We start from the raw sequence: 113,750 nt of genomic DNA, 5'->3' as shown, positions 1-113,750 counted from the left end.
GCGCGCGCTGCGCGAGCTGCTGGCGCCCAACCGCTTCGTTTCGAATGGCGGCGATGATGCGATCGGCAACACCGCTCTCGATCCAGTGCGTCACCAGCGCGACCATCAGCGGCGCCGGCATCTGCACGGTCGCTTGCAGATAAGTCCGCATCTGCTGCTGCGCGGCGCTGTCGGGCGTGACGAGATAGGCAACGCGCAGCGCCGGCGCGATGCATTTGGACAGCGTGGTCGCGAGATACGTCCGTTCCGGAATGAGGTTGGCGATCGGCGAGGCCGCGCGGTCGAGCAGGCCGTAGGCGTCGTCCTCGATCAGGATTGTATCGGCATCGCCGATGATTTTCGCGAGGGCCTCGCGGCGCTCGGGAGAGAGTGTCGCCGTGGTCGGATTGTGCAGCGTCGGAATGAGATAGACGGCTTTCGGCTTGTGCGTGCGGCACGCCTTCGCCAGTGCATCGGGCAGGATACCGCCGTCATCCATGGCAACACTCACGAGCTTGGCGCCGAGCTGTGTCGCGGCGGCGTTGATGCCGGGGAAGGTGAGGGCTTCCGTCAGCACGATGTCGCCGGGCCGCGCAAGGTGCGCGAGCAGGTTGAACAGGATGGTCTGCGCGCCGGGAAAGATCACGAGCCTGTCGGCATGGGCGTGCGGCACACGCGCGCGCATCCAGCGCGCCGCGACCTCGCGCTCATGCGCGCTGCCGCCGGGCGGCTGGTAGTTCAGGAACGCGGTCAGGCCCGATTGGGCGCGAAGGGCTTCCATGCCGGCGATGATGCGCTCGTCGAGCTGCGCCTCCAGCGGATGCGGCGGCACGTTCATCGAGAGGTCGATCGCGACCGGATGCGGCAGGTCGACCGCGCGGCGTGCGCTGGTCTCCGACACGAACGATCCCTGGCCCACACGCGCCTCCATGATGCCGCGGCGGCGTGCCTCGGTGTAGGCGCGCGTCACCGTGGTGAGGTCGATGCCGAGCGCTTTTGCGAGTGCGCGCTGCGTCGGCAATTGCTGGCCGCGCACCAGCCGGCCCGCGGCGATATCGGCTTCCATGGCATCGACGATGCGCTGATAGCGCGGCCCTGATAGCTCCGAGATTGTAGGAGTCCAATCCATGCAATTTAGGCCTATATCCTTTGAATGTATGGATGCAAGATATTATTGTATGGATCGACGAAAAGGAAGAGGTGCTGTCATGGCAACCGGTTCAGTCTCTCTCTCGAAGGCGATGTGGCGCGGTTTCTCGGGCAAGTGCCCGAACTGCGGCGAAGGACATATGTTCGGGCGCTTCCTGAAAGTTGCCGACGCTTGCGACCATTGCGGCGAGGAACTGTTTCACCAGCGGGCGGATGATTTCCCGGCCTACCTGGTGATGGTCGTGGTCGGCCACCTCGTGGTGCCCGCGATCCTCGCGGTCGAGACCGCTTATGCGCCGGCCGTCTGGCTGCAGCTGGCGGTGTGGCTGCCGGTGACGCTGTTTGCCTCGCTGGCGCTGCTGCAACCGACCAAGGGCGCCATCGTCGGCCTGCAATGGCAGATTGGCATGCACGGCTTCGAGGCGAGCAAGCTTCGGCGCGAGGCGCTTGCGCCGGTGCTGGTGAAGGATACGCGCGTCGCCTGAGGCGGCGTTTACGTCGCGCGCTCGGCCGCTACACTCCATCGTACAAACAAGAACGATGGAAACACTGATGGCCGCTCGCGCGAAGACTTTCCTGCTTTGTCATGGTGCCTGGTCCGGCGGATGGGCCTGGAAGAAGATGCATCCGCTGATGGCACAGGCGGGCCTGTCATTCCGGGGCGCGACAAAGTCGCGAGCCCGGAATCCATTCCTCCACCAACTCTGCGGCTCGATTGATTCCGGGCTCTCGCTTCGCGAGCCCCGGAATGACACCATGTTAATGGTTGCGCGCTCGGCCCCAAATGGTGAGGGGTCCGATGCGCTCACATCGAACCCCTCGTCGCTTCCTAGTTAAGACGCGCTTTCTTGACGCGAACCGGAACTCCACTTCGCTCGAAAGCGCTTTAGAATATCAGCCGGCCTGTAAGCCGGGTTCTGTAGGGCACCGTCCGCTTGCGCGAACGATACGTGACGGCCATTCCTCTGGGACCATGTTTGCACATGGCCTCGAGCAACCTACCCGGACGGCGGGCCTGACATCGCCCCGCGGCGTTATCGCTTTCGCGAACAGCCCGCTACGCCGTCCCTATTCGGTTTTGCTCCCGGTGGGGTTTACCATGCCGGCTCCGTTGCCGGATCCGCGGTGCGCTCTTACCGCACCTTTTCACCCTTACTCCGCGAAGCCCGAAGGCGAAGCGGAGCGGTTCGTTCTCTGTGGCACTTTCCCTGGGGTCGCCCCCGCCGGACGTTATCCGGCACCGCATGTCAAGGGAGCCCGGACTTTCCTCCCCGGCGGCCTTTCGGCACCTGCCGGAGCGGCCGTCCGGCCGACTGACGCCTTACGCATGGAGCATTTGTGACGGTTCCGTCAAGCCGAGATCGCCGCGCACGCGGCCTGCAAATAATTTATCCTGAAGATGTCGTTTGGAGCGTGTCCTGTTCGACTGGATGTCGGTGATCCCCCCGAACAACAGGAGTTGAGCAATGCAATATCTGCTGATGATCTACCAGAACGAGGTCGAATACGCGAAGAACGACGCTGCCACGGCCCAGAAGATGATGGCCGAGTACCAGGCCTTTACCCAAGGCATCGTCCAGAACGGCAATTTCAAGGCCGGTGACCGGCTGCAGCCGACCACCACGGCGACGACGGTCCGCGTGCGCGACGGCAAGATGCTGACTACCGACGGTCCGTTTGCGGAAACCCGCGAGCAGCTCGGCGGCTACTATCTGATCGAAGCCAAGGACCTGAACGCGGCGATCGAGATCGCGGCCCGCATTCCGAGCGCGCGCATCGGCTCGATCGAGGTGCGGCCGATCTGGGTCTACGACAAGTGATCGCGCCCTTGCGCATCGACGCATGACTCCGGGCGAGATTGACAGGATCTTCCGCGACGAGGCGGGGCGGGCGCTGGCCACGCTGATCCGCCTCGTCGGCGATTTCGATCTCGCCGAGGAGGCGCTGCAGGATGCCTTTGCCGTTGCGCTGGAGCGCTGGCCGGCATGCGCGATCCCGGACAATCCGCGCGCCTGGCTCGTCAACGTCGCGCGCAACAAGGTGATCGACCGTATCCGCCGCCAGGCTGCCTTCCGCGGCAAGCAGCAGCAGCTCGTGCACGAGCTCGAGCTGAACGCGCAAGCTGCCGACGAGCCGCCGGCAATGCTCGACGACGACATGCTGCGGTTGATCTTCACCTGCTGCCATCCCGCGTTCGCGCCCGAGGTCCAGGTCGCGCTGACGTTGCGCACCGTCTGCGGGCTCTCGACCGCGCAGGTTGCGCGCGCTTTTCTCGTCAGTGAAGACGCGATGGCGCAGCGGCTCGTTCGCGCCAAGCAGAAGATCAGGCTCGCCGGCATTCCCTATGAGGTGCCTGAGCGCGACGCGCTGGCGGCGCGGCTCGATGGCGTGCTTGCCGTGATCTATCTCGTCTTTACCGAAGGCTATGTTGCGACCTCGGGCGCGGATCTGATGCGTCCGGATCTCGCGCGCGAAGCGATCCGGCTCGCCCGCCTGCTCGACCGGCTGATGCCCGATCGCACCGGCATCAAGGGCCTGCTGGCGTTGATGCTGCTGCACGATTCCCGCCGCGCTGGCCGCGAGACGTCGGCGGGCGATATCGTGCTGCTGGAGGAGCAGGACCGCAGGCTCTGGGACCGCAAGCAGATCGAGGCGGGGCTGCGGCTGGTGGACGATGCGCTGCGCGTGCCCGGCCGGCCGCAAGCCTACGCCGTGCAGGCCGCGATCGCCGCGCTGCATGCGCGCGCGCCGAGCTACGAGCAGACCGACTGGCCACAGATCGCCGGGCTCTACGAGGTGCTGCTGCGCATCAACCCATCGCCGGTGATCGAGCTGAACCACGCCGCGGCGGTGTCGATGGTCGATGGCCCCGCGCGTGCGCTCGATCTTGTAGATGCGATCGCCGCGCGCGGCGGGCTCGACGGCTATGAGCTGCTGCCCGCCGTGCGCGCGGATCTGCTGCGACGGCTCGGCCGCAAGGACGAAGCGCGCGAGGCTTATCGTCTGGCGACGGAGGCGACGCAGCTCGAGCCGTTGCGGCGGCTGTATGCGCGGCGGGTGCACGAGCTGGATTAGATGCCGAGCGCGCTCTGGTAGGCGAACAGGGCGGGCGCGCCGCCGCTGTGCAGGAAGATGACATCCTCGTCGTTGCGCCACCGCCCCTGGCGGATCATCGCAATCAGGCCGGCGAGCCCCTTGCCCGAATAGACGGGGTCAAGCACAAGCGCCTCGGCTTGTCCGGCAAGCCGGATCGCTTCGATCGTGGCCTGGTGCGGCACCCCATAGGCTGGCCCGGCATGGCCGGCGACCACTTCCACCATGGCTTCGTCAAAGCCAACGTCGAGCAGATCCGCCGCTTGCCGTGCGAGAGCCACCACATCGGACCGGACTCGCGCAGGCTCGGCATCGATATCGATCCCGACGATGCGCGTATCCGGCATGGCTGCGGCCGCGCCAATGACGAGACCGGCCTGTGTGCCGGCACTTCCGGTGCAATGCACGATCGCGGCCGGCTTGAAGCCCGACCGCGCCGCCTGTTGCTCGATTTCGCAGATCGTCGTGGCGTAAGCGACCGCACCCAGTGCATTCGAAACGCCGTAGGGCACGAAATACGGCTTGCGCCCCTGCGCCTGGAGATCATCGACGAGCGCGCGGATGGCCGCATTGCGATCGCCGGTCCAGGGCACGTCGTGCAGATGCGCGCCGAACAGCCGATTGAGAAAGGCGTTGCCCGAGGTCTCGTATTCCGGCGTCGGCGGCGCGAGCCGGCCGTGATAGACGGCGAGATGACAGGGGAGACCAAGCTTCGCAGCAACCGCTGCAACCTGCCGCTGGCTGTTCGATTGCACGACGCCGCCCGAGACGATGGTGTCGGCGCCGTTTGAGACGGCATCCTGCACGACGTAGTCGAGCTTGCGCAGCTTGTTGCCGCCGAATCCGAGCCCGGTTGCGTCGTCGCGCTTGATCCACAGCCGCGGCCCGCCGAGATGAGCCGTCAGCCGCTTCATCGGTTCGAGTGGTGTGGGAAGATCGGCGAGGCCCAGGCGAGGGAAGGCGGCGAGCCGGTCCATCAGTGGCTGGCGATCGATCTGCATCGTATCGTTCGTCCTGCTCGCGTCGGTCACAGGACAATAGCCTGACGCACGCAATCGCAGCGACGATGGCGTGATCACATTCCAGCGAACGGCAGATGATTTCCCGGCGCGAAGGACGCGTCTTATTTTGCGGCGGGCGTCGTCGTGCCGTCCGCGGGCAAGCTCGCCAGCAGCGCCTGCAATGTCGTCAGCGTCGAGTGATCCGCAACACCATCGAGCCGCGCCGGGCGGAAATGGCGCTGGAAGGCGGTGACGACTTCCATCGTCGCGGCGTCGTATTTGCCGGTCAGCGGCACGCCGTAGCCGTATTTCGCGAGCGCCTGCTGCAGGCTCAGCACCGCGTCGCTGATGGTGCCGAGCATCAGGGTCTCGCCGCGCACGACCGGCGCGGGCGTGACCCAATGTCCAACGCCGGAATTGGCCAGCGAGTGCCACGGAAATTTTTCGCCGGGATCCTTCTTGCGCGCGGGCGCAACGTCGGAATGGCCGAGTACCCGCTGCGGCGCGACCTTGCGGCGGAGCATGATGCCGCGGCATAGCGCGATCACGGCGGCGATCTGGCGCAGCGGATATTCCGGATAGCCCCAGTCGTGGCCGCGATTGATGATCTCGATGCCGATCGAGCAGGAGTTGATGTCGTCCTCGCCGGCCCAGGAGGAGACGCCGGCGTGCCAGGCGCGCCGCGCCTCCGGCACGCATTGCACGATGCGGCCGTCCTCCAGCACGACGTAATGCGCCGAGACTTCCGTGCCCGCCGTGCACAGCCGCGCCAGCGCGCCCTCGACGTCGGGCATGCCGGTGTAGTGCAGCACGATCATGTCGGGCTGCCGTCCTCTGTTTCGCTCGCCATGGTTCGGAGAGGGAATGATGTCGGAGACAATCGACGAATCCGGGTCGAACGTCCGCATGCTCGCCGCGGCCTTGGGAACCGGGAGAACGCGCTGACGCTTCGAATCAGAACCTGGCGGCGTGGGCGAACCGGACGACATTAACAGCTCGAGTCGGACGAAGAGTGGGTCAAGCCCTTCTCTTTACTATTCCTTTACCCTCCGCCGTGCGCAATCGTGCGTCTCGGTTAACGGACGCATTTTGGATCGGGTGTGTGGATGAGGCATCACCGGCCCGTCACCTTTTCGACTTGTAACGCGCCGATCAACGCTTTCTTAACGCTAAGGGCCGTTACTGAGGGATGAAGAGCCGACCCGCGTCCGGAGGCGGCCAAAGCGTATTTTGGCTCGAAATCCCATGGCTGCCCGACAAATTCCACTGGGAACACTGGGTTGGCGGCCCGGGACGACCGGGCTCGGTAACCATGCTGGACAAGGGCTTAGTCGTGGAACCGCCGCGACGCGGAACAATTCGAGGCGTAATGGGCTTGCTCGCCCCCAATCTCGCACGGGCGTTCGGCAGGCGCGGCACATGACTTCGGCTCCGCACATCCCCGTTCTCGGCCGCGAGGCCGTCGACCACCTCGCTCCGCGCGAGGGCGGTATTTATGTCGATGCCACCTTTGGCGCCGGCGGTTACAGCCGCGCCATTCTCGACGTGCCGGGAACCCGACTCATTGCCATTGATCGCGACCGCACCGCGATCGCCGGCGGCGCCGAGCTGGTCGCGCGTTCCGCCGGTAGGCTGACACTGGTCGAGGACCGCTTCTCGAATCTTGCCGAGGTCTGCGCGGCGCAAGGCGTCGAAGCGATCGATGGCGTCGTCATGGATGTCGGCGTGTCCTCGATGCAGCTCGACCAGGCCGGTCGCGGCTTCTCGTTCCGTCTCGACGGTCCGCTCGACATGCGGATGGGGCAGGCCGGACCCACTGCGGCCGACATCGTCGCGCGCGCCTCGGAGGGCGATCTCGCCGACATCATCTATCTCTTCGGCGAGGAGCGAAATTCGCGCCGCATCGCTCGCGCCATCGTCGCGGACCGGCAGGAGACGCCGTTCACTACCACGCGCGCGCTCGCGGATCTCGTCGGCAGGGTGGTGCGCTCCAAGCCCGGCGATATTCACCCGGCGACGCGGACGTTCCAGGCGCTGCGCATCTTCGTCAATGAAGAGCTCGAGGAACTCCAGACTGCGCTCGCCGCGGCCGAGCGCGTGCTCAAGCCCGGCGGCCGCCTCGTCGTGGTCTCGTTCCATTCGCTGGAAGACCGCATCGTCAAGAATTTCCTCGCTGAGCGCAGCAAGACCGGCGGCGGCTCGCGGCACCTGCCGGAAGTGGCGCAGACTGCGCCGAGCTTCCAGCTTCTGACCCGCCGCCCTGTGATCGCGGGGGAAGCGGAGGTTGCGCATAATCCGCGCGCGCGTTCCGCAAAGCTGCGCGCGGCCGAGCGCACCGCCGCGCCGGCGCATCACGACGACGAGCAATCGTCCTGGCCAAAACTCTCCGACGTGATGAGGGGCGGCTAGCACATGCGCTTCATCCACCTCCTCGTCATCGGCGCGCTGATTTTTGCGGCGGCCTATGTCTACCGGATCAAGATGGACTCGACCGCGCGCACCGAGAAGGTGCTGCGGCTGCATGCGGAGATCCGCGAGCAGCGCGATGCGATCGCATCGCTGCGCTCCGAATGGGCCAAGCTAGATGCACCCCTGCGCCTGCAGGGCCTGTCCGATCGCCATCTGCCGCTCAAGCCGGTCAACGGCACGCAATATGACTCGCTGAAGAACCTGCCGGAGCGTCCACCGCGGATGTTCAGGCCGGGCGAGCCCGATCCGATCGGCGCCATGCTCAACACCATCGAAGCTGCGAGCGATCCAGATACCGTAACGGGCTCCGTGCCTCAGCCCGAGGACAAGCAATGAGCGCTGCGACTCCGGCGAAATCCAAGCCGACTGAACCCTGGCGGCAGCGGCTGATCCGCAGCCTGCTCTACGGGCGCAATGTCGACCGCCAGGCGAAGGCCCGCGCCCGCGTTGGCCTCGCGATGCTCGCCTTCACCTCGGTCTACGTCCTGATCGGCGGCCGGCTCGTGATGTTCGCGATCGGCGCCGACGCCCATAGTGCGCGCCGTGCGGCGTCGCAGGAGGTGGTCGCGACCGCGCGGCCCGACATCGTCGACCGCAACGGCGCCATCCTTGCGACCGACGTCAAGGCGGCGAGCCTGTTCGGCGAGCCGCGCCGCATCATCGACAAGGACGAGGCGATCGAGCTGCTGACGGCGACCGTCCCTGATCTCGACGAAGCCGAGGTGCGCGAGCGCCTGTCGGGACGAAAGGGTTTCGTCTGGCTCAAGCGCGAGGTTACGGCGAAGCAGCAGCAGGACATCCACAAGCTCGGCATTCCCGGCATCGGCTTCCTGCGAGAGAACAAGCGCGTCTATCCGACCGGCAACGAGGTCGCCCACCTCATCGGTCTCGTCAACATCGACAACCAGGGCATCGCCGGCATGGAGAAGTGGCTCGACAATCAGGGCCTAGCCGATCTGCACCGCGCCGGATTTGCCACCGACCGGCTGCAGAAGCCGATCGAGCTCTCGATCGACCTGCGCGTCGAGCACGCGCTGCGCGACGAACTCTTGAAGGCCAAGGAGAAGTTCCACACCAAGGCGGCGTCCGGCATCGTCTCGAACGTCAAGACCGGCGAGATCGTTGCGATGGTCTCGCTGCCGGACTTCGACCCGAACAGTCCCAAGGAAGCGCACGACCCCGACCGCATCAACCGCCTGACCACCGGCGTCTACGAGATGGGCTCGACCTTCAAGGCGTTCACGCTCGCCATGGCGCTCGACTCCGGCAAGATCAACCTGAATTCGATGTGGGATGCGCGCGGAAACCTGCACTACGGCAAGTTCACCATTCATGACAGCCACGCGCTCGGACGTTTCATCAACACCAAGGAAGTGTTCACCTACTCGTCCAACATCGGTGCGGCGCGGATCGCGCTCAGCCAGGGCGTCGAGGCGCACAAGGCGTTCCTCGCCAAGATGGGCCAGTTGACGCGGCTGCGGACCGAGCTGCCGGAGAGCGCGGCGCCGCTGGTGCCGCGGCGCTGGGGTGAATTGAACACGGTCACGATCGCGTTCGGCCAGGGCATGTCGGTGGCACCGCTCCAGGCGGTGATGGGCATCAACTCGCTGGTGAACGGCGGCTATCTGATTCCGCCGACCTTCATGAAGCGCAGCCCGGAGGACGCGGCGGCGATCGCCAAGCGAGTCATCAAGCCGGAGACCAGCGACAAGATGCGGTTCCTGATGCGGCTCAACGCCGAGATCGGCACCGCCAAGACCGCCGACGTCAAGGGCTATTATGTCGGTGGCAAGACCGGTACCTCCGAAAAGGTCATCAACGGCCGCTATGCCAAGAAGCGCGTGCTCAACTCCTTCACCGCGATCATGCCTTGCGACGACCCGAAATATCAGATCCTGATCATGCTGGACGAGCCGCAGGCGCTGCCCGAAACGCATGGTTTCATCACGTCGGGCTTTAACGCTGTGCCGACGGGGGGCAAGGTCATCGCCCGTATCGCGCCACTGCTCGGAATCGAGCCGCGGTTCGACCTGCCGCCCGCGGACCGCCTTATTCTTGCAGCATCCAGGACAACCCAGTAATCAACTGGGGTGGCCATCGCCGGTGCTGATTCGGCTTTTCCTGACGATTCGGCTTTCCGGCGCGGCATGTCGACTGGACAACCATGAAGCTGCGCGATCTCCTGGGTCAGGATATTTTGGGCAATGATGCCGCACTCGAGCCTGCCGTCGCGGCGCTCGGGGTGACCGGCGTTGCGCTCGACAGCCGCGTGGTCAAGCCGGGTGATCTCTTCTTCGCACTCCCGGGCAGCAAGACCGACGGCGCGCGGTTCATCGATGCCGCGGTCGCCGCCGGCGCGGTGGCGGTCGTCGGCGACCATGTTCCGGCAGCCGGCAAGGTGCCGTTCGTCACGGTGGCCAATCCGCGCCGCGCTTTGGCGCTGGCAGCGGCAAGATTTTTCCCCGCGCAGCCTGCGACGATCGCCGCGGTGACCGGCACCAGCGGCAAGACTTCGGTCGCCGCGTTCACGCGCCAGATCTGGGAGCGGCTGGGCCATGCCTCCGCCAGCATCGGCACCATCGGTCTCGTCTCTCCCAAGCGCACGGTCTATGGCTCGCTGACGACGCCGGATCCGATCGCGCTGCACCGGCAACTCGACGAGATCGCGCGCGAGGGCGTTACGCATCTCGCCTTCGAGGCGTCCTCGCACGGGCTCGACCAGTATCGCCTCGACGGCGTGCGCGTCTCCGCCGGTGGCTTCACCAACCTCTCGCGCGACCACATGGATTACCATCCGACCGTCGCGCATTATCTCGCGGCAAAACTCCGGCTGTTCCGCGAGCTGGTCGCGCCCGGTGGCGCGGCGGTGATCTCGGCCGATCATGATTGCTCGGCTGAAGCGATCGATGCGGCGAACTCGCGCGGCCTGCGCGTGATGGCGGTCGGCCGCAAGGGCGATGGCGGCGAGGGCATTCGTCTTGTGGAGGCCGAGGTCGAGGGCTTTGCGCAAAAGCTCACGGTCGAGCATCGCGGCAAGCGATACGCGGTCCGGCTGCCGCTGGTCGGCGAATTCCAGATCGAGAATGCGCTGGTGTCGGCCGGACTTGCGATCGGCACCGGCAGCGATGCCGCCAATGTGTTTGCGAGCCTCGAACATCTCGAAGGCGCCAAGGGCCGGCTCGAGCGCGTCGGCGAGCGCAACGGCGCGCCGATCTTCGTCGATTATGCGCACAAGCCCGATGCGCTGGCGAAGGCATTGCAGGCGCTGCGTCCCTACGCCAGGCGCAGGCTGGTCGTCGTGTTCGGCGCCGGCGGCGACCGTGATGCGGGCAAGCGGCCGATCATGGGCGAGATCGCGGCCGACAATGCCGATGGTGTCATCATCACCGACGACAATCCGCGCAGCGAGAAGCCGGAAGCCATTCGCGCCGAGATTCTCGCCGCCGCCAAGGGCGCCCGCGAAATCGGCGACCGTGCCGCAGCGATCCGCATCGCGATCGAGGAGCTTCAGGACGGCGATGCGTTGCTGATCGCCGGCAAGGGCCATGAGACCGGGCAGATCGTCGGCGGCCAGGTGCTGCCCTTCAGTGATCACGAGGCGGTCGCGGCCGCATTAGCGTCGAGGACAGCATGAGCGCGCCAATATGGACGGTTGCCGAAGTCGCGCGTGCGCTGGGCGCTGCCGGATCGTTCCCGGACACGCCGATCGACTTCGTCACCCAGGACAGCCGGCTGGTGAAGCCGGGCAGCCTGTTCGTCGCGCTGAGCGGCACGCCGAGCGGCGGCTTCATCTCGGCCTTCGCCAGCGCGCGCGACGGCTGGGAGTTCGCGGACAAGGCGGAAGCCTCCGGTGCGGTCGCGATGATCGTGCCGCATGGGATCGCGGGCATCCGCGTTCCCCAGATCGTCGTGAAGGACACGCTGATCGACGGCCTCTGGGGCCTCGCGCGCGCTGCACGCGCGCGCTTCAATGGCCCGGTGATCGGGCTCACCGGCAGCGCCGGCAAGACCAGCACCAAGGAATTCCTCGCGGCTTATCCCGACGCCTATGCCAGCCCCTCGAGCTTCAACAATTTCTGGGGTGTGCCGCTGACGCTGTGCAATGCGCGGCCCGACGCCAGCCTCTGGGTCGTCGAGATGGGCATGAACCAGACCGGCGAGATCGCGCGGCTCAGCGAGCTGACGCGGCCGACGGTTGCGCTCGTCGTCAACGTCCAGCCGGTGCATCTGGAAAAGCTCGGCTCGCTCGAGGCGATCCGCCGCGAGAAGGTCTCGATCGCGCTCGGCCTGCCCGAGGATGGCGTGCTGGTGCTGCCGGCCGGGCTCAAGGCCTCCGATTGGAAGGGCAAGGTGGTGCGCTTCGGCGAGCATGCCGAGGTGCACGAGGTCGCGCACGCGCCGCATGGCGAGAGCTGGCAGGTCGTGGCCATGATCGGCAAGAAGGAGATCGCCTTCAGCCTGACGCCGGGTGCGCCGCACCGCGTCCAGAATGCGCTCGCCGCGCTCGCCTCGATCCGCGCCGCCAACCTCGATGCGGCCACGCTCGCGATCAAGCTCGACCGCGTCGGTATCATGACCGGTCGCGGCGTCGAGGAGGCGATCGGCGGTATCACCGTGATCGACGACAGCTTCAACGGCAACCCGGCCAGCGTGGCTGCTGCGCTGCAAAGCCTGCAGGCGCGCCCTGTGACCGGTGGCCGCCGCATTGCGGTGCTCGGCGACATGCTGGAACTGGGCGACGCCGCGCCCGGCTATCACACCGGCCTTGCCAAGCATCTCGACGGCATCGACGGCGTCTACTGCGTCGGCCCGCTGATGCGCCACCTCTTTGACGTATTGCCGGCCGGCAAGGGCCTCGGCTGGCACGACGATCCCGCGACGCTGAAGCCGGCCGAGGTCGCGAACCTGCTGAAGGCAGGCGATGTCGTGGTTGTCAAGGGCAGCAAGAAGATGTTCTGGGTCAACAAGTTTGTGCCGGGCCTAGTGGCCGCCTTGCGGGCAAAGGCGTAAACTGCTTGGAAGGCGCTGTTCCCGAATCCCACCCTTTGCGGCGCGCCGCCGCCCGGTTGCTTTGAGGTCGCCCGACCTCATGAGGACCAGTGAATGCGCGTGAAGCACGCTCTCGTGCGAAGGGCGCCATAGGACCGACTGAATGTTTTACTGGCTGATCGAGCTCTCCAACACATTTCCGGGTTTCGGTGCGGTGCGCACCGTTCTGAACGTCTTCCGCTACATCACCTTCCGCACCGGCGGCGCCATCGTCACCGGCGCGCTGTTCGTGTTCCTGTTCGGACCCTGGATCATCGATCACTTACGCATCCGCCAGGGCAAGGGCCAGCCGATCCGCACCGACGGCCCGCAATCGCATCTCAGCAAGAAGGGCACGCCCACCATGGGCGGGCTGATGATCCTGTCCGGCCTCACGGTCGGCACCGTGCTGTGGGCCAATCCGCTCAATCCCTATGTCTGGATCGTGCTGGCCGTGACTCTCGGTTTCGGCTTCGTCGGCTTCTATGACGATTACCTCAAGGTGACCAAGCAGACCACGACCGGGTTCGGCGGCAAGCTGCGCCTGCTGATCGAGGCGGCGATCGCGCTGGTGGCCTGCTACGCCCTGGTGCGGCTGAGCCGCGATCCCGCATCGACCGCGCTGACGATTCCGTTCCTGAAGGACACCGTGCTGCATTTCGGCTGGTTCTTCGTCATCTTCGGTGCCTTCGTCGTCGTCGGCGCCGGCAACGCGGTGAACCTCACCGATGGTCTCGACGGCCTCGCCATCGTGCCGGTGATGATCGCGACCGCGAGCTTTGCGATGATCGCCTATCTCGCCGGCAACGCCGTGTTCGCCGACTATCTCCAGATCAAATATGTCGCGGGCACCGGCGAACTTGCCGTGCTGTGCGGCGCGCTATTGGGCGCCGGTCTGGGCTTCCTCTGGTTCAACGCGCCGCCGGCCTCGATCTTCATGGGCGACACCGGCTCGCTCGCGCTCGGCGGCATGCTCGGTGCCATCGCGGTGGCGGTGAAGCACGAGATCGTGCTCGCGGTGATCGGCGGCCTGTTCGTGCTGGAGGCGGTCTCCGTCATCGTGCAGGTGGTGTCGTTCAAGCTGACGGGCAAGCGCATCTTCAAGATGGCGCCGATCCATCACCATTTCGAGCAGCTCGGCTGGACCGAGCCGCAGATCGTGATCCGGTTCTGGATCATCTCGGTGATGCTGGCGCTCGCCGGCCTCTCCACCCTGAAGCTGCGCTGACGGTACCACGATGATCCCCGTCACATCCTTCGCCGGCAAGACGGTCGCGGTGTTCGGCCTCGGCGGCTCGGGGCTCGCCTCCTGCCACGCGCTGAAGGCCGGCGGCGCTGAGGTGATCGCCGCCGACGACAATGCCGAGAACCTCGCCAAAGCCGCGCAGGCCGGTTTCATCACTGCCGATCTGCGCAACGTCTCCTGGGCGAATTTCGCAGCCCTCGTGCTCGCGCCCGGCGTGCCGCTGACCCATCCGGTGCCGCACTGGAGCGTGCTGAAGGCGCGCGAGGCGGGTGTCGAGGCGATCGGCGACATCGAGCTGTTCTGCCGCGAGCGGCGGCGGCACGCGCCCAACGCACCGTTCGTCGCCATCACCGGCACCAACGGCAAATCGACCACGACTGCGCTGATCGCGCATCTGACCAAGGTCGCCGGCTACGACACCCAGATGGGCGGCAATATCGGTACCGCGATCCTGTCGCTGGAGCCGCCGCGCATGGGCCGCGTCCACGTCATCGAGATGTCGTCCTACCAGATCGACCTCACGCCCTCGCTCGATCCCTCCGTCGGGATTCTGCTGAATGTCAGCGAGGATCACATCGATCGCCACGGCACGATCGAGCACTACGCCGCGGTGAAAGAGCGCCTCGTTGCCGGGGTGCAGGCCGGCGGCACCTCGATCGTCGGTGTCGATGACGGCTATTGCCGCGATATCGCCGACCGGCTCGATCGGGCCGGCAAGAATGTGGTGCGGATCTCCGTCAGGAATCCGCTGGCGAGCGGCATTCATGTCGAGCACGGCACCATCATGCGCACCGCGGGCGGCGCGCGCAGCGAGGTCGCAAAACTCGGCGGCATCGGCTCGTTGCGCGGCCAGCACAATGCGCAAAACGCGGCCTGCGCCGCCGCTGCCGCGCTCGCGATGGGCATCAGCCTCGACGTGCTGCAGAACGGGTTGCGCAGCTTTCCCGGCCTCGCGCATCGCATGGAACAGGTCGGCCGCCGCGGCAGCGTGCTGTTCGTCAACGATTCCAAGGGCACCAATGCGGATGCCACCGCCCATGCGCTGTCATCCTTCGCCGACATCTTCTGGATCGCCGGCGGCAAGCCGAAGGCGGGCGGCATCACCAGCCTGACCGGCTTCTTCCCGCGCATCCGCAAGGCCTATCTGATCGGCGAGGCCGCGCAGGAGTTTTCGGGAACGCTCGGCAGCGAGGTCGCGCACGAGATCAGCCAGACGCTGGATGTTGCGGCCGAGCACGCCGCGCGCGATGCGGAAGCATCCGGCCTCGCCGACGCAGTCGTGCTGCTGTCGCCGGCCTGCGCGTCGTTCGACCAGTACCGCAACTTCGAGATCCGCGGCACCAGGTTCCGCGAGCTGGTGCAGGCGCTGCCGGGTGTGAAGCCGGTGGTGTAATGTCGCGGCGACGCTGGATCGGAATTGTCGCTGCTCTCGCTGTTCCGGTCGGTTTCCTCGGCGTCGTCCTCGTTGACAACGTTATGCATCAGTTCGGCGCGTGCCGCGTCGTTCGCCAGCGCGCTTTTGCCTCGCCAAGCGGTAGCCAATTGGTTGTCGTGGTCTGGAAGTCGTGCGGGGTGACGGTGCCCGACAGCACGCAAGCCAGCATCATAGCTCGCGGCCGGACGTTCTCGCCCGAGAGCACGCCGACCTTCGTCAGCGTGCGCGGGCATCTTGAGGTTGTTGTCGCCTGGAGCAGTGAACGGGCCGTCAGGATCGGTTTCATTCCCGAGCCAGACCAGGTCTACAAGCGCGATCAGCGCGCCGGGGATATCACGATCAATTACGAATAGCGCGATGAGACCTGTAGGATGGGTCGAGCGAAGCGAAACCCATCGCGTCCCCCTCCGAATTGATGGGTTTCGCTTCGCTCGACCCATCCTACAATTCCAATCAACCCCATTTCCTTAACCCCCCGGTAACCAACCTCGGCGACCAATGGACGGACCTCTGTCCGAAAGCGGCCGCCCATGCTCTCCCGTGAAGAACGCACCCCCTTTTCCGAGTGGTGGTGGACCGTCGACAAGCCGCTGCTCGGCGCGGTCCTGGTGTTGATGCTGACCGGCGTCATCCTGTCGCTGGCGGCGAGCCCGCCGGTCGCGACCCGCATCGGGCTCGATCCCTTCCATTTCTTCAGCCGCCACGTGATGTTCCTGGCGCCGTCCTGTCTGGTGCTGCTCGGGGTGTCCTTCCTGTCGCCGCGCGCGATCCGCCGCAGCGCGCTGATCATCTTCACCATCAGCATCATCCTGATCGTGGTGACGCTCGCGATCGGCCCCGAGGTGAAGGGCTCGCGGCGCTGGATCACGCTGCTCGGCGTCAACATCCAGGCCTCCGAGATCGCAAAACCGTCCTTCGTCGTCATCGCCGCCTGGCTGTTCGCGGAATCGACCAAGCGGCCGGAGATGCCGGCGACCTCGATGGCGCTGGTGCTGCTGCTGATGCTGGTGTCGCTGCTGGTGATGGAGCCGGACTTCGGCCAGACCATGCTGATCCTGATGGTATGGGGCTCGCTGTTCTTCATCGCGGGCATGCGCATGATCTGGGTATTCGGCCTCGCCGGCGCTGCCGCCGCCGGCCTGTTCAGCGCCTATCTGTTCGTTCCGCACGTTGCCGGCCGCATCAAGCGCTTCATGAATCCGGCCTCCGGCGACACCTTCCAGGTCGATACCGCCATGGAGGCCTTCTACAATGGCGGCTGGTTCGGCCTCGGGCCGGGCGAGGGCATCGCCAAACGCAGCCTTCCGGACAGCCACACTGACTTCGTGTTTGCGGTCGCCGCCGAAGAGTTCGGCATCATCCTCTGCCTCGCCATGCTGGCGCTGTTCGCCTTCGTCGTCATCCGCACGCTGTCGCGCGCCTATGCCAACGAGGACATGTTCTCGCGCTTTGCAGCATCGGGCCTTGCGATCCTGTTCGGCGTGCAGGCGGCGATCAACATGTCGGTGAATCTCCAGCTCATCCCCGCCAAGGGCATGACGCTGCCGTTCATCTCCTACGGCGGCTCCTCGATCGTGTCGCTCGCCTATGGCGTCGGCATGATGCTGGCGCTGACGCGCCTGCGCCCGCGCACCGAGGTCGAGGCCAGCGGCCACGCCGACGCGATGCGGAGTTACGCCTAAGTCGTCATTGCGAGGAGCGAAGCGACGAAGCAACCCAGACTGTCTCCGCCGAGGTAGTCTGGATTGCTTCGCTTCGCTCGCAATGACGAGAAAGACCTTGTAAAAGGCGTCTCCATGGACACGTCCCCCCTGATTCTTCTCGCCGCGGGCGGTACCGGCGGCCATCTGTTTCCGGCCGAGGCGCTCGGCGTCGAGCTGATCCGGCGCGGCTTTCGCGTTCGCCTCGTCACGGACGAGCGCGCGCTGCGCTATAGCGGGCTGTTCACCAAGGACATGATCGACGTCGTCGCGAGCGAGACCGCGCGCGGCCGCAATCCGCTTCAGCTTGCCTATGCCGGCCTCACGCTCGCGACCGGCACGCTCTCGGCTTACAGCCTGATCAAGCGGTTGAAGCCCGCTGCCGTCATCGGCTTCGGCGGCTACCCGACGCTGCCGCCGCTGGTTGCGGCAAAGTTCGCCGGCGTGCCCAGCATTCTCCACGACGCCAATGCCGTGCTCGGCCGCGCCAACCGCTTTCTGTCGAGCCGCGTTCGCGCCATCGCGACGTCGCTGCCGGGCGTGCTCGACCGCGATCCGGCGCTGGCCGGCAAGACCACGACGGTCGGCACGCCGATGCGGCCGGCCGTCCTTGCCGCAGCTGCCGTGCCCTATGCCGCGCCTGAAGCGAACGGACCGCTGCGTCTGCTGGTCGTCGGCGGCAGCCAGGGCGCGCGCATCATGGCCGACATCGTGCCGGGTGCGATCGAGCGGCTCGAGCCCGCGCTGTGGAGCCGGCTCGTCCTCACCCAGCAGGTCCGCGACGAGGACATGACCCGCGTGCGCGCGGTCTACGACAAGCTCAAGATCAATGCCGAGCTCGCGCCGTTCTTCACCGATTTGCCGGCGCGGCTTGCCTCGAACCATCTGGTGGTGTCGCGCTCCGGCGCCGGCACCGTGGCCGAGCTCGCCGCGATCGGCCGGCCCTCGATCCTGGTGCCGCTGCCCGGCTCGATCGACCAGGACCAGTTCGCCAATGCCGGCGTGCTGGCCAAGGTCGACGGCGCCATCCGCATCCCGCAGACCGAGTTCACCTCCGATCGCCTGGCGTCCGAGATCTCCGCCTTCGCCGCCGAGCCCGCGCGCCTCGCGGCCATGGCGCAGGCGGCCCGCAGCGCCGGCCGGCTCGATGCCGCCGAGCGGCTGGCCGATCTGGTGGTCAAAGTCGCTGGAATCTGACGCGAAAAAGCCCTTGTCTTCGCCTTCTAAAGCGGGGCATCCAGTAACGACGGCGCGGCTGATTTGGCCGTGACCTTCGCCAGATGCCGCCTTTTCCGGCGGCAAGGTCAGGGAACAGAGCATGAGACTGCCGCGCGAGATCGGACCCATCCACTTCGTCGGGATCGGCGGGATCGGCATGAGCGGTATCGCCGAGGTGCTGGTCAATCTCGGCTATGCCGTGCAGGGCTCGGACGCCTCCGACAATTACAATCTCGACCGCCTGCGCAAGAAGGGCGCGAAGGTGTCGGTCGGCCACAAGGCCGAGAATGTCGACGGTGCGGAGGTCGTCGTGGTCTCCACCGCGATCAAGCGCGACAATCCGGAGCTGATGGCGGCGCGCGAACGGCGCATTCCCGTGGTGCGCCGCGCCGAGATGCTGGCCGAGCTGATGCGGCTGAAGAGCTGCGTGGCGATCGCCGGCACGCATGGCAAGACCACGACCACCACGATGGTCGCAACGCTGCTCGATGCCGGCGGGCTCGATCCCACCGTGATCAACGGCGGCATCATCAACGCCTATGGCTCCAACGCGCGGCTCGGCGCCGGCGACTGGATGGTGGTGGAAGCCGACGAGAGCGACGGCACGTTCCTGAAGCTGCCGACCGACGTGGCGATCGTCACCAATGTCGACCCCGAGCATCTCGATCACTTCAAGACGTTTGACGCCGTGCAGGACGCGTTCCGGCATCTCGTCGAAAACCTGCCGTTCTACGGCTTCGCCGTGATGTGCATCGATCATCCCGTGGTGCAAAGCCTCGTGGGCAAAATCGAGGATCGCCGCATCATTACTTATGGCGAGAATCCGCAGGCCGACGTGCGGCTGCTTGACCTCACGCCGATGGGCGGCGGATCGAAATTCAAGGTCGCGCTCCGCGATCGCAAGACCGGCGCCGTGCACGAGATTCCGGATTTGATGCTGCCGATGCCGGGCCGCCACAATGCCTCCAACGCGACGGCTGCGATTGCGGTTGCGCGCGAGCTTGGCGTGTCGGACGAGGCGATCCGCAAGGCGATTGCCGGCTTCGGCGGCGTCAAGCGGCGCTTCACCAAGACCGGCGAATGGAACGGCGTCACCGTGATCGACGATTACGGCCATCACCCGGTCGAGATTGCGGCGGTGCTGAAGGCGGCGCGGGAATCCACCAACGGCAAGATCATCGCCGTGGTGCAGCCGCATCGCTACACCCGCCTGCAATCGCTGTTCGAGGAATTTTGCACCTGCTTCAACGATGCGGATGCGGTGATCGTCGCGGACGTCTACGCCGCCGGCGAGGCGCCGATTGATGGCATCGACCGCGATCATTTCGTCGCGGGCCTGCGCGCGCACGGCCATCGCGAGGTCGTGCCGCTGCCGCAGTCCTCGGAACTTGCCGGTATCGTCAAGGGCCTCGCGAAGTGGGGCGATCTCGTCGTGTGCCTCGGCGCGGGTAACATTACTCAATGGGCGTATGCGCTGCCCGGCGAATTGAAGGCGCTGGGGTGAGCGAGCGGATGTCGGGTCATCATCGATCACCGCCCATGTGGCTACCCCTCTCCCTAACCTTCCCCCGCAAGGGGGGAGGGAACGGAGAAAGCTTGCCCGCCTCACTTGAGGGCGTGCGATGAGTTTCCCCGACATCACGCCCTCGCTCAAAGCCGCGATGCCAAACTTGCGCGGCCGGCTGCTGGCGAACCAGTCGCTGGCCGAGCTGACCTGGTTTCGCGTCGGTGGTCCCGCGCAGGTGCTGTTCACGCCGGCGGATGAGGACGATCTCGCTTATTTCCTCGCGCATCTGACGAACGACATTCCCGTCTATGTCGTCGGCGTCGGCTCCAATCTAATCGTGCGTGACGGCGGCATTGCGGGCGTGGTGATCCGCCTTGCGCCGCGCGCTTTCGGCGAAGCCACTGCGAATGGTGACATCGTCACCGCGGGGGCTGCCGCGCTCGACAAGCGCGTGGCGGAAGTTGCGGCTTCCGCCAACATCGGTGGGCTCGAATTCTACTTCGGCATTCCCGGCACCATCGGCGGCGCGCTGCGCATGAACGCGGGCGCCAATGGCGGTGAGACCAAGGACGTGCTGATCGAGGCGCGCGGCGTCGGGTGCGACGGCACCAAGCACACCTTCTCCAACGCCGAGATGAAATTCGTCTACCGCAACAGCGGCGTCGATCCTTCCATCATCTTCACCTCCGCGCGCTTCCGCGGCGAGATCAGGGATATCGATGCGATCCGCGCGCGGATGGCGGAGGTGCAAAACCACCGCGAGACCGCGCAGCCGATCCGCGAGAAGACCGGCGGCTCGACCTTCAAGAATCCGCCCGGCCATTCCGCCTGGAAGCTGGTGGATGCCGCCGGCTGCCGCGGCCTGCGCGTCGGCGGCGCGCAGGTCTCGGAGATGCACTGCAATTTCCTGATCAACACGGGCGATGCCACCGCGCACGACATCGAGACGCTGGGCGAGACCGTGCGCGAGCGCGTGAAGGCGAATTCCGGAATTGAGCTGCACTGGGAAATCAAGCGGATCGGGGTTTCCGCGTGAGTGTCATTCCGGGCCTGCGCCTTGCGGCGCATCCCGAAATGACGAAGCAGATAGGTAACTATGAACATGCGCATCACCATCCTCTTCGGCGGCTCCAACCGCGAGCGTCTGGTTTCGGTTGCCTCGGCCCAGGCGCTGCATCAGGCGCTGCCCGAGGCCGATCTCTGGTGGTGGGACGTTGAGGACAAGGTGCATGTCGTCCAGTCCAAGCAGTTGCTCGAACATGCCCGTCCGTTCGAAGACGAGTTCAAGCCGGGCACGCGCGGCATTCCGCTGGCGCAGGCGCTCGACCAGGCCCAGGCCGAAGGTCGCGTGCTGGTGCTCGGCCTGCATGGCGGTCGCGCCGAGAACGGCGAATTGCAGGTGATGTGCGAAGCGCGCGGCGTGCCGTTCACCGGCTCGGGCTCGGCGTCCTCGCATCTCGCCTTCGACAAGATCGCGGCCAAGCATTTTGCGGCGCTCGGCGGGGTGACGCCGCCAGAAAACGTTGCGCTTGAGAATATCGACGAAGCGTTCGCCGAATATGGAAGGCTGATCGCCAAGCCCGCGCGCGACGGCTCGAGCTACGGCCTGATCTTCGTCAACGCCAAGCAGGATCTCGTTGCGGTCCGCAATGCGGCCAAGCACGAGGAGTATGTGATCGAGCCCTACATCGCCGGCGTCGAGGCGACTTGCGGCGTGCTGGAGCGCGCTGATGGGTCGATCATCTCGCTGCCGCCGATCGAGATCATTCCGGGCGAGGGCAATTTCGACTACGCGGCGAAATATCTCCTGAAGTCGACCCAGGAGATATGTCCCGGCCGGTTCGCGCCCGAGATTACCGCCGCGCTCAAGGAACAGGCCATGCTGGCGCACCGGGCGATGTCCTGCACCGGCTATTCCCGTTCGGACTTCATCGTCTCGCCCAAGGGCCTCGTCTATCTCGAAACCAACACGCTGCCCGGACTGACCAAGTCATCGCTCTACCCCAAGGCGCTGAAAGCCGAGGGCATCGCATTCGTCGACTTCCTGCGCGGCCTGGTCGAGCTCGCCGGGCGTGGCGTGCGGAAATAATTAGGACTGGTTAACGGCCGGACGGCCAAAACAGGCCGTTTTGGAACCCAAAACCGGTAAAATGCCGGACATTGCGGCATAAATGCCTCACAGGCTTGGGCAAAAAGCGCAAGTCGTTAACGAACTTTACCTTTTGTTTACCAGGACATCCGAAGGTTAACGCTGGCGGCGCATATGGCGCTTTGGCTGCCGGCGCGTGAGCTGTGGCGGGTGATGTCACCTTCAGCGAACGCTTTAAAGGGAGAGGCTTCGTCTGCTGACCCGGCCCGGCACGTCCGAGACGTCATGTTCGCCAGGACCCGCGCGATGTCGCGGGCAAACTGTTGACGAGCTCGTGCAATGGATGGTGCAGGAAGCCTCACCCGGTCGTTTCTGAGATCGCTGAGGCCCCAAGCTGACCTGAAGGCGGCCGCTATCGGAGCGGTCGTGCTTCTGCGCGAGTGGGTGCAGGACAGGCGTGCCGAGAAGCGTGCTGCCGCCAAGGCCAAGATCAAGGCCAAAGCCAAGCCCGTCATCGAGCGCGAGCCGCCGCCGCGCATCGTCGCGCTGGTCGAGCGCTATGCGCCGCGCCGGGTCGGGATCGCCATGACCGCGCTGCTGCTGATCGGAAGCTGCGGCTTCGGCATCGTCAGGGGCGGCCATCTGCAGGATTTCATCACGGCGGTCAGCGATGCCCGCAACGCGATGGCCAATTCCGCCGGCTTCCGCATCACCTCCGTCGTGATCAACGGCCGCAAGCAGCTCAGCCAGGACGAGATCCTCGCGATCGGCGGCGTCAGCGGCCGCTCCTCGCTGCTCTTCCTCGATGCCGACGTGGTGCGCGAGAAGCTCAAGGCCAATGCCTGGATTGCGGACGCGACCGTGCTGAAGCTCTATCCGGGCCGGCTGATGATCGACATCACCGAGCGCCAGGCCTTTGCGCTGTGGCAGGAGGGCGGCCGCCTCTCCGTCATCGCCGAGGACGGCGCCGTGCTCGAGCCCTATGTCTCGCGCCGGTTCCTGTCCCTGCCGCTCGTGGTCGGCAAGGGCGCCGACACCCAGGCGCGCGATTTCCTGGCGCTGCTGGGGCGCTATCCGCAGGTCAATGCGGTGACCAAGGCCGCGATCTATGTCGGCGAGCGGCGCTGGAACCTCAGGCTCAAGGACGGTCTCGACATTCGCCTGCCCGAGCAGGACGTCGGCAATGCGCTGGCGATGCTGTCCAGGCTCGACAAGGAAGACCGGCTGTTCTCGCGTGACATCGTCGCTGTGGACATGCGCCTGCCCGACCGTCTGGTGGTGCAGCTGTCCGACGACGCCGCCAAGGCGCGCGAAGATCAGTTCAAAGACAAGAAGAAAAAGAAGGCCGGGGACGCTGCATGACCGGTCTTGATCGCACCCAGACGCCGAAGACCCGCCAGATGCCGCACAAGCGCGGCGGCCTGGTCGCCTGCCTCGACATCGGCACCAGCAAGATCGCCTGCATGATCGCGCGGCTGAAGCCGTCGGCGCCGAGCGATGCGCTGCGCGGCCGCACCCATGCGGTGGAACTGATCGGTTACAGCCAGATCCAGTCGCGCGGCATGAAAGCCGGCGCGGTGGTCGATCTCGGCGAATGCGAGCAGGCGGTGCGCCAGGCCGTCGGGCTTGCGGAGAAGATGGCCAAGGTGCGGGTCGAGTCCGTGCTGCTGTCGGTGTCCGGCGGCCGGGTTTCCGGTCAGCTGGTCGAGGCCGCCGCCGACATCCGCGGCGGCGCCGTGACGCCGGCTGACGTCAGCCGCGTCACCTCCACCGGCATGCGCCACGCCACCGGCGAGGGCCGCACCGTGCTGCACGCGCTGCCGGTCGGCTACACCCTCGATGGCGTCAAGGGCATTCGCGATCCCCGCGGCATGGTCGCGCACCAGTTCGGCGTCGACATGAACGTCGTCACCTGCGACGCCACCGTGGCGCGGAACCTGATGCTCGCGGTGGAACGCTGCCACATCAATGTCGAAGCCATGGCGGCGAGCCCCTATGTGGCCGGCCTGTCGGTGCTGACCGACGACGAGGCCGATCTCGGCGCTGCCGTCGTCGAGATGGGCGCGGGCACCACCACGATGGCGGTCTATTCCGGCGGCCGCTTCGTGCATGCGGCCGGTTTTGCGGTCGGCGGGCAACACATCACGATGGATCTCGCGCGCGGACTCTCCGCGACCATTGCCGATGCCGAGCGAATCAAGACGTTATACGGGACCGTCATCACCGGCGGATCGGACTCGCGTGAGCTGATGTCTGTACCGACAGCCGGTGACGAGCAGGATCTGCCGCAGATCGTTTCTCGCGCCACCATCGCCAACATCGTCAAGCACCGTGCCGAGGAAGTCTTCGAAATGGTTCGGGACAAGCTGAAGGATTCGCCCTTCGCCTCAGAGCCGAACGGCCGCGTCGTGCTCTCGGGCGGCGCCTCCCAGCTCACCGGCCTCGTCGAGCTCGGCACACGCATTTTCGGCCGGCCCGTGCGGGTCGGACGTCCGCTTGGTTTCGGCCGGCTGCCCAACGAGGCGAAGAACGCCGCGTTCGCGGTGCCGGCCGGACTTCTGGTCTACCCGCAATATGTTCACCAGGAACATGTCGAACCGCGGCATACGCGGCAGCAGGTCAGGACAGGAACCGGCGGATATTTCGGAAGGGTCGGACGATGGCTACGCGAGGGCTTCTGATGATCGCTTTCCGCAATTTCTCATTTTCACCAACTCCCGCGGCCGGTGGCCGGGGCGAACCCACGCGCGCGTGATCGAGAGGCAACCATGACCATCAGCATCAATGTTCCTGATATTCACGAACTGAAGCCCCGCATCACCGTGTTCGGCGTCGGCGGCGCCGGCGGCAACGCCGTCAACAACATGATCACGGCGGGCCTGCAGGGCGTCGACTTCGTGGTCGCCAACACCGACGCGCAGGCGCTGACGATGTCGAAGGCGCAGCGCATCGTGCAGATGGGCACGGCGGTCACGCAAGGGTTGGGCGCGGGTTCGCAGCCGAACGTCGGCGCTGCCGCCGCGGAAGAAGTCATCGACGAGCTGCGCGACCATCTCTCGGGCGCCAACATGGTGTTCGTCACCGCCGGCATGGGCGGCGGCACCGGCACTGGCGCTGCTCCCGTCATCGCCAAGACCGCGCGCGACATGGGCATCCTCACCGTCGGCGTCGTCACCAAGCCGTTCCACTTCGAAGGCGGCCGCCGCATGCGCACCGCCGAAGCCGGCATCAACGAGCTGCACAAGGTCGTCGACACGCTCCTGATCATCCCGAACCAGAACCTGTTCCGGGTCGCCAACGAGAAGACCACCTTCGCCGACGCCTTCGCGATGGCCGACCAGGTGCTCTACTCCGGCGTGGCCTGCATCACGGACCTGATGGTCAAGGAAGGCCTGATCAACCTCGACTTCGCCGACGTCCGCGCTGTCATGCGCGAGATGGGCAAGGCGATGATGGGCACGGGCGAGGCCTCCGGCGACAAGCGCGCGCTGACGGCTGCGGAAGCCGCGATCGCCAACCCGCTGATCGACGACAGCTCGATGAAGGGCGCCAAGGGCCTGCTCATCTCGATCACCGGCGGCAAGGACCTCACCTTGTTCGAGGTGGACGAAGCCGCGACCCGCATCCGCGAGGAAGTCGATCAGGACGCCAACATCATCGTCGGCGCCACCTTCGACGAAGCGCTCGACGGCCTGATCCGCGTCTCGGTCGTTGCCACCGGCATCGAGCAGGCCGCGATCGCCCGCAACAGCCAGGCGACCTCTGCTCCGGTCGCGAACGCCGCGCCGCAGCAGATGCAGCAGGCTCCCGCCGCTCCGGCCGCCGCTGCCGAGAGCCGTCTCGCCGACCTGACCGCGCGTCTGCGCGCCGACAACCAGCGTCTGGCCGAACGCGCCCAGAAGCTGGAATCGCAGATCCCGGCCGCACCGGTCGCTGCCGCGCCGGCCGCTCCGCGGCCGAACGTCGAACGCGCCGCGCTCGCCGCTATCGCCGCTGCCGTCTCGGAAGTTCCGCAGGCGCCCGCGCCGCAGACCTATGGCGACGTCACCGTGCGCCCGATCGCGCAGAAGCCGACCCTGTTCCCGGAGCCCGAGATGGCCCCGGTCGCCATGCAGGAGCCGATGATGCCGGAGAACTTCATCCCGCCGCAGGCCGAGCGTCCGCCGGTCCGTGCGCCGCGGATGCCGCGAATCGAGGAGCTGCCGATGCCGGCCCAGGCCGAGCTTCGCCAGGCCCGCGGCGAGGCGGAAGAAGAGACCCCTCAGAAGACCCGCCTGTCGCTGCTGCAGCGCCTCGCCAATGTCGGCCTCGGCCGCCGCGACGAGGAGAGCGAGCCGCCGGTCGCCGCCCGTACCGCCGGTCCCGCGATGCCGCCGCTGCCCGATCGCCGTCCGCAGAAGACCGTCGCGCAGCAGATCGCAGCCAGCGAGCCGGTATCCGAGTATGCCCGCCGTCCCGCGCCTCAGGGCCTGGACATGCACGGCCGCCCGGCGCCTGTTGCACCGGCGCCACAGGGCGACGACCATCTTGATATCCCGGCCTTCCTGCGGCGGCAGGCGACGTGAGGATTGTTACAATAAGGCAGACGAAAAAAGGTCCCGGCGAGATGCTCGCTGGGACCTTTCCTTTTCTCCAACGCATGCCCGGATTGCGCAGGCAAGCAACTGATTTTAAATCATTAATTACGTATCCGGTGGTTCAGTAAAACTGCCGGTAACGGTCCGAAATCTCGGCGCAATTTGGTTAAGCCTTGGCGCGAATACGGCAGGTTTGGGGTAACAATCGGTAAAAAAGCGTGAGTTGGCGCTGTTTGAGGCCGTGACTATGGTTTGGCGTGACTTGGGGATACGGATTCGGACGGCGGCCTTGGCCGCTCGGTTCGCGCAAGTATAAGTCGCTAGTGGGTCGTAGTGGGGCGGTTCCTGATGAAATTTAGCCGGCAAACAACGCTTCGTGCGCAAGCCACCGTGGCCGGCGTCGGCGTTCATTCCGGTCTTCCCGTCACTCTCACGCTGGGGCCTGCGCCTGTCGACGCAGGTATTCTTTTTGTCCGCACCGGCCTTGAGGGAAGTGACCGCGAAGTTCAGGCGACCGCCGATCAGGTGATCGCGACCGACCTTGCCACGGTCCTCGGCGATCGCAACGGGCCGCTCGTCTCCACCGCTGAGCACGTGCTCGCTGCGCTGCGGGGCATGGGCGTCGATAACGCCACCATCGAGATCGACGGTCCGGAAGTACCGATCATGGACGGTAGCGCCGCAGCCTTCATTGCCGCGATCGATCAGGCCGGCATCGTCACCCAGCCGGCGCAGCGCCGCTTCATCCAGATTTTGAAGCCGATCTCGGTCAAGATCGGTGACTCCTTCGGCGAGATCCGGCCCTATGCCAACGGGTTCCGCGTCGAGGTCGAGATCGACTTCACCAACCCCGTCATCGGCCAGCAGAGCTACGCCTTCGAGCTCAGCGCGGAGCGTTTCCGCCGCGAAGTCGGCAGGGCTCGCACCTTCGGTCAGATGTGCGACGTCGCCCGGCTCTGGAGCGCTGGCTACGCGCTCGGCGCCTCCTTCGACAACACCGTCGTGTTCGACGACGAGCGGCTGCTCAACACTGAGGGCCTGCGCTACGCCGACGAATGTGCGCGCCACAAGGTGCTGGACGTGATCGGCGACCTCGCGCTGGCCGGCCTGCCACTGCTCGGCGCCTATCGCTCGGTGCGTGGCGGCCACAAGCTCAACCACGCCGTCCTCACGGCGCTTCTCGCCGACCGTACCGCCTGGCGTGTGGTCGAGGGCGAGGCCGTCCGCCGCACCTCCCGTCCCGTGGCCGAGGTTGGTCGCGGCATCGTCGGCGGCCGGGTCGCTGCGGCCTACGGGCCGGACGTGTCCTGACGAGTTCGGCCTGCGCGGTGTGCGGCGGCGACTTTCCTCCGGGAAACTCCTGGTAACCATGATCGGCTAGCATTGCGGCGGTTTCGCCTTAATCCGGGCGGAATGCCTGCCTATCCGGTGGGTTAACGATCGTTTTTCGGTTACATCGACGTGGTCGCATGGCAGGCGCCACGGCTACATTTCGCGCCGGTGACGGGGTTCACGGGCGGGCGGGCACCGCATCACAGGGCGTCAGGGCAATACTCATGTCGGCACAGCGTATGACGCGCGGATATCTCTCGATCTCGCCTCTCGTCCGCGGGATGCTTCAGGCTGTCACCTTCATCATGCTCGCGCTGCCGCTGGCCGGCTGCGGCACCGGTTCGCTCTGGGACAAATTCACCGCCAAGGACGACACCTTCGTCGAGGAGCCCGCCGACAAGATCTACAATGAGGGCCTGTACCTCATGAACGAGAAGAAGGACATGAAGGCGGCGAACAAGAAGTTCGAAGAGGTCGACCGCCAGCATCCTTATTCCGATTGGGCCCGCAAATCGCTGCTGATGTCCGCCTATGCGTCCTACCAGGGCGGCGACTACGACGGCTGCATCGGCGCGGCCACCCGCTACGTCACGCTGCACCCCGGCAGCCCCGACGCGGCCTACGCGCAATATCTGATCGCCGCCTCGCATTACGACCAGATTCCGGACATCAGCCGCGACCAGAGCCGCACCGAGAAGGCGATCGCCTCCCTGGAGGAGGTGGTGCGCAAATATCCGACCTCCGAATACGCGACCTCCGCCAAGGCCAAGATCGAGGGTGCGCGCGACCAGCTCGCCGGCAAGGAAATGAACGTCGGCCGCTATTACGCGCAGAAGCGTGACTTCACGGCAGCGATCAACCGCTACAAGACCGTCGTCACGCAGTACCAGACCACGCGCCACGTCGAGGAGGCGCTGTTCCGGCTCACTGAGGCCTATCTGGCGATCGGCATCGTCGGCGAGGCGCAAACCGCGGCCGCTGTGCTTGGCCACAATTTTCCTGACAGCCGCTGGTACAAGGACGCCTATAATCTTGTAAAATCGGGTGGTCTCGAACCGAGCGAGAATCAGGGGTCCTGGATCAGCAAGACCTTCAAGAAGATGGGCCTCGGCTAGGAAATTTGGTTCCATGCTGGCGCGTCTGTCGATCCGTGACATCGTCCTGATCGAACGGCTCGATATCGAATTCGCCACCGGCCTTGCGGTTTTGACCGGCGAGACCGGTGCGGGCAAATCCATCCTGCTTGATGCCTTTGCACTGGCGCTCGGCGGCCGCGGCGACGCCGGCCTCGTGCGCCACGGTGCGGAGCAGGGGCAGGTGACCGCCGTCTTCGATATCCCCAAGAATCACCCCGCAGCGAAGATCCTCGCCGAGAACGGCTTGGAGGACACCGGTGAGATGATTCTCCGCCGCGTCCAGCTCGCCGACGGCCGCACCCGCGCCTTCATCAACGATCAGTCGATCAGCGTGCAGACGCTGAAGGCGGTCGGCGCCGCCCTGGTCGAGATCCACGGCCAGCACGACGAGCGCGCGCTGGTCGATGCTGCCACCCACCGCCGCCTGCTCGATGCCTTTGCCGGCCTCGAGAAGGACGTCACCGCGGTTGAGGCGCTGTGGGACGCACGCCGCACCGCCAATACCACGCTGGAAGAGCATCGCGCCGGCATGGAGCGCGCCGCGCGCGAGGCCGATTATCTGCGTCATGCCTCCGACGAGCTGAAGCAGCTCGCGCCGAAGGAGGGCGAAGAGACCTCGCTCGCCTCGCGCCGCACCACGATGATGCAGGGCGAGAAGATCGCCTCCGATCTGCGCGAGGCGCAGGAGGCGGTCGGCGGCAATCACTCGCCGGTCGCTGCCCTCTCGGCCGCGGTGCGCCGGTTGGAGCGCCGTGGCGTCAATTCGCCGGCGCTGGTCGAGCCAGCGGTGAAGGCGATCGACATCGCGATCAATGCGCTGGAGGAAGCCGACCAGCATCTGCTGGCCGCGCTTGCCGCAACCGATTTCGATCCGGCCGAGCTCGAACGCATCGAGGAGCGGCTGTTCGCACTGCGCGCCGCCTCGCGCAAATATTCGACCCCGGTCGACCTGCTGGCGGCGCTGGCCGCCCAATACGCCGCCGACGTCGTGCTGATCGATGCAGGCGCCTCGCGCTTGAAGAAGCTGGAGCAGGCCGCGATCGAGGCCGACGCGCTCTATGCCGCTGCTGCCAAGAAGCTGTCGCTGGCGCGGCAGAAATCGGCGGAGAAGCTCAACAAGGCGGTCAACGCCGAGCTCGCACCGCTCAAGCTCGAACGCGCAAAGTTCATGACCCAGGTCGCGACCGACGAGGCCGCGCCGGGCCCGCAAGGGTTCGACCGCGTCGAGTTCTGGGTGCAGACCAATCCGGGCACCAAGCCGGGGCCGATGATGAAGGTCGCCTCGGGCGGCGAGCTCTCGCGCTTCCTGCTGGCGCTCAAGGTCGTGCTGTCCGACCGCGGCTCGGCGCCGACGCTCGTCTTCGACGAAATCGACACCGGCGTCGGCGGCGCGGTCGCTGACGCCATCGGCGGGCGCTTGGCGCGGCTTGCCGGCAAGGTCCAAGTGATGGCCGTGACTCACGCCCCGCAGGTCGCCGCGCGGGCGGACCAGCATCTCCTGATCTCCAAGGACGCCCTGGACAAGGGCAAGCGCGTCGCCACCCGCGTCAATGCGCTGGCCGCCGACCACCGCCGCGAGGAGATCGCCCGCATGCTCGCCGGCGCCGAGATCACCGCCGAGGCGCGGGCGGCCGCGGACCGGCTGCTCAAGGCCGCGACGGCCTGACCTCTGTGTCCCGGACGCGGTGCGACGTGTAACGCCGCTCCGCGCCGCGCAGCATCCGGGGAACAAAGCGTCCAACCTGCCTTTACCCTCCCGCCCGCTCCGTCGTATCCAAGCACCATGGCAAGAGCAGCAAAATCCAGACCGCTTCGCGACGTCGCCGATCTCACCAAGGCGCAGGCCAAGGTCGAGCACATGCGGCTGTCGCTCGAGATCGAGGGACACAACGAGCGCTACTATCAGGACGACGCGCCCACCGTGACCGACGCCGAATACGACGCCCTGCGTCAGCGCCTCGATGCGATCGAAAAGCGCTTTCCGGAATTCGTCAGCGGCGATTCGCCGTCGCAGAAGGTCGGCGCGGCGCCGTCAGGGCGCTTCAAGAAAGTCCGGCACTCGGTGCCTATGCTGTCGCTCGACAATGCCTTTGCCGACGAGGACGTGCGCGACTTCGTCGGCCGCATCGTGCGCTTCCTGAAGCTCGACGATGACAAGGTCGATTTCTCCGCCGAGCCGAAGATCGACGGCCTGTCGATGTCGCTGCGCTACGAGGGCGGCGAGCTCGTCACCGCGGCGACGCGCGGCGACGGCGCCGAGGGCGAGGACGTCACCGCCAACATCCGCACGCTCGAAGACGTGCCGCACAAGCTGAAGGGACGCAACGTCCCCGATATCTGCGAGGTGCGCGGCGAGGTCTATATGACCAAGAAGGCATTCCTGGCGCTCAACGAGCGGCAGAAGGCCGCCGGCGACACCATCTTCGCCAACCCGCGCAACTCGGCCGCGGGCTCGCTCCGGCAGAAGGATCCGACCATCACCGCCTCGCGCCCGCTCGGCTTCTTCGCTTATGCGTGGGGCGAGATGAGTGCGATGCCGGAAGCGACGCAGAGCGGGATGATCCACTGGTTCGAGCGCTGCGGCTTCAAGACCAATCCGCTGACAAAGCTGTGCCACTCGGTCGAGGAACTGATCGCGTTCCACCAGAGCATCGAGGAGGAGCGTGCCGAGCTCGACTATGACATCGACGGCGTCGTCTACAAGGTCGACCGCATCGACTGGCAGGAGCGGCTCGGCTTCGTCTCGCGCACGCCGCGCTGGGGCATCGCGCACAAATTCCCCGCCGAGCGCGCCATGACGGTGCTGCGCGATATCGAGATCCAGGTCGGCCGCACCGGCTCGTTCACGCCGGTCGGCAAGCTCGAGCCGGTCGGCGTCGGCGGCGTCATCGTGCAGAACGTCACGCTGCACAACGAGGACTACATCAAGGGCATTGGCAACAAGGGTGAGGTGCTGCGCGAGGGCCGCGACATCAGGATCGGCGACACTGTCGTGGTCCAGCGCGCCGGTGACGTCATTCCGCAGATCGTCGACGTCGTCCTCGACAAGCGGCCGAAGAGCGCCAAGGAATTCCACTTCCCGAAGAAGTGCCCGTGCCCGCTGCACACCGACGTCGTGCGCGGCGAAACGGCCGCCGGCGAAGAGGAATCCCGCGCCCGCTGCACCGGCGAGTTTGCCTGCCCATATCAGAAGATCGAGCACCTCAAGCTGTTCGTGTCGCGGCGCGCCTTCGACATCGACGGTTTAGGGGAGAAGCAGCTCCAGTATTTCTTCGACGAAGGGTGGGTCAAGGAGCCCGCCGACATCTTCACGCTGGAGAAGCGCAATGCGAAGCTGAAGCTCGAGGAGATCGAGGGCTACGGTGCGACTTCGGTGCGTAATCTGTTCGGTGCGATCGAGAGCCGGCGCAGAATCGCGCTGGAGCGCTTCGTCTATGCGCTCGGCATGCGCCACGTCGGCGAGACCACGGCGCTCGCGCTCGCGCGCGGCTACGGCTCGTGGGAGGCCTTCCACGATGCCTGCCTCAAGGTCGCCAAGGGCGACGAGGAGGCGATGGCGGAGATGGACGCGCTCGACCAGATCGGCGACACCGTGATCAAGAGCATCGCCGACTACTTTGGCGAAAGCCACAATCGGGGCATCGTCGAGCGGCTGACCAAAGAAGTCGAGATCGTCGACGCCGAGAAGCCGAAGAGCAACTCGGCGGTCGCCGGCAAGACCGTGGTGTTCACGGGCTCTCTGGAGAAGATGACGCGCGACGAGGCCAAGGCGACCGCGGAGCGGCTGGGGGCGAAGGTGTCGGGCTCGGTATCTAAGAAGACCGATCTCGTCGTCGCCGGCCCCGGTGCGGGCTCGAAGCTCGCGGATGCCAACAAGCACGGCGTCAAGGTGCTGACCGAGGACGAGTGGCTGACGCTGATCGGGGAGTGAGGGTTTGGTTTCTCCCCGTCATTGCGAGCGAAGCGAAGCAATCCAGACTATCACCGCCGAAACAGCCTGGATTGCTTCGTCGCTACGCTCCTCGCAATGACGGAGGAGAGGGCGCGTCGTCCCTCACATCATCCCCGTCTCTTCCTCTTCCGCCTGCTCGATCAGCGTCTCGCTCACCACCAGTTCGCGGCGGGGGACGACGAAGATCATCATGCAGGCGCAAAGCAGCGAGATCGCGAGCACCGCTGATGTCAGCGGCAGTGTCGTTGCCGAGTGGCCGCCGAGATAGGCGCCGAATTGCGACATCAGCGCGCCGATGCCCTGCTGAAGGAAGCCCATCGCGCCCGATGCGGTGCCGGCCGCTTCAGGGCGGATGCTGATCGCGCCGGCGGCGGAGTTCGCCATCACGAAGGCGTTGCCGACCATCACGATCATCTGCGTGCCGAACAGCCACGCCGGCGCTTCGTTCCAGCCGGTAAAGCTCCAGAGCAGGTTCAACAGGCTGCCGCAGAGCTGCAGGCCGAGCCCGAACCAGATCAGCTTTTCCAGCGAGTGCCGCGGCGCGAAGCGCACGCAGAGCAGATTGCCGACCAGATACGCAAATCCGGTCGTGGCGAACCACGCGCCGTATTCGGCGCTGGTCCGGCCCATCTGCGTCACGACGATGTAGGGGCCGCCACCGGCGAAGGTGAAGATGATTTGCGAGGCCAGCACTTGGCACATCACATAGCCGATGAAGGCGCGGCTCTTGATCAGGGTACCGACGTCGCTACGAAACCCGCCGGTGCCGACTGCGCGGTCGCGCCGCGTCTCGGGCAGCGCGATCGCGATGCCGACGGCGACTACGATCGCGCCGATCGTGACGGCGTAGAAGATCGCGCGCCAGCCGAACGCGGTCTCGATCAGGCCGCCGGTGAGCGGTGAGACCATCTGGCCGATCATCAGGGCGGCAACCACGAGGCTGATCATGGAGGCAACGCGGTCGCGCTCGTAGATGTCGCGGATGATGGCGCGGCTGATCACCATGCCGGACGCGCCGCCGAGCGCCTGGAAGAAACGCGCCGCGATCAGCTGCGGCAGGGTTTCGGCGAAGATGCAGGCGACGCTCGCCGCGACCATCAGCGCAAGGCCGCCAAGCAGCACCGGGCGCCGGCCGAACTTGTCCGACAGCGGTCCCATGATGAGCTGCGACAGCGCGATGCCGACCATGTAGAGCGACACCGTCATCTGCGCGACCGAGATGTCGCGGCCGAATGTCGTCGCCAGCACCGGCAGCGCCGGAACCAGGATGTAGAGCGAGATCGGCGCGATGCCGGTCATGACGACCAGCAGCAGCAACACCACGCGCGAGGTCGCGATGTTCTTCATGGCCGCGTCCGGCGGCCTGCTGATCATGCCGTGCATAAGTGTCCGTCTTTCGAAGTCGAATCGACTGTAGCGTGCTCGCACAAGACGGAAATCGGTGTTTCGGAATGCGGCTATACCGATTCCGGGAGGGTTATAATAACAGCGCGCGCGAAGCCGTTGTTTTACGGTGAAGCGTGGCGAGGAACGCGCCAAGTCAGCCGCGATCGTAGGCAAAAGCGGCGGAGCCTTGCGCAAACCGCGTAGCGCTATGCGGGCTCCGTCTACGCCTTCAGCGCCGCCGTTGTCTGGTCGAGCCACGCCTTCGTCGCTTCATCCAGTGCCGGCGCGACCTCGGCCCGGACGCGGGCGTGGTAGGCGTTCAGCCAGTCGAGCTCGTCCCTGCTCAGCATCGCGACATCGATCAAGCGCCGGTCGATCGGTGCCAGCGTCAGCGTCTCGAATGCGTTCATCGGCTTCTCGGCACCCTTGATGTCGGTGGCGACCACCAGCTCGAGGTTCTCGATGCGGATGCCGAAACCGTCGGTCTTGTAGTAGCCGGGCTCGTTGGAGAGGATCATGCCGCGCTTCAGCGGCGTGGTGCCGAGTTTCGAGATGCGCGCCGGTCCTTCGTGGACCGAGAGATAGCTGCCGACGCCGTGGCCGGTGCCGTGCTCGAAATCGACGCCTGCGGCCCAGAGATATTGCCGCGCCAGCGTGTCGAGCTGCGCGCCGGTGGTGCCGTCAGGGAAGACCGCGCGCGCGATCGCGATGTGGCCGCGCAGGACGCGGGTGAAGCGGTCGCGCATCTCGTCCGTCGGCTCGCCCACGGCCATGGTGCGGGTGACGTCGGTGGTGCCGTCTTCATATTGTGCGCCGGAATCGATCAGCAGCAGATCGCCCGGCGCAATGCGCCGGTTGCTCTTGCGGGTGACGCGGTAGTGCACGATGGCGCCGTTCGGGCCGGTGCCCGAGATGGTCGGGAACGACACGTCCTTCAGTGCGCCGGTGTCGCGGCGGAACGTTTCCAGCGCCTCGACGGCGTCGATCTCGGTGAGCTTGCCGCTTGGGGCTTCACGGTCGATGAAGGCGAGGAAGCGCGCCAGCGCCACGGCATCGCGCACATGGGCCGTCTTCGTGCCCTTGATCTCGGTCGCGTTCTTGACCGCCTTGAGCAGCGCGATGGGATCGCTGCCGCGCACCGGCTTGCCGCCGGCACCCGTGATCAGCCGGCTCAGCGCGTCGGCCGCGGTAGCATTGTCGAGGGCGATGGCCGCGCCGCTCTTGGCCAGCGCCATCAGCGTCGGCGCCATCGCATCGGGCTCGCGCACGTCGGCGGACCGCTCGAGATGGTCGCGCGTCAGGTTGGAGAGCTTGCGGTGGTCGATGAAGACGGTGGGACGACCGTCCTTCGGCACCAGCGCGTAGGACAGCGGCAGCGGCGTATGCGCGACGTCGGCGCCGCGGATGTTGAAGGTCCACGCCACCGCATGGCTGTCGGACAGCACCAGCGCGTCGGTGCCGAGCTTGCCGATCTCGCTTCTGATCTGCGCCAGCTTGTCGGCCTCCGCGACGCCGGCATGTTGCAAACTATGCACGGCGACGGGGGCAAGCGGCGGCTGCGGCCGGTCCTGCCAGATCGCATCGACGGGGTTGCTGTCGACCGCCACCAGCTCGGCGCCGGCCTTGGCGCAGGCGACGGACAGACGCTCTGCTGCTGAAGAAGTGTGCAGCCACGGATCAAATCCGAGGCGGTCGCCGGCTTTCAGATGCGCCGACACCCAGCTTTCCGGCGGCGGATCGACCAGCGATTCCACTGCCCAGGCCTTTGCGTCGACCTGCTTGGCGGCCTGGATCGTGTAGCGGCCGTCGACGAAGACCGCGGCCTCATGCGTCAGCACGACCGCCAACCCCGCCGAGCCGGTAAAGCCGGTCAGCCAGGCCAGCCGCTCTTCCGAGGGCGCCACATATTCATTCTGTTGCTGGTCGGCGCGCGGGATGACGAAGCCGGTCAATTTGCGGCGGGCGAGCTCTTCGCGAAGCGCGGCAAGGCGCGCCGTCAATGCCACGCCCGCCTCAGGCTCCTCGAATGTCTGGAAGTGTGCTTCAAACATGATGTGCTCAATCTACGACCGGGGCGATCAGTCCGCAATGTAGACGCATTTGCGTCGCATCTGGCATGGAGTGTGCTTGAAAATATTCCATTCGAATTGAGTGGAGTACAGGATGCAGCAGTTGCGCTTCGTCCGGATAACAGGGAAATTCGAGCAAGTGGTTCATCTCAACGGCGAGGGGACACACGATGCCTGCGTTCACGTTTGAGAAGATTTCGCCACCGGCGCGCCGCGCCCCGGCCGCAACGACACCCAAGAAGCCGCGCGGCCTCATCAGCCAGATGATCGATCGTTTCGCCGAGCGTCGCGCCAGGCGTGCCCTGCGCGGCGAGCCCGCGACACGCCGGGACGACAAGCCGGCGGAATAGGCGGCGATGCTCGTTTCACCTCGCCCCGCTTGCGGGGAGAGGCATAGGCCGCCTCGGGCGGCCGTCCTAAGAACGCCGAAGCTAGGCTTCGGCTATGTCGCATCGGAGATGCGATCCGGGTGAGGGGTTACTCTCCGCGAGCCCAACTGTTTCCGGCCCTGTGGAGACTCCCCTTCACCCCACCCTCTCAGCGCGAGCGTAGCTCGTCGCGGCCCCGCAAGCGGGGCGAGGGAGCGCACCGTCGCCGCGGATGCGCCTACCCCAGCTTCCGCAACAACAAACTGCTCCATCCCTCGATCCTCAGGTGCCGCAGCGGCACGAGGCCACGCGCGCGGTAGGCCGCGATCACGGCGGGGGCCTGGTGGGTCAGGAGGCCCGAGAGGATGACCCGGGCGCCTGGCGCCAGGTGCCGCACCATCGGGCTCGCCAATTGCCGCAGCGGGTTGGCGAGGATGTTGGCCAGCACCAGGTCGAACGGGCCGCATCTGGCAAAATCCGGCGCGGCGAAGCCGGTGGCGCGGATCACCCGCACATGGTTACCAACGTCATTCAGCGTCGCATTCTCCGCCGCCACCCGCACCGACGGCGGGTCGATGTCGGAGGCCAGCACCGCGCGATGCAGCGCCTTCGCCGCGGCGATCGCCAGCACGCCGGTCCCGGTGCCGAGGTCGAGCAGGCTCCTCGGACGGGAACTCTTCAGGACATGGTCAAGCAACAGTAAACAGCCGCGCGTGGTGCCGTGGTGGCCGGTGCCGAAAGCGAGCGCCGCCTCGATCTCGATCTTGAGCTTGTTCGGGGCGACGCGATCGCGATCATGACTGCCGTGCACGACGAAGCGCCCGGCCGGGACCGGGACGAGATCTTCAAGGCTGGCCTTGACCCAGTCCTTCGCCTCGATGGTGTCGAAGACAAGCGTCGCGGCGATCTCATTTCCCGCTGAATTTGCAACGATTTCGGTAAGCAATGCCTGGTCCGGCGCCTCGGCGAAATGCAGCGTGACGTCCCATTGTCCGTCTGGCCGCTCGAACGCGGCGACCGCCGCATCGCCCTCGAAAAACACCTCGGTCAGCACGTCGACGACGCGCTTGGCCGCGGCCTCGGTGCCGATCGAAAAGCTGGCGCGATGGGTGGGAGAAGGCTGCATCATAAGGTTCCGATCAGTTCAATTCTTGGAACTTTTGTTCTCAATTTTCCGCATAACTTGCAACGCCGGGATTAACCTGCCTGCAGGTTGTATCCCGTAGATTTTCGGATGTTGGAGCCAAACAACACACCTAGAAATAGAAATGGAGGCGAGTCTTGAAGCGCATGGTTTTGAAGTTCTGGTCCGATGAATCCGGTGCCACCGCAATCGAATACGGCCTCATCGCGGCCGGTATCGCGCTGGCGATCATCACCGTCGTGAACAGCCTGGGCACCACTTTGAACGACAAGTTCGGTTCGATTAGCACCTCCTTGAAGTAATTTCCGCCTCCCATTTCCCAGCGGGAGCCGATTTCTTCATAGGTTGTTCCTAGATCAGCGCCCGCATGGGGAATTGCCCCCGGCGGGCGAGATCGTTTTTGGGGCCGCCCTCGGAAAGTACCCACAGGCTGTCCGCCGGTTTTCCACGCATTATCCAGCGGTTATCCCGCCGCTCATCCCCAGCTTTTCCACTGCTTATACCTGGCTGGGTCCAGCCTGCTGCCGCCGGCGCGCGCACAGCTCTGCCAACAGCCTTCTCCACAGCCGATCCACAGGCCTATCCACGGCTTCCGAACAGCGAGCGGTGATCCCGCAGGATCGTCTGCGCGGCGTTGTGGCCGGGGGCGCCGGTGACGCCGCCGCCGGGATGGGCGCCGGAACCGCAATGGTAGAGGCCCTTCAGCGGCCCGCGATAATCGGCATGGCCCAGCATCGGGCGCGCCGAGAACAGCTGGTTCAGCGTCAGCGCGCCGTGGAAGATGTCGCCGCCGAGGAGGCCGAATTGCCGCTCGAGGTCCAGCGGCGAGAGGATCTGGCGGCCGAGCACGCTGGCTGCAAAGCCCGGCGCGTAGCTGTCCACCGTCGCGATCATGAGATCGGCGACCTCATCGCGATGCGCGTCCCAGGATTTGCCGCCAGGAAGCTCCGGCGCGACGTGCTGGCAGAACAGGCTCGCGACATGTTTGCCTTGGGGCGACAGACTGTCGTCGAGCGTGGAGGGGATCAGAATTTCCACCACGGGTGAGCTGCTCCAGCCCTGCGCACGCGCATCGAGATAAGCGCGGTCCATGTAGGCAAGGCTCGGCGCCAGGATGATGCCGGAGGTGAGATGATCGCCGTCCCCCGGCAGCGCCGTGAAGGAGGGCAGGCGGTCCAGTGCCACGTTCATGCGGAAGGTGCCCGAGCCGTTCTTCCAGTGCCGGATGCGGGCGAGGAAGTCCTGCGGCAGGGCATCGGCCGCGATCAGCCGCGTGTAGAGCAGCTTCGGATTGACGTTGGCGGCGACATATTTCGCGCGGATCGTCTCGCCGTTCTCCAGCACGACGCCGACGGCGCGATCGCGCTCGACGATCACCTCGCGCACCCCCGCATCCGTGTCGATCGCGACGCCGCGCGCCTGCGCGGCGCGCGCCATGGCTTGCGTGATCGCACCCATGCCGCCGATGGCGTGGCCCCAGACGCCCTTCTTGCCGTTCACCTCGCCGAAGGCGTGGTGCAGCATCACATAGGCCGAGCCGGCGGCGTACGGGCTGGCGTAATTGCCGACGATGGCGTCGAAGCCGAACAGCGCCTTGACCAGATCGTTCTCGAAGCGCTCGTCCAGCATCTCGCCGGCCGAGCGGGTGAAGAGATCGAGCAGGCTGCGGCTCTGTTCCAGCGTCAGGCCGCGCAGGATGTTGGCGCTCTGCAGCGCGTTCACGGCCTCGCGGATCGCAGCGGTGCCGATGCCGGCAAGCAGGTTCGGCGGCGCGCGCAGCACGAACTGCCGGAGCACGTCGGCGATGTCCTCCAGCTCGCGCGAAAAGCCATCGAGCGCCTCCGCGTCACGCGCGCTCAGCCGCGCGACCGAGGCTTTGGTCCGTCCTTCGCCGGTGAGGAGGTAGCTCCCGTCAGGCGCAGGCAGGAAATTCTGCGCGCGCCGTTCGACCACGCGCAGGCCCTGCTCGGCGAGGCCCAGATCGCGGATCACCTGCGGATTGAGCAGGCTCACCGTGTAGGCCGCGACTGAATTCCTGAATCCGGGATGAAACTCCTCTGTGACCGCTGCCCCGCCGACCACCTTGCGGCGTTCGACCATGCGCACGCGCAGGCCTGCGCTGGCGAGATAGGCCGCGCAGGTGAGGCCGTTATGGCCAGCGCCGATGATGACGACGTCGGTTTCGCTCATGAAAGGTTCTGAAATGTTCCGCGGTCATTTCCGGGATGGCCCGTAGGGCCGGACTCGGCATGACATCTCTATATCAAGCAATCGTCGCTGCAACATCACGAGCCCCTTTATTGCCCGTTCAAGCGCGGTGTGCTCCATTGCGCGTCCGGCGCCCGCCGGGGGCGTTGTTCGACACGTTTTCCAGCGCGATCCGGTGCCCACTTCGCTGGAAAACGCTTTTGCCGGAGCTTCCATGGATTCGATCGTGCAACCCGCCGCCACGGAGCAGCCGTCCGCCGCGCGCAACCGCCTGCTGCTGACGGTCTACACCGCCGCGATCTTCGTCAGCGCGCTGCTGTTGTTCTCGGTGCAGCCGCTGTTCACGAAGATGGTGCTGCCGCGGCTCGGCGGCTCGCCGGCGGTGTGGTCGGTGGCGATGGTGTTCTTCCAGTCGCTGCTGCTGGCGGGTTACGCCTATGCGCATTTGCTGATGCAGGTCAGGAACCGAATCGTGCCGGTGGTGGTGCATCTGGTGCTGCTGGCGCTGGCCTTCGCCACGCTGCCGCTCGGCATCGCCACCGCCTATGGTGAGCCGCCGGCGTCGGGCTACGCGATCTGGCTGCTCGGCCTGTTCGTGGTCTCGATCGGGCTGCCGTTCTTTGCGCTTGCCGCCAACAATCCGCTGCTGCAGGCCTGGTTCGTCCGCACCGGCCATCCCGCTGCGCACGATCCCTATTTCCTCTATGCCTCCTCCAACATCGGCAGCTTCCTCGCGCTGTTGTCCTATCCGTTCCTGCTGGAGCCGATCTTCACGCTGCACACGCAGAACCGGTTCTGGACCGGCGGCTACGGCCTGCTGATTGTCCTGATCGCCGCCTGCGGCGTGCTGCTGCTGCGCTCGCCGAAGCTGGCGGTGGCGGACGCGCGCACCGAGGAGGTCAATGCGCCGGCGCCAAGCATCGTGACGCGCCTGCGCTGGATCTTCCTCGCCGCGGTGCCATCCGGCCTGCTCATCGCTGTTACCGCGCACATATCGACCGACGTTGCGGCTGCGCCCCTGCTGTGGGTGCTGCCGCTGTCGCTGTATCTGCTCACCTGGGTGGTGGTGTTCCAGTCACGGCCGCTGTTGCCGCACAAATGGATGCTGATGCTCCAGCCGGTCGCGATTGCCGGCGTGGTCGTGCTGCTGGCCTTCGGCGGCGAGCAGAATCTGCTGCTGACGCTCGGCGGTCACCAATTGTGCTTCTTCGTCATCGCAATGGCCTGCCACGGCGAGCTGGCGCGGACGCGGCCCGCGGCCAAATATCTCACCGGCTTCTATGTCGCGCTGTCGTTCGGCGGCATGGTCGGCGGCCTGTTTGCGGGCCTGGTCGCGCCCTTCACGTTCTCGTGGATCGCCGAATACCCGATCCTGATTGCGCTTGCGGCGCTGTGCCGGCCCTCGGCGAGCGAGCGCCTCGCCGGCATCGTCAAATGGTACTGGCTCGTGCTCGCCGCGCTCGCGGTGGCGCTCGTGGCGCCCTCCACCACGACCGGCGAGCTCTCGACCTGGTTCGAGGATCACCGCGTCTGGGTCGCCGGCGCCGTCGGCGTGCTCGCCGCGTTGCTGACGCTGGCGCTCAATGCCGGCCGCTGGAAGATCTTTGCGACCGTCGCGCTCGCGCTGGCCTTGATCCGCATCTATCCCGCCGACGAAGGCCGCGTCACCACCGTGCGCAGCTTCTTCGGCGTGCACAAGATCGTGGAGACGCCGGGCGGCTATTTCCATGTGCTGATGCACGGCACCACCATCCATGGCGCCGAACGCTTCCGCAACAATGACGGCACGCCGGTCACCGGCCGGCCCGAGCCGATCACCTACTATCACAAGGACGGGGGCATCGGTCAGGCCATCACCGCGATCCGCGAGCGCAAGGGCGCGCCGCTCAAGGTCGCCGCGATCGGCGTCGGATCGGGCACGCTCGCCTGTGCCGCGGAACCCGGCGAGGACTGGAAGTTCTTCGAGATCGACCAGTCGATGGTCGATGCGGCGCGCGACCCGAAAAATTTCCGTTACATCTCGAGCTGTCTGCCGGACCTGAAGCCTGTCATCGGCGATGCGCGTCTCACCTTCGCAAAGGAGCCGGACGGCGCCTACGATCTCATCATCGTCGATGCCTATTCGTCAGATGCGATCCCGATCCATCTGGCCACCGAAGAGGCGATGAATATCTACAAGGACAAGCTCGCGCCCCACGGTGCCGTGGTGATGCACGTCTCCAACCGGCATCTTGATCTCGAGACGGTCGTGGTCGGCATCGCCGACGCCAACGATCTGAAGAGCTGGGTCTACAACGAGGATTCAGGCCGCGATTCCGACTACATCTTCTCGACGGACGTCGTCATCTCCGCGCGCGAGGAGGAAGATGTCGGCAAGCTGGCGTCGTCCAAATCTTGGGAGCTGACCGAAGCAGACGACAGGGTGCGGGTCTGGACCGACGATTATTCCAACATTTTGGGCGCGCTGTACCGGCGCTTGCGGGACGGGGAGTAGGTTTCGTAGCCCGGATGAGCGAAGCGAAATCCGGGACCGCTCGCGTGGCAAACTGACCCCGGATTGCGCTTCGCTCCATCTGGGCTACGAGGATCCGTTGGATCTTACGGCTCCACCGGCGTCCCCGCCGGCAGTGCAATTCCCTTCTCGCCGGCGGCCTGCCGCAACAGGTCGGGCCGATCGGAGATGATGCCGTCGACGCCGAGCTCGATCATGCGCGCCATGTCCTCCGGCTTGTTGACGGTCCAGACCACGACGCGCAGTCCAAGCGTATGGGCTTCAGCGATCAGCGCCGCGGTCACGTCGCCGAAATAGGGCGACCAGATCGCACCGCCCGCGGCCCTGATGGTTCGCGGCAGCGACCCACCGTGGTCCGCCGGACTGAATCCTGCTGCCCAGTTGGTCGCCTTGTCGAGTGCGACGGTCTGGCCCGAGCCGCGCTGGAGCGTCAGGTATACCGTCGGCACGCCCGGCGCCTGCTGCTGGACGAGCTGCAGGGTCCGCCAGTCGAACGACTGGATCATGACGCGATCGGAAAATTTCTCCGCCTCGATCACCCCGAGCAGTTTTGCGACGAAACCTTGCGGGTCGAGGGACTCGTCCGGACGGTTCGGATCGATCTTGGTCTCGATGTTGAGGCGCACGCGCGCGTTGCCGGACTTGCGCACCAATGCGAACAGCTGCGCCAGCGTGGGAACGCGCGTCCCCGGCACGGCGCGCTGCTCGGGGAATTGTTTGGCGTAGGCACTGTCCGGACGAATCTGGCCGACGTCGTAGGCTCTGACCTCGTCGAGCCGCAGCTTCACGAAAGGCGTGCCGGGCGGCGCGACATAGGTGCCGCTCGCATCCCGTGCGAGATCGGGATTGAGTCCGCGCTCATGCGAGATGATGACTTCACCATCGGCGGTCACGCCGACGTCGAGCTCCAGCGTGTCCACGCCCATGGACAGCGCGTTAGCGAAGGCCGGCAGGGTGTTTTCCGGCAACAGCGCCCGCCCGCCGCGATGCGCCTCGAGATCGAATCCCATTGCTGGTCCCGCCATCATGATCGAGATCACCGTCAAAATTGTCGCAGCACGTGATGGCATGACGGCTCGCCGGGCAAGCAGAAAAGGGCTGGATCTGAACGTTTTTGGCACGAACAGCCCATTCTACAGGCTTTTGCGGCTGTTGAAACCTTGGGCTGCGGCTTGGGCTACGGCTTGGGTTGCGTCCGCCCGGCTTGTATGTACTCATGGACGCCGTCCTGGAATCCAGCCCGTGCCACAGAAACGCGATCACCGCATCATTCGCAGCCGGCATTTTCACAAGATGCAGCGGCGGCATTTCATAGTCTTCGACATTCTGCCCTTTGTCGGCTCGCTGGTTGCGCTCGGCCTGTTATTCTATCGTCCGATCGGCGTGACGGAGCTCAGCCTGTTCCTCGGCTTCTGGCTGATCACCGGCCTTGGCCTTACCGTCGGTTATCACCGGCTGTTCACCCATCGCGCCTTCGCGACCTCCACGACGATGAGCGCGATCCTGATCATCATGGGGTCGATGGCGGGCCGCGGTTCCATGCTGTCCTGGGCGGCGATGCATCGGCGCCACCACGAATTGTCCGACCACGACGGCGATCTGCACTCGCCGCGGCTGCATGGCGACAGCCTGGTCGGGCGCCTGCGCGGCTTCCTGCACGCGCACCTGACCTGGATGATCGAACACGACTATCCCAACGTCGCGCATTACGTGCCGGATTTGATGGCGGACCGCAGGTTGGTCGCCGTCAACAGCTACTATTACACCTGGGTCGTGCTCGGCCTGGTGCTGCCGGCCGTGATCGGCGGCCTTGCCACGATGAGCCTGTGGGGCGCGCTGACCGGTCTGCTCTGGGGTGGCGTGGTGCGCATGTTCGTGGTCGAGCAGACCTTTTCCGCCATCAACTCGGTCATGCATACCTTCGGTACGCAGCCCTTCGTCACCCGTGACGACAACAGCCGCAATCTCGGCGTGATGGCTTGGCTCGGCTGGGGCGAGGGCTGGCACAACAACCACCACGCCTTTCCGTATTCCGCAGCGTTCGGTCTGCGCTGGTTCGAGTTCGATCCGGGCTTCATCTTCATCCGCGCGCTGGAAGCGCTCGGGCTTGCCTGGGACGTCAAGGTGCCGAGCGAGGAGAAGATCGCGCGGCGCATGCTGCGGCAGCCGGGCGATGCGACGCCCGATCTGGAAACGGGCTGAGCATCATCGACCGGCGCGAGGGCCGGTGATGGCGCGGCTTTGATCCGATGCTCTTCAACGACTATCCATTTCTCCTGGTCTTCCTGCCGGCGGCACTGCTGATCTACCGCCTGGCCGATCCCTATCCGCACCTTCGGATCGGCGTGCAGGTCGCCCTCTCGCTCGCCTCCTATGCCTGGGGCAGCCCGTCCTTCATCCTGCTGCTGGTCGCCTCGATCGCGATCAATTGGCTCGCCTCGGTCGCCTATGGGCGGATGAAATGGAGGGCAGTGCTGACGCTGGTGATCGTGCTCGATCTCGCGGTGCTGGCGCTGTTCAAATACGCCAACTTCCTTCTCGCCAATCTCGGTCTCGTACTCGGCACGACACTGCCGCCGCTCGACATCGGGCTGCCGCTCGGCATCTCCTTCTTCACCTTCCACCACATCATGTATCTGGTCGATCTGAAGCGCGGGAAGGCGCCGCTCTATGCGCTCGACCGCTACGCGCTCTATATCGCCTTCTTTCCGCAGGCGATCGCGGGGCCGCTGGCGCGCTGGTCGGAGGTGATGCACCAGTTCGGCCGGCAGGTTTACGTGCCGGGCTGGCAGCGCCAATTCTGCATTGCGACCTGCTTCATCGCGCTCGGGCTGTTCGAGAAGGTGGTGATCGCCGACAGCCTCGCGCACCTGCTCGATCCCATTTACGCAGAGGCCGCGAACGGACCGCTTCGCAGCGGTGATGCCTGGCTCGCCTTCTGCTTCTCGTTCCAGATCCTGTTCGACTTCTCCGGCTATTCCGACATCGCGATCGGCCTCGGCCTCCTGTTCGGCGTGCAGCTGCCTTACAATTTCAATGCGCCGCTGCGCGCGACCAACATCCAGGATTTCTGGCAGCGCTGGCACATCACCCTGATGCTGTTCCTGCGCGACTATGTATTCTACCCGCTGGTCAACACGCGCCTGCTGCCGCGGCGCTGGCTGCCGATGCAGTTCTTCGGCGCGATGATGATCACCATGGCGCTGTGCGGCCTGTGGCACGGCGCGAGCTGGACTTTTGTTCTTTGGGGTGTGCTGCACGGCTTCGCGCAGGTCGTTTGTTCGTTGTGGCGGCGCTATGGTCCGCGCTTCCCGTCATGGCTCGGCTGGGCGCTCACCGTGCTGTTCGTGCTCGCGACGGGCGTGATCTTTCGCGCAGGCTCGGTGGAGGCCGCCTGGCATGTCTTCGCCGGGCTTGCCCAACCGCTGCCGCTCGCGCGCGGCGGGCAATTGTGGCCGCTGGTGGCCGCGCCACTGTTCGCGTTCCTGCTGCCGGCGAGCCAGGACATCGTGGCATTCTTTACCCGCCGTCCGAGTGTGGTACTGGCCGGCCTGCTCGGCGTCGGCATTCTGGCCTTGCTGATTCAGATCGGCGAACGAGGGATTCATGAGTTCGTCTATTTCCAGTTCTGACGTCTCACCCGAATGGGGCCGCTCCCTCGCGGCCTGCTTTGGCGCGCTCGCGCTGGGCGCTGCGTTGATCGCGATCCTCGTGATCCTCGTCGATCCCTATGACAGCGGCCGGTTTGGTAGCGCCTTCGGCATCGTCGGTGTGAGCGACCGCAATCCCTGGACGGCCAACATCAGCCGTGCCCGCGACCCGCAATTTGATTCAGCCATCCTGGGCAATTCGACCGTGCAGTTGCTCGAGCCTGCCAGACTGGACGAGGCAACCGGCATGCGCTTCGTCCAGCTCGTCGCGCCCGGCGCCGATCCGCGCGGCGATCTGGCGATCCTCGATTTCTTCGCGCGGTACCATCGGACGATACGCGCCCTGGTCATCTCGATCGATCGGCCCTGGTGTAGCAGCACCGTGTTGCCTTTGCCAAAGGACCCGTTTCCGTACTGGCTCTATGAGGGCGGCACGCTGCGCCATCTCGGCAATCTCTTCACCTGGGCCGCGCTCGATCGCTCGTTTCAGCGCATCGCCATCGCGCGCGGCGCGCGCCAGCCGGCTCGCGCCGATGGCTACTGGAATTACGAGGAGCTCTGGGCGCCCGGCGAGAAGCATCCCACTGTCGCAGAGCCCGCGAAGGCGGCGCCGTTCACGGGCAAGATCGCAGATCCGTTTCCCTACGCGGCGATGCTGGCGGCTGCGATCGGAAAACTTCCGCGCGATGTGTCCGTCGTGCTGGTGATGCCGCCGACGTTTTATACGATCGTGCCCATTCCCGGCAGTCGTGACGCCGCGGCTCACGCGGCTTGCAAGGAGGCCTATCGCTCCATCGTCAGCGGGCGCGCCAACAGCAATCTGATCGACTACCGCGTCGATAATGCGCTGACGCGGGATCCCGCGAACTTTGCCGATCTCATCCACTATCGTGCGACGATCGCGCGCAAGATCGAGCAGGGTATCGCCGCCAGCCTGCGCGCCGGTGAGGCAGCCGAGATCAGCTTCTGAACTCTAGCCGATCTCTTCCAGGCTGCCGTCGAGCCAGAGCCGGCGCGCCAGCTTGCGCTGGATCTTGCCGCTGGTGGTCTTCGGCAACGCCCCCGGCCGGATCAGCGCGATGTGGCGCGCGGAGAGCTCGTGGCTGTCGGCGATCGCTTCGCGGATCCGACCTTTGATCTCGTCGCTGTCGATCGTGTGGCGCGCGGTGCGCTCCACCTCCTGCACGACGACCAGCGTTTCTTCGCCGCTCTCGTCCGGCACCGAGAACGCCGCGCCGCAGTTTTCGCGCAAGCCGGCGTCCAGCGATTGAACCGTGCGCTCGATGTCCTGCGGATAATGGTTGATGCCGCGGATGATGATGAGGTCCTTGATCCGCCCGGTGACGAACAATTCGCCTGATGCATCGAGGAAGCCGAGGTCGCCGGTGCGCAGCCACGGGCCGTCCTCACCGGCGATCTCCGCGTTAAGCCCGTCGCGGCTCGCCTCGTCGTTGCGCCAATAGGCTCCGGCGACATTGGCGCCGCTGACCCAGATTTCTCCGACACGGTCGGCGGCCAGGCGCATGCGATGCTCAGGCTCCACGATCGCGATACGCTCGCCGTCGAGCGCCCGGCCGCAGCCGACGACGATCTGCGTATCGTCCGCACTGGAAGGCGCCTCCGCCACATGGGCCTGAAGCGCCGCGCGGCTGACACCTCGCTTGACGTGACCGCCGCCGCGGGCTCCGCCTGATATCAGGAGCGTCGCTTCCGCCATACCATAGGCGGGATACATCGCGGGTGGATCGAACCCGTGCGGCGCAAATGTCGCGGCAAACCGTTCGATCGTCTCCGCGTGCACGGGCTCTGCGCCGTTGAGCGCGATCCTGAGCGAGGAGAGATCGACGCCCTGCATCTGGTCGGCGCGGTAGCGGCTGACGCAGAGGTCGAAGCCGAAATTGGGACCGCACGCGACCTCAGCGCGGTATTGCGAGATTGCACGCAGCCAACCGAGCGGGCGCTGCATGAAGGCGTTCGGCGCCATCAGCACGCAGGTCGCTCCGACGTAGAGCGCCTGCAGCGCGTTCAGGATCAGCCCCATGTCATGATAGAGCGGCACCCAATTGACGTAGGTCGATTGCCTGGTGTTGCCGAGCGCACGCCGGATCATCTCGAGATTGGCGAGCAGATTGGCATGGCTGACCATCACGCCCTTGGGCTCCGACGTGGAGCCGGATGTGTATTGCAGGAAGGCGATATCATCAGGCGCCGGCTCGGGCAGATCGGCTGCCACGCCATCACCGGTGAGATCGACCTCGATCCAGCGGATGTTCTCCTGCGCAAAGCGCGCCTGCAGATCGCCGCGGAGCGCGAAGGCCGAGTTGGTCAGCGCCAGCGCCGGCGTGCAATTGGCGAGGATCGCGCCGCTGGCATCGCGCGCATTGTTTCGACGTGGCATCATCATCGGCACTGCGATGATGCCGGCCATCAGGCAGCCGAAGAACGCCACCAGAAATTCGAGACCCGGCGGAAACACCAGGATGGCGCGCTCGCCGGGCTGCGCGGCCAAAGTCAGGCGCGATGCGAGCGCGGTTGCGGCGGCGTGCAATTGGCGAAAGGTGAGGGAAGCTTCCTCGGTCCCGCGATCGGAGACGAAGACATAGGCGCGGTCGTCGGCCTGGTCCGCCGCGCGCCGGGCCAGCACAGCCACCAGCGAGCGGAACGTTTCCATCGGATTGCGCCGGTTCAGCCGCCCTCAGGCGGCGCTGCGGATCGCGCGCTTGTCGGCGAGAAATCGCGACAGCGCCTCAACAGTAGGGTGGTCGTAAAAGTCGTCCGTCGACAGTTCGAGGTCCAGCTTTTCCTCGAGCTCCATCATGAGATAGACGAGCATCGCCGAATCGAGGCCGAGACGGGTGAACTTGGTGCCGGTGTCGACCCGATCCTTCGAGATCCGCAGGATATTGGCCAGGGCGGTCACGCAGAAATCTGAAATCTGCTCGCGAGTCATGTCATTTCCCAGAAACAATGGGAATGACAATACGGGCGACCCCAAGGTTGTCAATTTGGCCGAAACGCCGCGGCGTTGAAGGTTGGGGACTGTTGCTTTCCTGCGTCGATTGGCGGCTCAAATCATGCCCAGACCGGCGCCGTTTCCCGCGCTCGGGCCGCTCCTGCCGGCCGGCGAACGCGGTTGACGGTGGTGGCAGAAGGTCGAAACTGGTCGCTAAGGGATCGGTTCCGGGACGACACACACATGCACCGCATCTTCATCGCGATGGCGGCGGCTCTCATGGTTGGACAGGCGGTCGCAAAGAATGTGCTTTCGGGCGCTGCGCTCTATGCCGATGTCGAGCGCTACGCGTCCTTCGGCCTGCACCGCTTCGGCTCGCCCGGCGACCGCGCAACCGCCGACTGGATCGCCGGCGAGATGAAGCAGGCGGGCTTCGACGTCAGCTTCCAGGCTGTCGTGCTCGGCCGGCAATATGTCGTCGAGCAGGCCAGTGCGGAGGCCGGCGGTACGAGCATGGAGGCAACGCCGTTCTGGTGGCCGCCGGAGGACAAAGCGAGCTTCCATCTCACGGCCCCTCTCGCGCGTGACGGCGACGTCGTGGGAAAGATCCTTTTGCTCGACCTGCCATTCGATCGCGGCGCCTATCTCGGCCCCGCCCATCGCGCCGCGATCAGCGACGCGGCGGCGAAGAAGCCCGGTGCCATCCTCTTGATGATCGGCAATTCCGCCGACGACCGCTTTGCCTACAACGTCACGCAGGAGGATGCGCCCTGGCCGGTGCCGGTGATTGTGGTCGGTGCAAAGTCGCGGGCGGTGTTCGAGCGCGCGCTGGCCTCAGGCGCGCCTGTCACCTTCGACGTCAAGGGCCATTACGAACGTGATGTCGCCGGCCGTAACGTGATCGCGGAGACGGGCAAGGGCCGCGGCCCCACCATCGTCGTCTCCACGCCGATGACCGGCTGGTACACCTGCGTGTGCGAGCGCGGCCCCGGCATCGCCAACTTTCTCGCACTCGCGCGCATCGTCGCTGCGGACAAATGGCCGGCGCATTTTGTCTTCATCGCCACCGCCGGCCATGAGATCGGCCACGGCGGCATGGAGCTGTTCCTGAAGCAGGGCGCCCCGCCGCCGAAGGATACGCTGGCGTGGATTCACTTCGGCTCGTCGAACGCCTGTTATGGCTTTGCGGAGGGAGCCCGCACCGATCGGCCCGAGGAAGAGCGCTACCTCGTGCTGAGCAAATCCGCGGTCGCCCTGACCGATGCGGCGTTCGCCGGCGTCGCGGCGAAACGTCTGGTGACGGAGAAGCAGGCGGTCGGCGAGCTGCGCGACGTGCACGCGGCTGGCTACGCCAATTTCCTCGGCATGGCCGGCCGCCATCGGACGTTCCACACGCCGTCGGACGATCTCGCTGCGACCGGGCCCGACATTCTCGAGCCGGTCGCGCGTGCCTTCGTCGGTGCTGCGCGAAAGATCGTCGAACGCGGCGATGCCGCGTTCAGATAGAGCGTGATCCGGAAACGTGTGGAGCGGCCTTCCGAAACGATCATCAGTTCTGATAGTAATAGCCGCGCGGCTGATAAACCTGCCGGGGCTGCGACTGATAATAATAGCCCTGCTGGCCGTAGCCTTGATTGTAGTACTGCTGCGGCTGCTGCTGCTGATAGACCTGCGCGTCATAGAGCGGGCGGCCGGCCGGGCGCGGCGCAGGATAGCGCGCGCCGGTGTCGCTGCCGTCGGCCGGATAGATGTAATTGTCGTCCTGCGGCATGTAGCGGCGGGCGGGCTGCGCCGGCGGCGCGAGATTCACCGGATCGCCTGATGTGGAGTATTGCTCTTCGGCGGGCTGCTGCGGCGCGCGGGCCACTGCCGTGTTGGCGCGGCCGCGCGGATTGCGGGCGAGCGCCACCTGCGCCGAACCGGTCAGCGTCACCGTGGTGTTGAGCACGCCCTGCTGCTGCACCAGCGCATAGAGGGTCGAGGCATTCTGGCGCGACAGCCGCACGCAGCCATGCGACGCCGGCGAGCCGAGCCGGCCGACCGAGTCCGTGCCGTGGATGGCGTGCCCGACCTTGGTGAAGAAGATCGCGTGCGGCATCGGCGCGTCGTCGAATTCCTTGGAGTAGTGATCTTCTTCCATGCGGAAGGCGCGGAACGCGCCGCCCGGCGTTTCGCGCGAGGGGATGCCGGTCGACACCGGCCAGTGATAGCGAGCGACGCCGTCGACGGCGACGGTCATCTGCTGATTGTCCTTGTCGACGGTGATCTCGACCTTGGCCTGCGCGGTGCCCGCGCTCAAAAGCATCAGGGAGGTGAAAGCGATAAAAAATGAACGCATCTGGAAACGCATTTGAGGGAAACGCATTTGAGTCCTGGCCTCCGGCCCGTTCACGCTAGAGCATGATCCGGAAAAGTGTGTAGCGGTTTTCCGAAAGATCATGCTCAAACAATAATGCCGCGGCTCTCCGTCCCCCGGCGTGCAATATGCCTGCAATCCGGCTTCCGTTCCAGCGGCCTGCCTGCCCATCGTTAACGTGATGCCGGGCGTAAGCAAGGCCGCTTTGTGCCGCGCTGGCTCCGGCCATGCTGACATTTTCGCGAGCGGACGCGCGTTCACAACGCCGACAATTCGTCACAAAGGCGCAACCATTTGGCCGCTTCGGGCGTTGATCGTGGCCACCCGACAGGCGGCGTTCGCCGCCATTTACCCCGTGTATTTCCTTTGGGATTGAAGATGAACAAAGCCCGTATCGCCGCCGCGCAATTGCCGGCCGGTTTGCCCGTCCGCCTGCTGTTCGCAGCCGCCGCCATCCTGCTCGCGCTGCCGGCTCTGCCGCACCCCGGCCATGCCCAGGGCATCGTGCGCGGGGCCCAGGAAGGTTCGTATGAAGGTAACCGGATCGCCGGCCCCGTGGGCGGTGTCGTTGGTGGCGCGGTCGGCGCCGGCGTTGGAGGAGCTGTGGGGGCGGTCGAGGGCGTGTTCGGCATTCCACATCACCGCCATTACCGATGCCGCGGCTATTATGACGGGTATCACCGCTTCCATTGCTATCGGTGAGGTCGCCGTAGCCCGGATGGAGCGAAGCGCAATCCGGGGGCGCTCGAGCCTGACGTGACGCCGGTCCCGGATTGCGCTTCGCTCCATCCGGGCTACGGGAGCCAGTTAGTTCTTCAGCCGATACCCGGTCCGGAAAATCCACCAGATCACGGCGAGACAGATCAACAGGAATGCCACCGTCATGCTGATGCTCACGGACACGCTGACATCCGCGATCTCGTAAAAGCTCCAGCGGAAGCCCGAGATCAGATAAACGACCGGGTTGAGCAGCGCGACCGTGTGCCAGGCGGGCGGCAGCATGTCGATCGAATAGAAGCTGCCGCCGAGGAAGGTCAGCGGCGTCACCACCAGCATCGGGATCATCTGCAGCTTTTCGAAGCCGTCGGCCCAGATGCCGATGATGAAACCGAACAGGCTGAACGTCACCGCCGTCAGCACCAGGAAGGTCAGCATCCAGACCGGATGGTGGATATGCAGCGGCACGAACAGGCCGGCCGTGGCCAGAATGATCAGGCCCAGGATGATCGACTTGGTCGCGGCGGCGCCGACATAGCCGAGCACGATCTCGAAGTAGGAAATCGGCGCCGACAGGATCTCGTAGATCGTGCCGGTGAATTTCGGGAAGTAGATGCCGAACGAGGCGTTGGCGATGCTCTGCGTCAGCACCGAGAGCATGATCAGGCCCGGCACGATGAAGGTGCCGTAGCTGACGCCCTCGACCTCGCTGATGCGCGAGCCGATCGCGGCACCGAACACCACGAAATAGAGCGAGGTCGAAACGACAGGCGAGACGATGCTTTGCAGCACCGTACGCCAGGTGCGCGCCATTTCGAACAGATAGATGGCGCGGATGGCACGGTGATTCATGACGTCCTCACGAGGTCGACGAAGATGTCCTCGAGCGACGACTGCGTCGTGTCGAGATCGTTGAAGCGGATGCCGGCGGTGCGCAGGTCGCTGAGCAGGCTGGTGATGCCAGTGCGCTCGCCCTTGGTGTCGTAGTCGTAGACCAGCGTCGCGCCGTTATCGCAGAGGTCGAGCTCGTATTGGGCGAGACTCTCCGGCAGCGCCGTGACCTTGCCCTGCAGGTGCAGCGTCAGCCGCTTCTTGCCGAGCTTCTGCATCAAGGTCGCCTTGTCCTCGACCAGCACGATCTCGCCCTTGTTGATGACGCCGATGCGGTCGGCCATCTCCTCGGCTTCCTCGATGTAGTGCGTGGTGAGGATAATGGTGACGCCGGATTGCTGGAGGGTGCGCACAACCTCCCACATGCCCTTGCGCAGCTCGACGTCGACGCCGGCGGTGGGCTCGTCCAGGAACAGGACCTGCGGCTCGTGCGAGAGCGCCTTTGCGATCATCACGCGGCGCTTCATGCCGCCGGAGAGCGTGATGATCTTGTTGTCCTTCTTGTCCCAGAGCGAGAGGTCCTTGAGCACCTTCTCAATGTGCGCAGGATTCTTCGGCTTGCCGAACAGGCCGCGGGAGAAGCTCACCGTGGCCCAGACGCTCTCGAAGGCGTCGGTGTGCAATTCCTGCGGCACGAGGCCGATCTGCGAGCGCGCCTTGCGGTAGGAGGTCTGGATGTTCTCGCCGCCGACGAGGACGCGACCCTCGCTCGGGTTGGCGATGCCGCAGATGATCGAGATCAGCGTGGTCTTGCCGGCGCCGTTCGGCCCGAGCAGCGCAAAGATCTCGCCGCGCTTGATGTCGAGATTGACGTTCTTGAGCGCCTTGAAGCCGGACCCATAGGTCTTCGACAGATTGGCGACGGAAATGATGGATGACATGATGGCCGCAGGGCTGAAGGGCAAAAACTGGGGAAGGGGAGGCTGGAACCGGCCCGGGAGGGGCGGCAGCGGAGCCCTGAGATAGGAATGGCCTTGCCCGGCCGCAATTGGCCGGAGAAAAATGGTCTCAAAACAGGCCCTTCGGTGGCAGGTTTCGGGCAGGTGTTGCGCGATGGTCACGGCTTGCTGCTAAGATTGCCACTCACGCGCCTCTTTGTTGCGTCCGCGAGCGGGCCGTGGCTACGATTCCGGCCAATCGCAAAGCGTATTGTCCCCAGGGAAAACATCGATGAGACCGAACGGCCGTCACACCGCCGGCGCCAGCCAATTGTCCGCCCTCCGCGTGTGGGCGATGGGCCTGCTCCTGCTGTCAGCTGTTGCCATCAGCCCGACCGCCGCCAAGGCGGCGCCGAGCCAGGCTGCGGCCGCGACCACGCATGTCTATCTGCTCCGCGGCGTGCTCAACATCTTCTCGCTCGGCCTCGACACGATCGGCGCCCGGCTCGAAGCGCAGGGCATTCCGGTGACCGTTGCAAACTTCGTGTCCTGGTCCTCGCTCGCCGATGAAGCCGCCACCAACTACCGGGCCGGCCGCGTCAAGACCATCATCCTGGTCGGCCATTCGTCGGGCGCGACTGCGCTGCCCGACATGATCGCCAAGCTCAACCAGCTCGGCGTGCCCGTGAAGCTCGCGATCGGCCTCGATTCCGTGTTCAAGACCAAGCTCTCGACCGGCGCCGAGCGCTACATCAACATCTATATCGGCGACGGTCCCGGCGAGCCGGTTCGCGCTGCCGCCGGCCTGCGCGGCAAGCTCGACAATGTCGACGTCCGCGGCACCGGCGTCGGCCACATCTCGATCGACAAGAACGAGGCGATCCAGCGCCGCGTCATCGGCGAGATCGACGCCGCGATCATGCGCTCCCGCGCCCCGGCTCCGGTCGCCGAACCCGGCGCACCGCGGCCCGCACGCGCCGCCGCCGCGACGGCTCCGGCCAGGAACTGAGGGCGCCGTCCGGCTCGCGGCGGTTAGGCGGCCGTGACCCGGACCGGCATGCTCTGCAGCCCGCGCAGGGAATTGTTGAGCCTGCGCTTCGGCTCCGCGGTGAGCTCAATGGTCTTTACGCGCCTTGCGAGCTCGCTGAAGATCAATTCGCCTTCCAGCCGCGCGATCATCTGGCCAACGCAGGCGTGGATGCCGGCGCCGAAGCCGACATGTCCTGTGGCAACCCGCTCGACGTCGAACCGATCGGGCCCGTCCCATCGCACGGGATCTCGGTTGGCGGAGGCCATGAAAAGCAGCACCTTGCGATGCGCCGGAATCACGCCGCCGCCGATCTCGACGTCGCGTGAGGTGGTGCGGAAGAACGTCTGCACCGGTGAATCGTAGCGCAACCCTTCCTCGAAGGCATTGCGCGCCAGCTCCGGCTTGTGGTGGAGCTTGCGGTATTGATCCGGATGTGAGGCAAGCGCGAGCAGGGTGTTGCCGATGCCGTTGACGGTGGTGTCGATGCCGGCGGTGAGGAACGGCCGCACCAGGTGCGTTGCCTCGTGCTCGGTGATCTCACCGTCGTCGGCGGCCTGGTAGATCATCATGCCGAGCCCGTCGGGCTGCAACGCGTCGCGCGCGCAACATTCCATGATCCAGCCCTGCGCCGCGAGACCCGCCTTGCGCGACGCGGCCAGCATCTCGTTCTCCGGACCGAAGCTGTCGAACACGAACGTGCTCCAGGCCAGCAGCTTCTCGCGGCCGTCCGGCCGGATGCCGATCGCATCCGGAAACACCTTCATCGGAAAGGCTTCGGCAAGGTCGGCAACGGCATCGAAGCTGCCTTTGTCGATCAGCTCGGAGACCTTCTTCTCCGCCTCCCGCTGGAACGTCTCGCGCAGCTTCCTTGCAACGCCCGGAGACAGCGTGCGGCCGAGCACCCGGCGGCCCTTGTCGTGGTCGGGCGGATCGATCTGGAGCGTCAGCGGTTTTGGCAAGGCCGGGTTCATCCCGTGGAGGCCGACGCCCTCGCCACTGATGAACGTCTTCCAGTCCTTCAGCGCCGGCTCGACCTCGGCATAGCCTGCCATCGCCCACACGCCGTAGCGCTCCAGCTCGAACACGGGCGCGAGCGCGCGCAGCGCTTCATAGGCAGGATAAGGGTCCATCAGGAAGTCGGGCGCAAACGGATCGGCCGGACTGGATGCAATGCCGCTCATGCTCCGCTCCGATCCGCTATTGCTTCGTGAGCGGGCACTGGCCGTCGCTCTCGGAACGAAACGCGTCCTCGCCCTTGATCGTGGCGACGACCTTCAGCAGATCCCAGGCCGAGGTCGATTCCTCGGGCGACTTGACCTGCAACAGGTAGAGCGGGTGGATCTTGCGCCCGTCCTTGCGGATATAACCCTTGCCGAACAGCGCATCGTCGGTTGGCATCTCCTTCATTGCGGCGACGACCGCCTTGCCGTCCTTGGCACTGCCGACCTTGTCGACCGCCTTGAGGTAGTGAATGACCGAGGCATAGACGCCGGCCTGCATGTCGTTCGGATAGGCTTTCGACGGGATGCGTTCGGCGAAGCGTTTGGCGAAAGCGCGCGTGGCGTCGTTCAGGTCCCAGTAGAACGGGTTCATGATCTGCGCGCCCTGCGCAAACTTCAGGCCGAGCGCGGGAAGCCCGTTCATGCCGAGGATCAGTCCGACCAGCTTGTGGTCCTTGGTCAGCCCGAACTCGGCGGCCTGCTTCATCGACGTGATGGTGTCGTCGCCGGCATTGGCGAAGCCGACGACGTTGGCGCCCGACGCCTGGGCCTGGAGCAGGAACGAGGCATAGTCGGCCGTTCCCAGCGGATGCCGCACGCTGCCGAGCACCTCGCCGCCGGACGCCTTCACGGCCTCCGCGGCCTGCTTCTCCAGATCATGACCGAAGGCGTAGTCGGCGGTGATGAAGAACCACTTCTTACCGCCCTGCTGCACGATCGCCTTGCCGAGGCCGCGCCCATAGGCATAGGTGTCGTAGGTCCAGTGCACGGTGTTCGGCGTGCACTTCTCGCCGGTGAGGAGCACCGTGCCGGCGCCTGACCCGACGAAGACCTTGTTCTTTTCGGCGCTCATGCCGGCGACGGCGAGCGCGATCGACGAGTTCGGAATGTCGAAGATCGCATCGACGCCGTCGTTCTCGTACCAGCGCCGGGCGATGCCGATCCCGATATCGGTCTTGTTCTGGTGATCGGCGGCGACGACCTCGACCGGCTTGCCACCGGCCTTTCCGCCGTAATCCTCGATGGCCATCTTGGCGGCGACCACCGAGCCGATGCCCTGATAGCTCGCGAACGGACCCGACTGGTCGTTCAGGATTCCGATCTTCACGACGTCCTGCGCGGCCGCCGGCGCGGCGGCCAGCATCGCGGCCAGGATGCACAATTTATGCAGGAATTTGCTGTTCATTGTCTCCCTCCGATGGGCGGGCGGTCTTGGTGCCGCTAGATAATAGTTATATTTTATAGCTATTTTTGAGAGTGTCAATTCGGCCGATTTTCGGCCTCCGAAGCGTGAGGATCATGAGGGCGAAAACCGCAAGACCCGGAGCAAAGTCCGGAGAGACGCCGGAGACATCGCTGGACCTGCGCGCGCTGCAGCGGACGCCCGGTTTCATGCTGCGGCTTGCGCAGCTCAAATTCTTCGAGGGCTTCTACGAGGAGTTTGCTGCGCTCGGCCTGACGCCCGCGACCTACGCGATCTTCGTCGTCATTCGCGACAATCCCGGCGTGCCGCCGAGCAGCCTTGCCGGCGTGCTGCGGCTGCGCCTGCCGAACCTGATCAAGATCCTGAACGAGCTGGAATCGTCCGGCTTCATCAAGCGCAACCGCTCAAAAGCGGACCGCCGCGCCGTCGAGCTGCTGCTCACGCCGAAGGGCGCCAAGCTCATCGCCGAAGGGGCAAGACTGACGGAGCCGTATAATCAGAAAATGCTGGCGCCGCTCAACGAGGCCGAGCAGCGCAGCTTGCTTGAATTGCTGAACCGGATTCTGCCGCTCTAGGCAGCTCCGCAGCTTCCCATCAGGTCAGGAACGCACGAATGCTGTCGGCGATCTCCCGCGCGTGCGTTTCCAGCGCGAAATGGCCGGTGTCGAAAAACTGAACCACGGCGTTGGGATTATCGCGCTTGAACGCTTCGGCGCCGGGCGGAATGAAGAACGGATCGTTCTTGCCCCAGACCGCCAGGAACGGCGGCCTGTGCGTGCGGAAATAGTTCTGGAATGACGGATAGAGCGCGACGTTGTTCTTGTAGTCTCCGAACAGGTCGAGCTGCACGTCGTCGGAGCCCGGCCTTACGAGATAAAAATTGTCGAGGTTCTGGCCGTCCGGCGACACCAAGGTGGGATCGGGGACGCCATGCGTGTATTGCCAGCGCGTTGCCTCCGGCGTGAGGAAGCCGCGCAATGCGTCGCGATTGGCGGGGGAGGGGTCCTGCCAATAAGCCTTGATCGGAGTCCAGCCGTCGCTGAGGCCGTCCTCATAGGCGTTGCCGTTCTGCGAGATGATGGCGGTGATCCGCTCGGGATGATTCAGTGCGAGCCGGAAGCCGGTCGGCGCGCCATAGTCGAAGACGTAGACGGCGAAGCGATCGAAACCGATCACCTCGGTGAAGCGCTCGATGACATGCGCGACGTTGTCGAAGGTGTAGCGGAAGCTTTCGCGCGGCGGCATGTCGGACTGGCCGAAGCCCGGCAGGTCCGGTGCGACGATGTGAAACTTGTCGGCGAGCAGCGGGATCAGTTCGCGGAACATGTGGCCGGCGCTCGGGAAGCCGTGCAGGAGCAGAACCTTCGGTGCGCCCCTGGGGCCGGCCTCCCGATAGAACACCTTGAAGCCATCGACGCCTGAGGTGCGATAGGTGGTCGGGGACATGGCCGTCTCCATTGCTGATAGTAACCTTTAAATGCGCTATAAGAAGGTTACGTAGATGACACGTAACTTGTCAATAGGCATTTTAGTGGTTACTAAGGCCGTGTCTCATCCAGACGGCCAAAGCCCACTCAGGATCGCGCATGGACCGCCCGCCTGCCATGTTCATCGCCGACACGCTCGGCCTCGATTTTCTCAACTCGGTGGCGACGCCGGTCGATACGCCCGTCGATTGGCTCGACGATGGCGATGGCCTGCTCGACTGGCTGGCGCAGGCCAAGCTCGTCCCCACCGAAGAGTTGGACGCGCTGAAGGCGCGGGCAAAACCGGGTGAGCTCGACAAGGTCGCGGGCGAAGCGCGCGCGCTGCGCGAATGGTTCAGGGGATTTGTTCGCAAGCATGCGGGCCGGCCGCTTGGCCCGGCCGCTCTGCAGGAGCTCGGTCCGCTGAACGATCTCCTGGAGCAGGACGAAGTGTTCAGCCGGATCGAGCCGCGGTCCGACGACAGCCATCATGGCCTTGCGCTGCGGACGATGCGGCGCTGGCCATCATCCCGATCCCTGCTGCTGCCGATCGGCGAGGCGATGGCGAAGTTCGTCTGCGAGGAAGACTTTTCCGACGTGAAGGCGTGCGAGGGCCATCACTGCACGATGCTGTTCGCCGACCACACGCGAAGGCGCGCGCGGCGATGGTGCATCATGGCGGTCTGTGGCAATCGCGCCAAGCAGGCCGCCCATCGCAGCCGGCTCAAGAGCAGGCAGTGAAACTCAACAAGGCGAGACCCGGGCCATGGCCCGGGTCTCTGTCTAAATCGCGCAACATCAGGTCGCTTTACGCAACATCAGCGAGCTCGTCACGGCGGGGATAGTGTAACCACGCTCATTGCCGCCGTAGAACGTGTCGCGGTCGTGCGCCGATCCAGACCGAGGTGACGGCCTCGGTCGGCACCGCCGTGCTCTCTGCGATCGGATGGCGGCGCTCAGTCCTCGGATGAGTCTGCCTTCATGTCGCCGACGACCATGTCTCGCAGGGCGCCCCGCAGCGCGGCGACATTTTTCGCGCCGTTCAGCTGCTCAAATTCGCGCTGGGCGCCCTGCCAAAGCGGCGCGGCCTTGTCGTGAAGACGCCGCCCGGCATCGGTGAGCTCGATGAGGCGGCTTCTTCCATCGGTAGGCGAGGGCCGGATTCGGACCAGGCCGTCCCGCTCCAGAAAGCCGACCATCTTGCCCATTGCGGTACGCTCGATGTCGAGCTGCTCGGCGAGCGCATTGACGGCCGCGCTGCCGAGCTCGTTCAGCGCCGCCAAGGTGAGGAACTGCGTGATGCGCAGGCCCACCGGCTCGAGATGGGCATCGTAGAAACGCGAGATCTGACGGTTGGCCTTCCTCATCGCGGAGCAGTTGCATTGATCGATTCCCAAAGGCTTGTTCACCCGCAACATCTCCTTGTCCTTCATGTCCGTCGAAGGCCCGCGCCGCGAATATAGGCGCGGCGCGGGCGCAGCGATATTCTCAAAACCCTTTCTTAAAGCCCTTGCGGCGGGGTGATATAGCCGGGCTCTTCGGCCGCAAGCGTATGCTTCAGCACTGCCGTTCCCTTGTCGGCCATCACCTCGCTCTTGCCGGAGGCGAGGGCGTCATAGGTCTGGCTCACCACGTCTGCGGGGCTCGCTTTCGGCACGTCAATGCCGTTGGTCAGGTCGGTGTCCACGAACCCGACATGCAGGCCGAGAACCTGGACGCCGCGCTCGCGCAAATGAAAGCGAAGCTGGTTGGTATAGCTCCATGCTGCCGCCTTCGACGCCGCGTAGGGCGTCAAAATCGGCCGAGGCAGCCAGACGATGTCGGAGAGCACGTTGATGATGGCGGCGTTCGGCTTGGTCGACAAGATCGGCTCGAAGGCCTGTGTGACGCGCACGACACCGTAATAATTGGTATCGAACATGCGGGCCGATTGTGCCGCGACGTCGGCCGACAGCGGGCCGTCGATCAGGGCGGCGATGCCGGCATTGTTGATCAGCACCGTCGTGTCGGCCGCCAACGCGGCGGCAGCAGTGATCGATCCCGGATCGGTGACGTCGATCTTGACCGGGATGATGCCGGGCTCGTTGAAGCCGTCCGTCTTGCGCATACCTGCGTAGACTTTCGCGGCGCCGCGGCGGCGTGCCTCGCGCGCAAATGCCAGTCCCAGGCCGCGATTGGCACCGGTGATGAAGACGGTTGCGTTCTTGATGTCCATGACGGTCTACCTTTCCAGATTCCGGGGCCAGGAGGCCTGTTCGTGCCGCTGGCTCATTTCAGTTCAGAGAAAAAGACGTTCGGGGAGTTGTTTCGAAAGCCGTTCGCGCAGGCCGGCGGCGAGAGACAGCACTGCGCCGAGCGGGCTCATCCGCACGCTGACCCGCGGCACCGATCCGTCGGGATTGTGGTCGACGATGACGGCCGCACTCAGCGTCTCTCCGCCGGTGAGAACGGCCTCGTATTCGAGAAACAGTCGCGAGCCGACGCTCTGAAGAAATTTCGGCGTTTGCGACGCGTAGAAGGTTCCGACGGCGTCGACCACGCGGCGGATGTCGTCGCGTCCGGTGACGGGACCGCGCAGCACGGAGCTGACCAGCTCGGCATCAGCAGTCAGGTCGTCCAGAAACGGGTGACGCTCGGTTTGTTGGTGGGACATCTTCAAACCCCAGGTTCGCTTTGATCGTGCTCAGGCAAACATGGCGCGGTTCTGCGCGATGAATTGTCGGACCGAGAGCGGCGGCGTTCCCGTGATCTTTTCGACGGCGTCGTTTGTGCCTGCGAAAATGCCGTCGCGATAATTCTGGGCGACTTCGACCAGGTGCTGCACCAGGAATGGAGGAAACTTGTAGACCTTCTCCATCTTCTCCTTGAACACCGCGATCGATGCCGGCGCGTATTCGATCTTGCTGCCGAGCACTTCGCTCATCTCAGCGGCGATCTCGGTGTGATTCATCTCCACCGGGCCGTGCAGCGGATAGATCTTGCCTTCGTGACCTTGCGGCTTGGCCAGGAGGTGGGCGATGACACGGCCCTGATCATCACTGGCGATTGGCGCGTGGCGTCCGTTCTCAAACGGAAATTCGATCTTCTTCCTGGCCCAGATCTCCTTGCCGAAATGCGGGTAGACCAGCCAATCGGCAAAGAAGGTGGGACGCAGATGCGTGGTCGCGACACCTGACCAGTCGAACACCCGCTCCGAAACCCAGTGGTCCTGCGCCGCATGGCTTGCCGATTCCCGGCGGGCCGAAATTTGCGACATGTTGACGATCGCGCTGACGCCGGCCTCTTTCGCGGCCTGGGCGAAATAGGCGGCCGCGCCGATGATGCCCGGCGCGATCGGATGAAGGAAATAGGCCGATTGGATGCCCTCCATGGCCGCGCGAATGGCGTCGATATCGGTGAAATCGCCGACGGCGATGTCGACGCCGCGTTGCCTCAGCGCAGCCGCCCGCTCGCCGTCCGAGCGCACATAGGCGCGCACCTTCTTGTCCATCTTGAGCAGCTCGTCGACGGCGGCTCCCCCGGTTCGTCCAGTCGCACCGCTGACCAGAATGGTTGCTTCGCTCATGACACCGCTCCTTTGTATATGAGAGCATATGCTCCTATATGAGTGAACATAGGTGCATATGCTCCTAGGTCAATGCCTTTCTGTTGACCCCCGGAGCGGGGCCGTTCAAATCGCCGTGTGGTCGCTACGCAGGTGCCGCCATCCATGACGACGCGGCTGGCCGTCGCAATCGCGCCCGCTCAGAGATGGCAGCCCGCGCCTGACGCGAAGATCGCCGGCCACGGGCGCGGGCCCCTTATCGCTTCCTGACCAGCTTGAGCGGACGATTGGTCCGTTTGCTGCGCGGCTTGCTTGCGGTGCTCTGCGCCTCGGGGGGCCTCAGGAAGCGGGCGAGCATCGTTCTCAGGTGCTCCGCGCTCTGCTTGATATCCAGCTTGGGATTGCGGATCGGCAGCGCGCGGGATCCGTCGATGAGGGCGATCAGGATGTTCGCCGTCGCATCCGGATCGAGTCCTGGATCCACCCGTCCCTGCTCCTGCGCATGGCGCAGGAAGTCGCTCCACATGCGGCGGACCGATGCGGTGTGCCGCTCGATGATCTTGGCGAAGTCCGGATTGCGGGCGGCTTCGGCAAGGCCATCCAGATTGAGAAGCTGGGCGGGGCGAAACCGCAGACTGTTGTCCTCGATATCGGCGAGCAGTGCCTCCATCACGTCGTCCGCCGCGAGAATCCTTTCGAACCGCTCCGCCGCATGCACAAGACCCATATCGATCATCGCCTCGATGATCGCCTCCTTGCTCGGAAAGTAGTGATAGAGGTGGCCGGGACTGATGCCGGCCTCGGTGCAGATGTCCGTCGTGCTGGCGCCGCGGAAGCCGTCCCTGATGAAGCAGCGGATCGCCGCGCCGAGGATCTCTTGGCGCTTCTGCTCATGCTTGACGGGATCGACTTTCCTCAAACCAGACATCTCCATTCACATTCGCCCCGTTTAGCACGAGGTTCCGCCACGAGAAAATCCGAATTAGAGAGTTCCATCTATTTATGTTGACGGGTCATGTGGGGCGTGAGAGTGATTATTAGAGCGATTTCTCTAATAAGCCGTCGATGCGGGAATGGGGCCATGCGCTTGCCACGGACGGCCCTGATGAGTGTCGCGCTGGCTCTCGGGGGCTGCGCGGCCGCGCCGCTCGAACGGGCCGGCTCGCTCAGGAGCTACGACCGGATGTCGGACGCGAACGGGCTGGTGACGCGATCGCAGATCCGGGTGAACAAGAAGGATTTGCTGGCGGCGAAGACGATCCGGATCGCATCGACCGTCTTTCCCGCGCGCCCCGGCATTGCGTTCAATGACAAGGAGCGCCGCCTGGTCGCCAATGCCGTCAGCCGCGAACTGTGTCTGCGCTTGAGCGAGCGCTTCCGCATCGTTGCCTCCGATGACGACGCCGATCTCACGGTGCAGGCGACCGTGACGCATGCCACGCCGAGACTGCCGCCGGCGCGTCGAAAGCCCTGTCGATTGCCAAGACTGTCGCGCTTCCCGGCGTGCCCGTGCCGGTGCCGCGGCTCCCGGTCGGGCTCGGCAGCCTGTCGGTCGAAGCGGAAGCGCGCGACTTCGCCGGATTTCAGAAGGCGGCCATGGTGTGGGCGCGCAGTGCCAACTCGATCTCGAACTCCGGTCGGGTCTCCAACGAAGGCGATGCCTACGATCTCGCCGCCGATTTCGGTGCGGACTTCGCCAAGCTGGTCAGCACAGGTGAATCGCCCTTCGGCGGCGTTCCTGCGCTACCTCCGATGGACAGCATTCCCGTGCGCCTTGGTGGTGCGCCCAAATACGTCGCGTGCGAGGCGTTCGGACGCTTTCCCGGCCTGACTGGCCTTGCAGGGCAGGGGCTCGGCCTGCCGCCGGCCTGGACGGATTCCGGCGCCAAGGAGAGTCTGGCCAACACTCCACCCCCGGCATCACCGCCCCCAGCGCCGAGCCCAGAGCAGGCGCTGACGCAGTGATGCGACTGCGCGCCGATATCCCAGCTCGACATTTGAGTAGCCGATCAGAGTAGCCGACATGCTGACATCAGGAATGACACGCCCCTCCCAGCGCGCGTTGCGCCAAGGCGCAATGCGCCGCGATGCGACGGCGAGGAGCATCCCTCTGTTCGCGGCCGATGAAGCCTGGAGCCGCACGGTTGCGGATCGGCGCACAGCTGGCGAGACGGATGATCGGGACGCGCTGCTGGAGCCCGGCTTCTGGATGACGGCCCTGGTCGCGTTCCTGCCCACCGTCGCGGGCTGCCTTTATCTCTTCCTGACCCAGGGATGAGGCGCTCGGCGCCGAGGGCAAGCGATGTCTCCACGATATGAGTTGGCGCGGCGCGACCGGCGAAGGTCCGCCTTCGGCCGCCGGCCACTGGCGGCCTTGTCTACCGTCCTGACGCTGCTGCTTGCGGGATGCGCAACGACCCCGAATCCGCCTCCCGCCTATCAGCCTCCGCGTGCGCCGGGCGCCAAGGCGGTGCAGGAGGGCGTCAGGAAAGGCGCCGCCGAAGCCAAGCTGACCGGGGGACTCGAGACAACCGCGGTCCGACGAACCGACCACGGGCCGGGATTGTATTTCGTCTGCCTGAGGCAGCGGGGCCCGTCAGCCGGCAGATCGCCCGCTTATTCGGTCTTTTTCGACAGTGACGCCTACAAGGGGATCGAAATTTCGGTGATTGTAGATGCCTGCGAGGCCCAGCCATGGGTTCCGTTCAATTGATGCACCAGACGTCACGGCCCCGGTTCCGTGCCCCAAAATCCACCCAATCGGTGGTCACTAAGCCCAGGGGAGGCGGCGGCCTCCCGTGGTGGGATTTCTGAACTGATGATTGATTTGAGGCGGCTCGTCGTGCTGGCAGCGGTTGCGCTGCTCGCCTTGAGCACCGGCACGGCCGTTGCGTCGCCTGCCAATGCGTTACCTGCCAAGTCGAAGCGCTCCGCGGTGACGACCCCTGCGCCGCCGCCGCCCGCGCCCGTCGAGCCGCTGCCGCCGCCAAAGATCTACCTGTTCCGCGGCGCCATGGGGCCGATCTTCTCGACCGGCATGGACCGGCTCAGTGAAAAGCTGACGCAGGCCGGCTTCTCCGCCGACGTCTATGAATTCACCATCTGCCGGCTGATCGGCAACCGTGCCATCGCCAGCTACAAGGAAAGCCCGGCGCCGATCGTGCTGATCGGCCATTCCATGGGCGGGCTGTGCTCGGTCGTCATCTCCGAGATGGCGGCCAAGGAGAACATTCCGATCAGCCTCGTCATCGCCATCGATTCCGCGCATGCGACCGGCGACGTGCCGCTCAATGTCGAGCGCTTCATCAACATCTTCCTCTCCGACAGCGTGCTCGGCGGCGGCGATGTCGTGGCCGTGCCCGGCTATCGCGGCCACTACGCGAGCTATGATCTGAAGGAAAACAGCCGCGTCTCGCACATCAACATCGAGAAGTCCGACGACATCCACCGTCAGATCGTCGAGATGGTGACGCAGCTGCCGCGTATCCAGCCGCAGACCCAGGCCGATACCGTGCCGCTGCGCTACCTGGTGCCCGGGGATACGCTGGTCGAATTATGGGACAGCGGCGTGCGGGTGCCGGTGCGCCGCGGCGACACCATGGAGAGCATCGCGGCAGCCAATCGCGTGCCGCTGTGGACGATCGCGCAGAGCAACTCGCTGGCCGAGAACGCACCGCTCACGCCCGGCCAGACCATCATCGTCCCACGCCATCTGATGCCGCCCGAGCCGGCCGCTGCCATGGCAACGCCGCCGGCGGCGGGCCGGCGGTAGTATCGCCGCGGATCCGGAGCTTCCACAGCGGACCAACCTCACACGATGAGATCGTGCTGCAGGGGATGGTTGACGTGTCCGTTGTGAGCGCCATTGTCCATATGCCAAGCCTCGATCATTGGCGCCGCGTCAGCATGTCCCTTGTGCTCTCCCTTGGCCTCTCTCGCATGTCCGTGCTGATCGAGCGGTGATGGAAAATCGCCTTCGGCGGTGATGCTCGATTTGTCGTGACCCGGATTCAGAAATTTAAAAGAATCGCCTGCTGCGTGCGGATTTGCTTCCGAACCGGACGCGCCGTCAGCCTTGGAATGCGGCTGAGTATGAAGCGCGCCGGGCCCCGCAGCCTCGTCATGACGGTGTCCGGTTGCTTGAGGCAGGTGCGAATGATCGTTGCCGCCGTTCTCGGGCTTATTCGCCGGGCTGGCGTCAAGCGGCCCCCCTGTATCGGCGGCGCTCGCATCGCCAGGAGCCTCGGCAGCCTTGCCATTGTCGGCGGGTTGGTCAGATGCAAAGAGAAAGCCATCCGGCGTGCTGACCGGAATTGCCGGTCCCGAATGACTTTCGGTTGCGGTGCTAACCGGACTGATCGACTTCGATTGGCTGCTGTCGCCCTTTCCAATTTGCTCAAAGACAAAATCGAAGCTCGCCAATGGCGAAACACTTGCCACTTCCACGGGGCTCGGTGCCGCAGTCCCCGCCGGATCAGAAGAGCTGGGATGGTCGCTCCACCCGGTCCGGCTTTGACCGGCATCGAGGCTATGGCTCAATTCGGCCGCTTGAGCCGCGGAGATCTGACCGACGGGAAGGGTCTCAGCCGTCGTGTCAGTCGAGAGGCTGGACGTGCTGGCCGCGACGACGATGGTGTCGCTTTGTGTCGCCGTAGTCGGGTCGATCGCGTCAGTCATGGCCGCCGCCGGTGCGGCGGGCGGTGCGACGAGGAAATCCGACGAGTCGATGCTTGCGATGCCCTGTAGATGGATTTCCACCAGGCTGGAATCACCGATCTGAAGGGGCTGGTTGGTCGGATTGACATAGACGACGCTCTCATTGGCCGAGCTGTCGTACAGCCAGGCGATGGTATGCGCCGGCACAGACGTGTTTGCGGAGTTCAGGGTCAGGATCGCAAATCCGAGCGTGCCGAGCGCCGTCAGATCGATCTTGTCGCATCCCGACGCGAAATCATTGATGGTGTCGAACCGGCCCGCTCTGGAATCGACCGCGGACAGATAAACGAAGACGTCCTTGCCGTTGCCGCCGGTGAGCTTGTCCGCACCGAACCCGCCGATGATGGTGTCGTCGCCGTTGCAGCCGTCGATCGTGTCTCGCCCCGAGCCGCCGTAGATGACGTCGTCTCCGTTGTTGCCCTTGATCGTATCGTTGCCCGAGCCGCCGAAGATGGTGTCACACACACCGGTGCCGTTGAGGGTGTCGTCGCCGGCGCCGCCGTAAACGATCTGGGCGATATTGCCGCCACCTGCGATGCTATCGTGTCCGGGGGTCCCGTAGACGAACGGAGGATCCGATACCACGGTCATCCCTGTGGCCAGATTGTCGAAGTCGTTGGGGTCGCCGTCGCTGGCGCCATGGATTGAGATCGTCACCTCTTGCTTGGTGCCGTCGATGCTCGTCACCGTGAAATGATCGGTGAGCCTGTCGCCGGCATCGAGGGCGTTTACCACGCTGTTGCAGTTGTCGAGCGTATAGGTCCATACGCCGGCGGCCGTCATCGTGAAGGTACCGTAGCCGCAGTCGCTTGCAGTCGGACAGGTCACGGCGGTGAAGCTGTTGGCCGGATTGTCGACGTCGGTATCGGTGAGCGTGCCGGTCGCGACTGGCTTGCCAGGTGAAATTCCGCCTGCCTCGAGCACCGAGCCCATCGTGGTGCCGGAAATGACGGCGGCGTCATTCGTGCCGATGATCGTGATGGTCACCACCTGCGGCGTACCGTCGACGGTCGTCACGGTGAATGTGTCGGTCAGCGTGTCGCCGACATTGAGCGCCTGCACGGCGCTGTTGCCGTTGTCGAGCGTGTAGGCCCACGTGCCAAGCGCCGTCATCGTGAAGGTGCCGAAGCCGGCTGCGCTCGGCTTTGGCGAGCTCACCGCTGCGAAGGCGTTTGGCGGATTGTCTGGGTCGGTGTCGGTCAGCGTACCTGTCGCGACCGGCGTCCCGGGCTTCCCGTTGGCGCAGCCCCCGGCCTCGATCACCAAGCCCGTCGTCTGACCGGAAATGACAGCCGCATCGTTGCTGCCATTGATGGTGATCGTCACCACCTGTGGGGTGCCATCGATCGTGGTCACCGTGAAGCTGTCGGTCAGCGTCTGGCCGTCGTTGAGCGCCTGTACCTTGGCGTTGGCATTGTCGAGTGCGTAGGTCCACACGCCGGCGGTTGTCATCGTAAAGCTGCCGTAGCCGCTCGCGCTCGCCGTCGGCAAGCCGGTCGCCACGAAGGTGTTGGCTGGATTGTCGACGTCCACATCGGCAAGCATGCCCGTCGCGATCGACGTACCGGGCGACGCGGTGCTGCTTTCGACAACCGAGCCGGCCGCGGTGCCGGAGACGATGGCGGCGTCGTTGCTGCCATGGATGGTGATCGTGACGACTTGAGGGGTGCCGTCGACGCTAGTCACCGTCAAGGTGTCGGTCAGGGTGTCGCCGACATTGAGGGCCTGGACCGCCTGATTGGTGTTGTCGAGCATATAGGTCCACACGCCGGCTGCTGTGATCGTGAAGAAGCCGTAGCCGTCCGTGCTTCTGGTCGGCAAACTGACCGCCGTGAACGTATTGGGCGGGTTGTCGACGTCCGCATCCGCGAGCGTGCCGGTTGCCGTTGGTGTGCCAGGCGCCGCATTGGCGGCGCCGCCTGCCTCCGCCACCGTGGCATTGACGTCGCCCGAGATGATAGCCGCATCGTTGGCACCGTCGATGCCGATCGTGAAGACCTGACTCGTCGTGCGCGAGCCGTCCGAGACTGTGATGAGGAAGCTTGTCGTCGTCGGCGACTGCAGGGCGTTGATTGCGTCGTTGTTCGGAACGAAAGCGTAGGCGCCGGACGTGCTATTCAAGAACAGAGTGCCGAAGGGGCCCGTCTGCGAAACATTGTAGGTCACTCCATTCAGTGTCGTGCTGCCGGACGTTCCTCCACTGAGGCCGAAGGTCAGGATGACGCCGGTCTCGGGACTGCTGGCCGCGAAAGTGCCGCTCGTCGTGGTGAACTCGTCGAAATGGATCGTGTCGACTTCGACCGGTCCGGCTTGCACGTCCAGCGACGGCGGCGAATGTATGATGATGGGAACCGGGATCTCGAACGGCGGCAGAGGCGGAAGCACGCCTTGCTGCGTGGTCGAGTCATGCGGGGTAAAATTGATATGCTCCAGCGAAAGTGGGTCGCCGAAAGAGGGGGTGCTCGATCCTGTTGGACCATGCGTGAGATTGGCGAGCACGTCCTGTTGCGCCGTCTGCAATTCCTCCATTCGCGCAGCGCTATTGGCGATCTGGCTGACGTTGACCGAGGAGCCGATCCTGTTCAGAACGACGGTCTCGCCGGGATCTTCGACGATGATGTGTCGCGGTACCGCTTCCTTGGTGATGAGCTCGAAGGAGCCGTGCTGAAGGTCCTTGTAATCGATCTTGTCGTCATCCAGGAATGTGGCGTCGGGGTCCGTGGCGTGTGCGTCCGGCATCATCGAGAAAGTCAGCGCGGCAAGCGTCAATATTCCGAACCCGCTCGAATAGGAGCGGCCGCGAAGGCTCCCCATCGGCGTGTCGACCGTCAGGGTGCCGCAATTGCCCAGCCGGCCGGCTGCGAAAGAAAAGCTTCCTCGGGTCACCGCAAGCACGATCGAGCGCACCGTGCCGTTGGAATCGTAGACGTATTCACTCAGCTCGATCCGAGCTCTGCTGGCGATCTTGAAGACGGTGCCGTCGACGAGCAGAATTCCGACCTGTCCGTCAGCGGCAGTCTCGATTGTGTCACCACGACAGACAGGGTCGCTAACGCTGACTTGTGTTGCCGCGGAGTTGTCTCGCGCGAGAGTTGCGTAACCGATCGCCGTCTGAACGATGCCGATGATGTGGGGAGGCGGGATCGCGACGGCCTCATCCGTGAGTTCCACGCCGGATGCAACGATCATGGTTTGGCCTCGCCGGCTGGACAATTCAGGCTCAGCGTGGTGCCGTAGTCTTTTTGTTGGTTTTGCCTACGCCACGGAATAAAGTATTCTGGCGTCGGCTCATTGGGCCCTGCACGCCGAAAACGTTTTGATGAAGCAACTCGATCTCTGCGGGCCAGCAAAGAGCATGGCCCCTTCCTGCGAGCTTAAGCGTCCCGGCGCGAAGATGGAAGGCGCAAACGGAGTACTCCATTTGTAGGCTGGTCCATAGGACCGCTCAAGGTGGTAGATTCGACGAAGCACGACGTGCGGGCGCCGCCAAGATTCAAAGAGCCCGTTAAGCGGCCACGCGAACGAGATCTTCTCGGAGAGGGCGGGTCATGCGCAGACAGACGATTGCAGCTTTCGTGACCGGTGTCGTTTGGGCATTTGCAAGTACCTTCTCTGGGCCCGCGCAAGCGCAAGTCAATCCTGCGAAGCCCGCCGTCCAGGATGTTGCGCCAAAACCCATCGGTAAGGTCATCGGCGTTACGGGCGCGGTCACGATCGAGCACAAGGGTGCGGTCGTGGTCCAGGCGAACCTTGGCGATCAGGCCGCCCAATCCAAGGTTGGCGATGTCGTATATCTGGGCGACGTGGTGCGAACCGAGGTCGACAGCCGGGTCAGCATCAACTTCATCGATGGCTCGTCGTTCAATCTGTCCAGCAACGCTCGCATGACGTTGGACGAGTATGTGTACGAGCCGGAGGGGAAGACGAATGCGACGTTTTTCAGTCTGACCAAGGGAACGGCCACGTTTGTTGCCGGCAAGGTCGCCAAGACCGGCGACATGAAGGTCGATACGCCCGTCGCAACCATGGGGATCCGAGGCACCACGCCGCACATCGAAATCTCGGATGATGGTTCCACCAGATTCGCCACTCTCATCGAAGAGGGCAAGAGCAACGCGCTGAAGAAGCGTGCAGCCGCCACGCCGGCTCAGCCCGCAGAGGCAGCCAATCCGAAGCTGACCATCTGCCGAGGATGCTGAAGAGGATGCTGAAGCGAACTTGCGATGCTTCATCCATTTGCAGCGGGGTCTGATCCGGACATGAACATGAGGGTCGCTCTCATCGACGGCGCGGCGACCATCCTCGTGTTGCTGTTGCTCGGCCAACCGGCAGCGGCGGGACAACCGCAGAGAAACAGCAATCTCAAGAGCATCGAACTGTGCCACGGTGCGGACGTTCCGCCTCAAGTCAGGATCGCCGGCTGCACGGCGCTCATCAGTTCGGGTGAGGGCAATGCGGACGCACTGGCCGTCGCCTACAACAATCGTGGCAATGCTTACGTCGTGACCGCGGAGTACGACCGCGCGATCAAGGATTTCGATCAGGCGATCGAGCTCGCCTCAGGTTACGTCAAACCGGTCAACAACCGCGGCGTGGCCTATTTGAAGAAGGGGGCGTATGACGTCGCGGTGAAGGCTTTCGATGAGGCCATCAAGCTCAACCCCAATTATGGCGGTGCCTTCGTCAACCGAGCCGAAGCCTACCTTAAAATGAACGCGTACGAGCGCGCCGCGCACGACTTCGACGAGGCGATCCGTCTCGATCCGAATTCGAATCATGCCTGGAGGGGACGTTGCTGGATACGGGCCGTCCTCGGCAATCTCGAGGCCGGGCTCGACGACTGCAACAGGGCGCTCCAGTCGGGGTCGGACGATGCCGCGACCTACGACTCGCGAGCGCTGATCCATCTGAAGATGGGCCAACTCGCCGCGGCCATCGACGACTATAATTCGGCGTTGCGCGTCGAGCCGAAGCTGGCAAGCGCGCTTTATGGACGCGGACTTGCCAAGCTCAGGCAGGGTGACAAAGCCGGCGGCGACAGCGACATCTCGGCTGCGAGGATCATCGAGGCCAGGATCGGCGATGATTTCGTCCGCCATGGCGTGCAGTGAGGTCGGGCAAGAGATGTTCTCCTGCCCGCTCTCCTCCATCTGCTAGACGTTCGATCCGTGGATCGCGTCGATCACGGCGTCCGTGACTTCCTTCGTCGTCGCCTTGCCGCCGACATCGGGCGTCAGAACGCCTGCCGCGCAGACGCGCTCGACCGCTTTCATCAGCCGTGACGCTGCGTCCTTCTCGCCGAGATGCTCGAGCATCTGCGCGCCGGTCCAGAACGTTGCGACCGGGTTGGCGATGCCCTTGCCGGTGATGTCGAAAGCCGAGCCGTGGATCGGCTCGAACATCGAGGGGAAGCGGCGCTGCGGATCGATGTTGCCGGTCGGTGCCACGCCGAGGCTCCCGGCCAGCGCGCCGGCGAGGTCGGAGAGGATGTCGGCGTGGAGATTGGTCGCGACGATGGTGTCGAGGCTCTTCGGATGCAGCGTCATGCGCACCGTCATGGCGTCGACCAGCATCTTGTCCCAGGTCACGTCGGGGAATTCGGTCGCAACCTCGGCGGCGATCTCGTCCCACATCACCATGCCGTGGCGCTGTGCGTTCGACTTGGTCACGACGGTCAGGAATTTGCGCGGCCGCGACTGCGCGAGCTGGAACGCATAGCGCATGATGCGGGTAACGCCGACGCGGGTGAAGACGGCGACTTCCGTGCCGACCTCTTCCGGCAGGCCCTTGTGCGCGCGGCCGCCCATGCCGGCATATTCGCCTTCCGAATTCTCGCGAACGATCACCCAGTCGAGATCGCCGACACCGACATTGCGCAGCGGCGAGGCGACGCCCGGCAGGATCTTGGTCGGCCGCACGTTGGCGTATTGGTCAAAACCCTGGCAGATCGGCAGGCGCAGACCCCACAGCGTGATGTGGTCGGGCACGTCAGGCGCGCCGACCGCGCCGAAATAGATCGCGTCGAACTTCTTCAACTCAGTGAGGCCATCCGCCGGCATCATCACGCCATGCTTCTTGTAATAGTCCGAGCCCCAGTCGAAGGTCTTGACGTTGAAGGCGAGGTCGCCGCTGCGTTTTGCGAGCGCCTCCAGCACGCGGACACCGGCCGAGATCACCTCGGGGCCGATGCCGTCGGCGGGAATGGCTGCGATCGAATGGGTGCGCATGGGAAGGCTCCGTTTGAGAGATCAGTGAGTTTGCGGGACGGGTTCGACGGGCGCAGTTTTCGCGCGCGACAACAGCAGGGTCAGGACCGCCGAGAGAACGAGCAGGCCGCTGACGAAATAGAGACCGCCGACGAAGCTGCCGGTCTGGTCCTTGATCCAGCCGATCATGGCGGGCCCGACGAAGCCGCCGAGATTTCCGATCGAGTTGATGGTGGCGATGCCGGCTGCGGCCGCGGGGCCGGACAGGAACAGCGTCGGCATGCTCCACAGGGGCGGCTTTGCGGAGGAGATGCCGATGTTGACCAGCGTCAGCGCCATCAGCACGGCGACGACACCGGTCGCTAGGCCGGCATAGGCGAGGCCCGCAGCCGCAATCAGGCAGGCCCACACGACGTGCCAGGTGCGCTCGCCGGTGCGGTCCGAATGCCGCGCCCACAGGATCATGGCGATGACGGCGGCGGTTGCCGGCAATGCGTTGAGGAAACCGACCTGGAGCGAGGACAGGCCGAACTGCTTGATGATCTGCGGCGCCCAGACGCCAAGCGTGTAGAGACCGGCCGAGGTGCCGAAATAGATCAGCGACAGCGCCAGCACGCGCGGATCGGCGAGCCCCCGCCAGATGCTGTGGCTCGCGGTCGCGGCCTTGCTGGTGGTCTCCACGTTCATGGTCTCGACCAGCCAGCGGCGCTCGTCATCAGTGAGCCATTTCGCCTTCTCGGGACGATCGGTCAAGAAGCCAAGCACGACGAAGCCGAGCACCACGGCCGGCAGCGCCTCGAGCACGAACAGCCATTGCCAGCCCTTGAAGCCGAGCAGGCCGTCCATCTCCAGCAGCGCGCCCGAGATCGGTGAGCCCAGCACGGTCGAGAGCGGCGCGGCCGCCATGAACAGCGCGGTGACGGCGGCGCGCTGGCGCGCCGGGAACCAGTAGGAGAGATAGAGGATGATGCCGGGAAAGAAGCCGGCTTCGGCGACGCCGAGCAGGAAGCGCAGGATGTAGAAGCTGGTCGCGCCCTGCACGAACGCCATCGCGGCCGAGACCATGCCCCAGGTGATCATCACCCGCGCGATCCAGATCCGCGCGCCGATCTTGTGCAGGATGATGTTGGAGGGCACCTCGAACAGGAAATAGCCCCAGAAGAAGATGCCGGCGCCGAAGCCGTAGACCGCGGGCGACAGGCCGATGTCCTTGTTCATCGTCAGCGAGGCAAAGCCGATGTTGACGCGGTCGATGAACGCCACGAAGTACAGCAGCATGATGAAGGGAACGATGCGCCAAGTGATCTTGCGCAGCACGCGCGTCTGAATCTCGCTCGCCACCTTGGCCTCCACAAGTTCCGGTTTGTTGTTGTGTCGGCGGACCGCAAGAGGCCCGCGCCGGCAACAAGCCTAGGCGGGGGCGAGAGGCATACTCAATTGGTGCTGGTTTATACAAAAAAATGATATAATCCTTGCGGGCGGGACGTGAGGACTTTTGATGGAATTGCATCAGCTTCGATGCTTCGTGGCGGCGGCCGAGCAGCTGCATTTCGGCCATGCGGCGCAGCAGCTCCAGATGCTGCCCTCGGCGCTCGGGCGACAGATCCGGCTGCTGGAAGAGGATCTGGGCACGCGGCTGTTCGCGCGGACGACGCGCGCGGTATCGCTGACCGAAGACGGCACGATGCTGCTGCGCGATGCCCGCGCCATCCTCGCCAAGGTCGAGGCCGTCGAGAGCAATCTGCGCAACCGCTCGCGCGCGGGGACCGCGCGGCGGCTGCGGGTCGGCGCCATCGACAGTGCGGCGGCTGGATTGCTGCCGCCGCTGCTGCGCGATTTCCGCGACAAGCATCCTGACATCGCGGTACAGTTGCTCGAGGACAAGACCGTCCGGCTGTTGCCGAAGATCCTGACCGGCGCACTCGATCTCGCCTTCGTCCGTCCGCCGGACAGTGCGGACAAGCGGCTCGAATTCCGCGATCTGCTCCAGGAGACCGCCATCGCGGCCTTTCCGCAGCGGCACGCGCTGGCGGCCAAGAAGTCGATCACATTGGCTGACATTGCCGACGAGGCGATGCTGGTGCCGGACCGCCGCTCGCGGCCGCACAGCCACGACCTCACGATCAAGCTGTTTGAGCAGGCCGGGCTGACGCCGCGCATCGTGCAGGTCGCCGACGAGAAGCAGACCATCATCAACCTGGTGGCAACCAGGCTCGGCGTCGCGATCGTTCCGCGCTGGACCACGCGCATGGCGGTGACCGGCGTGCGCTTCGTGCCGCTGCGGCCGAAGCAGATCGGCCCCGTCGGCCGGCTGCCGCTGGCGGCGGCCTGGCTGCGCGGCTCGCGCGATCCGGCCCGCGATGCCATGCTGGCGGTGCTGGAGGCGCGCCTGCGCAGCTATGCGCGGGAGGCGTGAGCGGCTATGACATGGGCCTGGATCAAAGGTGGATGCGATGACTGAACAGAAAGCGTCGGGCGAATTGCGGGTGGCCATCGCAGGGTTGGGCTCGATCGGCAGCAAGATCGCGACCGCACTCGATCAGGGCATCGAGGGACTGACGCTGTCCGCCGTCGCCGTGCGCGATCCCGCCAAGCATCAGGCTTTTCTCAGCGACCTGCACCGCCCGCCGCAAATCCTGCCGATAGACCAGCTCGGCGAGGCCGCCGACATTGTGGTCGAGTGTGCGCCGAGCAGCCAGTTGCGCGCGATCGTCGAGCCCGCGGTGAAGCGCGGCAAGGCCGCGGTCGTGGTCAGCGTCGGCGGCCTGCTCGACAATTACGACCTGATCGATCTCGCCCGCGCCAAGGGCGGCCGCATCCTGGTGCCGACCGGCGCGCTGATCGGGCTCGATGCGGTCAATGCCGCCGCGGTCGGCACCATTCATTCGGTGAAGATGGTGACGCGCAAGCCGATCGACGGGCTGAAGGGCGCGCCGTTCATCGTCCAGAACAACATCGACATCGACAATCTGCGTGAGCCGCTCAAGCTGTTCGAGGGTAGCGCGCGCGACGCGGCGAAGGGCTTTCCGGCCAACGTCAATGTCGCCGTCGCGCTGTCGCTGGCGGGGATCGGGCCGGATCGCACCCAGATGCAGGTCTGGGCCGATCCCACCGTGACACGCAACGTTCACCGCATCGAGGTCGAGGCGGATTCGGCGCGGTTCTCGATGGGCATCGAGAACATCCCGTCCGAGAATCCCAAGACCGGGATGATCACGGCCCTGTCCGTGATCGCGCTGCTGCGCAAGCAGCGCGCCACGCTGTGCGTGGGGACGTGATGAGGATGGCGCTCGATTAGCCTGAACGGCGGCGCGCTCTATCACCGTCATCCTGAGGTGCTTGCTCTGCGAAGCGAATGCGCCGCAGAGCAAGCCTCGAAGGACGACGACCCGGCTGCATCGCGGCCGTTCATCCCTCGAGGCTCCCCATGGGATGCGTTGCGTCCCATGCCTCGCACCTCAGGATGACGGAATGCAGATGCGACCGCCGGTGGCCTTCCGCTTACGCGCCCGTCACGCGCCAGATCACGTTGCCGACGTCGTCGGCCATCAGCAGCGACTTCTTGTCGGGGCCGATCACGACACCAACCGGGCGGCCGTAGGATTCCTTCTCGTCCGGCGCCAGGAAGCCCGCCAGGATGTCGCGACCGGGGCCGGAGGGCTTTCCGTTCTGGAACGGGATGAACACCAGCTTGTAGCCGGACAGCTTGCTGCGATTCCACGAGCCGTGCTGGCCGATCACCATGCCGTCGGGGAAGCCCGGCAAGGTCCCTGCGGGCATCCAGCACAGGCCGAGCGAAGCGGTGTGACCGCCGAGCGCGTAGTCCGGTTGAAGCGCCTTGGCGACCATCGCGGGATCCTGCGGCACGCGGTCGTCCACCGTCTTGCCCCAGTAGCAATAGGGCCAGCCGTAGAAACCGCCATCGCGCACCGAGGTGAGATAGTCCGGCGGCGTCTCGTCGCCGAGCCCGTCGCGCTCGTTGACGACGGTCCAGAGCACGTTCGTATTCGGCTCCCACGCAAGACCCACCGGATTGCGCAGGCCGGCGCCAAAAATGCGGTGCGTGCCGGCGGCGAGATCGAGCTCGTAGACCGCGGCGCGGCCTTCCTCGACCTCCATGCCCATCTCGGCGATGTTGCTGAGCGAGCCGACGCCGGCATAGAGCTTCTTGCCGTCGGGGCTTGCGAGCAGGCTGCGCGTCCAATGGCCGCTCGGCTTGAAGGTGGTGAGGCGCTTGCCCGGCGCGGTGATGCGATCGGCATTGGCGACGTAGGGAAAGGCCATCACGCCGTCGGTGTTGCCGACGTAGAAGGTGTCGCCGACCAGCGCCATGCCGAACGGCTGGTTGAGGTTTTCCATGAAGGCGCCGCGGACTTCGGCAACGCCGTCGCCGTCCTTGTCGCGCAACAGCGTGATGCGGTTGGCGGACACGCCGAGCGCCGCGGCGCGCCGCATCGTCGCCTGCATCGCATAGTGAAACACGGTGCGCGGGGGACCTGCGACTTGCGTTGCTTCTGCGATCAGCACGTCGCCATTGGGCAGCACCTCGATCCAGCGCGGATGGTCGAGGCCGGTCGCGAACGCGTTGACCTTGAGCCCGGGCGCGGCAGTGGGCTTCTGGCCCTCGCTCCAGCCGCGCGCGGTCGGCATCTTCAGGGTCGGGATGGCGCCTTGCGGCTTGGCTTCGGGAATGGCCGGTGCCTGGCCCCAGGCCGGCGCGGGCGTGTTGCCCGACAGCTTCCGCCATTGCAGCGCGATGCCGCCGAGGAGCGCGACGAACTGCGCGAAGATGCTGGAAAACGTCATGAGAATCCCCTGTTGAACGTGGGGCACGGTCCAACGCCGGATCGCCCAAAGCCCCGCGCGGGCTCAGGCCTGATCGTCGATCTCTCCAGATCCACGATGGGATGTCGTCATGCCCAGTTGCGCGCGCATCCAACTGGTTGGCGGTAAAAAGGTCAACCGCCAGGGAACTCGGCGGAGCTCTATTCCCGCGGAATAGCTGCCGACCAAATTTGCATGGAGAGAGATCAGCGGCCGATCTGCCGCTCCAGCCGCCGCGCCGCGCGGAAATCCTCGAGATGATGGACGTTCGGCGCCAGCGCGGCCTCCCTGGAGAGCAGGTGATAAACCCGCGCCACCGTGCGCTGCTTCTGCTTCGATCGCCCGCGCGGCAGCGCCCGCGCCTTGCGGACGGCGGCGATCGCATGCGCGCGGAAATAATCGTAGGCGTCCGACATGGCCTGATGCTCTGCGTCTGGTGGCGCTGTCGAGGGGCAACGGACGAGCGGAGGGGCGGTTCCGTGGATGGTTCCGCGCCTACCAGTCTATCCCCGTCATCCTGAGGTGCGAGCCATGGGGCGCAACGCGCCACATGGGGAGCCTCGAAGGATGGACGGCCCGGCTGCATCTCGGCCGTGCATCCTTCGAGGCTCGGCTCGCGATGCATGTGCATCGCGTTCCTCGCACCTCAGGATGACGGGTCTAGCAGTAGCGTCGCACGAGAAAACGGAAGGCGCCCGCGTTTCACCGCGGCGACAGGAACGGAATGATCATCGGCACGCGGCGGCAATAGGCGCCGTAGGCGTCTTCGCCGAGCTCCTTGGACAGGAACACCTCTTCCATCCGGCCCTTCTGCCACATGCCGAGCGAGATCAGGATGGCGCCGAGGATCGTCGTGACGGTGCCGATCGCGATGCCGGTGACGAGCATGCCGAAGATCAGTCCCGTGTAGATCGGGTGGCGCACGATGCCGTAGGGGCCGGTGTCGATGACGCGGTGGTCTTCCTTGTGGGTGATGGTGTTGGACCAGAACTTTCCAAGATGCAGGCGGCCCCACCAAGCGAAGGCGATGCCGGCGACCGAGAGGACCGCAGCGATGGAGATGCCGGTGTTGCCGAGCACCCAGAGTGGCTTCCAGCCCAGGAGCTCCGCAATCCACGGCGTGTACAGGACGCCGCCGACCAGGATCGGCAGGCGATAGCGCTGCGACTCCAGCGTCATGACCTGCTTCTTGGTCCGCCCCTGCCAGAACGAGGCGCCTACCCAGCTGGCGAGAAAGGCGAGCCAGATCAGGGCCAGGAGTTCGGTCGGCCAAGTCGTGGTCCAGCCACCCCAGGCCACGGAGAGAAGCTTGCTGAAATCGAAGGACATGCGGAAAGGTTCTTTGGTTTGGGCGGCGGCGTCAGCCCGCGCGCGAGGAGAGCGCGTGATGCTTGATGGCGCCGGAGGGCTGCTGGCCGTTGCGGGCGAGCAGATGGGTGATGGTTTCGCGCAGGACCGGTTCGATCGGGCGCGGCGCATAGCCGAGCTCGTTACGGGCCTTACCAATTGAAAGGTCGCTTGCGGCGAGCGCAATGCGCACGCCCTCGGCGGTGCCGTTGGGCGGCCGGCGGGTGATGCGATCGGAGATGGATTCGAGCATGATCGCGGAGAGCTCGGCGATCTTGCCAGGCACGACGACCGGATATTGCCGGCGGCCGCTCATCGCCGACATCATCCGCAGGATGTTGCCGAGCGGGACGCAGTCGCCGCCGAGAATGTAGCGCTGGCCGATGCGGCCGCGCTCCATGGTCAGCACGAGGCCCATCGCGACGTCGCGCACGTCGACGAGGTTGACCAGGAAGTTGAGATGCGGCTGCACCTTCTTCTGGAGAAAGTACCAGAGCATCGCGGTCGGCGGCGTCAGATTGTGGTCGGCGGCCCCGATCGGCATGGTCGGCGTGCCGATCACGAGCGGGAAACCGCTAGCTGCGGCCTTCGCGGCGTGATGCTCGGCGAGCGACTTCGACCGCGTATAGGCGCCAGGCATCGCGTCGGCCGGCTGCAGCGCCTCCTCGGCAGCAATGCCGTTGAGGTTGGAATAGGGGAACAGGATCGATTCCGTCGAGCAGTGCAGGAAGCGCGACACGCCGCGCTTCATTGCGGCTGCGAGCACCACTTCGGTGCCGCGGCAATTGACCTCGTGAAAGTCCTGCTTGTTGGCAACCCACATGCCGGGCAGGCCGGCGAGGTGATAGACCTGATCGACGCCGGCGACCGCAGCCTCGACAGCAGCGGCATCAAGCACTGAACCGTGCACATGTTCGACGTCCGCGTTCGCCGCGGCCGGCGCACGAACATCGAGAACGCGTACCCGCTGCCCACGGGCGCGGAGCACTTCTACCAGATGATGTCCGATGAAGCCGCTGCCACCGGTAACCAGTACGAGAGCCATGCAGAAGGTTTGCTGTTTCGCTTCTAGAGCTATCGGGTTGAAAGAGAGTTGGTCTGAACAGGCGCCAGAATCGCGGCAAGGTCGCGACGGAAGCCCAATGCAATGAACAATTTCGCCATGACAAACATCGGTCCGAGCAGGAAATGCGTAGGATGGTCCACCATCGACGGCTGCCGTTCCTCGAAAACCTTGTGGCCAACGATCTGCGCTGCTACGCCAAATCCGATCAGCACCGCAAAAATCGACCACATCATGACGATCGAGACCTGATTGCCGATTGCAGTTGCGACCGAAAGCAGCACGATCATCGCGGCGAGGATGCCGAGCCCGACCCCGGCGTCCAGCATCAGCCAGTAGACCAGCACCGGCAGGGCCAGGATCACCGCCAGGCTCACCTGGACCCCGAACACGGAAAAATGCACGAGGGTCAGCGGCAGCACGGCGCCGGTGAAGAGCAGGAGGATGCCGACGACATGCATCGCGCAGTTCCAGGGATCGCGATGATATTCGACGTAGTCGGCCAGTTGGCGTTGAAAATAGCCAGCCATCTCAGTCTCATGCAGCATGGGGGCGGGGAAGGACGAACAGAGGCTATAGCACCGGATAGGGCGGTGCACAAACTGGCTCAAGTGTCGCGCGAAACCCTGCGGCCGCGCTGTGAGACAGGTCACAAAACGGTCAAGACTTCAAAGGGTTCCGTCAGGCGCCGAGACGCGGATCCTCAGCGCTTCTTGGCGGGCTTTTTCGCCGCAGGCGCAGGTGCCGCAGCCGGATGCGCGGGCGCTTCCTCCGGGACCTTGGCATAGGTCAGGATCTGCAATTGCCCGTTGACGGCCGAGGTCGGCTTGGCCCGGTCGAGAAACTGCTCTTCGCCGAGCCCGACCGGATGCAGCCGCTTGGTCGAGATCTTGAACGTGTTCACCAGCACGTCGCGGATGGCGTCGGCCCGGCGCTGGCTCAGGATCGCATTGGCCTCGCGCGTCTTCGAGTTGGATTCGACGTGGCCGACGATCAGGAAGGTGTAGGGCAGCAGCGAGGAGTGAACCAGCGCGTCCGCGATGCGGCCGACGGTCTGGTAGGACGCCGGCTGGATGATCGGCGTGTCGGCGTCGAACTGGATCTGCGCGTTGAAGGCGGGCAGGTTCGCGAGGTCAGGCGCGATCAGCGGCCGGTTCACCGGACCGGGATCGTTTTTGATCCTGGCCTTGGCGCGCTCCATCACCTGCTGCTTCAGCGCGGGCAGGTCGACCTCGGCGGCCTGTTCGAAATGGTTGAGCTTGCCGACGATGTCGTCGCGGGTCGGCGCCGCGGTCTGCGCATTTGCGGCGCCCGCGAGCAGGGCAAGGCCAAGCGTGATGGCGATTCCGGTCGCGCGCATCAGCGATACCCCGCGTCGTCGACGGCCTTCAGGCAGTTGTTGCTGATGCCCTTGGGCGTCGAGACCAGGCAGGGGACCGACTTGCTGGTCTCCTTGGTCGAGCCGCCGCAGACCTTGACGATCTCGCGCTGGCAGGCGTTCGCAACCGTCACGCGCGCGGCGACGCGCTTCTGGATGGCGTCGAAGGCGCCGAGATAATCGCTCTGGCACTGCTGGGACAGCACGTCGCGGTTGCGCGACAGGCATTCCTTCAGCCGGGTCGAGTCCGGATTGACGCCGCGGCAATTGGCGACGATTTCCGCGCCGCAGCTCTTGGCCAGCAGCCCGATCGAATCGCCAAAGCTCATGGTCTCCGCCGCCGCAAGCGACGGCATCCCCAATGCCAGCAAGATCAGTGTGATGGAGCCCCGGACCATATCTGCATCTGATACGGGGAAGTTCGCGATGGTCAAGGGCTGTTCGGACCAGAACCGTCGAGAGTTGCGCCAGTGCGGCGAACAGTCCTCACTCGGTCGCGTCGGCCGGGGGCGGCCATTCGATCAGGACGGCGGTGTGTTTCCCGAGGTCCTCGGCAAACGCCGGATCGGCCTTGAGCTCCTCCAGCGCCCGCGGCGGAGGAAGCTCGCGGCCGTCCTCGCTCAGCTCCTGCGCATAGAACGCGAGCGCCTCAGGCGCATTCTCCAGGGCCTCGTCGACGTCATCGCCGCCGGAAATGCAGCCCGGCAGGTCGGGAAACCACAGGCTGACGGCGTCGTCGGGGTCGGCGTCTTCGATGATGGCGACGTAGTGAGGCATGGCAGGACTGGTGGCCTCGATGGTTGTGCCGCCGGGTTTCATTCAATTATGAATACCGCATCTTGGGAGGCAAGCAATTGAGCAAATTCACTCTGGCTGAAGGCGCCGGCTCGTTCGTGTTTCGTGATGATGATGCGGTCCCCTCGCCACGCACGATGCGGGTCTTTTCCTTTTGCCCCCGAACGAGCGGTCCGCACACACGCATCGTCGTGGCGATGCACGGCGTTGATCGCGCGGCCGCGGCGTTTCGCGATCTGCTCGTCCCTCAGGCCGAACGCAACGGGCAAATCGTGCTGGTGCCGGAGTTCGATCCGGTGCAGTTCCCGGGCATCGCCGCATACAATTTCGGCGGCGTGCGGCGGCCGCCGCCGGACAATACGGTCCTGCCGCGCGATCACTGGAATTTCGGGGTGATCGACCGGCTGTTTCAATACGTTCGGCAGGCGATCGGGTCCAGCCGGCAGACTTTCGGCCTGTTCGGCAATTCCGCGGGGGCCCAATTCGTCCTGCGCTATCTCGCGCTCAACGAGGCCGCTTCCGTCGACGTCGCCGTTGCCGCCAATTGCGGATGCTACATGCTGCCGGACCTCGCCAAGGATTATCCGGACGGCATGGGAGGGATTGGCCTCGGCTCAAGTGATTTGCGGAGGTATCTGGGGCGCTCGCTCGTCATCTTGCTGGGCGATGCCGACAACGATCCTGATGCGCCCGACCTGCCGCGCTGGGACGAGGCGATGGCCCAGGGGCCGCACCGCCTCGCACGTGGCCTCTGGCATTTCGAGCACTGTACGAAGCTGGCCTCGAGCCTCGATGTGGCGCTGGGCTGGCGGCTCGACATCGCGCCTGGTGCCGGGCACGTCGACCAGCTGATCTACGACCAGGGCGCCAACATCCTGAACGGCTGAGCGGATCGCCTTGCGTGCGGGGGCGGTCTCACGCCCGCTGCACAAAGCTGTCCACGACCTTCTTCTCGCCGGCCTTGTCGAAGGCGATGGTGAGCTTGTTGCCGTCGATCTTGGTGACGCGGCCGTAGCCGAATTTCTGGTGGAAGACACGGTCGGAGAGCGCGAACTCCGAGGTGGTGCCGGTCGATTTGGCGACCAGCTCGCCCTCGATCGTCAGCGGCCCGCGGCGGCGCGAGGAGAAGCTGCCGAAATCGGGGCCGGATGACGAAGAGGACGAGAACGTTGCGGCCTCTTCCTCGAATCCGCCGCGACCGCCACCGCCGCCGCCGCGGTTGCGGTTGGCCTGAGCGCGCTGCCACCCCGGCGTCGCATAGGTCGAGCCGAACGCCTCCATGTCGTCGAAGCGCGAGGCGCCATAGCCGCCGGTGCCGCCCCAGGCCGAGCCGCCCTTGGCTTCCGTGATCTCGACATTGGCCGCCGGCAATTCGTCGAGGAAGCGCGATGGGATCGTGGTCGACCAGGTGCCATGGATACGCCGGTTGGTCGCGAAATAAATCATCGCGCGGCGACGGGCGCGGGTCAGGCCGACATGGCCGAGCCGGCGCTCTTCCTCGAGGCCGGCGCGGCCCTGTTCGTCCAGCGTGCGCTGGCTCGGGAACAGGCCCTCCTCCCAGCCGGGCAGGAACACGTTGTCGAATTCAAGGCCCTTGGCCGAATGCAGCGTCATCAGCGACACCGCGTCTTCCTCGGCGCCGCCGTCGCGGTCCATCACCAGCGAGATGTGCTCCAGGAAGCCTTGCAGGTTCTCGAACTCCTCCATCGAGCGCACGAGCTCTTTGAGGTTCTCCAGCCGGCCCGCGGCGTCAGCGGAGCGATCCTTCTGCCACATCTCGGTGTAGCCGCTCTCGTCGAGCACGATCTGGGCGAGATCGGTATGCGCGGTGACCTCGCGCTGGGCGCGCCAGCGCTCGAACTGGGCCACGAGGTCGCGGAGGGATCCGCGCGCCTTCGGCTTCAACTCGTCGGTCTCGACCACGGCGCGCGCCGCCTCGAACAGCGGAATGCGGCGCTTGCGGGCGTGGTCGTGCAGCATCTGCACGGTGGCATCGCCAAGGCCGCGCTTGGGCACGTTGACGATGCGCTCGAATGCGAGATCGTCGGCCGGCGAATTGATGACGCGCAGATACGCCAGCGCGTCGCGGATTTCGGCGCGCTCATAGAAGCGCGGGCCGCCGATCACGCGATAGGGCAGGCCGAGCGTGACGAAGCGATCTTCGAATTCGCGCATCTGGTAGGAGGCGCGTACCAGAATGGCGACCTCGTTGAGCTTCTCGCCCTGACGCTGGATCTGCTCGATCTCCTCGCCGATGCCGCGGGCCTCCTCTTCGGAATCCCACGAGCCTGTCACCGTGACCTTCTCGCCGTCCTGGTCCTCGGTGCGCAGCGTCTTGCCGAGCCGGCCTTCGTTATGCGCGATCAGATGCGAGGCGGCCGCGAGGATATGGCCCGTCGATCGGTAGTTGCGCTCGAGGCGGATGACCTTGGCGCCGGGGAAATCGTGCTCGAAGCGCAGGATGTTGTCGACCTCGGCGCCGCGCCAGCCATAAATCGACTGGTCATCGTCGCCGACGCAGCAGATGTTCTTGGTGGGGCCTTTCTGCTCCCTCGCCCCGCTTGCGGGGTCGTGACGAGCTTCGCTCGCACTGAGAGCGTCGGGGTGAGGGGGAGTCTCCACGAGCTCGGTGCTTGGAGAGTCCCCCTCACCCGGATCGCTCTGCGATCCGACCTCTCCCCGCAATCGGGGCGAGGTGGAAGACGGCGCCTGCGACAACAGCCGCAGCCAGAGATACTGCGCGACGTTGGTGTCTTGATACTCGTCGACCAGGATGAATTTGAAGCGCTGCTGATACTGCCGCAAAATATCCGGATGTTCGCGGAAGATCCGGATGTTCTCCAGCAGCAGATCGCCAAAATCGGCGGCGTTCAAGATCTTCAGCCGCTCCTGGTAGCTCGCATAGAGCTTGCCGCCCTTGCCGTTGGCAAACATCGCGGCTTCGCCTGACGGCACCTGCGACGGCATCAGGCCGCGGTTCTTCCAGCCGTCGATCAGGCCGGCCAGCATGCGCGCCGGCCAGCGCTTGTCGTCGATGTTCTCGGCCTGCAACAGTTGCTTCAGCAGCCGGACCTGGTCGTCGACGTCGAGCACGGTGAAGTTCGACTTGAGCTGCGCGAGCTCGGCATGGAAACGCAGGATGCGGCCGCCGATGGAGTGGAAGGTGCCGAGCCACGGCATGCCCTCGACGGCGTGGCCGAGCATCTGGCCGAGCCGGTGCTTCATCTCGCGCGCGGCCTTGTTGGTGAAGGTCACCGACAGGATCTCGGCGGGGCGGGCGCGGCCCTGGCTCAGGATATGGGCGATGCGCGTGGTCAGCACGCGCGTCTTGCCGGTACCGGCGCCGGCCAGCACCAGGACCGGACCGTCCAGCGTCTCCACCGCCTCGCGCTGCTCCGGATTGAGGCCGGTCAGGTATTTCGGGCCCACGGAGGCGCGCGCACGCGCGGCGATGCCGCCGGCTGCGGGCTGGTGGTCGGGTACGCTGGTGATTTTGTTCGGCTCGGTCATGCGAATCATTGGCCCCACGATGGCACCGCGGGGTGGCGGAAGGGAGCCTTCATAACAGGGATTAGCGCCTATATGGGGCGCCGGGGAGGGGTTTTCCACGTGCAGGGCAGGTCGATTTGTTCCTCCCGCCGGTGCAAATTTCCGCCCCGCCTGGCCCGGAACCTTCGTTCCAGCGTCGAGATTGTCGTGCAAGTGAGGCGCGTCAGGTGCGCCGATCGCAGACAGACATCAAGACAGAGGTTTTGACATGCTTGGCTGGGTTGTGACGTTTCTCGTTATCGCACTGATCGCAGGTATCCTTGGTTTTGGCGGCATCGCCGGCGCTTCGATCGAAATCGCCAAGATCATCTTCTTCATCGCGATCGTCCTCTTCCTGGTCTCGGCCGTGGTCGGCCTTGCCCGCGGACGCAGGATCTAGCGCTATCTCTTCGAGGGCATCGCCACGTTCCGGCCGATGCCCTCGGGGCGCGCTACGGCGCGATGGGCGCGGGTGACAGCCATAACCCGCTCCTGAACGTCAGGCGGAAACGGCGCCACACGCCGGGCCTTCATGTCCATGTGCAGCGACATGTTCTCGGAGGTCGCCGACAGCCAGCCCTCGGTGGCGTGCCGCAGCTCCTCGAATGTGTGCAGCCGCTTGTTGTCGGTTTCCAGCAGCCAGATCAGGATCTGCACGGGATCGCCGAGGTGGATCTCGCGCAAATAGCGCACATGGCATTCGGCGGTGAAGGTCGAGCCGTGGCGCTCCTTCTTGTAGGCCGGCCCCATGCCGAGCTCGAGCCAGAGCTCGTCGATCGCCCGGTCGAACATCACGTTGTAATAGGCCATGTTGAGATGGCCGTTATAGTCGATCCATTGCGGCTCGATCTGCATGATCGACGAGCGGAACGGCTCGGCGGTCGGGGCTGTGGTAGCACTCTCCGGCATGTTTCATTCCCAAGCTATGCGTCCGGTCCCTTGACTTGACCGGTTATATGTCCTTTGCCACGGTCACTTCTCGTGGGAGGAATTTCCGTGGGCACCACCATCACCAATAATCCGCCGCGGCCGGAGCCGAAAGCCCTCGCGAGCGCGCTGGAGCAGCTAGCCGCACGCTTCGGCAACCGCCTCATCACCTCGCAGGCCGTTCGCGAGCAGCACGGCCATACCACCACATGGATCGTCAACCAGCCGCCCGACGGCGTGGTGATGGCGCAGGAGACCGCCGACATCCAGGACGTGGTGCGGATCTGCGCCAAGAATCGCGTCCCCGTCATTCCCTTCGGCACCGGCACCTCGCTCGAGGGCCAGGTCAACGCGCCCGCTGGCGGTATCTCGATCGACCTGCGCGACATGAACAAGGTGCTGGCGGTGCACGCCGAGGATCTCGACTGCGTGATCCAGCCCGGCGTCACCCGCAAGGCGCTCAACGAGCATCTGCGTGACCAGGGCCTGTTCTTTCCGATCGATCCCGGCGCCGATGCTTCCCTCGGCGGCATGGCCTCGACCCGCGCTTCCGGCACCAACGCGGTGCGCTACGGCACCATGCGCGACAGCGTGCTGGCGCTGAAGGTGGTGCGCGGCGATGGCGAGATCATCACCACGGGCACGCGCGCCAAGAAGTCGTCCGCCGGCTATGATCTGACGCATCTGTTCGTCGGCGCCGAAGGCACGCTCGGCATCATCTCCGAGTTGACCATTCGGCTCCGCGGCATTCCCGAGACCATCGCGGCGGCCGCGGTGTCGTTCGAGACCGTGCACGGGGCGTGTCAGGCCGTGATCATGGCGATCCAGACCGGCATTCCCGTGGCGCGCATCGAGCTGCTGAACACCGCGCAGGTGAAGGCCTGCAACGCCTATTCGAAGCTGACGCTGCCGGAGACGCCGCTGCTGTTGATGGAATTCCACGGCAGCGAGATCGAGGTCGACGCGCAATCCAAGGCGTTCGGCGAGATCGCCAAGGAATGCGGCGGTGGCGATTTCTCCTGGACCACCAAGCCGGAGGATCGCACAAAACTGTGGCAGGCGCGGCACGACGCTTACTGGTCCGTCAAGGCGCTGCGCCCCGGCGACAGCATCGGCGTGGTCGCAACCGACGTCTGCGTGCCGATCTCGCGCCTTGCCGACTGCGTCAGCGAGACCGAGGAAGATCTCAAGCGCCTGAACCTGTTGTCGCCGATCGTCGGCCATGTCGGTGACGGCAATTTCCACTGCTCGCTGGTGTGCGACACCAACGATGCGGCCGAAATGGCGCGCGGCGAGGAGTTCATGCATCGCCTCGTCGAGCGCGCACAGGCGATGGACGGCACCTGCACCGGCGAGCACGGCATCGGCCAGGGCAAGCAGAAATATCTCAAGGCTGAACTCGGCCCCGAGGCGATCGAGGCGATGCGGGCGTTGAAGAAGGCGCTCGATCCGCTCAACATCCTCAACCCCGGCAAGATCGTGCCGGAGGCGTAGCGCGCCTGCTGCGTCGCGGTCGCGGAACTTTCGGCCACCAGGCAGGTTCCATTCCCGTCAGCTTCCGGTGCCTCAAATGGCGCGGCGCTCTCGGGAGGATGCGATGTTGCGACCGGTCATTGGAATTGCCGTGATGGCGCTTGCCTGCATGCTTGCCGGCACGGCTCTGGCCAAGGGCGGCGGCGGTCATGGCGGCGGCGGTCATGGCGGCGGCGGTCATGGCGGCGGCGGTCATGGCGGAGGCGGTCATGGCGGTGGGCACGGAGGCGGCCATGGTGGCGGCCATCATGGTGGGGGCGGTCATTTTGGCGGCCATTTTAGCGGTCATGGATTCGGGCACGCGCATGGCGGTGGCGGCCATCATGGCGGACTGCGCTTCGCAACAGGAGCTCGACATGGTGGTCCGAGTTTCGGTCAGATCCGCAATGCGGCCGTCCGTCCTGCGAATTTTCGCAATGCCTTCAACTTCCACGCCAGCACCTTCCGCAATGGCCGGCTGATCGGCAATCCGGCGGCGCGGGCGCAGATTGCCGCCGCCGCCGCGCTCGCCGGCTGGCACGGCGCAAACAGCGGATGGTGGCAGCACCCCGGCGGCTTCTATGGCTGGGTCGGACCGCTGTTCTGGCCCTTCGCCTATAACGATCTCTACGACTACACCATCTGGGGCGACGGCCTCGGCTTCTGGGGCTACGGCTATCCGGACATCTATGCCGGCCTCTTCGGCCCCTATGGCTATGACCGCCTCGCAACCTATCTGCCGCAGCGTGCTTACGGACGACGGCAAGCGCGAGGCGTTCCGCTCGATCAGCTTTGCGGCAGCGACCGACGCGAGATCACCGGCCTTCCGGTCGACCAGATCGCGGATGCGGTGCAGCCGACGGACGCGCAGGGCGCCGATCTCGATGCTCTCGGTAATGCCTCGATGCAGGCGGCGGGGATCATCCGCGCATCATGCCCAACGCAAGTCGCGGCCACGGCGCCCGGTCGTTTGGCGGCGATGCAGCAGCGTGTCGAGACGATGGTGAAGGCTGTCGAACTGGTGCAACCGGCGCTCGACAGATTCTACGGGTCGCTCACCGACGAGCAGAAGGCACGTTTCAATGCGTTGGCCGAGGACCAGCGCCGCGCAGCGGCTTCCAGCAACGCCAATGCATCGCTGGTGCAGAATTGCGGCACGCCTGTTGGACTCGATTGGCCAGGCGCTGAAATCGAAGCACGGCTTCAGCCCAACGACACCCAGCGCGCTGCTCTGCAAGTGCTCCAGGATACCAGTACCAAGGTCAGCGCGTCGCTCAAGGCGGCCTGTCAGCCCACCGACGTGTTGACGCCGCCGGCGCGCATGGCTGCGGCCCACAAGCGGCTCGACATGATGCTGGACGGCGTCAAATCGGTGCGCGCTGCGCTCGAAGATTTCTATGCCACGTTGAACGACGAGCAGAAGGCACAGTTCGAGGCGATCGGGCCACGCCGGACCTCATGAGCGCGTCGCAAGCCCAGGCTGCGGCGGAAAAAACCGCCTCGCCGACCACACTGCGATTCTCTATGCTGGGTGGAGCTGAAGCTCGACAATGTGGTGGCCCGAAGCCACGGGTGGCGGGGCGATGAAGTGGTTCGCGAAGCGGAAGCCGGCGGATATCTGGGACGAAGCGATCAAAGGGCCACTTGGCGACATCGAGGCCACCGATCGTATCCGCGCCATCTGCGAGGCCGCAGCCGCGAGCGCGGCAGGGTCCGCGCGCAACGACCAGCGTGAAAGCGATCGCTACGAGCGCGCTGCCAAGGTCGCGATGGAGATCGCGATGAAGATCTCGGATGGCTTGATGCGCGACGACGCGGTCCATCGCATCGTCAATCTCTGCATGACGGCGAACGACCTCAAGACCGCGCAGATCCTGTTTCGCGCGATCCATGCCGCCTGGATCCGCGAGACGGTGCAGCGGGATCACCCGACACTGGCGCAGTGAGGGCGACTACTTCGCCAGCTTGCGCACGGCCTCGTCCACGCTGTGGAAGACGTGCTCGCGGGGCAGGGCGTCGAACAGTCTGAAGCGTTCGAACGCGTCCTGCGCGCGTACGGATTCCAGCCGCGCCAGCGCCACCGTCACGCCTTGCGCGTTGCACACCTTGAAGACGTCGAGCAGGATCTGCGCGGCGGTGAAGTCGATCTCGACCATGCCGCTCGCCTCCAGCACCAGCAGTTGCGGCGTCGTGGTGCCCAGCACCTTGGTTACGTCGCTGCGAAAGCCCGGCGCGTTGAGGAAGGACAGCGGCGCCTGCAGCCCGATCACGGCGACGCCGTTGATGCGCTCGCCGGTGATGTGCGGATGCGCCGGCCACCAGATCGTGGTGCCGGGCACCCGCTCGAACTCGACCAGCCGCGCGCGCGTCGTGCTCCAGATGCCGTGCAGCAGCGACAGCACGATGCCGAGGAACGCGCCCTGCTGGATCGGCAGCACGATGATCAGCGCGGCGGTGGCGGCGATCAGCAGGAATTCGCTGAAGGACTGCCGATAGATCGTGACGATCTGCTTCACGCGGATGATGCGCAGCGCGACGAACAGCAGGATGCCGCCGAGCGCTGCGTCAGGGACGTGCTGCAGTAGGCCCGTGCCGAATGCGAGCAGCGCCAGCACGATCACTGCTGCGGCAAGGCCTGCGAGCTGCGATTGCCCGCCGGTCTCGGCGACGATGCCCGTGCGCGGCGGGCTGGCATTGACCGGAAAGGCGCCGAACAGGCCGGACAGCACGCTGCCGGCGCCCGCGCCGAGGAAATCGCGATCGACATCGGCGGGCTTGTCGGGATCGGACGGAAACGACCGCGTCGTCGCCGCCGTCTGCACCATCACCACGACGGTGATGACGAAGGCGAGCGGGACGAGGCGTACCCACAGTTCCGGCGCAAGATCGGGCAAGGTCGGCCGTGGCAGTGTACCCGGCACGCTGCCGACGACGTTGACGCCCTTGCTTTCGAGGCCAAGCGCAATCGTGGCCAGCGTCGCCGCGACGAGCCCGATCAGTGCGCCCGGAATCTTTGCGCTGATCATCTCGCAAATGAAGACCGCGGCCAGCACGCCGAATCCGATGAAGAGCGTGAAGGGATTGGTGTGGCCGAGCTCGCGCGCGAGCACGCCGATGCGATCGAGCGTCGGCCCACTCGGCGACTCCAGTCCCAGCACGCCCGGTAGCTGCGACACGATGATGTGGACGGAGATGCCGGCGAGGAAGCCGACCATGACCGGCACCGACAGCAAATTGGCGATGCCGCCAAGGCGAAAGGCGCCGCTAGCCAGCATCATCGCGCCGACCATCAGCGCCAGCGCAATCGCAAGGCCCTGATATTCGGGCGTCCCGGCGGCAGCGAGTGCGGCGAGCCCGCCGGCGAAGATCGGCGTGATCGTGGAATCGGCGCCGCAGGACAAAAAGCGATTGCCGCCGAGCAGGGCAAAGCCGAGCGAACCCGCCATGAAGGCGAAGAAGCCGACCTGCGGCGCAAAACCGCCGAGCCGCGCGGTCGCCATCTGCTCAGGAATCGCAATCGCCGCCAACGTCAGCCCCGCCATGAAATCGCCCGGCAGGGAATAGGACGCAAGCGAGCGGAACAGCGGCCATGCGTGCTTGGCGTGCGAGTCTTGCGGCATCGAGGTCCCCGGAAAGGCGAGTGTCGGCCGATCAGACTACAGCATTTCGGGGATAAGGCAGTTGGAGAATATCCATCGCTCTCGTGTCCCGGACGCGCTGCAGCGCGTAGCGCTGCTGCGCAGAGCCGGGACCCAGAAGGTCGCGATCAAGGTAAGAATGGGCCCCGGCTCTGCAGTGCACCGCTGCGCGCTGCACTGCGTCCGGGGCACGAGAGACTTCACTGTCTCAATGTCGGAGGAGAGATATCTCCTCCGTATCGGGCAACGTCCTCTCAATACCTGCCGCCGCGATTGTAGTCGCCGTGGCCCATTCCGCCGCCGCGGCCGCCCATGCCCATACCCATGCCGAGACCGATCCCGATTCCGACGCCGATCGCCTCGGGCGGCGGACCACGATCCGGTGGCGGGGCGCGCTCATAGACCACTTCGTCCGGCGGCGGACGGCGCGGCTTCGGCGGCGTCTCGACGACCTTGCGCTTCGGCGGGGTCTCGTCGACCTTGCGCTTTGGCGGCGTGTCGTCGACGCGCTTCTTGATGATCGGCGCCACTTCGGGGTTAACCGGCGAGGCCGGTGTCGATGGCGTCGAGCATGGGCAGGTCGGCGCCATCGCGACGGCGACCGGTGCAGGCGCCGCCGCAGCGGCCACCGGCCCGGCATAGTTGCGGTTCTGCACGCGGAGCAGCAGCCGGCGCGCGGTCGCGGCGAGATCGCTGTTGTCCCAATTGTTGAGATAGGCCTCGAACGAGGCGCGGGTGTTGATCGCGGTCGCGCGCTCCCAGGCCAGCATCTGGCGCCGGCGCTCCAGCACCGTGCGAATGCGCGGCGTGCGGGTGTCCTGCGCGTAGAGCTCGATATAGGCCTGATACGCCTCCACGGTGTCGTCAGTGATCACGAGCTCATAGGCGACCTTGGCGTCCTTGCCCTGCAAATCCTTGCGCCAGTCCGCGACGCTGCGCGTGCCGCTGGCGAGCGCCATCGCGGATGCGCCCGGAAGAGCAGGCTGCTGACTGCTGCTGTCGCCGCCGAAGAACTTGAAGTCGGTGGTCAGCGAGGAGCTTTCCCACGGGATCTGCCGCCCGTCGGTCGACTGCGCCACGGCGACGCGGATGCGCTTGAACACTTCTTCGATGGGCAGGTTCGGCTGCTTGGCGATGGTCAGCGCGGCCGTGGTGTAGGGGCTGTCGATGCCCGTGCCATCCTCGGCCTCGGCACCGGGCGAGGTCGAATAGGAGATGAAGGAGCCGGGCGCGCCGGCCTTGGTGTCGACGATCGCCAGGCCATGGCCGGCGCCGCTAAGCGCGGGGAATGGATTGTTGCGGCAGGCATCGAGCATGAAGATGCGCGCCCGCGTCGGCAGCGCACCGAGCGTGTTGAGCAGATCGTTCAGCCGCACGCCCTGGAGCGGAATATCCGCCTCGCGCTTGGGATCGAGATCAACAGGCACCAGATAATTCTCGCCGTCGATCTGCAGGCCGTGGCCGGCATAGAACACCAGCGCGACGGTGTCGGAGCCGCTGGCGCTGACCCGGCCGGCGAAATCCGAGATCGCCGTGCGCATCTCGCTCTGCCCGAGATCGGCGGCCGTGGTGACGGTGAAGCCGGCATTGCCGAGCAGCTCCGTCATGCCCTTGGCATCGTTGGCCGCGTTGGGCAGCTCCGGCACCGTGCGATAGGCGGATTGGCCGATGACGAGTGCGAGCCGCGCTTCGGCGGCGGCCTCTGTCGGCGTCATCAACTGGGTGAGGGCAAGAAGGCTGGATGCAAGGAATAAATGACTGAGGACTGGACGGCGCATGGTGTCACCTCCATCGGCAATGGGCGCGAGGATGTCACCTTTTCTAGTCGCCTGCCATGAGGCTGTCTGTGCGCTAGCTCACGCATGCGCGTGCGGCAAAATGGGGCAGGGGATCTGCCGGGGCTGGCGCGCCAGTCCGTGTGCCGTCAGAACAGTCCACGATCCCAGGGCGGGTCGGGCGCAAAACGCGCCGCGAGAAAGTCGATGAAGGCGCGCACCTTCGCCGGCGGCCGGCGGTCGGGCAGATACACCGCATGCACCGCCGAGGTCTGGATTTCCGGCTGGTCGAGCGGGAGCGCGACAAGTGCGCCGGCGCGCAAATCATCGGCGATGATGAAGGTCGGCTGTCGCGCGAGGCCGAGGCCGGCCAGCGTCGCCGCGCGCAGCGCATCGCCATTGTTGGCGCGCAAGCTGCCGCTGACCTGGACGCGGATCTCGCCGTCGACGCCGAACAGCCATTCCGCCGCGCTCGCCTGCTGCGAGAGCGTGTAGCCGAGACAATTATGAGCCGCGAGATCGGCGACACTGCGCGGCGTGCCATGCTTCGCAAGGTACGAAGGCGCGGCGCAGACCACGAGGCGGTTCGGTGCGAGCCGCCGCGCGACCATGCTGGAGTTGCGCAGCTTGCCGATGCGGATCGCGAGGTCCCAGCCTTCCTCGGCGAGGTCGACGAGACGGTCGTTGAGGCCGAGCTCGACCGTGACCTCGGGATGGGCCTCCGAGAACTCCGCGATCGCGGGCGCGATCTGCCGCGTGCCGAACACGACGGGCACGTTGACCCGCAGCAGCCCGCGGGGCTCGATGCGCTCGCGCGCGACCGCGGCGTCGGCGGCTTCCATGTCGGCGAGGATGCGCTCGGAGGATTCCAGATAGCTCCGCCCGGCCTCGGTAATGGAGAGGCGCCGTGTGGTGCGGTGGAACAGTTTTGTGCCCAGCCGCGCCTCGAGGGCGGCGACATGCTTGGTCACCATGGTCTGTGACAGGCCCATGGCCCGGGCCGCACCCGACAGGCTGCCGAGTGCCGCCACCTTGGCGAAGACTTCCAGGCTGGTCAGACGGTCGAGCATCGATCTCACTCTATTGGTGTGAGCTATAATTCCAGAATAGCCGATTATCATTTGAACGGGAATAGATCATAGCGCAGTGCAGCAAAGGAGACCGCCATGATCGATTCCCGTACCGCTCCCTACGCCGCGCTGGTGCTGCGCGTGACGCTGGGCGCGCTTTTCCTCGCCCATGCCAGCCTGAAGCTGTTCGTCTTCACCCCGGCCGGAACCGCAAAGTTCTTCGGCAGCCTCGGCTTCCCGCCCGAGCTCGCTTACCTCATCATGACCGTCGAGGTCCTCAGCGGCGTTGCCCTGATCCTCGGCGTCTGGACCCGCTACGCGGCGCTGGCCGGCATCCCGATCCTGCTCGGTGCGATCTTCACCGTGCACGGGGCCGCCGGCTTCTTCTTCACCAATCCGAAGGGCGGCTGGGAATTCCCCGCCTTCTGGGCGATCGCGCTCGCGGCGCAGGCCCTGCTTGGCGACGGCGCTTATGCGCTGCGTCCCTCCCGCGATGTCGCGGCGGCGAACGGGCAGCTCAGCGCCGCACATTCGCGCTGACGCCATCGTATCTCCTCCAACGCAAGAGAGCCGCGGGATCGCGATCCCGCGGCTCTCGTGTTTTTGCTTGCGCCTCCTCCATCGATCTACGTTCGGCATTGATCCATGCCTGAATTGGATCGATCTGCGTCAATCTTGCATGGCAGGCCTTGTCGCTGCCGTGCGGCATCGTCGAAAACATCTATAAATAAAGGCGTTCCGCGACAGTCTCTGCCGTGCGCATGCCGCTCGTGCCATCGCGGCGCCCCCGGCCGCATCCCTTGCCTGTGTCGTTGCTTTGGCCATACAGTCCGCACAACAGGTTGCGGCAATGATCGCGGCCGCGAACAAAAATATCGGGGAGAGACCGCACCATGACCATCGTGCCCGTGAACCGTCGCGCGTTCATCAAGTCATCGGCGGCGGTCGGCGCCGGCCTCGTGCTCTCTCCCGCGATCATCGGCCGCGCCGAAGCTGCGACGCTGAAGCTGAAATGCTCCTCCTCGCTGCCGAACGATCCCAAATACGCCAACGGCCGCGTCTATTACGACAACCTCGTCAAGAATCTGAAGGGCAATGGGCTCGGCGAGCAGGTCGAGGTCGCCTTCTTCCCGGACAACCAGCTCGGCCAGGAAATCGACGTCATCAACTCGGTGAAGCTCGGCGTCATCGACCTCATGGTCTCGGGCTCGTCGATCTCGGCCAATCTGGTGCCGCTGGTCGGTACCTTCGATCTCGGCTTCCTGTTCTCGAGCTTCCCGCAGCAGACCAAGGCGTTCGAGGCCGGCGCCGCCAAGCCGATCGAGGACGCGCTGCTCAAGGGCGGCAACATCCGCATCATCGCCTGGGCCTATAATTTCGGCTCGCGCAGCGTGCTCGCGAGGAAGCCGGTGAAGACCCCGGAGGATCTCGCCGGTCTCAAGATCCGTACCCTGCCCAATCCCGTCATCACGGAATGTCTGCGCCTGATGGGCGCAGCCGCGACGCCGCTGGCGTTCGGCGAAATCTATACGGCGTTGCAGGCCGGCGTGCTCGATGGCCTGGAGCACGATCCGCCGACGATCCTCGCCAGCAAGTTCTTCGAGACGGCAAAGTTCTACGCGCTGACGCAGCACAATTTCTCGCCGCTCGCGATCTATTTCAGCGACATGACCTACAACCGCATGGATCCGAAACTGCGCGAAGGTTTCCTCGACGCTGCCAAGAAGGCCGCGGTGGACACCCGCGCCCACGGGCTTGCGGTCGAGAAGGAGGCGTTGGCGACCTTGACCGAGAAGGGCGTGACGGTGGCTGAATGCGACCGCGAAGCCTTCAAGAAGCGCGTGGCCCCGCAGTCCGAGAACTTCATCAAGGCGCGGCCGGAATCCAAGGCCGTCATCGACATCATCCGCGCGACGCAAGCCTGAGATGACCAAATCTGAGCTGGCCAAATCTGAGCTGGCCATGTCAGCCGCCGTGCCCGTCTCGGGCGGCCGCCACGGGAGCATCACCCAGCTGCTTCGCTTCAGCGACGCGATCGCGGCCATCCTGCTGGCCGCCGATCTCATCGTCGTCTGCGCCTCCGTGCTGCTGCGCTTCTTCTTCAACGCGCCGGTCGAATGGTCCGACGATGTCGCGCGCGGCCTGATGGTCGGCTCGGCGTTCTTCGGCGCGGCGAGCGCGCTCGCGCGCGGCGAGAATGTCGGCGTGTCGTTCTTCCGCGACCTGTTGCCGGTGCGGCTGCGCGCATTGGTCGATGCAGCCGGCGCGCTGCTGATCGTGCTGATCTCCGGCTACGTCGCCTATAACGCCATCAAGCTGGGCTCGCTCACCGCGGGCCAGACCACCGGCTCCGGCCTGCCGCTGGAATTGACCTTCTACCCGATGGGCGTCGGCGCGCTGTTCATGACGGTGTTCGCGATCGACCATCTCTGCGCAAGGCCGCTCCCCGACATCGTCAGGGGCCTCATTGCGATCATCGTTGTCACCGGGCTTTATCTCGCCTGGGATTATCTGTCGCCGGCTACCGTGCCGTCGGCGGGGACGCTGATGCTGATCGGTTTCTTCGCGACGCTGTTCAGCGGCTTGCCGATCGGCTTTGCGCTGGCGCTGGCCGCGCTGATCTTCATCTGGGTCGAGGGCGCGCTGCCCGGCGTCATCTTCGCCCAGCAGATGGCGCGCGGCATCGACAATTTCGTGCTGCTCGCGATTCCCTTCTTCATCCTCGTCGGCTATCTCATGGAAGCCAACGGCATGTCGGTGCGGCTGATCGAGCTGCTGCAGCGCGCGGTCGGGCGCATGCGCGGCGGCCTCAACGTCGTGATGGTGGCCTCGATGGTGCTGTTCTCCGGCATCTCCGGCTCGAAGATGGCGGACGTTGCCGCGGTCGGCTCCGTGCTGATCCCGGCGGCGCGCCGCTCGAAGCAGAATCCGGGCGGCGCGGTGGCGCTGCTGGCGGCATCCGCGGTGATGGCGGAGACGATTCCGCCCTGCATCAACCTGATCATTCTCGGCTTCGTCGCGAACCTCTCGATCGGCGGCCTGTTCATGGCGGGATTGCTGCCGGCGGCGCTGATGGCGCTGGTGCTGATCGTGGTGTCGATCATCTTCGGCAAGCCGCCGGCGGAGGCCGAGGACGTCGAGCCGCAGGCGCCCGTGTCAGGGCTCTGGAGCGGCGCGATCGCCGCGTTCGGCCTGATCTTCATGATCTTCTTCGGCTTCAAGAGCGGCTTTGCCACCGCGACCGAAATCTCCGCGTTCGCGGTGGCCTATGCTCTTGTCGTCGGCAGCCTCGTGTTCCGCGAGCTCAGCTTCAAGACGGCCGCGCACAGCTTTGTGCAGGCCGCGGCGCGCGCGGGCCTCGTGCTGTTCATCGTCGCCGCCGCGCAGTCGCTGGCCTTCACGCTGACCCTGCAGCAGGTGCCGCATGCGGTCGGTGACTTCATGCTGGCGCTGTCGAGGACCTCGGGCGTCTGGATGTTCATCCTGCTCGCCATCGTCGTGCTGATCGTGATGGGCTCGGTGCTGGAAGGCGCCGCCGCGCTGATCATCTTCGGGCCGCTGCTGTTGCCGGTCGCGGTGCAGCTCGGCGTCGATCCGCTGCATTTCGGCGTCGTGCTCGTCATCGCCATGGGCATCGGCCTGTTCGCGCCGCCGCTCGGGCTCGGGCTCTACGGCGCCTGCCTGATCGGCAACGTGCCGATCGAGCAGACGGTCAAGCCGATCATGGGCTATCTTGGCTTGCTGTTCCTGTGCCTGCTCGTCATCGCCTTCGTGCCATGGCTCTCGACGGCGCTGCCGCGGGCATTCGGCTACTGAAGGAGACTTGTCTTGAAGGTCCTGCTCGCGCACACGCCGGAAATGCGGCGCAATTACTATGGCGACCGCAGCCTGAACGGCCTGCGTGCGGCCGCCGAGGTGATCCTGCACGAGAGCGATGAAACGCTTGACGCCGCCGGCCTCGTTCGCGCGGCGCACGACGCCGACATCATCGTCGCCGACCGCATGACCGAGGGACGCGGCGAGATTTTTTCGCAATTGCCGCGCCTGCGCGCCTTCGTCCGCTGTGCCGTCGATATCCGCAATATCGATGTCGATGCCGCCTCAACGGCGGGCGTGCTCGTGACCCGCGCCGGTCCCGGCTTCGTGCAGGCGGTGGCCGAGCTCGCGGTCGGCTTCATGGTCGATCTCTCCCGCGGCGTGTCGCGGACCGCCGCCGACTACCAGGCGGGCCGCAAGCCGGAGGCGCGGATGGGTCGCCAGCTTGCCGGCAGCAGGATCGGCATCATCGGCTATGGCAGCATCGGGCGTTATCTCGCCGAGATCGCCAAGGTGATGCGCATGGAGGTGCTGGTCGCCGATCCCTTCGCGACCATCAGCGACAGCGCGATCCGGCATGTCGGCCTCGACGAGCTCCTCGCCGCATCGGACTACGTCGTCTGCCTCGCCATCGCCAACGCGCAGACCGAGAACCTGATCGGCGCGGCGGCGCTGGCGCGCATGCAGAAGCATGCCGTCTTCATCAATCTCTCCCGCGGCAATCTCGTTGATGAAGCCGCGCTGGCGAAGGCGCTGATCGAGAACCGTATCGCGGGCGCCGCGATGGATGTCGGCCGCGCGCCCGACCAGATGCCGACACCGGAGCTGGCGAAATTGCCCAACGTCATCGCCACCCCGCATGTCGGCGGGCTGACGCCGCAGGCGATCGAATACCAGTCGCTCGAAACCGTGCGGCAGGTGGAAGCGATCGTCAAAGGCCAGATCCCGCAAGGCGCCGTCAACGCCGATGGTTGGACGCGGCGGCCGTAATGCACGCTCTCTCCGTTCCCTCCCCCCTTGCGGGGGAGGGGCAGGGAGAGGGGTGCCACACGGGGATTCTATCGAGCAGACGCGGCTCGGCGGATCGTCAACAACGAACACCGTTTCCTGGGCTACCCCTCTCCCCAACCCTCCCCCGCAAGGGGGGAGGGAGCACCTTCCTTGCAGCGCTAGTGGAGTCTCATCTCATCAGCCCTACAGCCGATCGACTGCCCTGAACGTCCCGTCCTTCTGGATCACCGTCAAAAACACTTTTGGCGGCGTCTCGATGGCGCGGATGCCGACGGTGACGACGTTGCCGCTGATGTCGAACCGGCCGACATCGTTGATGGCGCGCAGCAGGCTCGCGCGCGTCGGCTGCGGTCCGGCCTTGACCAGTGCCGCGGCCGCGAGGCGGCCGGAGAGATAGCCTTCCAGCGACACGAAATCCGGCGTCAGCGTCGGATCGATCGCCTTCTGCGCGTCCTGGTAGTCGGCGACGAGCTGTTGCGAGCGGTCCCAGGGAAACGGCACGACCTGCGAGACGATGACGCCTTCGCCCTCGGGGCCGAGCTCCCGGGCGAGCGCATTGGCGCCGACGAAGGAGATGTTGACGAAGGTCGGGCGCGCGCCGCTGCGGTGCGCGAGCTTGATGAATTCGGCGCAGGGCCCGTAGGTCCCGACCATGACGATGGCCTCGGGCCCGGCGCGCTTGATCATCCGCCAGACCGCGGCGACCGCGCGGGTGTTGCGCTCGAAGGTGCCTTCGGCGGCAAGCTCGAGGCCACGCTTGGCGAGTGCTTGCTTCACGCCGGCAAGCCCGTCGCGGCCGAAGGAATCGTCCTGGTAGAAGATGCCGATGCGGGTGAACTTGCGATCCTCGGTGAGGTGCTTGACCCAGGCCTCGGCCTCCGCGCCATAGCTCGCGCGGATGTTGACGACATTGGCGAGCTCGAGGTCGCGCAAAAATTCGGCGCCGCTGAACGGGCCGATGAAGGGAACGTTCCTGGCGCTGGTGATCGGTATCGTCGCGATCGCGGTCGGCGTGCCCACCGCGCCGATCAGCGCGAACACCTTGTCCTCCTCGATCAGCCGCAGCGTCTGCACCACCGAACGATCGGGATCGTATCCGTCGTCGCGGCTGATGAGCTGGAGCTTGCGGCCGTGGACGCCGCCCTTCTCGTTGATCTCGGTGAACGCCGCGACGATGCCCTGCCGCATGCGTTGTCCGAGCGCGGAGGAGGGGCCTTCGAGCGCGGCCGCCTGGCCGAACAGGATCGCATCGTCGCTGACGCCGGCTTCCTCGCTCTTCGCAGGCGGCACGGCGGCGGCCAGCAAGGCGATGGTCAAGGCGAGCCATGTCGCAGATCGCGATCGTATCATGAGGATGCTTGCTGGATGCGGGATGCGGTCGCGGAAACAATAATTCCGCGGGCTGAACAGGTCGCTAAGGCGCACCGCCCCTTTGATCCGTAAGACTCCGGGGAAAACCGGCAACTTATTTCCAGACTGCCGCGATCCGCAGGGCAAACATTAACTAAGCCGCGCAATCCGGGACACCCGGGTTTCGAAATTGTGCAGTTCTTAACCCCGTTCCTTGTCCGATAGCAGTTCCGGCGGCTCAACCAGAAGTTCGTACCGCCGCGCCGAGGGGGACGTGCGTATCAAGATGGGCGGTCGCGATCAGATCGATCAGGATCGGGAGCGTAGGACCGGATGGTGGCGCGCCGCGCCGCTGCTCGGGCTGTACCGCCCTGCGCTGGTCGCGATTGCGGTCGGTCTTCTGTTCTCGATCGTGGGCGCCGCCGCCGTTGCGCGGTGGGAAGACCGCGTCAACCGGATCGAGTTCGAGAACGCGGCAGAGACCGAAGCGATCGTCATGCAGAACGGCATGGGCGAGTACATCTCCCGGCTCGTCGCGCTGCGCACGTTGTTCGAATCCACCAACGAGGAAATCACCCGCAGCGAGTTCGAGACCTTCAGCGCCCGCCTGTTCGAGCGTCATCCCGGAATGCTGCGCATCGCCTGGCTGCCGCGCGTGAACCGCAAGGAGCGCGCCGAATACGAGGCCGCCGCGATCGCGGACGGCGTGTCGGGCTATCGCATCAAGTCGCTTCAGGGCGATGCCCTCGCGGTCGCGCCGCAGGGCGATGAATATTTCCCGGTGTTCTACTCGACCCAGCCGAAGACCTCGTCGGTCTACGGCATGGACTATGCGAGCATCCCGGAACGTCGTGCGGTGTTGGAGCGCGCGCGCGACAACGACCGTGTCGCCTCCATTCGCACGCGCCTCTATGAGCCCAAGGAAGGCGGCCGGCTGCCCGACGTTCTCGTTGCCATTCCCGTCTATGCCAAGGGGACCTCGCGCGAAACGGTTGCGGACCGGCGCCGTAACCTCGCCGGCTTCGTCGTCGGTGTCTTCGACCTGCCGCTGCTGATCCAGTCCATCCGCGTCACCACCGGCGCCAGCCCTGCGGTCAGCGTCAACATCTATCCGCCCTTCACGGGGCAGATCGTCACCCTGGAGGACATGCTGCCGGACTTCTCGTCGGCCGCCACCGCGCCGCAGTCGATGCGCGACGTCGCGCGCGTACTGCACTGGTCCGGCGGTCTCAAGATCGGCGACGCCGACTGGCAGGTCCGCGCCATGCCGACCGCCGGCGGCGCGCTCGAGACGGCCTATGATCGCGCAGCCGCGGTCCTCACCATCGGCATGCTGCTCACGCTGTCGCTGTCGACCTATCTGATGCTCGCAAGCCGCAATTCACGGCGGCTGTCGCTGGCCAACCGCCGGGTGCTCGAGCTCGCCCAGACCGACATCCTGACCGGGCTGCCGAACCGCGCCTTCTTCCTCGCCCGGCTCGACGAGCTCAACGGCGAGCCGGGCGATGTCGGTTCGACCTTCTCGATCCTGATGCTCGACCTCGACCGCTTCAAGAACGTCAACGACTCGCTCGGTCACGGCGCCGGCGACGTGCTGCTGCGGCAGGTGGCACAGCGGCTGAGATCCGCGCTGCGCACCACTGACGTGCTGGCGCGGCTCGGCGGCGACGAGTTCGCCATCATCCAGGAAGCGTGCGAGGATCAGCGCGCCTGCGCGACCGAGCTGGCGGGGCGGATCGCAAAGCTCGTGTCCGAGCCGTTCCTGCTGCCCGGACATCGCGTCGAGATCGGCACCAGCATCGGCATCGCGATCGCGCCGGAACACGGCCGCGACCAGGAGCAGTTGCTCAAGAAGGCCGACCTTGCGCTCTACCGATCGAAATCGGCCGGCCGCAACTGCTTCACCGTATACGACGAGGTGATGTCGGCCGAGCTCGAGGCGCGCAGCACGCTGGAAGGGGATTTGCGCGACGCCATCGCGCGCTGCCAGCTCGAGGTGCACTACCAGCCGTTCGTCGATGCGCTCAGCGGCGCGCGGCGCGGCTTCGAGGCGCTCGTGCGCTGGCGGCATCCGACGCGCGGATTGATCCCGCCGGACCAGTTCATTCCGCTGGCCGAGGAGACCGGGCTGATCGTGCCACTCGGCGAATTCGTGCTGCGGCGCGCTTGCGCCGACGCGGCCGGCTGGCCAAGTGATCTCGCGGTCGCGGTGAACCTGTCGCCGATCCAGTTCAAGGAGGCCGAGCTGTTCGAGATGATCTGCGCCGCGCTCACGGCGTCCGGCCTGCCGCCGCAGCGGCTGGAGATCGAGATCACGGAATCGGTGCTGCTGGAGCGCGGGGTCGAGAACCTCGCGTTCATGGAGCGATTGAAGCAGCTCGGCATCGAGCTCGCACTCGATGATTTCGGCACCGGTTATTCGTCGCTCAGCTATCTGACGTCGTTCCCGTTCGACAAGATCAAGATCGACAAATCGTTCATCCGCAACCTCACGCATCAGCCGCGCAGCTCCGCCATCATCGCCTCGATCGTGACGCTGGCGCGGGGTCTCGACATGTCGGTGACCGCCGAGGGCGTCGAGACAGACGAGGAGTTCGAGCGGCTGACGGCGCTCGGCGTCAATTTCGCGCAAGGCTATCTGTTCGGACGCCCGCAGCCGGTCGACCAGATCGCGTTCGGCGAATCCCCCCGGTCATCGGAGCGCGACGCGGCCTGAGCCGCAGCTCAAGGGATCACGCGAAAATCGCTTGACCCAGGCGGCCCCGGATGGTCGGTAGCACTATCTAGGGGTGAAACAAACACATCATGCGGCTTCCGTTCTTCTACGGCTGGGTCGTGGTCGCGGTGACCTTCGTCACCATGGCTATCGGGGTCAACGCGCGCACCGCCTTCTCGTTGTTCTTTCCTCCGATCCTCTCGGAGTTCGGCTGGGAGCGCGGCGTCACCGCGGGCGCCTTCTCCTTCGGCTTTATCGCTTCCGCCGTGGCGAGCCCGCTGATCGGCCGCCTGATGGACCGCTCCGGTCCGCGCGCGGTGATGGAGCTCGGCGTCGTGCTGATGGGCGGGGGGATGCTGCTCGCTCCGTTCACCAGCGTGCCCTGGCATCTCTACATGACGCTCGGCGTCATGGTCGGCGCCGGCAGCGTCTGCCTCGGCTATTCCGGCCAATCGCTGTTCCTGCCGAACTGGTTCATCCGCAAGCGCGGCTTTGCCATCGGCATCGCCTTTGCCGGCGTCGGCATCGGCTCGGTGACGCTGCTGCCCTGGGTGCAGCACATGATCGAGCAGACCGGCTGGCGCACCGCCTGCACCGCGATGGGCCTGATGATCCTGATCGTGCTGGCGCCGATCAATCTGTTTCTGCACAAACGGCCCGAGGATATCGGCCTTCAGCCGGACGGCGACGCCGCGCCCGCGGCGGGCGCGGCAAAGCCGGTCTCCAACGTCGTCGATCACGACTGGGTCAATACCGACTGGACCTTGAAGCGCGCGGTGGCGACGGCGCGGTTCTGGTGGATCGCGGTCGGCTATTTCTCCGGCCTGTACATCTGGTACGCGGTGCAGGTGCATCAAACCAAATTCCTGCTCGACATCGGCTTCAGTCCCTATGTCGCGGTGTGGGCGCTCGGCGTGGTCAGCCTGCTCGGCATTCCCGGCCAGATCCTGTTGGGGCATGTCTCCGACCGGATCGGGCGGGAAGCCGTATGGGCGATCAGCTGCGCTGGCTTTGCGATCTGTTTCGCCGCGCTGATCGCGCTGAAGTTCCAGCCCTCGCTGTGGCTGGTCTACGTCATGGTGTTCACGCAAGGCGCGCTCGGCTACGGCCTCACCTCGATCATGGGCGCCGTGGTGTTCGAGATTTTCCAGGGCAGGCACCAGGGCAGCATCTTCGGCATGATCATGCTGGCGGCCTTGGCCGGCGGCGCCGCAGGTCCGTGGCTCACGGGTCTCCTCTATGACCGCACCGGCGACTACACGCTGGCCTTCGTCATCGCCATGGCCGTGAGCGGCTTGTCGGCGCTGGCGGTGTGGCGGGCCGCGCCGGGCAAGGTGCGCGCCGTGGCGGGCCGGCTGCACAGGCTCTCCGTGGGAACCGGCGCAGAATAGTTCCGCGCGCATCGAATTACCTCTGCCGTTTTCGCGGAACGTTCAGCATGTCGCGCCTTGCCGCGGTGCGGGGTGGTTGTAAAAACGTCTTGGACACCATCGGAGCGTTAGCGTCGGACCGATTGCCGCTTGTTCCCGATGTTGCCGGTTCTAACGATGTCTGCCTCCGACGCCCCAGTGACGGAAATGCCGGACGTGCTGCGCGCGGCGCTCGAATGCGCCGGCGATGCAATCGTCATCGTCGATGACGGCCACCGCATCACGCATTTCAATGCCGCTGCAGAACGGATCTGGAAGCTCGCGCGCACTGACGTGCTCGGCCGCGACGCCGAAATTCTCGCGCTCAAATTCCTTCAGGCGGATCTGCCCGCGAACGTCCGCCAAGAGATCAGCCTCGTGCGGCACGACGGCAGCCGTATTAGGGCATTGGTATCGTCGTCATCCGTCACGATCGACGGCGCGACCCCTCGCATCGTGTTCGCACGCGACATCACGGCCGAAGCGGAACGTCGGGTCAGGATCGGGCTCCTCAACGCCGTCTCCGACCAGACCAACCGCGCGGTGATCATCACCGACGTCGAACAGAACATCGTCTACGTCAACTCGGCGTTCACGGCGTTGTTCGGCTATACCAACGCCGAGGCCGAGGGCCGGCGCGCCGGCGAGCTCATCGCCGGCTGCCACACCGATCGGAAGGCCGTTGCGAGAGTCGTCAAGCGCCTGGTGAGCGGCGGCCGGCGCGGTGAGATCGAGACGCTGGTCTACAACAAGGACGGCGAGGAGATCTGGGTCTGCGCCCGGATCGACGCCTTCCGCGACAAGAAGGGCCGGGTCAAGCACATCTTCGCGCTGCTCGAGGACATCACCGAGACCAAGCAGCTGCGCTCGCTGCAGCAGCTCATCATGGGCGCGCTCGCCGACGAGGTGCCGATCACCGACATCTCCGACAGGCTGTGCCGCCGCGTCGAGGAGATCGCGCCCGACGTGGTTTGTTCGTTGCTTCACGTCGATGCTGCTGGCCTGATTCATCCGCTCGGCGGTCCAAGCCTGCCCGAGGATTATTCCCGCGCATTGGACGGCATCGCGATTGGGCCGAATGTCGGCTCCTGCGGAACGGCGGCCTTCTATGGCCAACCGGTTCTGGCGACTGACCTCGACACCGATCCGCGCTGGCAGCCCTACAAGGCGATGCCGCTCGCGATCGGTCTGCGCGCCTGCTGGTCGACGCCGATCAAGGCCAAGGACGGCCGGGTCATCGCCACCTTCGCCTTCTATTTCCGCGAGCCGCGCGCTCCGAGCAACTGGCACCGCCGCATCGTCGACGCTTGCGTGGATCTCGGCGCCTTCGCGATCGAGCGCAAGGAGGCGCGCGCCGAGATCGCGCGGCTTGCCTATCACGACATCCTCACCGGCCTGCCGAACCGCGCGCAGCTCCGTCACCTCATCACCACCGCGATCGATGCCTGCCCGACCGGCAGCCATGTCGCGCTCGCCTTTCTCGACGTCGATCACTTCAAGGACGTCAACGACACGCTCGGTCACGCCGCCGGCGACGAGCTGCTGATCCAGCTCGCGCAGCGCCTGCGCGAGCATATCGGGCCCGAAGACATGCTGGGGCGGCTCGGCGGCGACGAGTTCGTCATCCTGCTGCCGCAGCGGAACGCCGAGGGCGCCGAACGCGTCGCGGCCGGAATCACCGAAGCGCTGGCCGCGCCATTGCGGCTCGGCTCGAAGCAGATGTCGATGTCGGCCAGCATCGGCATCAGCCTCTATCCCGATCATGCCACCGACATCGACACCTTGATGCAGCAGGCCGATGCCGCCATGTACATGGCCAAGCAGGCCGGCCGCTCCACCCATCGCCTCTTCAGCGCCGAGATGAACGGGCTTGCCGAGCAGCGGCTTGCCCTGATCGCGGCGCTGCGCAAGGCGATTGCGGAGAGCGCGCTGACCCTCAGCTACCAGCCGCAGATCCGTAGCTGCGACGGTGCCATTCACGGCGTCGAGGCGCTGGCGCGCTGGCACGATGCCGTGCTCGGCGACGTGTCGCCGGCCAAATTCATCCCGCTCGCCGAGGAGTGCGGCCTGATCGAGCAGATCGGCCTGTGGTCGGTGCGCGAGGCCTGCCGGCAGATGGCGAGCTGGCGGCGTTCCGGCCTCAACATTCCGTGCGTCTCGGTGAACCTGTCGCCGATCAATTTCCGCAACGTCACGCTGGCGGCGCGGCTGAAGGATATCCTCGCCGAATACGATCTGCCGCCGGATGCCTTGATGCTGGAGATCACCGAAGGCGCATTCATGCAGGACAGCGTTGCCGCGCTCGAGACCATGAACGCGATCCGCGAGCTCGGCGTCGGGCTCTCGGTGGACGATTTCGGCACCGGCTATTCCAGCCTCAGCCGCCTTGCCCATCTGCCGATCCGCGAGCTCAAGATCGACCGCAGCTTCATGCGCGACATCGAGAAGGACGCCGGCGCACTCGCGATCGCCACCGCTGTGGTGCGCGTCGGCCAGGGTCTCGGCATGACCGTCGTCGCCGAAGGCGTCGAGACCGAGGGCCAGCGCCGGACGCTCGCCGAGCTCGGCTGCGACGTGGTGCAAGGCTTCCTCTATGCCCCCGCACTCGCCCCCGTCGCCTTCGAGCGCTGGCTGATCGACCACTGCGCCGAGCAGGCGAGGGCGATGCTGGGCCGGCTCGACATCGCTCCGGTGGAGCGCGGCGCGGTGAAGCGCTCGGCGTGATTGGTGCTGACGCACTCCGCCTGCCACGAAGAAACTGCCCGCGGGTGGCGGGCAGCAGGTGGTGAGGATCGTTCGTGACGAAGCCCCGCCAGAGGCGGGGCTCCGAGCGCGTTACTGGCCGGATTACTTCGTCGCCGGCTGCCCAGACGTCGAAGGCGGCGGGGCATTGTTCTGGTTGGTCTGTCCAGTCTGTCCAGTCTGTCCAGTCTGCGTGTTCTGGTTGGCGCCGGGTTGACTGGTGGACTGATTGTCGCTCTGGGCCGGAGCCTGGCCGGTGGTCTGGCCCGACGGCGGTTGCGTGCTGGCTTGGCCCGGGTTCGCCGGTTGGTTCTGCTGCGCCTGACCGGTTGTGGACGGCTGGTTCTGCGGAGCCTGACCCGTGGTCTGGTTCTGCGCCGGTGCGTTGCTCTGGCCGGTGCCTTGCCCGGTCCCTTGCCCGGTCGTGTTCTGCGGCGTCGACTGATTGTTTCCGCCTTGGCCAACGGTCGTCGACTGGCCCTGCGTGGCGCTGATCTGGCTGGACACGCCCAGCGCTGTGACGGTGCGAGTATCGATCGAGCCGGTGGTCTGGAAGCCTTCCTGACGCTGGAAGGTGATCAGAGCGTTGCGCGTATCGGTGCCGAGCACGCCGTCCGCTTCGCCGGTCAGCAGGCCGCGCTGGATCAGCACGCGCTGAACGATGCGGATCTCATCGGGGCTGAGATCCAGGGCGGCAACGCTGCTGCCGCCACCGCCCGAGCTGCCGCGATGGGCGTAGTGCGTCCGCGGACCGGCGGGGATGACGTCGACGATCCTGCGGCTCCGGTCGGTGACGATGATCTCGTCATCCACGACGAAGAAGCTGTCGTCGCGGTAGTCCGGATAGACGTCGATCAGCGCGGGATAAGCCGAGACCGCGACGACGGAAATGTTCCGCGGCACCACCACGCCGGCGTTGACGCGGAAGTTGATCGCATTGTTGTTGACCCGCACACGCTCGACATTGCGTGAGCTCAGCACCGACTGTTGCAGCTGCGTCTGCTGCTGCGCGTTCACCTGCACGCGCCCGGACATGCTCTGGGTGGCCGCGCCCTGGGGCTGTGCCTGGGCGTTGGTCTGTCCTTGAGCCTGTCCTTGCGGGTTGGCGCCGGTCGTTGCGCCCTGTGCGTTCTGGGCCGGTGCGGTCTGGCCTTGGGCGTTAGTGCCAGTGTTCGCGCCGGTGGTTGTCTTGCTTGGATCCTGCGCGGTCTTGTTCTGTCCGTCGCTCCTGGTGTTCGCGCCGGTGGTGGTGTTCTGACCCTGCGCATTCTTGCCTTGTGCGTTTTTGTCCTGCGCATTCTTGCTCTGGGCATTCTTGTCTTGCACATTGTCCCTGGTGTTGGCGCCGGTCGTCGTGCTCTTGTTCTGCTCAGCACCCTGCGACTGACGTGCGTGGTCACGGTCGCTGCGGCCCTGTCCGACGGTCTGGTCCTTCTGTCCGCTTCTGTCGCTCTCGGACTTGGACTGACGTGCATGGTCGCGATCGCTTGGACTCTGACCCACGGTCTGGTCCTTGCCCTGCTTCCCGTGCTCGGATTGCGACTGCCGCGCATTGTCGCGGTCGCGGCCCTGACCGATGGTCTGCTTGTCACTCTTGTCGCCCTTGTCGACGGCTCGGCTGCTGTCTTGTGTCGCAGAGGAACCCTCGGCCCGGCCACCGGCGCGGCCCTGCGTCATTCCTTCGCTGTGCGATGCGCCACCGGCACCATGCGACGTTGCGCCGCTTGAATGTTCCGCCGCGCCTCCGCTGGCGGCGCCACCCGCGCTTCCGCCCGCGCTCATTCCGCCGCTGGAACCTTCGTGCACGCCTTGTGCCGATCCTTGCACCGACGCCAGGCTGACGCCGGCGAGCAGCACGGCTGTGGTCAGCAGGAACTTATTCTTTCCAATGTTCATCTGGATCTCCTCAGGGTTTGCTTGGTTACAATTGCGCGCTTCGTCGCGAGGCGACCGCGCGCGAACTCTTCAGTCGAAGCCGGAGGCATCGACCTCGTGCTGCATATCGAGGGCTCAGCGCTCTGCGCTGATCCCTCTTGCGGCTACGTCACCAGTAAGGGCGATGGTGAAAAAGGTGCCGCCGCGGGAGCGGTGCTCCGTAATAGGCGTAGGCTGGACGCACGACGCGGCGGTAGCGATAGCCGCCGTAATAGGCCGGGGCATAGCCAGTGCTGTAGTACGTCGTGGTGTAGCCGCCGCCCCAGCGATAGGGCTCGTAGCCGCCGTAATACGCCGGTGCGTAGCCGCCGCCGTAATAGCTGGGACCATAGTAGCCGTAACCCGGACCGTACGCGTAGGCGGAGGAGGCGAGGCCGCCGAACACGGCGCCTGCGATCAATCCGCCAGCCAGCGCCGGACCGAAACCGCCGCGCCAGTGGGCTTCCGCCGGCGTTGGCGCTGCCACCGCGCTCACGCCGAGCGCTCCGACGGTTGCCAGAACAAGCGCAGTCCTTGTCATGTGCATCCCTCCTTCGTTGGTGTTTCGATGTCGGGCAACATCATGGACGGGCAAAAGTTGCAATCGCGCGCCCACGAGCGACAAGAGTCATGAAGATAAACGCGCGTTCATCTCGCTGGCTTCACGTCTCCAGATGGCAGGCGCCGATGACCGGTCGCGATGGTTGAAGAGATCGGCGAGCCTCGCTGTTCGCCGCCGATCGCATCGTCCGGTGCGTTCCCAAGGCTGCGGCGGTTCAGCGCACACGACATGGTTTGATCCAAATCGCACGATTTGGTTGTCGTCGATTCTGCGCATGACGCGACTTCGCGACATCGCCTTGCCAGTCTCCCGCGCAATCCCCGGAAGCCATGTGCAGGAGCGGTATGGACAATCGTGCAGGCGAGATGCTGGTGTTTGTGCGCGTCGTCGAGACAGGCAGCTTCTCGGACAGACCCGGCAGCGCATCGTCGCTTCGCCCGCTTATCACCGGGCGAAGCGAGGCTTCGACCGGTGAGCATTCTCTGTGATCGGGTCTGCGGATTAGCCCGCGACGGGAAGCGGTGCGGCCGGGTTGACCAGGCCGGCTGCGCGCAATTCGCGCCAGAAGTCGGCGGGGATGGTCTCCTGCAGCGCTGCGCGGTCCTCAGTGATCCGGCCCGGCCGGCTGGCGCCGGGGATCACTGCCGCCACCGCGGGATTGGCCAGCGCGAACTGCAGGCCGGCCGCCTTCATGCTGATCCGATGGCGATCGGCGATCGCCTTGATCGCCGCGACCTTGGCGAGGATCGCCGGCGTCGCGGGCGCATATTCGAAGTTCGGGCCTCCGACGAGCGCACCCGAGCTGTAGGGGCCGCCGACGACAATCCCGAGCTTGCGCTCCGCGACGACAGGCATCACGCGCTGCAGCGCCCGGTCATGGTCGAGCAGCGTGTAGCGGCCGGCGAGCAGGGACACGTCGGGGCGCGGCTCGTCGAGCTCGAGCAGCAGCTCGATGGGCTCGACCCGGTTCACGCCCAGACCCCAGGCCTTGATCACGCCCTCGTCGCGCATCCGCTGCAGGGCGCGGAAGGCACCCTTGCGGGCGCTTTCGAACATGCCGAGCCATTCGTCGCCGTAGAAATCCTGCGCGACGTCGTGGACGAAGGCGATGTCGATGTGATCGGTCTTGAGCCGCTTCAGGCTGTCCTCGATCGAGCGATAGGTCGCATCCTCGCTATAATCGTTGACCATCCTGTTGCGGCGGCCATGCGCGAACACGCTGCCCTTTTCGCCATTGTCTCGCGGGCTCTCCTCGATCTCGTCGAGCACGACGCGGCCAACCTTGGTGCTGATGACATAGGCATCGCGCGGTTTGCCGGCGAGCGCCTGTCCCATGCGGATCTCGGCGAGGCCTGCGCCGTAGAAGGGCGCCGTGTCGAAATAGCGGATGCCGTCGTTCCAGGCGGCGTCGACCGTCGCCTGCGCCTCGGCCTCGGGAATGTCGCGGAACATGTTGCCGAGGGGCGCAGCCCCGAAGCCGAGCTTGCCGGGCAGGATGCTGTTGAGTGCCATCGTACTCACCCTTTTGTCAGAGGCCTGTTCTCCGGACCCGTCGTCCGGCGTCGACGGTTGAAATACATGGGGCCTGGCCTGCGCAGTACCCGGGCGCTGATCCCAGCACCTTGGACTTGAATTCACAGGTTCGACGTCGTGGCCTGACGGGACTTCCCGCGTGACGGAAGTCGCCGGCGGCCTTAGGCGCGTGTACCACGGGGGTGGGTGCAAGGCCCGCGACTTAGAGATCGACTTTCCAAAAAGCCACGATCATTATCGCCTTAGCCGCGGCAAACAGCGGCGCTACAGGGAGATACTATATCATGCGTTCCAGCATCACGTTGGCGCTCGCCGTCGCTTTCGGCCTCATGTCAAGCGCGGCCGCTCTGGCCGCCGACAAGCAATACGATCCCGGTGCAAGCGATACCGAAATCAAGATCGGACAGACGATGCCTTACAGCGGGCCTGCGTCCGCCTATGGCACGCAGGGCAGGGCCGAGGCTGCCTATTGGAAGATGATCAACAGCCAGGGCGGGATCAACGGTCGGAAAATAACGTTCCTGAGCATGGACGACGGCTACAGCCCGCCGAAGACGGTGGAGCAGACGCGCAAGCTCGTGGAGCAGGACGAGATCCTCGCCAACATCGGATCGCTGGGCACGCCGACCAACTCGTCCATCCAGAAATATCTGAACGGGAAGAGAGTGCCGCATATCCTGATCTCCACCGGCGCCTCGAAGTGGAACGATCCCAAGAATTTTTCCTGGACGACGCCGTTCTACCCGCCCTACGCGCAGGAAGCCAAGATCTACGGAAAGTACATCCTCAAGGAGTTCCCCGGCGCGAAGATCGGCGTGATCTACCAGAACGACGATTTCGGCAAGGACTATCTGAGGGGCTTCAAGGAGGCGCTCGGCGAAAAGGCCGATCTCATCGTGAAGGAGCTCAGCTATGAGGTGACCGATCCCACGATCGATTCCCAGATCGTCAACCTGAAGACGGCAGGCGCCGACGTCCTGATGACGATCACGACGCCGAAGTTCGGCGCGCAGGCGATCCGCAAGGTGACCGATCTCGGCTGGAAGCCGACGCATTTCATCGTGTCTGTTTCGAGCTCGATCGGCGGCGTGCTCGAACCGGCCGGAGTGGAGGCGTCGACCGGCCTCATCACGGCGCTGGCGACCAAGGTCGTCGGCGATCCCGCCTGGGATTCCGATCAGGGCGTGCAGGACTATCTGGCGTTCATGAAGCAGTGGTATCCGGAAGGCAATCCGATCGATGGCAGCAACCAGATCGGCTACACCTCGGCGCAGTTCACGGCCATCATCCTCTTATGTCCCAAGTCAAGGGGGGAGGCATGAGGAAGGGTTGTCTCCCGGACGTCCGAAAGAAGTGTGAGTGGGATGATCGTGCAAGGGTGGAAGCAGAACCCTGAGACGTCGGTCAACAA

The 113,750-nt window shown here is 65.4% G+C and carries 95 protein-coding genes, 1 other RNA gene and 2 pseudogenes (1 of these 98 running past the window's edge); 56 read left to right on the top strand and 42 right to left on the bottom strand.

Going from position 1 to position 113,750, the window contains the following annotated elements; translation table 11 throughout:
* On the bottom strand, positions 1 to 1,108 hold the 5' portion of the coding sequence (locus tag RAD16_RS35225) for an aminotransferase-like domain-containing protein (protein ID WP_458162449.1). Its footprint begins 263 nt before the window's first position; the window shows 1,108 of its 1,371 coding nt (coding positions 1-1,108); it begins with the start codon at positions 1,106 to 1,108; its stop codon lies off the left edge, out of view.
* A 49-nt stretch (positions 1,109 to 1,157) separates the two neighbouring features.
* Between RAD16_RS35225 and RAD16_RS35220 the strand changes: the two genes are divergently transcribed.
* Both RAD16_RS35220 and RAD16_RS35215 read left to right on the top strand, forming a co-directional pair.
* Positions 1,158 to 1,613, top strand: a complete 456-nt coding sequence (locus RAD16_RS35220; protein WP_458162448.1) for a DUF983 domain-containing protein — start codon at positions 1,158 to 1,160, stop codon at positions 1,611 to 1,613.
* Between the two features lie 67 nt (positions 1,614 to 1,680).
* Positions 1,681 to 1,776, top strand: a pseudogene (locus RAD16_RS35215) (alpha/beta fold hydrolase); the annotation flags it as partial.
* 242 nt (positions 1,777 to 2,018) lie between these two features.
* On the opposite strand, the gene rnpB reads toward RAD16_RS35215, so the two are convergent.
* Positions 2,019 to 2,445: RNase P RNA component class A (gene rnpB, locus RAD16_RS35210), an RNA gene on the bottom strand.
* A 149-nt stretch (positions 2,446 to 2,594) separates the two neighbouring features.
* On the opposite strand from rnpB, the gene RAD16_RS35205 reads away from it, so the two are divergent.
* Both RAD16_RS35205 and RAD16_RS35200 read left to right on the top strand, forming a co-directional pair.
* Positions 2,595 to 2,948: a YciI family protein gene (locus RAD16_RS35205; protein ID WP_458162447.1), complete on the top strand. Its 354-nt coding sequence runs from the start codon at positions 2,595 to 2,597 to the stop codon at positions 2,946 to 2,948.
* Positions 2,949 to 2,970: 22 nt separating this feature from the next.
* Complete coding sequence (locus tag RAD16_RS35200) at positions 2,971 to 4,203, top strand: RNA polymerase sigma factor (RefSeq protein WP_458162446.1); 1,233 nt, start codon at positions 2,971 to 2,973, stop codon at positions 4,201 to 4,203.
* Here RAD16_RS35200 and RAD16_RS35195 read toward each other — a convergent pair.
* Together RAD16_RS35195 and RAD16_RS35190 are read right to left on the bottom strand one after the other, a co-directional pair.
* Positions 4,200 to 5,222: a D-cysteine desulfhydrase family protein gene (locus RAD16_RS35195; RefSeq protein WP_458162445.1), complete on the bottom strand. Its 1,023-nt coding sequence runs from the start codon at positions 5,220 to 5,222 to the stop codon at positions 4,200 to 4,202. The genes RAD16_RS35200 and RAD16_RS35195 overlap by 4 nt on opposite strands.
* Before the next feature lie 122 nt (positions 5,223 to 5,344).
* On the bottom strand, positions 5,345 to 6,130 hold the full coding sequence (locus tag RAD16_RS35190) for an N-acetylmuramoyl-L-alanine amidase (protein WP_458162444.1): 786 nt from the start codon (positions 6,128 to 6,130) through the stop codon (positions 5,345 to 5,347).
* A 511-nt stretch (positions 6,131 to 6,641) separates the two neighbouring features.
* Here RAD16_RS35190 and rsmH point away from each other — a divergent pair.
* The 20 genes from rsmH to ligA all read left to right on the top strand — a co-directional run bounded on the left by rsmH (position 6,642) and on the right by ligA (position 32,890).
* Positions 6,642 to 7,631: a 16S rRNA (cytosine(1402)-N(4))-methyltransferase RsmH gene (gene rsmH, locus RAD16_RS35185; protein ID WP_458162443.1), complete on the top strand. Its 990-nt coding sequence runs from the start codon at positions 6,642 to 6,644 to the stop codon at positions 7,629 to 7,631.
* Between the two features lie 3 nt (positions 7,632 to 7,634).
* Positions 7,635 to 8,027 carry a cell division protein FtsL gene (gene ftsL / locus RAD16_RS35180; RefSeq protein ID WP_234680005.1) on the top strand — a complete coding sequence of 131 codons (393 nt, stop codon included), beginning with the start codon at positions 7,635 to 7,637 and terminating at the stop codon, positions 8,025 to 8,027.
* Positions 8,024 to 9,772 carry a peptidoglycan D,D-transpeptidase FtsI family protein gene (locus RAD16_RS35175; RefSeq protein ID WP_458162442.1) on the top strand — a complete coding sequence of 583 codons (1,749 nt, stop codon included), beginning with the start codon at positions 8,024 to 8,026 and terminating at the stop codon, positions 9,770 to 9,772. Before ftsL ends, RAD16_RS35175 begins: the two co-directional genes overlap by 4 nt.
* Before the next feature lie 83 nt (positions 9,773 to 9,855).
* Complete coding sequence (locus RAD16_RS35170; RefSeq protein ID WP_458162441.1) at positions 9,856 to 11,325, top strand: UDP-N-acetylmuramoyl-L-alanyl-D-glutamate--2,6-diaminopimelate ligase; 1,470 nt, start codon at positions 9,856 to 9,858, stop codon at positions 11,323 to 11,325.
* Positions 11,322 to 12,701, top strand: coding sequence for a UDP-N-acetylmuramoyl-tripeptide--D-alanyl-D-alanine ligase (locus RAD16_RS35165; protein WP_458162440.1), 1,380 nt, complete (start codon positions 11,322 to 11,324; stop codon positions 12,699 to 12,701). The genes RAD16_RS35170 and RAD16_RS35165 overlap by 4 nt, the downstream gene beginning before the upstream one ends.
* A 142-nt stretch (positions 12,702 to 12,843) precedes the next feature.
* A complete protein-coding gene (gene mraY / locus RAD16_RS35160; protein ID WP_458162439.1) occupies positions 12,844 to 13,947 on the top strand; it encodes a phospho-N-acetylmuramoyl-pentapeptide-transferase in 1,104 nt (367 codons plus the stop codon).
* Positions 13,948 to 13,957: 10 nt separating this feature from the next.
* Positions 13,958 to 15,358: a UDP-N-acetylmuramoyl-L-alanine--D-glutamate ligase gene (gene murD / locus RAD16_RS35155; RefSeq protein ID WP_458162438.1), complete on the top strand. Its 1,401-nt coding sequence runs from the start codon at positions 13,958 to 13,960 to the stop codon at positions 15,356 to 15,358.
* Entirely contained in the window at positions 15,358 to 15,753 is a 396-nt protein-coding gene (locus RAD16_RS35150) for a hypothetical protein (RefSeq protein ID WP_458162436.1), read from the top strand. The genes murD and RAD16_RS35150 overlap by 1 nt, the downstream gene beginning before the upstream one ends.
* 177 nt (positions 15,754 to 15,930) lie before the next feature.
* Entirely contained in the window at positions 15,931 to 17,082 is a 1,152-nt protein-coding gene (gene ftsW, locus RAD16_RS35145; RefSeq protein WP_458162435.1) for a putative lipid II flippase FtsW, read from the top strand.
* Between the two features lie 114 nt (positions 17,083 to 17,196).
* Positions 17,197 to 18,297 carry an undecaprenyldiphospho-muramoylpentapeptide beta-N-acetylglucosaminyltransferase gene (gene murG / locus RAD16_RS35140; protein WP_458162434.1) on the top strand — a complete coding sequence of 367 codons (1,101 nt, stop codon included), beginning with the start codon at positions 17,197 to 17,199 and terminating at the stop codon, positions 18,295 to 18,297.
* Between the two features lie 121 nt (positions 18,298 to 18,418).
* The gene (gene murC, locus RAD16_RS35135; protein ID WP_458162433.1) at positions 18,419 to 19,822 is read left to right on the top strand and encodes a UDP-N-acetylmuramate--L-alanine ligase; all 1,404 of its coding nucleotides are present in this window, start codon (positions 18,419 to 18,421) and stop codon (positions 19,820 to 19,822) included.
* A gap of 118 nt (positions 19,823 to 19,940) precedes the next feature.
* Entirely contained in the window at positions 19,941 to 20,861 is a 921-nt protein-coding gene (murB, locus tag RAD16_RS35130) for a UDP-N-acetylmuramate dehydrogenase (RefSeq protein WP_458162431.1), read from the top strand.
* Between the two features lie 66 nt (positions 20,862 to 20,927).
* The gene (locus RAD16_RS35125) at positions 20,928 to 21,914 is read left to right on the top strand and encodes a D-alanine--D-alanine ligase family protein (protein WP_458162430.1); all 987 of its coding nucleotides are present in this window, start codon (positions 20,928 to 20,930) and stop codon (positions 21,912 to 21,914) included.
* A gap of 339 nt (positions 21,915 to 22,253) precedes the next feature.
* Positions 22,254 to 23,276: a cell division protein FtsQ/DivIB gene (locus tag RAD16_RS35120; protein ID WP_458162429.1), complete on the top strand. Its 1,023-nt coding sequence runs from the start codon at positions 22,254 to 22,256 to the stop codon at positions 23,274 to 23,276.
* Positions 23,273 to 24,595 (top strand): cell division protein FtsA, encoded by a 1,323-nt coding sequence (gene ftsA / locus RAD16_RS35115; protein WP_458162428.1) that lies wholly within the window; start codon positions 23,273 to 23,275, stop codon positions 24,593 to 24,595. The genes RAD16_RS35120 and ftsA overlap by 4 nt, the downstream gene beginning before the upstream one ends.
* Before the next feature lie 87 nt (positions 24,596 to 24,682).
* Positions 24,683 to 26,479, top strand: a complete 1,797-nt coding sequence (ftsZ, locus tag RAD16_RS35110) for a cell division protein FtsZ (RefSeq protein ID WP_458162427.1) — start codon at positions 24,683 to 24,685, stop codon at positions 26,477 to 26,479.
* A gap of 360 nt (positions 26,480 to 26,839) precedes the next feature.
* Positions 26,840 to 27,802, top strand: coding sequence for a UDP-3-O-acyl-N-acetylglucosamine deacetylase (lpxC, locus tag RAD16_RS35105; protein ID WP_458162426.1), 963 nt, complete (start codon positions 26,840 to 26,842; stop codon positions 27,800 to 27,802).
* 245 nt (positions 27,803 to 28,047) lie between these two features.
* The gene (locus RAD16_RS35100; RefSeq protein WP_458162425.1) at positions 28,048 to 28,938 is read left to right on the top strand and encodes an outer membrane protein assembly factor BamD; all 891 of its coding nucleotides are present in this window, start codon (positions 28,048 to 28,050) and stop codon (positions 28,936 to 28,938) included.
* 13 nt (positions 28,939 to 28,951) lie between these two features.
* Entirely contained in the window at positions 28,952 to 30,625 is a 1,674-nt protein-coding gene (recN, locus tag RAD16_RS35095; protein ID WP_458162424.1) for a DNA repair protein RecN, read from the top strand.
* Between the two features lie 117 nt (positions 30,626 to 30,742).
* Positions 30,743 to 32,890, top strand: coding sequence for an NAD-dependent DNA ligase LigA (gene ligA, locus RAD16_RS35090; protein ID WP_458162423.1), 2,148 nt, complete (start codon positions 30,743 to 30,745; stop codon positions 32,888 to 32,890).
* A 123-nt stretch (positions 32,891 to 33,013) separates the two neighbouring features.
* Here ligA and RAD16_RS35085 read toward each other — a convergent pair whose 3' ends face one another.
* Both RAD16_RS35085 and RAD16_RS35080 read right to left on the bottom strand, forming a co-directional pair.
* The gene (locus RAD16_RS35085) at positions 33,014 to 34,294 is read right to left on the bottom strand and encodes a multidrug effflux MFS transporter (RefSeq protein WP_458162421.1); all 1,281 of its coding nucleotides are present in this window, start codon (positions 34,292 to 34,294) and stop codon (positions 33,014 to 33,016) included.
* A 224-nt stretch (positions 34,295 to 34,518) separates the two neighbouring features.
* Positions 34,519 to 36,348 carry an aminopeptidase P family protein gene (locus tag RAD16_RS35080; RefSeq protein WP_458162420.1) on the bottom strand — a complete coding sequence of 610 codons (1,830 nt, stop codon included), beginning with the start codon at positions 36,346 to 36,348 and terminating at the stop codon, positions 34,519 to 34,521.
* A 188-nt stretch (positions 36,349 to 36,536) separates the two neighbouring features.
* Here RAD16_RS35080 and RAD16_RS35075 point away from each other — a divergent pair, with 188 nt between their 5' ends.
* Positions 36,537 to 36,716 (top strand): hypothetical protein, encoded by a 180-nt coding sequence (locus RAD16_RS35075; protein WP_458162419.1) that lies wholly within the window; start codon positions 36,537 to 36,539, stop codon positions 36,714 to 36,716.
* Between the two features lie 256 nt (positions 36,717 to 36,972).
* On the opposite strand, the gene RAD16_RS35070 is transcribed toward RAD16_RS35075, so the two are convergent.
* Positions 36,973 to 37,860 (bottom strand): 50S ribosomal protein L11 methyltransferase, encoded by an 888-nt coding sequence (locus RAD16_RS35070; protein WP_458162468.1) that lies wholly within the window; start codon positions 37,858 to 37,860, stop codon positions 36,973 to 36,975.
* A gap of 164 nt (positions 37,861 to 38,024) precedes the next feature.
* Between RAD16_RS35070 and RAD16_RS35065 the strand changes: the two genes are divergently transcribed.
* A complete protein-coding gene (locus RAD16_RS35065) occupies positions 38,025 to 38,180 on the top strand; it encodes a Flp family type IVb pilin (protein ID WP_414645205.1) in 156 nt (51 codons plus the stop codon).
* A gap of 277 nt (positions 38,181 to 38,457) precedes the next feature.
* Here RAD16_RS35065 and RAD16_RS35060 read toward each other — a convergent pair whose 3' ends face one another.
* Positions 38,458 to 40,068 carry a phytoene desaturase family protein gene (locus RAD16_RS35060; protein ID WP_458162418.1) on the bottom strand — a complete coding sequence of 537 codons (1,611 nt, stop codon included), beginning with the start codon at positions 40,066 to 40,068 and terminating at the stop codon, positions 38,458 to 38,460.
* A gap of 232 nt (positions 40,069 to 40,300) precedes the next feature.
* Between RAD16_RS35060 and RAD16_RS35055 the strand changes: the two genes are divergently transcribed.
* Positions 40,301 to 42,580 (top strand): spermidine synthase, encoded by a 2,280-nt coding sequence (locus RAD16_RS35055; protein WP_458162417.1) that lies wholly within the window; start codon positions 40,301 to 40,303, stop codon positions 42,578 to 42,580.
* Positions 42,581 to 42,684: 104 nt separating this feature from the next.
* Here RAD16_RS35055 and RAD16_RS35050 read toward each other — a convergent pair whose 3' ends face one another.
* Complete coding sequence (locus RAD16_RS35050; RefSeq protein WP_458162416.1) at positions 42,685 to 43,668, bottom strand: glycerophosphodiester phosphodiesterase; 984 nt, start codon at positions 43,666 to 43,668, stop codon at positions 42,685 to 42,687.
* Between the two features lie 172 nt (positions 43,669 to 43,840).
* Between RAD16_RS35050 and RAD16_RS35045 the strand changes: the two genes are divergently transcribed.
* Genes RAD16_RS35045 through RAD16_RS35035 form a run of 3 tightly spaced genes read left to right on the top strand, consistent with a single transcriptional unit; the run spans position 43,841 to position 47,218 of the window.
* Positions 43,841 to 44,800: an acyl-CoA desaturase gene (locus RAD16_RS35045; RefSeq protein ID WP_458162415.1), complete on the top strand. Its 960-nt coding sequence runs from the start codon at positions 43,841 to 43,843 to the stop codon at positions 44,798 to 44,800.
* 47 nt (positions 44,801 to 44,847) lie between these two features.
* On the top strand, positions 44,848 to 46,230 hold the full coding sequence (locus RAD16_RS35040) for an MBOAT family O-acyltransferase (RefSeq protein WP_458162414.1): 1,383 nt from the start codon (positions 44,848 to 44,850) through the stop codon (positions 46,228 to 46,230).
* Positions 46,205 to 47,218, top strand: coding sequence for a hypothetical protein (locus RAD16_RS35035; RefSeq protein WP_458162413.1), 1,014 nt, complete (start codon positions 46,205 to 46,207; stop codon positions 47,216 to 47,218). The genes RAD16_RS35040 and RAD16_RS35035 overlap by 26 nt, the downstream gene beginning before the upstream one ends.
* Positions 47,219 to 47,221: 3 nt before the next feature.
* Here the strand turns inward: RAD16_RS35035 and RAD16_RS35030 are convergent, their stop codons facing one another.
* Positions 47,222 to 48,919 (bottom strand): fatty acyl-AMP ligase, encoded by a 1,698-nt coding sequence (locus RAD16_RS35030; RefSeq protein WP_458162412.1) that lies wholly within the window; start codon positions 48,917 to 48,919, stop codon positions 47,222 to 47,224.
* A gap of 24 nt (positions 48,920 to 48,943) precedes the next feature.
* Positions 48,944 to 49,198 carry an acyl carrier protein gene (locus RAD16_RS35025; RefSeq protein ID WP_458162410.1) on the bottom strand — a complete coding sequence of 85 codons (255 nt, stop codon included), beginning with the start codon at positions 49,196 to 49,198 and terminating at the stop codon, positions 48,944 to 48,946.
* A 246-nt stretch (positions 49,199 to 49,444) separates the two neighbouring features.
* On the opposite strand from RAD16_RS35025, the gene RAD16_RS35020 reads away from it, so the two are divergent.
* Positions 49,445 to 50,707: a hypothetical protein gene (locus RAD16_RS35020; RefSeq protein ID WP_458162409.1), complete on the top strand. Its 1,263-nt coding sequence runs from the start codon at positions 49,445 to 49,447 to the stop codon at positions 50,705 to 50,707.
* Positions 50,708 to 50,750: 43 nt separating this feature from the next.
* Here RAD16_RS35020 and RAD16_RS35015 read toward each other — a convergent pair whose 3' ends face one another.
* Complete coding sequence (locus tag RAD16_RS35015; RefSeq protein ID WP_458162408.1) at positions 50,751 to 51,539, bottom strand: L,D-transpeptidase; 789 nt, start codon at positions 51,537 to 51,539, stop codon at positions 50,751 to 50,753.
* 396 nt (positions 51,540 to 51,935) lie between these two features.
* On the opposite strand from RAD16_RS35015, the gene RAD16_RS35010 reads away from it, so the two are divergent.
* Complete coding sequence (locus tag RAD16_RS35010) at positions 51,936 to 52,259, top strand: hypothetical protein (RefSeq protein WP_458162407.1); 324 nt, start codon at positions 51,936 to 51,938, stop codon at positions 52,257 to 52,259.
* Positions 52,260 to 52,364: 105 nt separating this feature from the next.
* On the opposite strand, the gene RAD16_RS35005 is transcribed toward RAD16_RS35010, so the two are convergent.
* Both RAD16_RS35005 and RAD16_RS35000 read right to left on the bottom strand, forming a co-directional pair.
* Positions 52,365 to 53,126 carry an ABC transporter permease gene (locus RAD16_RS35005; protein ID WP_458162405.1) on the bottom strand — a complete coding sequence of 254 codons (762 nt, stop codon included), beginning with the start codon at positions 53,124 to 53,126 and terminating at the stop codon, positions 52,365 to 52,367.
* Entirely contained in the window at positions 53,123 to 54,046 is a 924-nt protein-coding gene (locus tag RAD16_RS35000; RefSeq protein ID WP_458162404.1) for an ABC transporter ATP-binding protein, read from the bottom strand. Before RAD16_RS35000 ends, RAD16_RS35005 begins: the two co-directional genes overlap by 4 nt.
* Positions 54,047 to 54,335: 289 nt before the next feature.
* Here RAD16_RS35000 and RAD16_RS34995 point away from each other — a divergent pair, with 289 nt between their 5' ends.
* Positions 54,336 to 55,052, top strand: a complete 717-nt coding sequence (locus tag RAD16_RS34995; protein ID WP_458162403.1) for a hypothetical protein — start codon at positions 54,336 to 54,338, stop codon at positions 55,050 to 55,052.
* A 23-nt stretch (positions 55,053 to 55,075) separates the two neighbouring features.
* Here RAD16_RS34995 and RAD16_RS34990 read toward each other — a convergent pair whose 3' ends face one another.
* Complete coding sequence (locus RAD16_RS34990; protein ID WP_458162402.1) at positions 55,076 to 56,254, bottom strand: cytochrome P450; 1,179 nt, start codon at positions 56,252 to 56,254, stop codon at positions 55,076 to 55,078.
* Positions 56,255 to 56,270: 16 nt separating this feature from the next.
* Entirely contained in the window at positions 56,271 to 57,479 is a 1,209-nt protein-coding gene (locus tag RAD16_RS34985; RefSeq protein WP_458162401.1) for an ABC transporter substrate-binding protein, read from the bottom strand.
* Between the two features lie 113 nt (positions 57,480 to 57,592).
* On the opposite strand from RAD16_RS34985, the gene RAD16_RS34980 reads away from it, so the two are divergent.
* A complete protein-coding gene (locus RAD16_RS34980; RefSeq protein WP_458162400.1) occupies positions 57,593 to 58,072 on the top strand; it encodes a MarR family winged helix-turn-helix transcriptional regulator in 480 nt (159 codons plus the stop codon).
* A gap of 19 nt (positions 58,073 to 58,091) precedes the next feature.
* Here the strand turns inward: RAD16_RS34980 and RAD16_RS34975 are convergent, their stop codons facing one another.
* The gene (locus RAD16_RS34975) at positions 58,092 to 58,943 is read right to left on the bottom strand and encodes an alpha/beta fold hydrolase (RefSeq protein WP_458162399.1); all 852 of its coding nucleotides are present in this window, start codon (positions 58,941 to 58,943) and stop codon (positions 58,092 to 58,094) included.
* 140 nt (positions 58,944 to 59,083) lie between these two features.
* Here RAD16_RS34975 and RAD16_RS34970 point away from each other — a divergent pair, with 140 nt between their 5' ends.
* On the top strand, positions 59,084 to 59,704 hold the full coding sequence (locus tag RAD16_RS34970; protein WP_458162398.1) for a CGNR zinc finger domain-containing protein: 621 nt from the start codon (positions 59,084 to 59,086) through the stop codon (positions 59,702 to 59,704).
* A gap of 215 nt (positions 59,705 to 59,919) precedes the next feature.
* Here RAD16_RS34970 and RAD16_RS34965 read toward each other — a convergent pair whose 3' ends face one another.
* From RAD16_RS34965 to RAD16_RS34945, 5 genes are all read right to left on the bottom strand, one after another.
* The gene (locus RAD16_RS34965; protein WP_458162397.1) at positions 59,920 to 60,396 is read right to left on the bottom strand and encodes a MarR family winged helix-turn-helix transcriptional regulator; all 477 of its coding nucleotides are present in this window, start codon (positions 60,394 to 60,396) and stop codon (positions 59,920 to 59,922) included.
* Between the two features lie 68 nt (positions 60,397 to 60,464).
* Positions 60,465 to 61,178, bottom strand: a complete 714-nt coding sequence (locus RAD16_RS34960) for an SDR family oxidoreductase (protein WP_458162396.1) — start codon at positions 61,176 to 61,178, stop codon at positions 60,465 to 60,467.
* A 63-nt stretch (positions 61,179 to 61,241) separates the two neighbouring features.
* The gene (locus RAD16_RS34955) at positions 61,242 to 61,616 is read right to left on the bottom strand and encodes a hypothetical protein (protein WP_458162395.1); all 375 of its coding nucleotides are present in this window, start codon (positions 61,614 to 61,616) and stop codon (positions 61,242 to 61,244) included.
* Positions 61,617 to 61,646: 30 nt separating this feature from the next.
* The gene (locus RAD16_RS34950; RefSeq protein ID WP_458162394.1) at positions 61,647 to 62,528 is read right to left on the bottom strand and encodes an NmrA family NAD(P)-binding protein; all 882 of its coding nucleotides are present in this window, start codon (positions 62,526 to 62,528) and stop codon (positions 61,647 to 61,649) included.
* A gap of 235 nt (positions 62,529 to 62,763) precedes the next feature.
* Complete coding sequence (locus RAD16_RS34945) at positions 62,764 to 63,441, bottom strand: TetR/AcrR family transcriptional regulator (protein WP_458162393.1); 678 nt, start codon at positions 63,439 to 63,441, stop codon at positions 62,764 to 62,766.
* Positions 63,442 to 63,612: 171 nt separating this feature from the next.
* On the opposite strand from RAD16_RS34945, the pseudogene RAD16_RS34940 reads away from it, so the two are divergent.
* The 3 genes and pseudogenes from RAD16_RS34940 to RAD16_RS34930 all read left to right on the top strand — a co-directional run bounded on the left by RAD16_RS34940 (position 63,613) and on the right by RAD16_RS34930 (position 66,279).
* Positions 63,613 to 64,472 (top strand): annotated as a pseudogene (locus RAD16_RS34940) (DUF3313 domain-containing protein).
* Between the two features lie 58 nt (positions 64,473 to 64,530).
* On the top strand, positions 64,531 to 64,785 hold the full coding sequence (locus RAD16_RS34935; RefSeq protein WP_458162392.1) for a hypothetical protein: 255 nt from the start codon (positions 64,531 to 64,533) through the stop codon (positions 64,783 to 64,785).
* A 540-nt stretch (positions 64,786 to 65,325) separates the two neighbouring features.
* On the top strand, positions 65,326 to 66,279 hold the full coding sequence (locus RAD16_RS34930) for a LysM peptidoglycan-binding domain-containing protein (RefSeq protein ID WP_458162391.1): 954 nt from the start codon (positions 65,326 to 65,328) through the stop codon (positions 66,277 to 66,279).
* Positions 66,280 to 66,317: 38 nt separating this feature from the next.
* On the opposite strand, the gene RAD16_RS34925 is transcribed toward RAD16_RS34930, so the two are convergent.
* Positions 66,318 to 70,412, bottom strand: a complete 4,095-nt coding sequence (locus RAD16_RS34925) for a VCBS domain-containing protein (RefSeq protein WP_458162390.1) — start codon at positions 70,410 to 70,412, stop codon at positions 66,318 to 66,320.
* Between the two features lie 359 nt (positions 70,413 to 70,771).
* On the opposite strand from RAD16_RS34925, the gene RAD16_RS34920 reads away from it, so the two are divergent.
* Positions 70,772 to 71,422, top strand: a complete 651-nt coding sequence (locus tag RAD16_RS34920; RefSeq protein ID WP_458162389.1) for a FecR family protein — start codon at positions 70,772 to 70,774, stop codon at positions 71,420 to 71,422.
* A gap of 66 nt (positions 71,423 to 71,488) precedes the next feature.
* A complete protein-coding gene (locus RAD16_RS34915; protein WP_458162388.1) occupies positions 71,489 to 72,334 on the top strand; it encodes a tetratricopeptide repeat protein in 846 nt (281 codons plus the stop codon).
* 42 nt (positions 72,335 to 72,376) lie between these two features.
* On the opposite strand, the gene RAD16_RS34910 is transcribed toward RAD16_RS34915, so the two are convergent.
* Positions 72,377 to 73,450 carry a tartrate dehydrogenase gene (locus tag RAD16_RS34910; protein WP_458162387.1) on the bottom strand — a complete coding sequence of 358 codons (1,074 nt, stop codon included), beginning with the start codon at positions 73,448 to 73,450 and terminating at the stop codon, positions 72,377 to 72,379.
* A 21-nt stretch (positions 73,451 to 73,471) separates the two neighbouring features.
* Positions 73,472 to 74,770 (bottom strand): MFS transporter, encoded by a 1,299-nt coding sequence (locus RAD16_RS34905; RefSeq protein WP_458162386.1) that lies wholly within the window; start codon positions 74,768 to 74,770, stop codon positions 73,472 to 73,474.
* Between the two features lie 157 nt (positions 74,771 to 74,927).
* On the opposite strand from RAD16_RS34905, the gene RAD16_RS34900 reads away from it, so the two are divergent.
* Both RAD16_RS34900 and RAD16_RS34895 read left to right on the top strand, forming a co-directional pair.
* Positions 74,928 to 75,845 (top strand): LysR substrate-binding domain-containing protein, encoded by a 918-nt coding sequence (locus tag RAD16_RS34900; protein ID WP_458162385.1) that lies wholly within the window; start codon positions 74,928 to 74,930, stop codon positions 75,843 to 75,845.
* 37 nt (positions 75,846 to 75,882) lie between these two features.
* Positions 75,883 to 76,707 carry an aspartate dehydrogenase gene (locus RAD16_RS34895; RefSeq protein WP_458162384.1) on the top strand — a complete coding sequence of 275 codons (825 nt, stop codon included), beginning with the start codon at positions 75,883 to 75,885 and terminating at the stop codon, positions 76,705 to 76,707.
* Between the two features lie 223 nt (positions 76,708 to 76,930).
* Here RAD16_RS34895 and RAD16_RS34890 read toward each other — a convergent pair whose 3' ends face one another.
* The 4 genes from RAD16_RS34890 to RAD16_RS34875 form a co-directional block, all read right to left on the bottom strand.
* On the bottom strand, positions 76,931 to 78,235 hold the full coding sequence (locus RAD16_RS34890; RefSeq protein WP_458162383.1) for a PQQ-dependent sugar dehydrogenase: 1,305 nt from the start codon (positions 78,233 to 78,235) through the stop codon (positions 76,931 to 76,933).
* Between the two features lie 224 nt (positions 78,236 to 78,459).
* Positions 78,460 to 78,669: a hypothetical protein gene (locus RAD16_RS34885; RefSeq protein ID WP_458162382.1), complete on the bottom strand. Its 210-nt coding sequence runs from the start codon at positions 78,667 to 78,669 to the stop codon at positions 78,460 to 78,462.
* Positions 78,670 to 78,955: 286 nt separating this feature from the next.
* Positions 78,956 to 79,582, bottom strand: a complete 627-nt coding sequence (locus RAD16_RS34880; protein ID WP_458162381.1) for a methyltransferase family protein — start codon at positions 79,580 to 79,582, stop codon at positions 78,956 to 78,958.
* Positions 79,583 to 79,613: 31 nt separating this feature from the next.
* On the bottom strand, positions 79,614 to 80,588 hold the full coding sequence (locus tag RAD16_RS34875) for an NAD-dependent epimerase/dehydratase family protein (protein ID WP_458162467.1): 975 nt from the start codon (positions 80,586 to 80,588) through the stop codon (positions 79,614 to 79,616).
* Between RAD16_RS34875 and RAD16_RS34870 the strand changes: the two genes are divergently transcribed.
* The gene (locus RAD16_RS34870; protein WP_458162470.1) at positions 80,511 to 80,672 is read left to right on the top strand and encodes a hypothetical protein; all 162 of its coding nucleotides are present in this window, start codon (positions 80,511 to 80,513) and stop codon (positions 80,670 to 80,672) included. The genes RAD16_RS34875 and RAD16_RS34870 overlap by 78 nt on opposite strands.
* A 2-nt stretch (positions 80,673 to 80,674) precedes the next feature.
* Here RAD16_RS34870 and RAD16_RS34865 read toward each other — a convergent pair whose 3' ends face one another.
* The 4 genes from RAD16_RS34865 to RAD16_RS34850 form a co-directional block, all read right to left on the bottom strand.
* Positions 80,675 to 81,211: an Mpo1 family 2-hydroxy fatty acid dioxygenase gene (locus RAD16_RS34865; RefSeq protein ID WP_458162466.1), complete on the bottom strand. Its 537-nt coding sequence runs from the start codon at positions 81,209 to 81,211 to the stop codon at positions 80,675 to 80,677.
* A gap of 155 nt (positions 81,212 to 81,366) precedes the next feature.
* Positions 81,367 to 82,023 carry an OmpA family protein gene (locus RAD16_RS34860; RefSeq protein WP_458162380.1) on the bottom strand — a complete coding sequence of 219 codons (657 nt, stop codon included), beginning with the start codon at positions 82,021 to 82,023 and terminating at the stop codon, positions 81,367 to 81,369.
* The gene (locus RAD16_RS34855) at positions 82,023 to 82,439 is read right to left on the bottom strand and encodes a hypothetical protein (RefSeq protein WP_458162379.1); all 417 of its coding nucleotides are present in this window, start codon (positions 82,437 to 82,439) and stop codon (positions 82,023 to 82,025) included. The genes RAD16_RS34860 and RAD16_RS34855 overlap by 1 nt, the downstream gene beginning before the upstream one ends.
* 88 nt (positions 82,440 to 82,527) lie before the next feature.
* Positions 82,528 to 82,818 carry a type II toxin-antitoxin system HicB family antitoxin gene (locus RAD16_RS34850; RefSeq protein ID WP_458162465.1) on the bottom strand — a complete coding sequence of 97 codons (291 nt, stop codon included), beginning with the start codon at positions 82,816 to 82,818 and terminating at the stop codon, positions 82,528 to 82,530.
* Between the two features lie 77 nt (positions 82,819 to 82,895).
* On the opposite strand from RAD16_RS34850, the gene RAD16_RS34845 reads away from it, so the two are divergent.
* Positions 82,896 to 83,723, top strand: a complete 828-nt coding sequence (locus RAD16_RS34845) for a hypothetical protein (protein WP_458162378.1) — start codon at positions 82,896 to 82,898, stop codon at positions 83,721 to 83,723.
* Positions 83,724 to 83,751: 28 nt separating this feature from the next.
* On the opposite strand, the gene RAD16_RS34840 is transcribed toward RAD16_RS34845, so the two are convergent.
* On the bottom strand, positions 83,752 to 86,355 hold the full coding sequence (locus RAD16_RS34840; protein ID WP_458162377.1) for an ATP-dependent helicase: 2,604 nt from the start codon (positions 86,353 to 86,355) through the stop codon (positions 83,752 to 83,754).
* Between the two features lie 238 nt (positions 86,356 to 86,593).
* Here RAD16_RS34840 and RAD16_RS34835 point away from each other — a divergent pair, with 238 nt between their 5' ends.
* Positions 86,594 to 86,764: a DUF1328 domain-containing protein gene (locus RAD16_RS34835; protein ID WP_458162376.1), complete on the top strand. Its 171-nt coding sequence runs from the start codon at positions 86,594 to 86,596 to the stop codon at positions 86,762 to 86,764.
* Between the two features lie 2 nt (positions 86,765 to 86,766).
* Here the strand turns inward: RAD16_RS34835 and RAD16_RS34830 are convergent, their stop codons facing one another.
* The gene (locus RAD16_RS34830; protein WP_458162375.1) at positions 86,767 to 87,273 is read right to left on the bottom strand and encodes a thioesterase family protein; all 507 of its coding nucleotides are present in this window, start codon (positions 87,271 to 87,273) and stop codon (positions 86,767 to 86,769) included.
* Between the two features lie 87 nt (positions 87,274 to 87,360).
* On the opposite strand from RAD16_RS34830, the gene RAD16_RS34825 reads away from it, so the two are divergent.
* From RAD16_RS34825 to RAD16_RS34815, 3 genes are all read left to right on the top strand, one after another.
* The gene (locus RAD16_RS34825) at positions 87,361 to 88,785 is read left to right on the top strand and encodes an FAD-binding oxidoreductase (protein ID WP_458162374.1); all 1,425 of its coding nucleotides are present in this window, start codon (positions 87,361 to 87,363) and stop codon (positions 88,783 to 88,785) included.
* 103 nt (positions 88,786 to 88,888) lie between these two features.
* Positions 88,889 to 90,265: a Spy/CpxP family protein refolding chaperone gene (locus RAD16_RS34820; protein WP_458162373.1), complete on the top strand. Its 1,377-nt coding sequence runs from the start codon at positions 88,889 to 88,891 to the stop codon at positions 90,263 to 90,265.
* A 121-nt stretch (positions 90,266 to 90,386) separates the two neighbouring features.
* Entirely contained in the window at positions 90,387 to 90,749 is a 363-nt protein-coding gene (locus RAD16_RS34815) for a hypothetical protein (RefSeq protein ID WP_458162464.1), read from the top strand.
* Positions 90,750 to 90,755: 6 nt separating this feature from the next.
* On the opposite strand, the gene RAD16_RS34810 is transcribed toward RAD16_RS34815, so the two are convergent.
* The 3 genes from RAD16_RS34810 to RAD16_RS34800 all read right to left on the bottom strand — a co-directional run bounded on the left by RAD16_RS34810 (position 90,756) and on the right by RAD16_RS34800 (position 95,286).
* Positions 90,756 to 92,423, bottom strand: a complete 1,668-nt coding sequence (locus tag RAD16_RS34810; RefSeq protein ID WP_458162372.1) for a SulP family inorganic anion transporter — start codon at positions 92,421 to 92,423, stop codon at positions 90,756 to 90,758.
* A 272-nt stretch (positions 92,424 to 92,695) separates the two neighbouring features.
* Complete coding sequence (locus RAD16_RS34805; protein ID WP_458162371.1) at positions 92,696 to 94,219, bottom strand: caspase family protein; 1,524 nt, start codon at positions 94,217 to 94,219, stop codon at positions 92,696 to 92,698.
* A 146-nt stretch (positions 94,220 to 94,365) separates the two neighbouring features.
* Complete coding sequence (locus RAD16_RS34800) at positions 94,366 to 95,286, bottom strand: LysR family transcriptional regulator (RefSeq protein ID WP_458162370.1); 921 nt, start codon at positions 95,284 to 95,286, stop codon at positions 94,366 to 94,368.
* Between the two features lie 96 nt (positions 95,287 to 95,382).
* Here RAD16_RS34800 and RAD16_RS34795 point away from each other — a divergent pair, with 96 nt between their 5' ends.
* The 4 genes from RAD16_RS34795 to RAD16_RS34780 all read left to right on the top strand — a co-directional run bounded on the left by RAD16_RS34795 (position 95,383) and on the right by RAD16_RS34780 (position 100,092).
* Entirely contained in the window at positions 95,383 to 95,826 is a 444-nt protein-coding gene (locus RAD16_RS34795) for a DoxX family protein (protein WP_326903715.1), read from the top strand.
* Positions 95,827 to 96,179: 353 nt separating this feature from the next.
* On the top strand, positions 96,180 to 97,211 hold the full coding sequence (locus RAD16_RS34790) for a TRAP transporter substrate-binding protein (protein WP_458162369.1): 1,032 nt from the start codon (positions 96,180 to 96,182) through the stop codon (positions 97,209 to 97,211).
* A gap of 37 nt (positions 97,212 to 97,248) precedes the next feature.
* On the top strand, positions 97,249 to 99,102 hold the full coding sequence (locus tag RAD16_RS34785) for a TRAP transporter large permease (RefSeq protein WP_458162368.1): 1,854 nt from the start codon (positions 97,249 to 97,251) through the stop codon (positions 99,100 to 99,102).
* Positions 99,103 to 99,114: 12 nt separating this feature from the next.
* Positions 99,115 to 100,092 (top strand): hydroxyacid dehydrogenase, encoded by a 978-nt coding sequence (locus tag RAD16_RS34780; RefSeq protein ID WP_458162367.1) that lies wholly within the window; start codon positions 99,115 to 99,117, stop codon positions 100,090 to 100,092.
* A gap of 204 nt (positions 100,093 to 100,296) precedes the next feature.
* Here RAD16_RS34780 and RAD16_RS34775 read toward each other — a convergent pair whose 3' ends face one another.
* Positions 100,297 to 101,463, bottom strand: coding sequence for an ABC transporter substrate-binding protein (locus RAD16_RS34775; protein WP_458162366.1), 1,167 nt, complete (start codon positions 101,461 to 101,463; stop codon positions 100,297 to 100,299).
* Between the two features lie 286 nt (positions 101,464 to 101,749).
* Here RAD16_RS34775 and RAD16_RS34770 point away from each other — a divergent pair, with 286 nt between their 5' ends.
* The 3 genes from RAD16_RS34770 (at position 101,750) to RAD16_RS34760 (ending at position 108,312) form a co-directional block, all read left to right on the top strand.
* Positions 101,750 to 104,179 carry a bifunctional diguanylate cyclase/phosphodiesterase gene (locus RAD16_RS34770; RefSeq protein WP_458162463.1) on the top strand — a complete coding sequence of 810 codons (2,430 nt, stop codon included), beginning with the start codon at positions 101,750 to 101,752 and terminating at the stop codon, positions 104,177 to 104,179.
* A gap of 89 nt (positions 104,180 to 104,268) precedes the next feature.
* Positions 104,269 to 105,570, top strand: a complete 1,302-nt coding sequence (locus RAD16_RS34765) for an MFS transporter (protein ID WP_458162365.1) — start codon at positions 104,269 to 104,271, stop codon at positions 105,568 to 105,570.
* 156 nt (positions 105,571 to 105,726) lie between these two features.
* Positions 105,727 to 108,312 (top strand): EAL domain-containing protein, encoded by a 2,586-nt coding sequence (locus RAD16_RS34760; RefSeq protein WP_458162364.1) that lies wholly within the window; start codon positions 105,727 to 105,729, stop codon positions 108,310 to 108,312.
* 123 nt (positions 108,313 to 108,435) lie between these two features.
* On the opposite strand, the gene RAD16_RS34755 is transcribed toward RAD16_RS34760, so the two are convergent.
* The 3 genes from RAD16_RS34755 to RAD16_RS34745 all read right to left on the bottom strand — a co-directional run bounded on the left by RAD16_RS34755 (position 108,436) and on the right by RAD16_RS34745 (position 112,318).
* Positions 108,436 to 110,226, bottom strand: a complete 1,791-nt coding sequence (locus RAD16_RS34755; protein ID WP_458162362.1) for a peptidoglycan-binding protein — start codon at positions 110,224 to 110,226, stop codon at positions 108,436 to 108,438.
* 148 nt (positions 110,227 to 110,374) lie between these two features.
* Positions 110,375 to 110,785 (bottom strand): hypothetical protein, encoded by a 411-nt coding sequence (locus tag RAD16_RS34750; protein ID WP_458162361.1) that lies wholly within the window; start codon positions 110,783 to 110,785, stop codon positions 110,375 to 110,377.
* 522 nt (positions 110,786 to 111,307) lie between these two features.
* A complete protein-coding gene (locus RAD16_RS34745) occupies positions 111,308 to 112,318 on the bottom strand; it encodes an aldo/keto reductase (protein ID WP_458162360.1) in 1,011 nt (336 codons plus the stop codon).
* A gap of 305 nt (positions 112,319 to 112,623) precedes the next feature.
* Between RAD16_RS34745 and RAD16_RS34740 the strand changes: the two genes are divergently transcribed.
* Positions 112,624 to 113,661, top strand: a complete 1,038-nt coding sequence (locus RAD16_RS34740) for an ABC transporter substrate-binding protein (RefSeq protein ID WP_458162358.1) — start codon at positions 112,624 to 112,626, stop codon at positions 113,659 to 113,661.
* Positions 113,662 to 113,750 lie beyond the last annotated feature (89 nt).

The organism is Bradyrhizobium sp. 18BD (assembly GCF_054185225.1).
Note: the sequence above shows the minus strand (reverse complement) of the source record. Positions and strands in the feature narration are given on the sequence as shown.

Excerpts from the sequence above, each read along its gene's own strand:
- RAD16_RS35220 (WP_458162448.1), top strand. The coding sequence starts at position 1,158 with ATGGATCGACGAAAAGGAAGAGGTGCTGTCATGGCAACCGGTTCAGTC.
- RAD16_RS35205 (WP_458162447.1), top strand. The coding sequence starts at position 2,595 with ATGCAATATCTGCTGATGATCTACCAGAACGAGGTCGAATACGCGAAG.
- RAD16_RS35200 (WP_458162446.1), top strand. The coding sequence starts at position 2,971 with ATGACTCCGGGCGAGATTGACAGGATCTTCCGCGACGAGGCGGGGCGG.
- RAD16_RS35195 (WP_458162445.1), bottom strand. The coding sequence starts at position 5,222 with ATGCAGATCGATCGCCAGCCACTGATGGACCGGCTCGCCGCCTTCCCT.
- RAD16_RS35190 (WP_458162444.1), bottom strand. The coding sequence starts at position 6,130 with ATGCGGACGTTCGACCCGGATTCGTCGATTGTCTCCGACATCATTCCC.
- rsmH (WP_458162443.1), top strand. The coding sequence starts at position 6,642 with ATGACTTCGGCTCCGCACATCCCCGTTCTCGGCCGCGAGGCCGTCGAC.
- ftsL (WP_234680005.1), top strand. The coding sequence starts at position 7,635 with ATGCGCTTCATCCACCTCCTCGTCATCGGCGCGCTGATTTTTGCGGCG.
- RAD16_RS35175 (WP_458162442.1), top strand. The coding sequence starts at position 8,024 with ATGAGCGCTGCGACTCCGGCGAAATCCAAGCCGACTGAACCCTGGCGG.
- RAD16_RS35170 (WP_458162441.1), top strand. The coding sequence starts at position 9,856 with ATGAAGCTGCGCGATCTCCTGGGTCAGGATATTTTGGGCAATGATGCC.
- RAD16_RS35165 (WP_458162440.1), top strand. The coding sequence starts at position 11,322 with ATGAGCGCGCCAATATGGACGGTTGCCGAAGTCGCGCGTGCGCTGGGC.
- mraY (WP_458162439.1), top strand. The coding sequence starts at position 12,844 with ATGTTTTACTGGCTGATCGAGCTCTCCAACACATTTCCGGGTTTCGGT.
- murD (WP_458162438.1), top strand. The coding sequence starts at position 13,958 with ATGATCCCCGTCACATCCTTCGCCGGCAAGACGGTCGCGGTGTTCGGC.
- RAD16_RS35150 (WP_458162436.1), top strand. The coding sequence starts at position 15,358 with ATGTCGCGGCGACGCTGGATCGGAATTGTCGCTGCTCTCGCTGTTCCG.
- ftsW (WP_458162435.1), top strand. The coding sequence starts at position 15,931 with ATGCTCTCCCGTGAAGAACGCACCCCCTTTTCCGAGTGGTGGTGGACC.
- murG (WP_458162434.1), top strand. The coding sequence starts at position 17,197 with ATGGACACGTCCCCCCTGATTCTTCTCGCCGCGGGCGGTACCGGCGGC.
- murC (WP_458162433.1), top strand. The coding sequence starts at position 18,419 with ATGAGACTGCCGCGCGAGATCGGACCCATCCACTTCGTCGGGATCGGC.
- murB (WP_458162431.1), top strand. The coding sequence starts at position 19,941 with ATGAGTTTCCCCGACATCACGCCCTCGCTCAAAGCCGCGATGCCAAAC.
- RAD16_RS35125 (WP_458162430.1), top strand. The coding sequence starts at position 20,928 with ATGCGCATCACCATCCTCTTCGGCGGCTCCAACCGCGAGCGTCTGGTT.
- RAD16_RS35120 (WP_458162429.1), top strand. The coding sequence starts at position 22,254 with ATGGATGGTGCAGGAAGCCTCACCCGGTCGTTTCTGAGATCGCTGAGG.
- ftsA (WP_458162428.1), top strand. The coding sequence starts at position 23,273 with ATGACCGGTCTTGATCGCACCCAGACGCCGAAGACCCGCCAGATGCCG.
- ftsZ (WP_458162427.1), top strand. The coding sequence starts at position 24,683 with ATGACCATCAGCATCAATGTTCCTGATATTCACGAACTGAAGCCCCGC.
- lpxC (WP_458162426.1), top strand. The coding sequence starts at position 26,840 with ATGAAATTTAGCCGGCAAACAACGCTTCGTGCGCAAGCCACCGTGGCC.
- RAD16_RS35100 (WP_458162425.1), top strand. The coding sequence starts at position 28,048 with ATGTCGGCACAGCGTATGACGCGCGGATATCTCTCGATCTCGCCTCTC.
- recN (WP_458162424.1), top strand. The coding sequence starts at position 28,952 with ATGCTGGCGCGTCTGTCGATCCGTGACATCGTCCTGATCGAACGGCTC.
- ligA (WP_458162423.1), top strand. The coding sequence starts at position 30,743 with ATGGCAAGAGCAGCAAAATCCAGACCGCTTCGCGACGTCGCCGATCTC.
- RAD16_RS35085 (WP_458162421.1), bottom strand. The coding sequence starts at position 34,294 with ATGCACGGCATGATCAGCAGGCCGCCGGACGCGGCCATGAAGAACATC.
- RAD16_RS35080 (WP_458162420.1), bottom strand. The coding sequence starts at position 36,348 with ATGTTTGAAGCACACTTCCAGACATTCGAGGAGCCTGAGGCGGGCGTG.
- RAD16_RS35075 (WP_458162419.1), top strand. The coding sequence starts at position 36,537 with ATGCCTGCGTTCACGTTTGAGAAGATTTCGCCACCGGCGCGCCGCGCC.
- RAD16_RS35070 (WP_458162468.1), bottom strand. The coding sequence starts at position 37,860 with ATGCAGCCTTCTCCCACCCATCGCGCCAGCTTTTCGATCGGCACCGAG.
- RAD16_RS35065 (WP_414645205.1), top strand. The coding sequence starts at position 38,025 with ATGGTTTTGAAGTTCTGGTCCGATGAATCCGGTGCCACCGCAATCGAA.
- RAD16_RS35060 (WP_458162418.1), bottom strand. The coding sequence starts at position 40,068 with ATGAGCGAAACCGACGTCGTCATCATCGGCGCTGGCCATAACGGCCTC.
- RAD16_RS35055 (WP_458162417.1), top strand. The coding sequence starts at position 40,301 with ATGGATTCGATCGTGCAACCCGCCGCCACGGAGCAGCCGTCCGCCGCG.
- RAD16_RS35050 (WP_458162416.1), bottom strand. The coding sequence starts at position 43,668 with ATGCCATCACGTGCTGCGACAATTTTGACGGTGATCTCGATCATGATG.
- RAD16_RS35040 (WP_458162414.1), top strand. The coding sequence starts at position 44,848 with ATGCTCTTCAACGACTATCCATTTCTCCTGGTCTTCCTGCCGGCGGCA.
- RAD16_RS35035 (WP_458162413.1), top strand. The coding sequence starts at position 46,205 with ATGAGTTCGTCTATTTCCAGTTCTGACGTCTCACCCGAATGGGGCCGC.
- RAD16_RS35030 (WP_458162412.1), bottom strand. The coding sequence starts at position 48,919 with ATGGAAACGTTCCGCTCGCTGGTGGCTGTGCTGGCCCGGCGCGCGGCG.
- RAD16_RS35025 (WP_458162410.1), bottom strand. The coding sequence starts at position 49,198 with ATGACTCGCGAGCAGATTTCAGATTTCTGCGTGACCGCCCTGGCCAAT.
- RAD16_RS35020 (WP_458162409.1), top strand. The coding sequence starts at position 49,445 with ATGCACCGCATCTTCATCGCGATGGCGGCGGCTCTCATGGTTGGACAG.
- RAD16_RS35015 (WP_458162408.1), bottom strand. The coding sequence starts at position 51,539 with ATGCGTTCATTTTTTATCGCTTTCACCTCCCTGATGCTTTTGAGCGCG.
- RAD16_RS35010 (WP_458162407.1), top strand. The coding sequence starts at position 51,936 with ATGAACAAAGCCCGTATCGCCGCCGCGCAATTGCCGGCCGGTTTGCCC.
- RAD16_RS35005 (WP_458162405.1), bottom strand. The coding sequence starts at position 53,126 with ATGAATCACCGTGCCATCCGCGCCATCTATCTGTTCGAAATGGCGCGC.
- RAD16_RS35000 (WP_458162404.1), bottom strand. The coding sequence starts at position 54,046 with ATGTCATCCATCATTTCCGTCGCCAATCTGTCGAAGACCTATGGGTCC.
- RAD16_RS34995 (WP_458162403.1), top strand. The coding sequence starts at position 54,336 with ATGAGACCGAACGGCCGTCACACCGCCGGCGCCAGCCAATTGTCCGCC.
- RAD16_RS34990 (WP_458162402.1), bottom strand. The coding sequence starts at position 56,254 with ATGAGCGGCATTGCATCCAGTCCGGCCGATCCGTTTGCGCCCGACTTC.
- RAD16_RS34985 (WP_458162401.1), bottom strand. The coding sequence starts at position 57,479 with ATGAACAGCAAATTCCTGCATAAATTGTGCATCCTGGCCGCGATGCTG.
- RAD16_RS34980 (WP_458162400.1), top strand. The coding sequence starts at position 57,593 with ATGAGGGCGAAAACCGCAAGACCCGGAGCAAAGTCCGGAGAGACGCCG.
- RAD16_RS34975 (WP_458162399.1), bottom strand. The coding sequence starts at position 58,943 with ATGTCCCCGACCACCTATCGCACCTCAGGCGTCGATGGCTTCAAGGTG.
- RAD16_RS34970 (WP_458162398.1), top strand. The coding sequence starts at position 59,084 with ATGGACCGCCCGCCTGCCATGTTCATCGCCGACACGCTCGGCCTCGAT.
- RAD16_RS34965 (WP_458162397.1), bottom strand. The coding sequence starts at position 60,396 with ATGAAGGACAAGGAGATGTTGCGGGTGAACAAGCCTTTGGGAATCGAT.
- RAD16_RS34960 (WP_458162396.1), bottom strand. The coding sequence starts at position 61,178 with ATGGACATCAAGAACGCAACCGTCTTCATCACCGGTGCCAATCGCGGC.
- RAD16_RS34955 (WP_458162395.1), bottom strand. The coding sequence starts at position 61,616 with ATGTCCCACCAACAAACCGAGCGTCACCCGTTTCTGGACGACCTGACT.
- RAD16_RS34950 (WP_458162394.1), bottom strand. The coding sequence starts at position 62,528 with ATGAGCGAAGCAACCATTCTGGTCAGCGGTGCGACTGGACGAACCGGG.
- RAD16_RS34945 (WP_458162393.1), bottom strand. The coding sequence starts at position 63,441 with ATGGAGATGTCTGGTTTGAGGAAAGTCGATCCCGTCAAGCATGAGCAG.
- RAD16_RS34935 (WP_458162392.1), top strand. The coding sequence starts at position 64,531 with ATGCTGACATCAGGAATGACACGCCCCTCCCAGCGCGCGTTGCGCCAA.
- RAD16_RS34930 (WP_458162391.1), top strand. The coding sequence starts at position 65,326 with ATGATTGATTTGAGGCGGCTCGTCGTGCTGGCAGCGGTTGCGCTGCTC.
- RAD16_RS34925 (WP_458162390.1), bottom strand. The coding sequence starts at position 70,412 with ATGATCGTTGCATCCGGCGTGGAACTCACGGATGAGGCCGTCGCGATC.
- RAD16_RS34920 (WP_458162389.1), top strand. The coding sequence starts at position 70,772 with ATGCGCAGACAGACGATTGCAGCTTTCGTGACCGGTGTCGTTTGGGCA.
- RAD16_RS34915 (WP_458162388.1), top strand. The coding sequence starts at position 71,489 with ATGAGGGTCGCTCTCATCGACGGCGCGGCGACCATCCTCGTGTTGCTG.
- RAD16_RS34910 (WP_458162387.1), bottom strand. The coding sequence starts at position 73,450 with ATGCGCACCCATTCGATCGCAGCCATTCCCGCCGACGGCATCGGCCCC.
- RAD16_RS34900 (WP_458162385.1), top strand. The coding sequence starts at position 74,928 with ATGGAATTGCATCAGCTTCGATGCTTCGTGGCGGCGGCCGAGCAGCTG.
- RAD16_RS34895 (WP_458162384.1), top strand. The coding sequence starts at position 75,883 with ATGACTGAACAGAAAGCGTCGGGCGAATTGCGGGTGGCCATCGCAGGG.
- RAD16_RS34890 (WP_458162383.1), bottom strand. The coding sequence starts at position 78,235 with ATGACGTTTTCCAGCATCTTCGCGCAGTTCGTCGCGCTCCTCGGCGGC.
- RAD16_RS34885 (WP_458162382.1), bottom strand. The coding sequence starts at position 78,669 with ATGTCGGACGCCTACGATTATTTCCGCGCGCATGCGATCGCCGCCGTC.
- RAD16_RS34880 (WP_458162381.1), bottom strand. The coding sequence starts at position 79,582 with ATGTCCTTCGATTTCAGCAAGCTTCTCTCCGTGGCCTGGGGTGGCTGG.
- RAD16_RS34870 (WP_458162470.1), top strand. The coding sequence starts at position 80,511 with ATGTTCGACGTCCGCGTTCGCCGCGGCCGGCGCACGAACATCGAGAAC.
- RAD16_RS34865 (WP_458162466.1), bottom strand. The coding sequence starts at position 81,211 with ATGCTGCATGAGACTGAGATGGCTGGCTATTTTCAACGCCAACTGGCC.
- RAD16_RS34860 (WP_458162380.1), bottom strand. The coding sequence starts at position 82,023 with ATGCGCGCGACCGGAATCGCCATCACGCTTGGCCTTGCCCTGCTCGCG.
- RAD16_RS34855 (WP_458162379.1), bottom strand. The coding sequence starts at position 82,439 with ATGGTCCGGGGCTCCATCACACTGATCTTGCTGGCATTGGGGATGCCG.
- RAD16_RS34850 (WP_458162465.1), bottom strand. The coding sequence starts at position 82,818 with ATGCCTCACTACGTCGCCATCATCGAAGACGCCGACCCCGACGACGCC.
- RAD16_RS34840 (WP_458162377.1), bottom strand. The coding sequence starts at position 86,355 with ATGATTCGCATGACCGAGCCGAACAAAATCACCAGCGTACCCGACCAC.
- RAD16_RS34835 (WP_458162376.1), top strand. The coding sequence starts at position 86,594 with ATGCTTGGCTGGGTTGTGACGTTTCTCGTTATCGCACTGATCGCAGGT.
- RAD16_RS34830 (WP_458162375.1), bottom strand. The coding sequence starts at position 87,273 with ATGCCGGAGAGTGCTACCACAGCCCCGACCGCCGAGCCGTTCCGCTCG.
- RAD16_RS34820 (WP_458162373.1), top strand. The coding sequence starts at position 88,889 with ATGTTGCGACCGGTCATTGGAATTGCCGTGATGGCGCTTGCCTGCATG.
- RAD16_RS34815 (WP_458162464.1), top strand. The coding sequence starts at position 90,387 with ATGAAGTGGTTCGCGAAGCGGAAGCCGGCGGATATCTGGGACGAAGCG.
- RAD16_RS34810 (WP_458162372.1), bottom strand. The coding sequence starts at position 92,423 with ATGCCGCAAGACTCGCACGCCAAGCACGCATGGCCGCTGTTCCGCTCG.
- RAD16_RS34805 (WP_458162371.1), bottom strand. The coding sequence starts at position 94,219 with ATGCGCCGTCCAGTCCTCAGTCATTTATTCCTTGCATCCAGCCTTCTT.
- RAD16_RS34800 (WP_458162370.1), bottom strand. The coding sequence starts at position 95,286 with ATGCTCGACCGTCTGACCAGCCTGGAAGTCTTCGCCAAGGTGGCGGCA.
- RAD16_RS34795 (WP_326903715.1), top strand. The coding sequence starts at position 95,383 with ATGATCGATTCCCGTACCGCTCCCTACGCCGCGCTGGTGCTGCGCGTG.
- RAD16_RS34790 (WP_458162369.1), top strand. The coding sequence starts at position 96,180 with ATGACCATCGTGCCCGTGAACCGTCGCGCGTTCATCAAGTCATCGGCG.
- RAD16_RS34785 (WP_458162368.1), top strand. The coding sequence starts at position 97,249 with ATGTCAGCCGCCGTGCCCGTCTCGGGCGGCCGCCACGGGAGCATCACC.
- RAD16_RS34775 (WP_458162366.1), bottom strand. The coding sequence starts at position 101,463 with ATGATACGATCGCGATCTGCGACATGGCTCGCCTTGACCATCGCCTTG.
- RAD16_RS34770 (WP_458162463.1), top strand. The coding sequence starts at position 101,750 with ATGGGCGGTCGCGATCAGATCGATCAGGATCGGGAGCGTAGGACCGGA.
- RAD16_RS34765 (WP_458162365.1), top strand. The coding sequence starts at position 104,269 with ATGCGGCTTCCGTTCTTCTACGGCTGGGTCGTGGTCGCGGTGACCTTC.
- RAD16_RS34760 (WP_458162364.1), top strand. The coding sequence starts at position 105,727 with ATGTCTGCCTCCGACGCCCCAGTGACGGAAATGCCGGACGTGCTGCGC.
- RAD16_RS34755 (WP_458162362.1), bottom strand. The coding sequence starts at position 110,226 with ATGAACATTGGAAAGAATAAGTTCCTGCTGACCACAGCCGTGCTGCTC.
- RAD16_RS34750 (WP_458162361.1), bottom strand. The coding sequence starts at position 110,785 with ATGACAAGGACTGCGCTTGTTCTGGCAACCGTCGGAGCGCTCGGCGTG.
- RAD16_RS34745 (WP_458162360.1), bottom strand. The coding sequence starts at position 112,318 with ATGGCACTCAACAGCATCCTGCCCGGCAAGCTCGGCTTCGGGGCTGCG.
- RAD16_RS34740 (WP_458162358.1), top strand. The coding sequence starts at position 112,624 with ATGCGTTCCAGCATCACGTTGGCGCTCGCCGTCGCTTTCGGCCTCATG.